This window comes from Cupriavidus sp. 01L45 (assembly GCF_056399885.1).
Genome location: NZ_JBFTSG010000032.1, coordinates 1 through 103,588, shown reverse-complemented (window position 1 = coordinate 103,588; position 103,588 = coordinate 1). Strand labels below are relative to the sequence as shown.

Sequence of the window (103,588 nt, the reverse complement as noted above, 5' to 3'; positions counted from 1 at the left end):
TAGATAGACTGGTTGGCCCAAAAAAACGGGGATTCCCCGGGTGTTGCGCTGGATCCTCTTTCCTGCTTCAGCTTTCTTGCTGGGGCGGAGCAGTGGCTTCCATGTCCTGAATATTATCTACTGGTAGATAGATAGTCAAGGGGTTTTTTGCAAGCCATCTGCAAGCGCACGATGTCGTCACGGGCGCTCGAGCAGGATTTGCACGTCCATCAACGTGTGCCCGCACCCTCCGGCCCAAAAGGGAATCGCCGAAATGCCAGCAACAAGGATTTACAACGTTTTACTTCAGGCAGCATGAAATCACTCCTACGATGATATTTGCGGGATGCAGTACAGGGTCCTCGCTACCACCGGAGCAAGAGATGCGCAAAGTCCTCACGATGACGTTACTTATCGCCGCCGCGACGGCTTCAGGCTTGAGCTATGCCCAGCAAAAGAAGTTCGACCCGTACACCGACGGCGCCAAGGCAGGCAAGGCCGACCCCTATACGGACGGCGCGAAATCCGGCAAGTTCGATCCATACACGGATGGCGCCAAGCAATCCACCCAGATGGACCTGAATGCCAACCAGGCCAAGCCCGACCCGTACACCGACGGTGCCAAGGCTGGCAAGGCCGATCCCTATACGGACGGCGCGAAGGCCGGCAAGGCCGACCCCTATACGGACGGCGCGAAGTCTTCCAAGTAATTGGCATCCGCGTTGCCGCTCCGCAAGCGGCAACGCATATCCACCATGGCGCGCCTACCGCAGCGAACCCGCGCGGCCTCCTCCCCTAGCCGCGCGGCCTGCACTTATGCCTGTCGCGGCTTCATCCGTGCAACCCCTGCAAAAAGGCAAGCAAGTCTGCATTGACCTGCTCTGCGTTGACCGCGCACATCCCATGCGATGCGCCCGGGCAGACCTTCAGCGTCGCGTTTCTGACCAGCCTGGAGGCCAGCATGGCCGCCGCCCCGATCGGCACGATCTGGTCGGCGTCGCCATGCAGGAACGGCGTCGGCACGATTCCGATTGCCGCCCCGCAAGCCGTGGCGCCTAGCCAGCCAGGACGCGCTTGGGCGCATGGGGCCGGCCCCCGTAGCCAAGCAAGATTTCCGTACCGCGCTGCGAAGCCAGGATGGCGTGCGAACTGTGTTCCCGCATGGCGGTTTCGTAACTGCCGATGGCCGCGCGCAGCGAACAGTGGCCGGCGGCGGCCTCGCCCAGTTGCCGCGCCAGCAGGTAGGCATCGTGCAGCGCCGCATTCGCCCCCAGGCCACCTGCGGGACTCATCGCATGGATGGCATCCCCCAGCACCGTGACCGCATTGGTCGGCCAGGCCGGCGGCACGTCTGCCGTCCTGACGGGCAGCATGGCCAGCGAGGCGCGATCGCCCAGCTGGAACAGCGCCCGCAGCCCGCTGTGCCAGTCTGCCGTGACGCGCTCGATGCGCGCGGCGAGTTCGTCCTGGCGCAACGCATCGCCACCCTCCCAGCCGATGCCAAGGCTCTCGCGGGCGCCGACGATGGCCCAGTAGAGATAGTCCTCGCACTCGCCCAGGCGGTAGCCCGTGGGCTGCGGCCGGAACCGCATCGGATCGATGATGACCGCGAGGCCATCGCCGAAGACGATAGAAGTCCTGTCCCGCAGCACGCCGGAGATCCGCGCCAGCGCGGCAGGCGTCGGGCAAGTCTTGCCATAGAGGCAGGCGCACCCGGTATCCGCCGGGGTGGCGCCCGGCAAACGGCGCCGGCGCACCTGGGAATTGACGCCATCCGCCGCCACCAGCACGTCCGAGACGGCGGATGAACCATCCGCAAACACGGCGGCCACGCGCCCGTCTTCGCACTCCCGGTAACGCACGCACGCCTTGCCGAAATGCACACGGTCCTCGATGCCGCACAGCAGGACTTCGCGCAGCGTCTGGCGGTTCACGCTCAGGTCGTCCTCTTCAACATTTCCAGCGCCTTCGTTCCCGGCCCGCCGCCACGACTCCACCCACATTCCGGTCACGGCATCGAGCCCTGTGTCAACCACATTGACGCCCTCCACCGGCATCGCGCCGGTTGCCTTGAACAAGGCGAAAAGGTCTGCCGGCAAGCAGGCCTTCAAGGCTTGCTGGCCCCGATGATCGATGCGGATGCGGTAGCCCTGCGTGCGGCTGTCCAGTGCCGCATCGCGCTCGTAGACATCGAAGGCGATGCCATGCCTCCTGAGCCCTTGCGCCAGGCACAAGCCGCCCAGGCCGGCGCCGACGATGGTGATGTGCATGGGCCTCGCCATCAAGGCGCGCTGCGCCGCCACAGCGCCCGCCCGGCGTTCAGCGCGCGGGGCCATCTTGCACTCCGGCAACCGCATTCGCCGTGGTCGTGGCAGCCAGGGCATCGTTGCCCAGCGCCAGCGCTTCCGCCATGGTGGCGGCCATCGCCACGGGCACGCCAAAGGCCTTGACCGCCATCTGCGCCTGCTCGGCCATTGCCGCCCGCTTGTCCGGGTCGGGTTCGATATGGATCAGCGCCCTGCAGCTTCTCCCGAGTGGCGCCTTGTGCTGTTTGAGCCATAGCGCGCGTTGCTTGCGGTCCTCGTGCGCTTCTTCGTCCCGTGCGGCATGGATCAGCACAAAGACCCGGTCCTGCCCGACCAGGGCCGTCATCTCGTCGCGCCACCGGGCGGCGTAGCCTGCATGGCTTCGGCGCGGCCGACCACGAGGGGGAAGTTCGATACGTCGTAGATGTGGAAGCTGGAAGCCTGTGCTTGCATGTCGCTCTCCTGCGCTGCGGGTAAAGGTTGACGCGTTGAATAAGGCGCCTCGCATGCAGTATCCAGTGGAAGCGGGTAGACTCGATAACGTTATCACGCCTAAAAATATTGAATTCCGGCCATGCCTTCCCGCCCAGCCCATCCTGCGGTCCCTAACGCTGACGACGCGTCCCCGCAGGCGGAAACCCAGACCCTGCTCGCCTCCTTTGCCGACTCGAGCGAGCAAGCGGGCGGCCCTGCCCTGATCGCCATGCGCGGTGCCGACAGGACCGACAACGAATTCCGACTTGGCACGCGTGAGCTGGACTGGCATAGCCACGTGCGCGGCCAGTTGTTCTGCATCGACAACGGCCTGGTGCATGTCCGCACCCGCCACGGCTCCTGGCTGCTGCCCGCCCAGCGCGCTGGCTGGATGCCGCCGGGCGAGACGCATCGCGTCACCATCAGCGGCGTGCTGGGCGGCTGGAACGTGTGGATTGCCCCCTCCGCGGCGCAGGACCTGCCGCGCCTGCCTTGCGTATTGGGAACCAGCGAACTGATGCGCGCGCTGATCAGCCGTGCTGCGTCCTGGCCCTCGCCTTTCGCGCCGGATCCTGCGCAGGAGCGCATTGCCGCGGTACTGCTCGACGAGATCCGGCAGGCGCCGCGCGAGCCCCTGCATCTGCCCTTGCCAACCGACCGGCGCGCGCTGCGGATCAGCAATGCCATCCTGGGATGCCCGGATGACCATCGCAGCCTGGTGGAGTGGGCAGACTGGGCGGGCATGTCGCCGCGTACGCTATCCCGCCTGTTCCTTGGAGAGACTGGCCTGAGCTTTGCCCATTGGCGCCAGCAGGCTCGCCTGACCCTGGCGCTGGAACGGCTCGCACGCGGCGAAGCCGTGGCCGCTGTGGCCGAGACCCTGGGCTACGCCACGCCGAGCAACTTCATCGCCATGTTCCGCCGTGCTTTTGGCGACTCGCCGGCCCGGTATTTTGCGAACCGCGGACTGGGTGGCTAGCTACCGGAAGCGGCCCGTTCCTCGCCCTCACTCCCGCCCCGGCGGCTCACTGAAAATCCGCAGATTCTGACCTTGAATTTATCTGACTTATCAAATAATATCCATCCAGCAAACAGGAGGCGCCCATGAAGCACTACACCAGAGAGAACTTTCGCCTCACGCAGAGCGTGGGGTTCTTCCTCAACAAGGCCCGCAACCTTGTGCTGATGGAAATGGACGCCGCCCTCAAGGAACTGGATATCACCGCCCAGCAGATGGGCATCCTGCTGTCGCTGTCCCGAGGCGTCGCCACCACCCCGTTCGAACTCAGCAAGCTGCTGGTGATCGACACCGGCCTGATGACCCGCATGCTCGACAAGCTGGAGCACAAGGGCCTGCTGACCCGCTCGCGCAGCGTGGACGACCGCCGCGTGGTCAACCTGGAGCTGACCGCCAAGGGCCATGGCGTTGCCGAACAGATCCCGGAGATCGCCCCCGAGGTGCTGAATGCGCGCCTGAAGGATTTCACCAAGAGCGAGTTCGACGAGTTCATCCGCCTGCTCGGCAAATTCTCGGCCGCCTGAGCGCATCATTTTTAATTATTTAAAAGCGCGCGACGGTTTCCTTGCGCCGGTGCCGGGCAAAATCATGCCGTGCCCCGATGCGCGTGCTGCTACCCTGGCCTTCGCCGGTTTTGCAGTGGTGTTCTTCATTCGCTCGGGCTACACCACCACCGTGGACACCTTGACGCTGGTGCCGCCCGCGTTGCGGCAAGGCATTCCGACCGCGCCCGCCAGGTGGTTGATGATGGGCGGCAACATCTGCGCCACGCCCGCATCGATGATGAAAAAACTGAAGCTCCGCTCTGCCGCCGCGGGATCGAAGGACACAGGATCAGAGCGCAGCGCGCGCATACGTTCCAGGATGCCCAGCACGGGCTCCGCCAGCGCCCGGTCGCTATCGGCCAGCGGCAAATTGTCATGCCGGATCCGAGCCTCGCCATCGGTCTTTATGTTGCATTTAAAATGCTTGTTTTATAGAATCGTTATCGGGTTGCTGCGCCGCACGATATGAAGCGCCGGTAACACCGGTAACGCCGGTTGGCAAGCGAGGCCGCTGCGACACCGCCTTGGCGGCTGCCGCATCCCGAATTCCACCCGACACATTGAGAGCCGAACCATGCTGCCCCTTGCGCAAAACCAGCCACCGGCAAGCCACGCCACCACGCGCTATCACGGCCATCCCGTCCTTGCGCTGGCGTTCCGGCCGTTCTACCTGCTGGCGGCCGCCTTTGCCGTGGTGGCCGTTGGCGTCTGGACCGCGATCTACCTGGGCTGGTGGCCCCATGCCGGTGCGCAGCCGGCCATGGGCGGCATGCTGTGGCACGCGCACGAGATGGTGTTCGGCTTTGCCGCCGCGATCGTGGTCGGCTTCCTGTTCACTGCCGGCAAGAACTGGACAGGCCTGCAAACACCGCAGGGCGGCTTGCTGGCCTGCCTCGCTGCCGTCTGGCTAGCGGCGCGTGTGCTGATGTGGACCGGGCCGGCAGCCGTTGCGGCGGGGCTGGACCTGGCCTTCCTGCTGCTTTGCGCGGCCAGCTTCCTGCGCGTGCTGGTTCGCGCCGGCAGTACGCGCAACTACGGGCTTGCCGCCGCGTTGTTCCTGCTGTGGGCGCTGAATGCGGTGTTCCATGTGGCGCTGGCCAACGGCGCCGTGCTGCTCGCGCTGCAAAGCGCCGATGCGGGGATCGGGCTGATCGTCATCTTCATTACCGTGATCGGCGGGCGCGTGATCCCGATGTTCACCGCCAACACGGTCCCAGGGGTACGCATCCGGCGCTCGGCGGCTATCGAGCGCAGCGTTGTGGCGCTGACGCTGGCCGCGATGACCGCCTGCACGCTGGCGCCGCGCGGCATGGCCACCGCCGCGATCGCGCTGCTGGCCGCGCTGGCGCAAGCCGTGCGACTGGGCGGCTGGAGCTCGCGGCGCACGGCAGGCAAGCCCCTGATCGCCATCCTGCACCTCGCCTACGGCTGCCTGCCGCTGGGCCTGCTCTTGCTGGCGGCCGCCGCACTTGGCTGGGCCGACCGCTCGGCGGCCTTGCACGCGCTCACCGTGGGCGCGATCGGTTGCGCCATCCTGGGGATGATCACGCGCACCGCGCTGGGCCATACGGGCCGCAAGCTGGAGGCCGGCCAGATGGAGAAAGCGGCTTATGCGTGCATCGGCACGGCTGCCCTCTTCCGCGTCCTGGGGCCGCTATTGCTGCCGCAATACAAGCCGTTCTGGATAGCCGGGGCCGCTGCGCTGTGGATGGCGGCGTTCTTGCTTTACCTGGTGAAATACACGCCCTACCTGACCAGGCCACGCGCCGACGGGCGGGACGGCTGAGCGGCCAGGGCCCGGGCCAAGCCCCCCTCCAGCGCCCCTTCACCGATGGCATGAGCGGCTACTAAAATCAATGAACTTTTCTCCGTCTCAGGTAGCCAGCAAATGGACGTCCATTTGACTATTCACGGCCGGCAGGGCCTGGCCGGCCAGCTTTATCGCCAGTTGCGCGCGGGTATCGTCGACGGACGGCTGGCGCCGGGCGAGAGACTGCCGTCTACCCGCGACCTCGCCACGCAGCTCGGCATCTCGCGCAAGACCACGCTCGATGTGTTCGAGCGGTTGATTGCCGAGGGCTACCTGCGCTCGCGCGCCGGCGACGGCACCTTCGTGGCGCACGAGATGACCCGCCTGGCACCGGCGCCGGCACCGGTCTCCCCGAGTCCCGGCTCCGGCTCGATCTGGGAGACGTTGCCGGACGCCTTGCCGATGACGGCGCCCGGCGCGGCGCCCGCGTTCGACTTCGTGGGCGGCGTCACAGACAAGGCCTTGTTTCCCTTCGATAAATGGCGCAGTTGCGTGAGCCACGCGCTGCGCGTGCAGGCCCGCGGACGCGGCACCTACCGGGATCCCGCCGGGGAGCAGGAGCTGCGCCTGGCGGTCTCGCGCTACCTGGCTTTCAGCCGCGCCGTGGCCAGCAACTGGCAGGACGTCATCGTGACGCAAGGCGCGCAGCAGGCGATCGACCTGATGGCACGGGTCGTGATCCGCCCAGGCGATGTGGTGGCGGTGGAAGATCCCGGCTACCCGCCCGCGCGCATCGCATTTTCCGCGCTCGGCGCGCAGGTGGCGCACGTCCCGGTCGATGCCGAGGGGCTGGTGGTGGACGCCCTGCCCGGCAACGCACGCATTGTCTACGTCACGCCCTCGCACCAGTTCCCGCTGGGCATGGCCATGAGCATGGAGCGCCGCGTCGCGCTGCTGGAATGGGCGCAACGCCGCGGTGCGCTGCTGCTGGAAGACGACTACGACGGTGAATTCCGCTTCATGGGCCGCCCGATGGAGTCGCTCAAGAGCCTGGACAAGACCGGCGTGGTGGCGTACGTGGGCACCTTCTCCAAGACGATCTTTCCCGAACTGCGCATTGGCTACGTGATCCCCCCGGCACCGTTGGCCACAGCGGTACGCCGCGCCAAGCAGGTCGGCGACTGGCATAGCTGCACCATGACGCAGACCGCCCTCGCCAAGTTCATGCTCGACGGCTATTTCGGCAAGCATCTGCGGCGCATGCACAAGGAATATGCCGCGCGCCGGACCGCGCTGCTTGCGCACCTGGACGGCCCGCTGAGCCGCTGGTTCACGGCGCTCGCGCCGGCCGCCGGCATCCACCTGGTTGCCCGGCTGAAGACGGAGCAGGATGAGCAGGCGCTGATCGCACGTGCCGCCGCCGCATCCATCGGCCTGTACGGCATCTCCGGCATGTACGCAGGGCAACGGCCAACACCCGGGATCCTGTTTGGCTATGGCGGCATCGGCGTGGCCGACATTCACGCCGGCATGGAAAAACTGGCCGGGGCGATGGATGGCCATCACTGGCTACCTTAAATTACAAAAAAGTGGCTATTTTTTATAACCAGTTGCCGTCCTAATCTTGTTCCTGTCGCGCAGCCAACCCGGCGGCGCAAACCAGGAGCAAACCATGGAACAACGTCTCGACTTCTACAAAGCCAGCCCCGCCACCATCAAGGCGCTGATCGGGCTGGAGGAACGCATCGGCAAGAGCGGACTGGAACAGCCGCTGGTGGAACTGGTGCGCCTGCGGGCTTCGCAAATCAACGGCTGCGCCTATTGCATCGACTTGCACACCACCGACGCGCGCAAGGGCGGCGAAGACGACCGCCGCCTGGCCACCCTGTCGGTCTGGCGCGAAACGCCCTTCTTCTCCGCGCGCGAGCAAGCCGCGCTGGCCTGGACCGAGGCAGTCACGTTGGTCGCGCAGGACCACGTGCCCGACGCCGCCTGGGAAGCCGTCCGCCCGCACTTCAGCGACGCCGAGCTGGTCGACCTGACGCTGCTGATCTCCGCGATCAATAGCTGGAACCGCTTCGCCATCTCGTTCCGCAAGACGCCGGCCTGAGCCAGGGGAGACAATGACGATGACCCGATTGCAGATTGGACGGGCCGTGTCCCGCCTGGCGATTGCGACAGTAGTGTCGGCCGTGCTGGCGTTGCCGGGCGCGGGCAGTGCCCTTGCCCATACGCCTGACGGACAACCCGGTAAGTCAGAGGAAAGCGTGCAGCCGCTGATGAAACAGCCGATCCCTGAGGCCGCGGGCAAGAACGTCCTGCTGGCAACAGTGACATTCGCACCCGGCCAGGAGTCCGAGCCCCATGTCCACCCCGGATCGATCTTTGCCTATGTACTGGAAGGTACCGTGGTATCGCAACTCGGCGGCGAGCCCGAAAGGACCTATGGCAAGGGCCAGAGCTGGTACGAAGCGCCCGGCGCGCGGCATCTCGTCACCCGCAACGCCAGCAAGACCAAGCCGGCCAGACTACTGGTGTTTGGCATCGCCGCCGAAGGCGATCCAATCAAGCAGCCGCTGCCCCGATAAGCTGGTGGCCAGGACCTGCGGGCGTGGGCCTGCCGGCATGCCCGTTCCAGACCCCGCGCATGGCAGTGTCCCGGCTCCCGGCTCCCTTCACCTAGACGGGAGACCGGCGAAACGCGATGCCGAAGCGGTTAAGACTATTGACCGCCGTGACCAGCAAGGTCAGGTCCACGATCTCCCGCTCCGAAAAATACGGCCGTACCGCCTCCCAGACGGCATCCGGCACATGCGTGCCGGCGATGTCCGTCACCGCCTCGGCCCACGCCAGCGCCGCCCGCTCACGGTCGGTGTACAGCGGCGTCTCACGCCAGACTTCCAGCATATCGATCCGCGCCGCCATTTCGCCGTCCTTGCGCGCCCGCGCCGAATGCAGGTCGATGCAATATGGACAGCCGTTGACCTGCGACACACGCAGGCGCACCAGATCCACCAGCGAATGCTCAAGCCGGTAGCGCTGGTTGCGCCTGTCCAGGCGAATCAATAGTTCGGTGCTGAGCCGGTTGGCCCGGTGGCTGTCGAGCCGCAATGTCATCCCGATCTCCCCTGCCGGCCCTGCCGGACGGCTGGCCGCATACGGCAGACTAGCGCCGCCAGCGGGCGCAGACAATAGCCACTACGGCGCCATTTCGGGTAACCAGTGCAGGCCTCCGCTTCGGGGTCCCGGCTACTTACTGCTCACCTGCATCGCCTGGCGCTGCCCGGGCAGGCCTGGCCTTGCGCATCACGCTCTTCACGGGAATTCCCACCATGGTGGCCGCCCCGTCCTGTCCAAGCGCGCGGCTCAGCGCCGCGGGCTTCTCCACCAGATCCTGCAGGCTGTAGGCATCCAGCACTTCGAAATATGCCCGCAGCGCGGCGGCAAGCACGCCCCGCAAGCCGCACACGCGCGTGATCACGCAATGGTTGTCATCCCCCTGGAAGCACTCCACCAGGTGGAAATCCGACTCCATGGTGCGGATCACCTCGCCCACATTGATCTGCGCCGCCGGCCGGCCCAGCTCGATGCCGCCGGCGCGCCCGCGCACCGTGTGCAGGAAGCCGGCCTGGCCAAGCTTCTGCACAATCTTGATCAGGTGGTTCTTGGGAATGCCGAACGCATCCGCGATGCGCTGGATGGTCACAAGCTCGCCTGGGTGGACCGCGACATAGATCAGGGTCCGCAGACTGTAGTCGGTGTAGTCAGTCAGTCTCATGGCTTGGGTCCGGCTTGCGGCGGTGATGGTATGCGTGGCAGCCAGGATGGCTCTGCGGCAGGCGCAGCGCTGCTTTGCGCAACGCCGCCGCAGTCTAACATGGCCCCCGGATGCATCTTTCCGCACCGCCACAAACTTTATGTTGCATTACAAATGCATGTTTAATAAAATCCTTCCCAAGGCGTCGCAACCACATCGCACGCCGCCACCGCGGAATGCCGCGGCATTTTTTCGCTTTTTTGTTGCATCTATCGTACATCTTTGGAGGTTGTCGTGCTGTCTGAAAAATCGAGACCACTGATCGACGCAAGCGTCCCCGTCCTGCGGGAACATGGCCTGGCCATCACCCAGACCTTCTACCGCAACATGTTTGCCGATCGGCCCGAGTTGACCAACCTGTTCAACATGGGCAACCAAGCCAACGGTTCGCAGCAGCAATCGCTCGCCTCCGCAGTCTTTGCCTACGCCGCCAACTACGGCGACAACAGCGCCCTGGCCCCGGTTGTCAACCGCATCGTTCACAAGCACGCCTCGGTCGGCATCAAGCCCAGCCACTACGCCATCGTTGCCCGCCACCTGCTCGGCGCCATCGGCGAAGTGCTCGGCGACGCCGCCACCCCGGCACTGGTAGCCGCGTGGGATGAAGCCTACTGGTTGCTGGCCGCCGAACTGATCGCCGCGGAAACGCGCCTCTACGAGCGCGCGCAGACCGGCCCGGACCACCGCCAGCCCGTGCGGATCGTTGCCCGCGAAGAACAAAGCGCCGACATCACCGCCTTCACGCTCGAAGCCGTCGGTGGCACCACGCTGGCAGATTTCCTGCCGGGCCAGTACATCTCGGTCGTGGTCGAACTGGCACCCGGCGCCTTCCAGCAACGTCAGTACAGCCTGTCGGACGCGCCCAACGGAAAGACCTGGCGCATCTCGGTAAAGCGCGACAGCGGCAACGGCGACACCCTGCCCGCCGGCGCCGTGTCCAACTGGCTCCATGACAACGCCCGCCCTGGCGACGTGCTGATGGTCAGCCAGCCCTTCGGCGACTTCGCGCCGCGCATTGAGCCGGCCACGCCCATCGTGCTGCTCTCCGCCGGCGTCGGTGTCACGCCCATGATCTCCGCGCTGAATGCCGTGGCGAAACGCAATCCTTCGCGCAAGGTGGTGTTCGGCCATGCGGCGCGCAAGGTCTCGCATGTGGCCCACCTGAAGGATGTCACGCACGCGGCGCGGAAACTGCCGAAGCTGCGGACGCATTTCTTCCTGGAGTCGGCGGAGCCCGCTGAATTCCTCGCGCAACCCGCCCTGCCCGGCCGCATGGATATCGACGTGATCCTGGCGGACGACGATCTTGCGGATGCTGACTTTTACCTGTGCGGGCCGCTGCCGTTCATGCAGGCGCAGCGGGCAGCGTTGCACGCGCGGGGAGTGAAGGCTGAGCGGGTGCATCGGGAAGTGTTCGGGCCGGATTTGCTGGATGGCCTGGTGTAGTGGGTGTAGTGGCCGGCTGGCACTAACAATGGCCGGGCCCATCGGCGAATGCGACCAAAGCGTCCGCCCTGAAAAACCAGGATCGCGGGTCCGGCCGGCTTTTGCCGGCATTCAAGCTGGCAGCAAACGCCGGCCGCCAGACGCGCCCTGGCTCATGCGGCGTACCACAGGTGATGTACTGCCAATCTTTCGCAGACGCCGATGAGCCACATGGATCATGCGGTACTCCGGGATCACACCAGGCGTCATTCCCTTGCCTGCCAGGTGATCCCGCGGCAACGCGTATGTGCCGCATACCACCAAGCCCGGGCCACGGGCATTCCCTCCATGCCGACACCTGAGTAAGATCAGGGGAATGCGCCTCCCGCCGCATGGCTGGCGCGCACACTGCATTGCCCTCACCCGCGTGATCTCCCGCCGCGGGCGACGGCATGGGAAAGAGCGAGTCCATGGCTTCAGGCAGCGCCTACCGGCAACTCTGGCACCTCACCTCCGAGGGTTGGGGCTACTGCGCGCTCGGCACCTTCAGCCACGATGGCCTGCCACCGGAATGGCGGTCCGTGCTGCCGCTGCTGCCGCTGCGCGACCGCTATTCGGCCGTCAAGGCGGCACGCATGGTGCTGGTCACCATGCAGCTCCGGGGCGCGGCACCGGCTCGCGCAAAACTATCGGATCCGCAGCGGCCGTTGTATTACGTGTATCAGGCCTGGAGTACGCAGATGGTGGCGTGACCGGAATCTGCTCCTTTTGCCCCCGTCTTCGCCATGCACGCCCGTTAGCAAAAGAAAAAGCCCGCGCGAGGCGAGCTTTCTCTTTTCTACCAGCGAGCCAGCGGCAAACCGCTCAACCCACCCACTTCCGCGCGTTGCGGAACATGCGCATCCACGGGCTGCCGCCATCCGCCACCTGCTTCCAGGCATCCGGCGCCCAACTCATGGTGGCGGTGCGGAACACGCGCTCCGGGTGCGGCATCAGCACGGTGAAGCGGCCATCCGTGGTGGTCACCGAGGTAATGCCGTCCGGCGAGCCGTTCGGGTTCAGCGGATAGGTCTGGGTGGGTGCGCCGAGGTTGTCCACGAAACGCAGCGCCACCTGGGCCTGGCTCTTGTCGCCTTGCTGCGAGAAGTCGGCAAAGCCTTCGCCGTGCGCCACCACGATGGGGATGCGGCTGCCTTCCATGCCGGCGAAGAAGATCGACGGCGAGGACTGCACTTCCACGGTGACGTAGCGCGCTTCGTACTGTTCCGACTGATTACGCGTGAACTTGGGCCAGGCGCCCGCGCCCGGGATGATCGGGGCGAGGTTGCTCATCATCTGGCAGCCATTGCACACGCCCAGCGCGAACGTATCCTGGCGGTTGAAGAAGGCTGCAAACTGCTCGGCCATCTGCGCGTTGAACAGGATCGTCTTGGCCCAGCCTTCGCCAGCGCCCAGCACGTCGCCGTAGCTGAAGCCGCCGCAGGCCACGAAGCCGGAGAACTCGGCCAGGTTGGCGCGGCCCGCGATCAGGTCGCTCATATGCACGTCGTGCGTGTCGAAGCCCGCGCGGTCCATGCTGTAGGCCATCTCGATCTGCGAGTTGACGCCCTGCTCGCGCAGGATCGCCACGCGCGGACGCGCACCGGTTGCCACGAACGGCGCAGCAATGTCTTCCGCCGGATCGAAGGTCAGTACCGGCGAGATGCCGGGGTCCGCCGCGTCGAGCAGGCGGTCGTATTCGCTATCGGCGCAGGCGGGGTTGTCGCGCAGGCGCGCGATGCGCCAGCTGACTTCGCTCCAGGTGCGCTGCAGTTCGCCGCGCGCGGCGCCGAACACCTTCTTGGCGTCGCGGTAGATCTCGATCTGGTCGGTGGTGTTGGGCTTGCCCACTACGTGGCTGCATGCCGACAGGCCAACCTCGCGCAGCACGGCGAACACGGCATCGCGCTCTTCCTGGCGTACCTGGATCACCGCGCCGAGTTCCTCCGAGAACAGCGCGCGCAGGGTCTGCTCGTCCCGGCGGCCGGAGATTTGCTGGGCCCAGTTCTTGGCGTCGCCGAAGTCCTGCTCCTGGACCGGGTCCAGCGCCAGCATGTCGACGTTGAGCGACAGGCCGCAATGGCCGGCAAAGGCCATTTCCGCCAGGGCAGCCAGGAAGCCGCCGTCGGAACGGTCGTGGTAGGCCAGCAGCTTGCCCTCGCGGTTCAGGCGCTGGATCACGTTGAAGAAGTTCTTCAGGTCTTCGGCGTTGTCCACGTCCGGCGCGGTGTCGCCTACCTGCTGCGTCACCTGGGCCAGGATGCTGCCGCCCAGGCGGTTCTTGCCGCGGCCGAGGTCGATGGCGATCAGCACGCTGTCGCCGGCATCGGTGCGCAGTTGCGGGGTCAGGGTCCGGTCGGTGTCGTCCACGGCGGCAAACGCCGAGATGATCAGCGAGACTGGCGCGACCACTTCCTTGTCGGCGCCGTTGTCCTGCCACTTGGTGCGCATGGACAGCGAATCCTTGCCCACCGGGATGCTGATGCCCAGCGCCGGGCACAGCTCCATGCCGACGGCGTGCACGGTGTCATACAGCTTGGCGTCCTCGCCTTCCACGCCGCAGGCCGCCATCCAGTTGGCCGACAGCTTCACCTTGCCCAGGTCCTTGACCGGCGCGGCGGCCAGGTTGGTCAGTGCCTCGCCGATGGCCATGCGGCCGGAGGCCGGAGCGTTGATCACGGCCAGCGGCGTGCGCTCGCCCATGGTCATGGCTTCGCCGGTGCGGCCCTTGTAATCGAGCGTGGTCACGGCCACGTCGGCCACCGGCACCTGCCAGGGGCCGACCATCTGGTCGCGCGCGTTCATGCCGCCCACGGTACGGTCGCCGATGGTGATCAGGAAGGACTTGCTGGCCACGGTGGGGTGGCGCAGCACGTCGCGCACGGCCTTGTCCAGCGCGATGCCGGTCACGTCCACCGGCGGCAGGCTTTGCTCCACATGCCTGACGTCGCGGTGCATGCGCGGCGGCTTGCCCAGCAGCACGTCCATCGGCATGTTCACGGCATGGTGTTCCTTGAGCGCGGCGTCGACATGGGCGTCGACCAGCTGCAGCTGCTTCTCCTCGGTGGCGATGCCCACCACCGCGAACGGCGAGCGCTCGCGCTGGCACATGGCCTGGAACAGCGGGAAGGATTCCGGCGCCACCGCCATCACATAGCGTTCCTGCGACTCGTTGCACCAGATCTCGGCCGGGCTCATGCCGGACTCTTCCAGGTGCACCTGGCGCAGGTCGAAACGCGCGCCGCGGCCGGCGCCGTCCACCAGTTCGGGGAAGGCATTGGAAATGCCGCCCGCGCCCACGTCATGGATCGACAGGATGGGGTTGTCGTCGCCGAGTTGCCAGCAGGCGTTGATCACTTCCTGCGCGCGCCGCTCCATCTCGGGGTTGCCGCGCTGGACCGAATCGAAGTCCAGGTCGGCGGTGTTGGTGCCGGTCGCCATCGAGCTGGCGGCGCTGCCGCCCATGCCGATGCGCATGCCCGGGCCGCCCAGCTGGATCAGCAGCGAGCCGGCGGGCAGGTCCTTCTTGTGCGTGTGGCCGGCGTCGATATTGCCGATGCCGCCGGCGATCATGATCGGCTTGTGATAGCCGCGCACGGTGCCGCCGACGTTTTGCTCGTAGACGCGGAAGTAGCCACCCAGGATGGCGCGGCCGAACTCGTTGTTGAACGCGGCGCCGCCAAGCGGGCCGTCGGTCATGATCTGCAGCGGCGAGGCGATGCGATCCGGCTTGCCGGTCACGCCGGGCTTGTCGGCGGGGTTGCGGTGCGCCACCGGCTGGGCCGCGTCGCGCGCGTTTTCCCAGCCTTCGACGGCATCGGGCAGCATCAGGTTGGAAACCGTGAAACCGGTCAGGCCCGCCTTGGGCTTGCCGCCACGTCCGGTGGCGCCCTCGTCACGGATCTCGCCGCCGGCACCGGTGGAGGCGCCGGGGAACGGCGAGATGGCGGTCGGGTGGTTGTGCGTCTCCACCTTCATCAGCGTGTGGGTCAGCGCCTCATGGCGGCCGTACTTGTGCCCGGTGCCGCGCGGGAACCAGCGCTCGGCCACGTCGCCTTCCATCACCGCGGAGTTGTCCGAGTACGCCACGATCGACCCTTGCGGGTTGAGCTGGTGGGTATTGCGGATCATGGCGAACAGGGATTTATCCTGCTGCACGCCGTCGATGGTCCAGGTGGCGTTGAAGATCTTGTGGCGGCAGTGCTCGCTGTTGGCCTGCGCGAACATCATCAGCTCGACGTCGGTCGGGTTGCGCTCCAGCCTGGCGTAGGCGTCCACCAGGTAATCGATCTCGTCTTCCGACAGCGCCAGGCCCATCTCGGTATTGGCCTGCGCCAGCGCGGCGCGGCCACCGGAGATATCGATGAAGCGCAGCGGCTTGGCGGGCAGTTCCTGGAACAGGCCGGCGGCGTCCTCGCGCGAGGCCACCACGGATTCGGTCATGCGATCGAACAGGTGGGCGGCCACGGCGGCACGGGTGCCGGCGTCCAGCGACTTGCGCCCGCGCAGCAGGCCCTTCTTGCACACCACGGTGATCTCGATGCCACGCTCGATGCGGTGGACGTGCTCGAAGCCGCAGTTATGCGCAATATCGGTGGCCTTGCTGGCCCACGGCGAAATCGTGCCGAAACGCGGGATCACCACGAAACGGTCGCCTTCGGTCTGTGCCTCGAAAGGCGCACCGTAGGTCAGCAGCGCGCCGATGCGGGCGCTGTCGTCCTGGGACAGCGGCACGTCGGTGTCGACGAAATGCAGGAACTGGCCGTGCACCGACTCGATGTCGGCGTCGATCTGCTTGAGGGCGGTGAGCAGGCGTTGCTGGCGGAAGGCGGAAAGCGCCAATGCACCGGGGAAGCACGAGAAATGCGCCATGGTCTGAGCGGTCGGGAGGGCAGGAGGTAGGGGCTGCTACCGGCCGGCGCCGCTGGTTGGGGCGCCGTGCTGGCGGGAAACCGGCATTATACCTTGTCGAAGGGGGTTTCCCGCGATGCAGCACGGGCAGCTTGATGGACAAAGGCACGGGTGCCGCGGACGAGCCTCGCAGCCATCACGCGGAAGGCGCCCCGCCCGGCACAGCATGCCGCAAGCGGCACTTCAATCCGTCTGCCGCAGCCGGCACCCCTGCGCCGGCGAAGCGCCGGTGTCACCGCCGGCGCTGCTTTACGGGCGTGGCCGGCTCAGCGGTCGGGCCACGGCGCCGCATCCACCACCGGGAAGCTGCCGCTGAACTGGTCCAGCAGGCCCATGAAGCGCGGCAGCAGCGATACGGCGCCGCTCAGCGAGAGGCGGCCTTCGGCCATGGCCTCGGCAACGGTCCAGCGCCGCGTCAACAGCCCGTCGAGCGTGTCGCGGGTGGTTTCGATGACCACGTCCGCCGAGGACGCCGCCTCCACCTGCAGGCTGCTCAGCGCGCAGTTGGACAAGGTGCTCACCCACTGCTCGCCGCTCTCGGTGAAATGCCAGCCGAGCTGGCACGCCATGCCTTCGGCACGCTGGCCATGGATGCGCACCGCCAGCGCGTCGAACAACAGTTCGTTGCTCATGGCGTGCATCAGGGCATTGGCCGGCGGCCCCTGCGGATTGGCCTGGGGCGGGCCTTCGCGATCACGTGGACTTCGTGTTCCGCCTCGATCGACAGCGTCGGCGCGATCAGCGTGGAGCGTCCCAACGGCAAGGTCTTGCCCAGCCCCGCATCCACCTGCGCCGCCGGCCCCTTGGCCAGCGTATGGCCAAACTGGAACTGCGCGCGGCGCGCCATTGCCACGCCGCCGATCACGTTCTCGGCAATGGCGTGGTGCATGAAGCCGGATGGCGCTATCACCTGTACCCGTCCGGCGCGCACGTCGGCTTCGTCCACCAGTCCCGCCACCCCGCCGAAGTGGTCGGCATGGCTGTGGCTGTAGATCACGGTGTGCAGCGTGCGGTTGCCGCGATGCTGCCGGTACAGCGCAAGCGCCGCGGCGGCAGTCTCCGGGCAGGTCAGCGCGTCCAGCGCGATCACGCCGGTGTCGCCTTCGATAAAGGTGATGTTGGCGATATCGAATCCCCGCACCTGGAAGATACGCGGCGTGACCTGGAACAGCCCGTGGATACGGTTCAGCCGCGCCTGCCGCCACAGGCTCGGGTTGACGATATCCGGCGCCTGCCCGGCATCGAGGAAACCGTACGCCTCCAGGTTCCACACGCCGTGGCCGTTGGCGCGCGCGACCCTGGCATCGGGGATGGTGCCGAGAAAGCCGCGCTGCGCGTCCTCCCAGTCCTGTTCGTCGTGCTCCGGCAGTTCGCGCGCCAGCAGGCGATGAAAGTCAGCCGTGGCCGCGTGGGCACAGCCTGGATTGTCCGTCATGGGGTCTCCGTGTTGGTTAATGCGGGTTACTGCCAGCGCAGCACCAGCGCGCCGGGCAACTTCTCCATCAGCCGGTTCGTCATTCCCCCTCGGCCTTTACATTGAGATAGGCCGACAGCGCCGCCAGCAACTCCACCTGCAGCGCAGGCGCGTCCAGCTTCAAGGGCCCGGGGTCGGTCAGCACCGCGTTGATCAGGACGCCATATGGGAGCGCGCCAGCGGCCAGGAGGGCGAGGTCTCGCGGGCCGCGGGCGGCATGCGGCGCGGCTCCAGCACGGCGGCGGCGTACAAGCCACGGTGCTTGCTGAAGTCTTGGCCGCGCTTTGTGTTCACGTTATCCGGAAATACCCTCGCAAGGCGGCAGTGCCTCAGGCGCGCGGCTGCCCGGCTGCCCGATGGATGGCCGCCCTGATCCGCGGATAGGTGCCGCAGCGGCAGACAATGCCGGACATGAACGCATCGATGTCGGCATCGCTGGGCTTCGGGATTTTTTTCAGCAGTGCGCTGGCAGCCATGAGCTGTGCGCTCTGGCAGTACCCGCACTGCACCACATCGAGATCGATCCAGGCAGCCTTCAAGGCTTGCGCCTGCGCGCCGCGCAAGCCTTCGATGGTCACGATCCTGGTCTTTTCCAGCGACGAGACCTTGCGCTGACAGGCGAAGCCCCGGTCGTCGTTCATCTGTACCGTGCAGGCGCCGCAAATGCCCACGCCGCAGCCATACTTGGTGCCGGTCAACCCCAGTTCGCAGCGCAGCACCCACAACAGCGGCGTGTCCGGATCGGACCGCACGGTCACCGCCTTGCCGTTGATGTTCAGGGATAACATGGTTCTCTCCCGCAGCTCATGCAAACTTCAAGGGCAATGCGCGCAGGCGCTGCCCGGTCAGCGCAAACAGGGCATTCGCCACCGCCGGCGCAATCGGCGGCGTGCCGGTTTCGCCCACGCCCCGCGGATGTTCCTGGCTCGGCATGATGTCGGTTTCGATCGCCGGGCAGTCGTTGATGTGGATGACAGGAAATTCCTTGAAATTCCGCTGGTGCACCTGGCCATGGTCGATCGTGATTTCTTCGTACAGCGCGGCCGACAGGCCAAAAATGATCGCACTTTCCAGTTGCTGCCGGATCAGGTTCGGGTTCACCGCCGTACCGCAATCGATCACGCAGACCACCCGGTGCACACGCACCCGCTTGTCCGGCGCCAGCGATACCTCCGCCACCTGCGCGACGATGCTGCCGTAGGCCTCGTGCAGCGCCACCCCGCGCGCGCGCGCGGCGCCGTCGGTAGCCTGCCCTGGCGCCCGCCCCCAGCCGGCCAGTTCCGCGGCGCGCTGCAACACGGCCATGTGGCGCGGGTGCTTTGCCAACAGGCCGGCGCGGAACGCCACGGGATCCTTGCCAGCCGCCGCCGCCAGCTCATCGATGAAGCTCTCGGTAAAAAAGGCCTGGTGCGAATGGCCGACCGAGCGCCAGAAGCCCACCGGCACCGGCAGGTCGACAATCACATGGCCGACCCTCGCGTTCGGCCATTCGTAGGGCCGGTCGAATGCCCCTTCCGTCGTGGTCTTGTCGATGCCGAGGCGAGGCAGGCCAAGCAGACGCGACAGCGCGCCCGGCACGATCGCCTGGCTGGCCGACGTGTTGTGCCAGGCTATGAGGTTGCCTGCGCCATCGAGCCCGGCCTTGAAGCGCGAGACGCAAGCCGGCCGATAGAAGTCGTGCGTGGTGTCCTGAATGCGCGTCCAGATCGTCTGGACCGGCCTGCCGCCCCCCTCGCGCGCGATGGCCGCCGCCTGGGAGATGAAATCCACCTCCAGCCGCCGCCCGAATGCGCCGCCGACCAGTTGCGGCTGCACGTCGACCCGTTCCGCATCGAGCGCGAGCACCCTGGCGACCGCTTTGCGCGCCAGGCCAGGCAACTGCGTCGAGACCCAGACCCTGGCCGCGCCGTCGCGAACCTGCACCGTGCAGTTGATGGGCTCCACCGCGCCATGCGCAAGGTAGGGCACGCTGTACTCCGCGTTGAGGGTTTTCGCGGCGGATTTCAACGCGGCATCGACGTCGCCGTGCCGGTAATAGGCGTGGCCGTCGGATTCATCCAGCGCCTGCGCCAGACGGCGGCTCACGTCCGCGCTGGACAGCGCGGCGGCGGGGCCGTGGTTCCACACGATCTTGACCGCATCCAGCGCGGTCATGGCCCGGTACGCATTGTCGGCGATCACCGCCACGCCGCCGGTGCCGCCGTTGTAGCCATCGACCGCGAACACCTTGACGATGCCCGGCAACGCGGCCGCGGCCGAGCCGTCGAAGCTCGCCACCGTACCACCCAGCGTCGGACACATCATCACGCTGGCGTACAGCAGTCCCTCGGGCAGCACGTCGATGCCAAAGCGCGCGGTGCCATCGATCTTGGCCGCGGCCTCGATGCGCCGCATGTTCTTGCCGATCAGCCTGAATTCGGATGGCGCCTTCAGCGCCACCTTCGCCGGCATCGGCTGTTTGGCGGCCTGCGCCGCCAGCTCGCCGAAGGTGGCCGTTTTGCCGGAGGCGTGCAGCACTTTGCCGTCCTGCGCGCGGCACTCGCCCACAGGCACGTTCCACCGCGCGGCGGCGGCGCCGATCAGCATCGCGCGGGCGGATGCGCCGGCCTCGCGCATCGGCTCCCACAGGTCGTTGACGCTCGACGAGCCGCCTGTCACCATCTCGCCGATCTCGCGCATGAGCTTGCGGGTGAACCAGACCGCCCCTTGCCTGACCACGCCATCGTCGTCCGCCCGGAACGGGAGATCGTCGACAACGACTTCCAGGTTGTTGTAGATCTTGTCCACGGGCGCATGCTCGACCTTCACCTGCGCCCAGTCCGCGTCCAGTTCGTCGGCCAGTACCATGGCCAGGCCGGTGTGCACGCCCTGCCCCATCTCCGTGCGGCACATCATGATGGTGACGCTGTTGTCCGCGGCGATCTTGACCCAGCCGTTGAGCCCGACCTGCGTGCCGACCGCCGGCAATGGGGCCGATGTCGTCAGGCGCTGGCGCGGCGGCAGCAACGACCAGCCCACCAGCAGCACACCGGCGGCGCCGACTCCGCCAAACAGGAAGGTCCTGCGCTTCATGATGGTCAGAACACAAGGGAAAAGTCGATCAGGCGATGCTTGTCCCAGTACACAACGCCGAGATAGGCATCCGGCGCGATGCAGCGGATCTCGTCCCGTATCCAGTGCGCCACGACCGAAGTCTCGGCATAGTCCAGGACAATGCACTCCTTCTGGTCGAGCCAGCTTTCACCCTTGTACACCTTCGCCAGGATGGCCTCGAGCCCGAAAGGCGATATCTTGTTCTTGAGCACCCCGCGCCTGGCGTCGAAGACTTTGCCCTGCCAGGCGAAAAGATTGATCATCCTTGCGATGCTCTCGCTGAACACCGTGCCGGGCGAGATGATCGCCGTGCCCGTGGCTTCGCCATCCGGAATCTCGCCGGCCGGGCTGTTGCGGAACAATTCGTCCAGCTGTTCCTGGCTCATCGCCAGCAGCTTGCTCACGTCGTAGGCCATCTTCCACCTCCCTTGTCGATCGGCTGCCTATGCGCCCGTTGTCGTCTCGTTCAAGATGACATCGGCCGCCTTCTCGGCAACCATGCAAATTGCGCTAGCCGGGAAAAAGCCAGGAATCCTCGGAAAAACGGAGGCGTCGACGACACGCAGCCGGCGCGTTCCGTGCACGGAAAAACCGCTGTCGAGCACACCGCCCGCCTCGCGCGGGCCGATGGCGCAGGTACACGATGCGTGGTGCCCCCACGCGTTGTCGCGCACATAGCCAGCCAGTTCCGCATCATCGCGCAGGTGGGCGCCGGGAAGCTGCTCCTGCGCGATCACGCCGCGCTCGGCCAGCGGTACGGCCAGCTTGCGCACGTAGCGGATGGCTTCGATCACCGCGCGCATATCCTCGTCCGAGGCGGCATCGCCCTCCTCGAAATAGTGGAAGTTGATCAGGGGCGTATCGAGCGGATTCGCGGACCGCAGCAGGACCGTGCCCGCGCGATTCTGCGTGTGCGCCTTGAGTATGGCCCAGGTGAGGATATCGTCGCTCTGGGCGAACACCTTGGAATAACCCGGAAAATAGCCGGCAAAGTGCTCGACCAGCGCCATGCAGAAAATATCCGGCACGGGAAGGCCTTTGCGCGAACGCCTCGCCACCGCGATCGCGACGCCGTTGGAAGTGTAGACACCGTGGCGCAGGTCGCGCCAGCTGCAATAGGCCGGGTCGTCCCTCTCGAAGCGGGCGCCGTTCAGTATCTGCCAGGGCCGCGCCATCCGGCTCACGACGCCCACCTCATAGCGATCCTGGAGGTTGCGGCCGACCCCAGGCAGATCCACCCGCACGGGTATGCCATGCTCGCGGAGGTGCCCGGCGGGACCAATCCCCGAGAGCATCAGCAATTGCGGCGTATTGAACGCGCCGCCCGCCAGGATCACCTCGCGGCGAGCGCGCACTTCCTGCCGCACGCCGGGCGCCGGATTTGGCGAGACGTGCGCCTGGTAGAGATGCCGCCCCTTGAGATATTCGACCCCGAACGCGGTGCCGTTCGCGTCGATCAGCACCCTGGTCGCCAGTGCGTCCAGTTCGATATGCAGCCGCGAGGGAAAACGGCCGGCGACTTCCAGCACCCGTTCGCGCGTGCCGGTGCGGGCATGGCCGCTGGTCGTCATCGGCGTATAGCACACGCCATCGAAACATCGTCTTCCCCAGATCCTGGAGTTCGGGTCGCCCTGCCACCGGAAGAAGCGCAGCAAGGCATGGAGCCGCCTCGGCACGCTGCGCGCCGCCATCTCCATCGAGCCGAGAATCAGGCGCGTCAGCGCGTCATCGGTGAGCGCCTGCAGGGGAAACGCGCGCTCCGTGCTGAGCCAGCCGTCCCAGCCGTGGGCAGTGGGATCGAAACCCAGGCGGCGGGCAAGCGCCCACAGCGGACGGTGACGGCATTGCTCCAGCCGCTTGGCATAGCGGCGCATGTGGCTGGCCTTCCACGAGCGGTCGCCGGTCAGCGCGGCAATGCCGTCCCAGTCGGCATCGTGGGGGTAGAGAAAGATCATCGCGTTGTGGGCGGTGCAGCCGCCCAGGGTCGCGGCCCGGGGATAGAGCACGCCTTCGCTGCCGCACTTGGGGTCGCGCCGTTGCTGTGCATCGTCCGCGTAATGACGCACGAAGAAGTTCCAGCTCATCGCGGGATTCTCGGAGGCGCAGGCGTGAAACGCCGGCACTTCGTAATCCTCCGGCAGGCACGCCGCCCCATGCTCGCGCGCATCGCAACCCGCCTCGATCAGGAACACGCGCATGCCTGCTTCAGCGAGCCGCGCGGCGAGCGTGCCGCCGCCCGCGCCGGAGCCAACGATCACATAATCCCAAGCTTCCTCGCCTTGAGCAGACATATCCCCGCCGCGCAGTCTTCATCAGAAGGTCTTGAGAAAGGCAATCAAGGCCCGCTTGTCCTCGTCGCTCAGTACCGGCTCCTGCCCGAACGATTGCTCATCGGCGCTCAGGCCGGCCTGGTTGTTGAACTCCGCCGTGCCGAAGTAATGGCCGCGATTCACCACGAAATCCGGGCATTTGCTCAGGCTCAGCATGGGCTTGACGAGGTTGGCGTAGGTCTTTCGCAGATCGTCGTCGGTGGCGCCCTCCGGTACCGAAGCCAGGTCGGACTTCAGCTTGACCGCAAGGCTCACCACCTTGGCCGCGTGGTCGGCCTTTGCACCGGTTTCGCTGCTTTCCGCCAGCGGCTGGATATTGGCGATCAGGTTGACCGGCATCTGCCTGGGCGCGGGACCGATGGTCACATCGCCTCCGGCCCCTACCAGCCACGGCGCGAAGCGGTGCATGAAGCCTTGCAGCGGCTTGAGCGCATCCGGCACGAAGCCCGCCGGGACAGTGATCTGGCTGCGCTCCGTGGTGCGGTCGATCACGCCGGGCACCTTGGTCCCCAGGACCTCGTCGCGCGCGCGTTTTTCCGGCCAGAGCAATTGCTCGATGGAAGCATCGAATACCTTCACCCGGCTTGCCACCGAAGGATCCTCGCTAAACGGCCCGAGCGCATTGTTGAGGAAGAGCGGCGCAGTCGACCACACGCTGATCAGCGAGGGCACACGCGTGTAGCCACGCCCGCCGGCTGGCATCCGGTACTGCCAGCGCTCACCCGTAAACGGGTCATTGAGCGTGATGGTGCCAACCGATGGCAGCGTCTTGTAGGACTCCGACGAAAAGTTGTCCCAGATATTTCCCCGCAGCGCATTGGTCGCCAGCGGACTGCATGCATTCGTGCGCAGCAGCGTGACGGGAACGCGCGCATCGGACGAAAGATAGTTGCCCTCCAGGAAGTCCGGCGCATTGACGACCTTGCGCATCTGCGCCTTGAATTCGTCCGTTTGCGTCCATTTCCAGTACCGCATGAAGCACGCGAGGTAGTTCGGCCCCGCGCAGTTCTGCAGGTTCAGGCTGGCCGGCGGCGGCGGCGCCTTGCTGGAATGACAGCGTGCGCAGGTATCGGCAAACACGTTCTTGCCCTGTTCAAGCAGCGCGGCGCCGGCCGGCGACGACACGTCCGCCAGGAATGACGCACCGCCCGGCGCATCGCTCAGGTGGTCCGGCGGGGTCGATTTCAGCAGGAACAGCGCCGTATTGAAGGTGCCGGCTTCCGTCGCCTTCCAATAGCTCGAGTTCCTCTGCGCCACGGAAAGTTCGATGGGCGTGATGGACTTGCCGCCGAGGATAGGATTGAAGTGCAGCAGCCACTCCTCGCTGAACAGCCCGATATTCAGGTACACCCGGTTCAGGGCGCCCAGCACCCCGACCGAGTCGGCACCATCCTTGAGGACGTGCGGCGTCCATACCGTATCGGGCGGCGCGTAGAACTGCGTCAGCGCGCCGCTTTTCACGAAGTCGTTGATCTGCCGGTTGTTCAGCTCGCCGCCGGCCAGCTTCTCCTGCCCGATCCGCTTCGCCACGCCCATGCGCGCCATCAGGTCGTAGAGCGCGTTCATGGTCCTGGGGTTGTTGATGTTGTCCGTGGAGACCAGCGAGGTATCCATGGCGCCCGGCCGGAACGTATGCACGAGTTGGAACATGAAATTCTGCTGGCCTTCGCGCGTCGATGCATTGTGGATGAAGAGCCGGTCCACCCACATATACTGCGCGCCCACCGTGGAGCTCAGGTCGGCCCATTTCGGATGCGCCGGGTCCGCGGGCGGATGGACCGGGCTGGGGCCTGCGTGGCAGAAGCCGCAGGCCATGCCCACGCGATAGGGGCGCACCAGGTCGGCTCTGTTGTAGTAGGCCGGATCGGTGTAATAGCGCTGCGGATCCCACGCCTTTGCGGCCTTCTCGTCAAAAGCCGGATTGGGAAACAGGCGCAACCCGACGATGCCGGTGGGATAGCCGTAGTAGGAGCCGACCGGGAGCTTCGCGCCGTTCGAGAAAGTGGTGCCGCGCGCGCCGGTCCTGACCCCTGGATAGGCCTGTTCGTTTTCGAACGGATCGGCCGGGCAATCCTTCACCCGTTGGTCGAGCCATAGCCCGAAGCGTTGCGGATCGGGCGCGAGGGGCTTTTCGAAACAAGGCTCGTTGACCAGGCCGAGGGAGCTCCAGCGGGTGTCGCGCGAATAGCCCTGGCCGGGATGCGAGCTGATGGACTTGAGCAGGTCGAAGGCGCCGAACGTGAAGTTCGTCATGCCGTCCCAGAACCTGTCGTTGCCGCCACTCCAGACGAGCCACATATTGCGGCCCATGATCTCTTCCCTGGTCAGGGCGACACCACGATCCATATCGTGAAAATAGTCTTCCGCGGCGTGCCGGAACGACTCCGCGCCGCGGCCCGCCTGCTGCGCCTCGTCCAGGACGTGACCCGGTTCCGGTTTCGAACACCCGCCCACGGCGATCGAGCCAATCAACGCAATAACCAGAACGATAGCTCTGCTGCCTGGATTCACCGCCGCCCCTCCCTGCCCAAGAGAATCGGCCATTTATCGCGCTATGGCCTTGCACCCCGGAGTCTTGATAAACCTAGGAATGACCTGGGGATAAGTCAAGGAAATTGCTGCAACGCGGTTATTTCAGCGTCGTCGCCAGGAGTGCCGGAGTTGCCGAAAATGGTGGATCTGAAAATCCGGATGACGGCCTTGAGGCCAAGTGACGAAAGACGGATCTGTTCGACGTTGAATTCTGCTTCGCGCGCCATGAATGGCAACGAGCCGAAGCGCTCTCGCTTCGGCTCGTGAAAACATCGAGGACGTTCGCGGTCCCTACGCCGCCCCGAAGCCGCCGCCCCCCGGCGTTTCCACCACGAAGATATCGCCCGCCTCCATCTCGCAGCGGCCGACATGGCCCAGCGCCTCCTCGCTGCCATCATGGCGCACAACGTAGTTGCGCCCCATGGCGCCGGGCTCGCCGCCAGCCATGCCGAATGGCGCATGCAAGCGGTTATTGGACAGGATCGACGCCGTCATCGGCTCAAGGAAGCGGACCTTGCGAATACCACCGTTGCCGCCATGCCGCTGCCCGGCCCCACCCGATCCCGGCCGGATCTCATAGCTTTCCAGCCGCACCGGGAACCGCCATTCCAGCACCTCCGGATCGGTCAGGCGCGAGTTGGTCATATTGGTCTGCACCACGTCGCAGCCGCTAAAGCCCTGCCCGGCGCCGCTGCCACCCGAGATGGTCTCGTAATACTGGTAGCGATCGTTGCCGAAGGTGAAGTTGTTCATGGTGCCCTGGCTGGCCGCCACCACGCCCAGCGCGCCGTAAAGCGCGTTGGTGATGCAAGAGGAAGTTTCCACGTTGCCCGATACCACCGAAGCCGGATAACGCGGATTCAGCATCGAGCCCTCGGGAATGATCACCCTGATCGGCTTGAGGCAGCCGGCATTGAGCGGGATATCCTCGTTGACCAGCGTGCGGAACACATAGAGCACGGCCGCCATGCACACCGCGCGCGGCGCATTGAAGTTGTTGGACAACTGCGCCGACGTGCCGGTGAAGTCCACCACCGCTTCGCGCCGGACCTGGTCCACGGTGACGCGCACCCGGATCTGGGCGCCGTTGTCCAGCGGATAGCGATAGGCGCCGTCCTTGAGCGCGGTGATGACGCGGCGCACGGCTTCCTCGGCGTTGTCCTGCACGTGCCCCATATAGGCACGCACCACCGGCAGGCCGAACTGCACCACCATCTTGCGCAATTCCTCCACGCCCTTGGCGTTGGCCGCCACTTGGGCGCGCAGGTCGGCCATGTTCTGGTCGATATTGCGGGCCGGGTAGCGCGCGCCGGCCAGCAGCGCGCGCATGCCGGCATCGTCAAGCACGCCGGCCTTCACCAGCGGGAAGTTGTCGATCATCACGCCTTCCTCCTCGACCACCGTGGAGTCCGGCGGCATCGAGCCCGGCGTGATGCCACCGATATCGGCGTGATGGCCGCGAGAGCCGACGTAGAAGAGAATCTCCGCGCCGGCCTCGTCGAAGACCGGCGTGATCACCGTGACGTCGGGCAAGTGCGTGCCGCCGTTGTACGGATCGTTCAGCACGTAGACATCGCCGTCGGCCATGCGACCGGCATTGCGCGCGATCACGGTCTTGATGCTCTCGCCCATCGAACCAAGATGCACCGGCATATGCGGGGCGTTGGCGATCAGGTTGCCGCCGGCATCGAAGATCGCGCAGGAGAAGTCGAGCCGCTCCTTGATGTTCACCGAGTACGCCGTGTTCTGCAGGCGCTGGCCCATCTGCTCGGCGATCGACATGAACAGGTTGTTGAAGACCTCCAGCATGACCGGATCGGCGTCGGTGCCCATCGCGCGCCGCCGGGGACGCGGCACGGCGCGGGTCAGCACCAGGTGGTCGCGCGCGGTCAGCTCGGCCTGCCAGCCGGGCTCCACCACCGTGGTGGCATTGCGCTCGGCGATGATGGCCGGTCCCGGCAGCACGTCGCCGGGTCGCAGCGCATCGCGCGGGAACAGCCCGGTATCGTGCCAGTTGCCGCCGCTGAACATGCGCACCTGCTCCGCCGGCACCGGGCCGCCTGCGCGCGGCGGCGGCTCGGGCAGCTTTTCCTCGGGCGGTTCGCTGCTGCCGATGGCTTCCACCGACACGGCTTCCACCACCAGCGGCTTGCCTTGCATCAGGAAGGCATAGCGCTGCCGATAGGCCGCATCGAACGCGGCCTGCATGGCAGCCTGACTGCCGAATGGCACCACCAGCGCCGAATCCGTGCCCTCATAGCGCAGGTGCGCGCGGCGCACCACGTCGATCTGCGCCTCGGCCACCTCCTGCTCCAGCAACTCCCGGCGCGCCTCGCCTGCCAGCGTATCGAGCACAGCCTGCAGCACGGGCAGCGCCGCAGCGTCGAGCCGCGCCTCCACCGCCCGCTCGCGCATCGCGGTGCGGTCAGCCAGCCCCATGCCGTAGGCCGACAACACGCCGGCCAGCGGATGCACGAACACGGTCTGCATGCCAAGCGCGTCCGCCACCAGGCACGCATGCTGGCCGCCCGCGCCGCCGAAGGTGGTCAGCGTGTAGCCCGTCACGTCGTGGCCGCGCTGCACCGATATCTGCTTGATCGCATTGGCCATATTGCCCACGGCGATCTCGATGAAGCCCTCGGCCACCTGCTCGGCGCTGCGCGCATCGCCGGTGGCGGCTGACACGGCTTGCGCCAGCGCCTCGAACTTCGCCACCACCACATCGCGATCCAGCGCCGCATCGGCGCGCGGGCCGAACACCGCGGGGAAATGGCCCGACTGGATCTTGCCGAGCATGACGTTGCAGTCGGTCACCGCCAGCGGGCCGCCGCGCCGGTAGCTCGCCGGCCCGGGATTGGCGCCGGCGGAATCCGGGCCGACGCGGAAGCGGCTGCCGTCGAAATGCAGGATGGAGCCCCCGCCCGCGGCCACCGTGTGGATGCTCATCATGGGCGCGCGCATGCGCACGCCCGCCACGCTGGTTTCGAACACGCGCTCGAAATCGTTGGGATGGCTGCCGTTGAAATGCGAGACATCGGTGGACGTGCCGCCCATGTCGAAGCCGATGATGCGCCCGAAACCGGCGCTCTGCGACGAACGCACCATGCCGACGATGCCGCCGGCCGGGCCGGACAGGATGGCGTCCTTGCCCTGGAAGCGGTGCGCATCGGTCAGGCCGCCGCTGCTCTGCATGAATTGCAGCCGCACACCCGGCATCTGCTGCTCCACCTGTTCCACGTAGCGGCGCAGGATCGGCGACAGGTAGGCATCCACCACCGTGGTATCGCCCCGCGAGACCAGCTTCATCAGCGGCGACACCTGGTGCGACACGGAGATCTGCGTGAAGCCGGTCTGCCGCGCGATCCGCGCCGCCGCCAGCTCGTGCGCCGCTTGCCGGTAGCCGTGCAGGAACACGATGGCGATGGCGCGGATGCCGCTGTCGAACACGCGCCGCATATCGGCGCGCAGCGATGCCTCGTCGAGCGGCGTCACCGTTTCGCCCCGCGCGTCCAGGCGTTCGCCCACCTCCACCACTTCGCGGTAGAGCAGCTCCGGCAGCACGATATTCAGGTCGAACAGCCGGGGCCGGTTCTGGTAGGCGATGCGCAGCGCGTCCCGGAAACCGCGCGTGATGAACAGCGCCACCGGCTCGCCCTTGCGTTCCAGCAAGGCATTGGTCGCCACCGTGGTGCCCATCTTCACCACCTCCACCTGCGCCGGCGTGACCGGCTCGTCGGCCGCCAGCCCGAGCAGGTGGCGGATGCCGGCCACGGCGGCGTCGCTGTATTGCTCCGGATTCTCGGACAGCAGCTTGTGCGTGACCACCGTACCGTCCGGCCTGAGCCCGACCACATCGGTAAAGGTGCCGCCGCGGTCGATCCAGAATTGCCAGCGGCGGCGATCCGAGACATTGGCGGCGGAGAATGGCAGCGACATATGGGAGATTCCCTGCAGCGGTGTGATGGCAATGTCGGGGAAAAACCTGGAACGTCAGGCAAGCGATTCCCGTAGCAGCCCGGCCCCGGGCCGCTACGGAAGTCGCCGCTGCATCGGCAAGGGCGGTTACAGCGACGTGGCCGAGCGCGCGGCCTGCTCGTACAGGCCGGTCAGCACACGCAGCAGTCGTGCCAGCTCGCCGATCTCGGCGTTCTCCGCGCTGCCCGCGGAGAAATTGCTGGTCAGGCACTGCTCCCGGATCTCGCGGTAGCGCGCGCAGGCTTCCGTGCCGGCTGGCGTGGTGATGTAGGTGGCTTCCTTGCCGACCCGCTCGCCCTCCACCAGCGCCAGGCCCTGCAGCTTCTTGAGCGCGTAGGTGACGAGGTGGGTGTCCTCCACATTGAGCACAAAGCAGATATCGGCCAGCCGCTTGGGACGCGCGCGGTGGTTGACATGGTGGAGCACCAGCACATCCAGGAAAGTCAGGTCGCGCACGCCGGAGGCGCCCATGCAGCGCACCACCCAGCGGCTATAGGCGTTGTAGGCCGTGTTCAGGCCGAACTCGAACTCGGACAGTTCCGGGCTGCGCTCGGACACCAGGTGCGAAGACGACACGATATTCGGCCCGGACGATCGCGCAAACGCGCTGGCCGCGGACCGCGCGGACGCCTCGTTCCCGCTGCCGTCGTCGTCGGCCCGGGCTGGCTCGGATGCTGGCTTACGCGCCATGTCTTCACTCCTTTCGTGGGTTGGTGCCTGGACGGTATGACAAGGATGACTAGGTATATCCCCGATGCCGCCGCCACCATATTTGGCTTGACAGTTTATTAACAAATTATGAGGATAAACACAAAATAAATCCAAGCAAAACATCGGAGATGTCACCGTGGATTCTGCACGAAAACAGGGCGGAGAAAGCGATTCACGCACTATCCCAGGGACCTTCTCGCGCCCGGCAATGGGCTGGTTGCGCGGTGCGAATGCACTGGATAGACTCGATCCGAACCCTCCTGAGCGCGATTGAGCGCGAGCCCAATGTCCACGGATATCCATACATTACAGACAAAACTTCGCGATGGCGCGACTTCGCGGGCCGACGTGATCGCTGAAGCGGAGCAGCTTGCGCAGACGCCGGCGGCCAATGCCGTCTTCCTGCGCACCACCTTCGACGCCGCGGCGCAGGTAGCGCGGGCGGCCGACGCCGCCAGCCTGGCCGGCAAGCCCCTGCATCCCCTGGCGGGCCTGCCGGTCTCGGTCAAGGACCTGTTCAATATCGCCGGCGAAGCCACGCACGCCGGCTCACCGGTACGCAGCGACGCGGCGGCAGCCACGGCCGATGCCACGGTGGTGCGCCGGCTGCGCGACAGCGGCGCGGCCCTGGTGGGCCGCACCAACATGACGGAGTTCGCCTTCTCCGGCGTGGGCATCAACCCGCATTTCGGCACGCCCGTGAACCCGGCGGATGCGCAGGTGGCACGTATTCCCGGCGGGTCGTCCTCCGGCGCCGCCGTCTCCGTGGCGCTGGGCCTGGCAGTGGCCGGGCTGGGCAGCGATACCGGCGGTTCCATCCGCATCCCAGCGGCCCTGTGCGGCCTGGCCGGCTTCAAGCCCACTGCCCGCCGCGTGCCGCTGGACGGCGCCTTCCCGCTGTCTTACACCCTGGATACCGCCTGCGCCATGGCGCGCACGGTGCATGACTGCGTCCTGGTGGACAGCGTGATCGCCGACGAGGCTGTCATCCCGGCCATCAAGGCCGCGGCCGGCATTCGCCTGGCCATCCCGCGCCAGTACCTGCTGGACGACCTCGACCCCGTCGTGGCGCGCGCCTTCGACCGTGCCCTGGGCCGGTTGTCCGCGGCCGGCGTGCAGATCGAGCACATCGACCTGCCCGAACTGACCGAACTGCCCGCCATCAACGCCGCGGGCGGCTTCACCGCCGCCGAGGCCTATGCCATCCACCGCCACGCGCTGGCCACCCGGCGCGAGCAATACGACCCCCGCGTAGCCTCGCGCATCGACCGCGGCGCCAGCATGGGCGCAGCCGACTATGTCGACCTTATGCGCGCCCGCGCCGACTGGATCGCGCGGGTTGCGGCGCGCATCGGCGGCTTCGACGCCGTGGCCTGCCCCACCGTGCCGATGGTGGCGCCGCCGATCGCCCCGCTGGTGGCGGACGATGCCCTGTTCTTCCGCACCAATGCCCTGCTGCTGCGCAATACCTCGGCCTTCAACTTCCTTGACGGCTGTTCGATCTCGCTGCCCTGCCACCAGCCCGACGAATTGCCGGTCGGCCTGATGCTCTCGCACGGTGCGCTGCGCGACGCGCAACTGCTGGGCACGGCAATTGCATTGGAATCCATCGTCAAGCCGGCCGCCTGAGGCGCCGGGCCAAGCCGCACACCGCCGTGCAATCCATGAGCCAGGTTGCACGGGCAGCAAAGATAAGAAACAAAAGTCAAAGACAGACAAAGACGTATCAGCCAAAACGATCAACCAGGAGAGATCGATGCAAGGGAAGGCAACACTTAAGTACATGCTGCTGGGCGGGGTGCTTGCCACCTCCTCCGTCATGATGTCCGCCGCGCAAGCCGAGACCAAATGGGACCTGCCGACCGGCTACCCGGTCAGCAACCTGCACACCGAGAACCTGCAGCAAATGGCCAGCGACGTGGAGAAGGCCACCGGCGGCAAGCTGAAGATCGTGATCCACCCCAACGGTTCGCTGCTCAAGGCCAACGAAATCAAGCGCGGCGTGCAGACCGGCCAGGTCCAGATGGGCGAGATCCTGATGTCGCTGCTGGCCAACGAGAACCCGGTGTTCGGCGTGGATGCGGTGCCCTTCCTGGCCACCAGCTACCAGGACTCCTACAAGCTGTGGCAGGCCTCGCGCGCTGTCACCGACAAGGTGCTCGACAAGCAAGGCCTGAAACTGCTGTACGCGGTGGCCTGGCCGCCGCAAGGCATCTACGCCAACAAGCCGCTCAACAACGCGGGCGACATGAAGGGCCTGAAGTGGCGCGCCTATAACCCCGCCACCTCCAAGATCGCCGAGCTCGTGGGCGCGCAGCCGGTGACGATCCAGGCCGCCGACCTCGCCCAGGCGCTGGCGACGGGCACTGTGAACTCCTTCATGTCCTCGGGCGCCACCGGCGTCGACACCAAGGTGTGGGAGAGCGTGAAGTACTTCTACACCGTCGATGCCTGGCTGCCCAAGAACATGCTGGTGGTCAGCAAGAAGTCTTTCGCCGCGCTGGACAAGCCGACCCAGGACGCCCTGCTCAAGACCGTTGCCGAGGCCGAGAAGCGCGGCTGGCAGGTATCGGAGCAGAAAACGCGTGAGTACCTGGCCGTGCTCGGCAAGAACGGCATGACGGTGCAGCCGCCCTCGCCCCAGCTCAAGCAGGACATGCAGAAAGTTGGCCAGGTGATGGTGGACGAATGGGCCAAGGGCGCCGGCGACGACGGCAAGGCCATTCTCGACGCCTACAAGAAGTAAGCGAAGTAGCGAGAAACAAGCGATCCGTATCCGGCCGCGGCGGCACTGCCTGCCGCCACGGCCACTGCTGCCGCAGCATCCCGCGCCCTTTTTTCACCGCATTCTCCCTCCCCTCTCGCCATGGAAGCTCCTTCCGTCAACAAGCGCTGGCTGGACCGGCTGCTTGACCTGTTCGCCGTGCTCGGCGCGCTATGCATTCTCGGGGTCTGCATCATCATGATCCTGATGTCGTTCTCGCGCGAGACCACCATCATCTTCAAGGGCGGCGACGACATCGTTGCGTGGCTGTGCGCCGCTTCCGCCTTCCTCGTCCTTGGCCAGACCTTCCAGCATGGCGGCATCGTGCGCGTGGAAATGCTGCTAGAGGCCGTCAAACCGCGCATGCGCTGGTGGCTCGAACTGGTCTCGCTGGTCATCTGCGCGGTGTTCGCCGCCTATGCCACCTGGGCCTTGTTCTCCTTCGCCTGGCAGAGCTGGGAGATCGGCGATGTCTCGCAGGGCCAGATCGTGGTGCCGCTGTGGATTCCGCAGAGCTTCGCGGTGCTGGGCTGTGGCGGCTTCATGCTGGCAGTGCTCGACGAACTGCAGCGCGTGGCGCGCCGGCAAAAGCCGCGCTACCAGCTGGCGCAGGAAGCCAAGCTGGCCGCCGGCGATTTCGGGGAGACCGTCTGATGAGCACCGTCCTGATTTCCCTGATCCTGCTGGTGGTGATGATCGTCTTCCTGGTCATCGGCGCGTGGATTCCGGTTGCCATCGCCGTCACCTCCTGGGTGGGGCTGGTGGTCTTCGCCGACCGCGATGCGCTGGTCAATCTGGCCAATGCCTGGTGGTCGTCCAGCGCTTCCTATACGCTGGCATCGCTGCCGCTCTTTGTCTGGATGGGCGAGATACTCTTCCGCACCAAGCTGTCCGAGCAGATGTTCAACGGGCTGTCGCCCTGGCTGAACTGGCTGCCGGGGCGGCTGATGCACGTCAACATCCTGGGGTGCGGCATCTTCGGCTCCGTGTCGGGCTCGTCGGCCGCCACCTGCGCCACCATCGCCAAATCCGCGCTGCCCGAACTGACACGGCGCGGCTACGACGAGCGCGTCACGCTGGGCTCGCTGTCGTGCGCCGGCACGCTCGGCATCCTGATTCCGCCTTCGATCACCATGGTGGTCTATGCGGTCTCGGCCGATGTGTCGATCATCCGCGTGTTCCTGGCCGGCTTCCTGCCCGGCCTGCTGCTGATGCTGCTGTTCTCCGGCTATATCGTGGTGTGGGCGCTCTCGAACCCGGACAAGACGCCGCAGGCGGAACGCTTCGACTGGCGCTCGCGGCTCGCCTCGATCCGCCAGCTGATGCCCTGCATCGTGCTCATCGCCTTTATCACCTGGATCATGATCACCGGCTACTCCACCGCCACGGAAGCCGCGGCATACGGCGTGGTGGCTTCGCTGGCGCTGGCGTGGGTGGGCGGATCGCTGACGCGCAAGGCCTTCTGGGAGAGCCTGATGTCGGCCACCCGGCTGACCGCGATGATCATGTTCGTCCTGGGCGCCACCTCCTTCCTGTCGGTGACCATGAGCTTCACGGGCATCCCGCGCGCGCTGGCGGAATGGGTGGCCGCGATGCACCTGTCGCCATGGGCGCTGATCGCCGTGCTGACGGTGATCTATATCCTGCTGGGGACCGCGCTCGACGGCATTTCCATGATCGCGCTGACCACCGCCACGGTGCTGCCGATGGTGCAGGCGGCGGGTTTCGATCTGGTATGGTTCGGGATATTCATCGTGCTGCTGGTGGAAATCGCCGAAGTGACGCCGCCGGTGGGGTTCAACCTGTTCGTGCTGCAGAGCATGACAGGCAAGGACAGCAACTACATAGCCCGGGTGTCGCTGCCATTCTTCATGATGATGGTGGTGGCGATCGCCATCGTCACCGTGTGGCCGGAAATCGTCACCTGGCTGCCCGACGTGGTCATGCAAAAAGAGTTGAAGTAGCCATCGACAGCGAGGGCCGGTCCGGCCCTCAACGGAGTGCCATGCATGTGATCGTGATCGGCGCCGGCGTGATCGGCGTCTGCTCCGCCTGGTACCTGCGCGAAGCCGGCTTCGAAGTGACCGTGGTCGAACGGCGCGCCGCGCCGGCGCAGGAATCCAGCTTCGGCAATGCCGGCGTGATCGCGCCCGGCTACGTTACCCCGTGGGCCGCGCCCGGCATGCCGGGCAAGGTGCTGCGCAACCTCTTTGCCAGCACCTCGCCCGTGCTGTTCCGGCCCAGCGCCGATCCGGCCATGTGGCGCTGGATCGCGCGCTGGCTGGGCGAATGCACGCTGGAGCGCTACCGTGTCAACAAGCTGCGCATGCAGCGCCTGGCCTTCTACAGCCGGGAATGCCTGCACACGCTGCGCAGCCAGCTGGAGATCGACTACGAGCAGTCGCAAGGCTACCTGCAACTGTTCCGCACCGAGCGCGACCGGAGCCTGGCCGAACCGGCGCTGGCCTTGCTGCGCGAGCACAAGGTGCCGCACCGGCTGGTCGATGCCGCTGGCTGCCGGGGCATCGAGCCCGGCCTCACCACCGACACGCCGCTGGCCGGCGGGCTGCACCTGCCCGAGGACGAATCCGGCAATTGCCCGATGTTCGTGCGCCGGCTGCGCGTGCTGGCGGAAGCCGCCGGCGTGCGCTTCGTCATGGACAGCCACGCCTGTGCGCTGCGGCCGCTGCCGGGCGGCAAGCTCGCGCTGGACCTGCGCGCCGGCGCTGCCGGCGCCACGCGCGAAACACGCACCGCCGATCGCGTACTGGTGAGCGCCGGCGTCGCCAGCGCCGCCTTGCTGCGCCCGCTTGGCCTGCGCATCCCGCTCTACCCGGTCAAAGGCTACTCCGCCACGGTGCAGGTCAGCGACGAACTGCAGGCGCCGCTGGCCGCGCTGATGGACGAGTCGTACAAGGTGGCCGTCACGCGCATGGGCAACCGCATGCGGATTGCCGGCACCGCCGAACTCGGCTCGCGCAAGCTCGACCTGCGCCCCGCGGCCATCAACACCTTGCTCAAGGTGGCGCGCGACTGGTTTCCCGTCGCCGGCCACTATGACAACGCCACGCTATGGGCCGGCGCCCGCCCCATGCTGCCTGACGGCCCGCCGCTGATTGGCGCCACCGCCATGCCCGGCCTTTTTCTCAACCTGGGTCACGGCTCCACGGGCTGGGCCATGGCATGCGGCTCCGGCCGCATCGCCGCCGACCTGATCGCGGGCAACCACCCCGGCATCGACCTGGACGGCCTGACCCCCGCCCGCTATGGCTTAGGCCCGCGCTGACCATGCAAACCCCTACCCAGATCCCGCCCACGCACGCGCCAGCCACGGTACTGCCCACCGACGCCTGGCTGCCCCTGGACACCGCCAGCGCCAGCGAGATCCCGCTTTACGGCGTGGCGGCCATCCGCCAGGTCGAAGCCACCGCCATGGCCAGCCTGCCCGCCTTCGAACTGATGACGCGGGCAGGAAATACCGCGGCCGCCTGGCTGGCACACCATGCCCCGGCTGGCCCGCTGCTGTTGCTGGCCGGACCCGGCAACAACGGCGGCGACGCATTGGTGGCCGCCACCCGTCTGCACCAGGCCGGGCGCCAGGTCCAGGTGTGGCTGACCGCCGAGCCCGATCGCCTGCCCGCCGACGCCGGCCGCGCCTGGCTCGAGGCGCGCGCGGCGGGCGTCACGCTGCGCGCGCTGCCGGAGACGGCCTGCCACGGCACCCTGCCTGCGATTCCCGGGGATACCCGCGCGCTGGTCGACGGACTGCTCGGCATCGGCCTGAACCGTGCCGCCGATGGCTTTATGGCGCAGTGGATCGCGCATCTGGCGGACTCAGAGTTGCCGGTGTTCGCGCTCGACATCCCGAGCGGGCTGTTCGCCGATACCGGCGGCGGCGCGCCGGCGGTCCGCGCCTGCCGCACGCTGACCTTCATTGCGGCCAAGCCGGGCCTGCTGACGCTCGATGGACGCGATTGCGCGGGTGAAGTCGATATCGCCCCGCTGGGCCTGCCCTACCCCCCGGCCCAGCCGGCCTGCGCCACGGTCAACGTGCCGGCTTCGTTCGCCAGGGCACTGCCCGCGCGCCGCCATGCCACCAACAAGGGCACGTTCGGCTCGCTCGCCGTGATCGGCGGCGGCATCGGCATGACCGGCGCGCCGCTGCTCGGCGCGCGCGCCGCGCTGCACCTTGGCGCCGGGCGCGTGCACATCGGCTTCCTGGCGCAGCCCGCGCCGCTGCTAGACCCCGTGCAACCGGAACTGATGCTGCACCCGATCGCGGAGATCGCGCTGTCTGCCATGTCCGCGCTGGTGGTCGGCCCGGGCATGGGCACCGGCACGGCGGCACGCGAGCAGTTCGCGCAACTGCTGCACGGCAGCGCCTGCGCCGCCGAGTTGCCCGCCCTGGTACTGGACGCCGACGCGCTGAACCTGCTCGCCTCGGATGCCGCGCTGGCTGCCATGCTGGAGGGCAGCCCGCTGGTGCGCGTGATGACACCCCACCCGCTCGAAGCCGCCCGGCTGGCCGGCCTCGGCGTGGCGGAAATCCAGCGCGACCGCCTGGCGGCGGCACGCTTGCTGGCCACGCAATGGCAGGCCGTGATCGTGCTCAAAGGCTCCGGCACAGTGATCGCGGCGCCACCGGACGCCAGCGGCAACGTAGCGCTGTCGGTCAACCCGACCGGCAACGCCGGGCTAGCGACTGCCGGCACCGGCGACGTGCTGGCCGGCATGATCGGCGCCCTGCTCGCCCAGGGCATGCCGGCGCTACAAGCGGCGCAGGCGGCGGTCTGGCTGCACGGACGCGCCGCCGACCAACTTGTGGCTCACGGCACAGGCCCCGCCGGACTCACCGCCAGCGAGCTCTACACGCCGATGCGCAGCCTGTTCAATGCCTTGCTGCGAGATCCGCGCGGCTCATGAACAAGGCCACCGACAGCGTTACCCGGCTGTCCGCCGCAAGCGCGACAGCCACTTCGCCGGCCCGGCGCCAGTTGCTCACCGGCATTGCCCTGCTGGTGCTCGGCCAGTGGATCCTCAGCCTGCTGGACGCCAGCAGCAAGACGTTGACGCAGCAAGGCCTGCCGGTGGCAGCGGTAGCCTGGGTGCGCTATGTCGGCCATGTGATCGCCATCTTCCTGCTGCTAGGGCCGGCGCGCTTCCGCCAGCAATGGCGTCCGGTAAAGCCCGGCCTGCAATGGCTGCGCGGCGGGCTGATGCTGGTTTCGACCCTGGTGTTCTTCAGCGTGCTCAAGCTGATGCCGCTGGCCGAGGCCACCGCGCTCAATTTCTGTGCCCCGCTCTTCGTGGTGGCGCTGTCGCCCTGGCTGCTCGGCGAGCGGCCGGGACGGCATGCGCGCGTCAGCCGCTGGAGTGGCGTGGCGATCGGCTTCGCCGGCATGCTGATCGTGGTGCGGCCGGGCGGCGAGCTGAGCGGGGCGGGTATTGCGCTGGGCCTGCTGTCCGCGCTGGTGTTCGCGCTGATGCAGATGCTGACGCGACGCATCGCCGCGCACGACGCCCCCATGACCACCCTGATCCAGAGTGGCGTCACCGGCGCCGCCCTGACCACGCTGCTGGTGCCCTTTTTCTGGTTCCACGCGGTGCCCACGCCCCTGCAAGCGGTGCTGCTGGTGAGCACCGGCATCACCGGTTCGGTTGGACATTATTTTGTGATCCGGGCGTTCCAGTATGCCGATGCCTCGTTTCTCAGCCCCTTTCTCTATTTGCAGATCCTGTCGGCCACGACGATCGGCTACCTGGCATTCGGCCAGTTGCCGGACTGGATCACGGCGCTGGGCGTGGCGGTGATCTGCGCCGGCGGCGTGTGTGTGGCGGGAGGGGAATCGGCATTGCGCGCGGTCGCCCGCCGGCTTGGCCGCCCGGGCTGATGTCAGAACACCACCGATAGCCGGAAAGGATTCGCCCTGCTATTGTTTCCGCTAATGGCATGAATGCTGTGCTTTGCTGCCAAATCCTAAAGTCGCGCCAAAAGTGCGCGTTATACTTAAGCCGCTCCCGACGGCCGGACCAGGCCCGCCAAACGGCCTGCCCGGGAACAATAAAATATGGCTGAAACCTAGCTTAGAACGGTACTTCCGCGCTGGCCTTCAAGAATTACGCACGCATGCCCACAGACCTACACGCCTGGCACTCTCTCCTGCAACATCACGACGCCATTCGCGAGACGCCGATGCGCGAGTGGTTCGCCGACGGCGCCGCCAGCCAGCGCGTCAAGCAGTTCTCGCTGGAAGCCGCAGGCCTGTATCTCGACTACTCGAAAAACCGCATTACGCCACAGACCGTGGCATTGCTGATGCAGCTGGCGGACGAAGCCGGCGTACCCAAGCGCCGGGATGCCATGTTCGCGGGCGACCACATCAATGCCACCGAGGACCGCGCGGTGCTGCACATTGCGTTGCGCGCCGGTCCCGACGCAAGCTTCAAGGTGGATGGCAAGCCGGTGATGCCCGCCATCCACGACGTACTGAACCGCATGCGGGTGTTCTCGGAACGCGTGCGCAGCGGCGACTGGACCGGCGCCACGGGCAAGCGCATCACGGACGTCATCAATATCGGCATCGGCGGCTCGGACCTCGGCCCGCGCATGGTGTGCCGCGCGCTCTCCCACCTGGCGGGCAACGGGCCGCGCATGCATTTCGTCTCCAATGTGGACGGCACCGAACTGGCCGAGACCCTGGATCGGCTCGACCCTGAGCAGACCCTGGTGATTGTCTGCTCGAAGACCTTCACCACGCTGGAAACCATGGCCAACGCCTGTAGCGCGCGCCAGTGGTTCCTTGACAGGGGCGTGGCCAGGAACCAGCTGGCCAGCCATTTCGCCGCCGTATCCACCAACGTGGAGGCGGTGCGCGCTTTCGGCATCGACCCCGCGCATATGTTCGAATTCTGGGACTGGATCGGCGGACGCTTCTCGCTGTGGTCCTCGGTCGGGCTGTCGATCGCACTGGCGGTGGGCTTCGATGCCTTCGCCGACCTGCTGGCCGGCGGCCGCGCCATGGACGAGCATTTCAGCAGTGCGCCGCTGGAGCGGAACATGCCGGTCGTGCTGGGCATGATCGGCATCTGGTACCGCAATTTCTTCGGCATGCCGACCAGTTGCATGGCACCGTATTCGACCTCGCTCGAATTGTTTCCCGCCTTCCTGCAGCAACTGGAAATGGAGAGCAACGGCAAATCCGTCCAGCTCGATGGCCGGCACGTGCGCGCCCATACCGCGCCGGTGGTCTGGGGCTCCGCCGGCACCAACGGCCAGCATGCTTATTTCCAGCTGATCCACCAGGGCTCGCAGATCGTGCCGGTGGATTTCGTGGCTCCGCTGCGGCCCCCGCGCGTCCTGCCCGGCCATCATGCCAAGCTGCTTGCCAATTGCTTTGCCCAGGCCGAGGCGCTCATGCGCGGGCGCACCGCGGAGGAACTGCGCGCGAGCGGCCTGAGCGATGAAATCCGCATCGCCCACATGGTGTTCGAGGGCAATCGCCCAAGCAACACGCTGCTGATGGAAGACGTCACGCCACACACGCTCGGCGCGCTGATCGCGCTTTATGAGCACCGCACCTTTGTGCAGGGCGTGGTGTGGAACATCAATTCATTCGACCAATGGGGCGTGGAACTGGGCAAGATCCTGGCCAAGCCGATCGAGTGCGAGCTCACTGGCGAGGCCAACGCGGCCGCCAGTGGCCAGGAGCCTGCGCACGATGCCTCCACCAGCGCCCTGATCGCGCGGGCGCGGGCGGCACTGGGCAACGCCTGACGCTGGCCCAGCGCCTACACGGGGGCCGTCATCCATTCGTCGCTGGCCACGCGGCCGGCGTCGATGGTCAGGATGCGCCCGCAGCGGGCTGCCACGGAGCGATCGTGCGTGACCAGCACCAGCGTTGAGCCGGCATCGCGATTGAGCTCGAACATCAACGCAATCACGGCCTCGCCGGTAGCCGTGTCGAGACTGCCGGTAGGCTCGTCGGCAAAGAGGATATCGGGACGCGCCACAAAGGCGCGCGCCAGCGCCACGCGCTGCTGCTCGCCGCCGGAGAGCGTGCGCGGATAGTGGGACAGGCGCCCGCCCAGTCCTACCCGCGCAAGCATGTCGGCGGCGCGCTCGCGGACACCGGCGGTTTCGCCGCGCAACTCCAGCGGCAGCATCACGTTCTCCAGGGCATTCAGGTGCCCGACCAGCTGGAAAGACTGGAACACAAAGCCCACATGGCGCCCGCGCTGCGCGGCGCGCTGGTCTTCGTCGAGCTGGAACAGGTCCTGGCCATTGAGCCTGACGGTGCCCGTGGTAGGCAGGTCCAGGCCCGCCAGCAAGCCAAGCAGGGTTGACTTGCCCGAGCCGGATGCGCCGACAATGGCCAGCGTTTCGCCGGGCGTGACGGAAAACGTGACGTCATGCAAAATCGTCAGCGAACCCGTCGTGTCGGCTACGGTCTTTCCTAATGACTCGACTGCAAGAATGGATGAAGACATGAGCAAGAAGTTCTGGTGCGGTTGGCGAAAGCTGGCGCTGGCGGTATGCACGGCCACGCTGCTGCCTGCGGCGGCGCCGATGGCCCGGGCGGCAGCGCCCGCCATCCTGGTGCTGGGCGACAGCCTGTCCGCGGAATACGGCATCGCGCGCGATGCCGGCTGGGTCAAGCTGCTGGAGACGCGGTTGCGGGCGGAGCGTTTCGATTATAGCGTCGTGAATGCCAGCATCAGCGGCGAGACCACGGTAGGCGGCAAGACACGCCTGCCCGACCTGCTGGCGCGGCACCACCCTGCGGTGGTCATCGTCGAACTGGGCGCCAACGATGCCTTGCGCGGCCTGCCGCTGCAGACCACCGAGGCCAACCTGCGCAGCATCGTCGCCAGCGCGCAGCAAGCCAAGGCCGGCGTGCTGCTCGTGGGGATGCGCATCCCGCCCAACTACGGGCCGGACTACACCGAGCGATTCTTCTCGCTCTACCCCAGGCTGGCCGGCGAATACAAGGTCCGGCTGGTGCCTTTCCTGCTGGAGCGGGTCGTCGCCAGGCCAGAGTGGTTCCAGGCTGACCGCATTCATCCCACGGCACAAGCGCAGGGCACGCTGCTCGACACAGTCTGGCCGCAGCTCAAGCCACTGCTGAAGGCACCGGCAGCCCGGACCGCGGGGCGCTGAGCCCTTGCGGCGCGGATCATGAAAAAGGCGCCCGGAGGCGCCTTTTTCATGTTTGCGGGCTGTGCTTACTGCGCGCCGGCACCGCTGGCGGCACCCGCTTCCGTCGTGGTGGCGGGCTTGAGCAGCTTCACCTTGGCGCGGTCCTTCAGGCTCTCATAGAAGGCCTCCAGCTGGCTCTGGCCAACCATCTGCCCCAGTTGCTGGGCCTCGCCCTGGCGTTGCGCGGCATCGGCCTGCGCAGGCTGGCTGACCTTGCCGATGCGATAGATGGCGTAGCCGGCGGCACCAAGGTCCACGCCCACGAACGCGGGCAGCTTGGCGGTATCGGCCCGCATCACGGCTTCGACCGCCTTCGGCGGCAGGCCATCGGCCTTGGCGCGAGAGACCGTTACCGGCGCGCCGAAGCCGTCGGCGCCGCCGCTCTTCTTCAACGCCTCGAGACGCTCCGCACCCGCCTTCACGGCGAGCTCGGCCGCCTGCTGGGCGATATAGCCTTCGCGCACCTTGGCCTGCACGTCTTCGAACTTGCGCACCGTGGCCGGGCGATATTCGACGATACGTGCCGCCACCAGCGTGGTCGGGCCCACCTGCACGGCTTCGGTATTGCGCTTGTTCTTGACGGAATCGTCGCCGAACAGGGCCTTGAGCAGCTTCTCATTGTTGAGCGGGCTTTGCGCACCCAGCGCCGGGTTGGGCTGGCGGGTCACGTTGTCGGCGCTCTGGATGGCCAGCTTGAACTTGTCGGCAGCAGGCTTGAGGCTGTCGGACTGTTCGTAGACCGTGTTGCCGAACGAATCAGCCAGTTCGGTGTACTTCTTGGCGGCGAGCTGCTTGCGCAATTCGGCTTCCAGTTCGGTACGGACCTGGTCGAGCGGCTTGGTTTCGGCAGCCTTGATGCCGGTGAGCTTGATGATGTGGTAGCCGTAATCGGTCTCCACCACGTCGCTGATCTGGCCATCCTTGAGCGCATACATCGCATCCTCGAACGGCTTGACCAGTGCGCCGCGGCCCATGAAGCCGAGGTCGCCGCCCTTCTCCGCAGAGCCCGGATCCTGCGATTGCTTGCGGGCCACATCGGCAAACGTTTCGGGATGCTTGCGCAGGTCCTCGAGCAGCTTGGTGGCCTTTTCCTTGGCTGCCTGGCGATCCGCCGCCGGGGCATCCTTGGGCGAGCCGATCAGGATATGGCTGGCGCGGCGCTGCTCTTCCGTGCGGAAGCGCGCGATGTTGCTGTCGTAGTAGGACTTGAGCTCTTCGGGCGTCACCGGCGTCGATGCCGCCAGCGCGTCGGCCGACAGCACCAGGTATTCGACCTTGGCCTGCTCGGGCACCGAGAACTGCGCCTTGTGGCTGTCGTAGTACGCCTTCAGCGCGGCTTCGTCGGGATTGACCTTGGCGGCGAATTCGGCCGGCTTGAGCTGCAGCGCCTGCACCTCGCGCTGCTGGTCGCGAATGGCGATCAGCCGGTCGAGCAAGGACTTCGGCACGAAGGCGGTGGCAGCGATGGAAGTGCCGAGCTGCTGGGTGGCGAGATCGAAACGCATGCGCGCATCGAACTGCTCCGGCGTCATGCCTTGCTGGGCGAGCAGGTCAACATAGGCCTTGTCGTCGATCGTGCCGTCCTTCTTCTTCGGCAGCTGGGCGATGGCGGGAATGCTGCTGATGGTCTCGAACAGGCGTTCGTTGGACACCGTGAGGTGCTTGTTGGCCACCTCATTGGCCACCACGCGCTGCAGGATCAGCTGGTCGAGCACCTGCTGGCGCGCCAGCGCGCCTTCGAATTGGCGCGGATCGTAGTTCGCGCCGAGCATCTGGCGCATGCGCTCGCTCTGGTCACGCACCACGTTATCCACTTCCTGCGCCGTAATGGCGCGGCCATCGACCTTGGCAAGATCGTGCGAGCTGTCCATGAAACGCGAGTAGCTCTCCACGCCGAAGAACACGAACGACGGGAAGACAAGCACCAGCAGCAGCAAAAGCATCAAGCGCCGGTTGTTGCGTACGAAATCAAGCATGCTGACTCAGGAAAAGGGTTGGTACCGAACGGCAAACTCCGGGATTCTATCAGGAGCGGCAAGCTTCACGCGATTTGGCGGCCGGTGCGGCCTCGCCGGGCAACGCCCGATGGCATCCGGCTCGGACAGGAAACCTGCGATATCGCGTACCGTCCCCTCGCGCCAGCAGTGGCTCGGCGGTGCAAAACACCGCCAGATACGCGATCAGGGCCCGCACCCTTGCCGGCCCTCAGGAAAGAGGGGGGGAAGACGCGCCGAATGCAGAAAGCGCAAAAAGCAAAACGGGCCGCTAAGGGCCCGTTTTGCTGACTGCGTATTTGGCGGAGTGGACGGGACTCGAACCCGCGACCCCCGGCGTGACAGGCCGGTATTCTAACCAACTGAACTACCACTCCTGTATCGGTGCGGCAGCACGCGTCATCTGTGTGGATTGTCTTGCGGCAGGAGCGTGGTGGGTGCTGAGGGGCTCGAACCCCCGACCTACGCCTTGTAAGGGCGCCGCTCTACCAACTGAGCTAAGCACCCGCTCGTACCGCAGCCGCACTGCATGCTGCAAGCATCGCCGCGCACATATCAGAGTAATTACTGCTGTTTGCGTTGCGAGGGCGCAAGTGTAATACAGCCCCTGGCATTTTGCCAAGTATTCTTCGCGGACATTTTGAGAAACGCAAAAAGCACCCGCTGCCTGCACGCCTGGGGCGCCGAACAATGTGAGGCGAAATAGAAAAACGCCGCGGGGAAAAGCCCGCGGCGTTTTCAAAAGCGGCCTGCTTCGGCAACGCCCGGCCCGGATCGCAGGATCCGGGCAGCGCCATCGCCGGCGTCAGTGATGAATCATCTCGACCTTGGCAGCACCCTTGTCCGCCACATCGGCGGGCTTGGCCACTTCCTCCGGCAGAGGCTCGGGCTTGCGCTCGAGCGCGAGTTCCAGGACCTTGTCGATCCAGCGCACCGGGACGATCTCGATGGCGTTCTTGACGTTGTCCGGGATCTCCGCGAGATCCTTCACGTTTTCCTCGGGGATCAGCACCAGCTTGATACCGCCGCGATGGGCCGCAAGCAGTTTCTCCTTGAGGCCGCCGATCGGCAGGACTTCACCGCGCAACGTGATTTCCCCGGTCATGGCCACGTCGGCGCGCACCGGGATACCCGTGAGCACCGACACCAGCGCCGTGGTCATCGCACCGCCGGCCGAAGGACCATCCTTGGGGGTGGCGCCTTCGGGCACGTGGATGTGGATATCGCGCTTCTCGAACATCTCGTCCGTAATGCCCAGACGACGTGCCCGCGAGCGCACCACCGAACGTGCGGCCTCGACCGATTCCTTCATCACGTCGCCCAGCGAACCGGTGCGGGTGATGTTGCCCTTGCCCGGCATGATCGCGGCTTCGATGGTCAGCAGATCGCCGCCCACTTCCGTCCACGCCAGACCGGTCACCTGGCCTACCTGGTTTTCCTTGCCGGCCAGGCCGAAGTCGTACTTGCGCACGCCAAGGAATTTATCCAGGTTCTCCGATGCCACCTTGACCGTGCCCGTTTCCTTCTTGAGCAGCAGCAGCTTGACCACCTTGCGGGCGATCTTCGACACTTCACGCTCGAGCGAGCGGACGCCCGCTTCACGCGTGTAGTAGCGAATGATGTCGCGCAGGGCGTCTTCGCTCACTTCCATCTCGCCTGCCTTCAGACCATTGTTCTTGATCTGCTTGGGCAGCAGGTAGCGCTGGGCGATGTTGACCTTCTCTTCCTCGGTGTAACCCGACAGGCGGATCACTTCCATCCGGTCCAGCAGCGGAGGCGGAATGTTGAGCGAGTTCGAGGTCGCCACGAACATCACATCGGACAGGTCGAAATCGACCTCGATGTAATGGTCCTGGAAGGTGTGGTTCTGTTCCGGGTCCAGCACCTCGAGCAATGCCGACGAAGGATCGCCGCGGAAATCCATGCCCATCTTGTCGATTTCATCGAGCAGGAAGAGCGGATTGCGCACGCCGACCTTGGCCAGGCTTTGCAGGATCTTGCCGGGCATCGAGCCGATGTACGTGCGGCGGTGGCCGCGGATCTCGGCCTCGTCACGCACGCCGCCCAGTGCCATGCGCACGAACTTGCGGTTCGTCGCGCGCGCCACCGACTGGCCGAGCGAGGTCTTGCCCACGCCGGGGGGGCCCACCAGGCACAGGATCGGCGCCTTCACCTTGTCCACGCGCTGTTGCACCGCGAGATACTCGAGAATGCGTTCCTTGACCTTCTCGAGACCGTAGTGGTCTTCATCCAGCACGCGCTCGGCGTTGGTCAGGTCGTTGTTGACCTTGCTCTTCTTGCGCCACGGCAGGTTGACCAGCGTGTCGATGTAGTTGCGCACGACAGTGGCTTCGGCCGACATCGGCGACATCAGCTTGAGCTTCTTGAATTCGGCGTCGGCCTTCTTCTTGGCTTCCTTCGGCATGCGCGCGGCCTTGATGCGCTTGTCGAGTTCTTCCAGGTCGGCACCCTCTTCGCCTTCGCCCAGTTCCTTCTGGATGGCCTTGACCTGCTCGTTGAGGTAGTACTCGCGCTGGCTCTTCTCCATCTGGCGCTTGACGCGGCCACGGATGCGCTTTTCCACCTGCAGGATGTCGATCTCGCCCTCGAGCTGCGACAGCAGGCTCTCCAGGCGCTCGGTGACATTCACCATCTCCAGGATCTTCTGCTTCTGCTCGAGCTTGATCGGCAGATGCGCGGCGATGGTGTCGGCCAGGCGACCCGGCTCGTCGATGCCCGACAGCGAGGTCAGGATCTCGGGCGGGATCTTCTTGTTCAGCTTCACGTACTGGTCGAACTGCGACACGATGGCGCGGCGCAGCGCCTCCGTCTCGGCGGTCTCGACCGGACCCGGCGGCACGGGCACGGCTTCGCACATGAAGTGCGACTCGTCTTCGCTCACTTCGCGGATATTCGCGCGCTGCGTGCCTTCCACCAGCACCTTGACGGTGCCGTCGGGCAGCTTGAGCATTTGCAGGATGTTGGCGATGCAGCCTACCTCGTAGAGGTCGTCGGCGGTCGGCTCATCCTTGGCCGCCGTTTTCTGGGCCACAAGCATGATGCTTTTGCCCGCCTCCATCGCAGTTTCCAGCGCCTTGATGGACTTCGGACGTCCCACGAACAGTGGGATCACCATGTGCGGAAACACCACCACGTCGCGCAGGGGCAACAGTGGCAAGCGAATCGGCTCAGCCGGGAGGAGTTGTGTTCCGGACATCATTTTCCCCAGTCAGTCATTTAGGCGTAAATTGGGTCTCATGAATCGATTGCAAGATAGGTGCCAACGATTCAATGCATTGTGCAAATGCTGCTCCCCGCACTTGCAAGACCCGTCCAAACAGCATACCCCCGTTTTCCCCCCTTCGTTTTACGAAAATGAAGAAAAAAAGCCGCTCGCTTTTCGCGAACGGCCTTTAGGACTCGCTGCCGGCCTGAGATCGTCATAAGCGCCGGCGTTCGCGTCAGTTCGAACCAGCCACCTTCGGCTGTTCCTCATACATCAGCAACGGCGGAGCGTCCCCGGTGATGGTGTTCTCGTCGATCACCACCTTTTGCACGCCCTTGTAATTGGGCAAGTCATACATCACATCCATCAGCGACTGTTCGAGTATCGAACGCAAGCCGCGTGCACCCGTCTTGCGACGGATCGCCTTGCGGGCAATCGCGGACAGCGCGGCCGGACGGATTTCCAGCTCCACGCCTTCCATCGCCAGCAGCTTCTGGTATTGCTTGATCAGCGCGTTCTTGGGCTCGACCAGGATCTGCATCAGGGCGGCCTCGTCCAGCTTGGCCAGCGTCGCCACCACCGGCAGGCGGCCGATCAGTTCCGGGATCAACCCGAACTTGATCAGGTCTTCCGGCTCGACCTGCGGCAGCACCTCGCTGGCCTCGCGCTCTTCCTTGCTCTGAACCTGCGCGGCAAAACCGATGCCGGTCTTGTCCGAGCGCTGCATGATGACCTTTTCCAGGCCGTCAAACGCGCCGCCGCAGATAAACAGGATGTTGGTGGTATCCACCTGCAGGAAGTCCTGGTTCGGATGCTTGCGGCCGCCCTGCGGGGGCACCGAAGCCATCGTACCTTCGATCAGCTTGAGCAGAGCCTGCTGCACGCCTTCACCGGACACATCGCGGGTGATGGACGGGTTATCCGACTTGCGCGAAATCTTGTCGATCTCATCGATGTAGACAATGCCGCGCTGTGCCTTTTCCACCTCGTAATTGCAGTTCTGCAGCAACTTCTGGATGATGTTTTCCACGTCCTCGCCGACATAGCCGGCTTCGGTCAGCGTGGTGGCATCGGCGATCACGAACGGCACGTTCAGCAGGCGCGCCAGCGTTTGCGCCAGCAACGTCTTGCCCGAGCCGGTGGGCCCGATCAGCAGGATGTTGCTCTTGGACAACTCGACGTCGTCCTTCTTGCCGAGGTGCTTCAGGCGCTTGTAGTGGTTGTACACCGCTACGGCCAGGATCTTCTTGGCCTGCTCCTGCCCGATCACGTACTGATCCAGGCTCTCGCGGATCTCGTGGGGGGTGGGGAGATCGGACTTGGCCGAGGCGCCCGCATCCTTGTCGGATGCGGCTGCCTCGTCGCGGATGATCTCGTTGCACAGATCGATGCATTCGTCGCAAATGAACACCGACGGGCCGGCGATGAGCTTCTTTACCTCGTGCTGGCTTTTGCCGCAGAACGAGCAGTAAAGGAGCTTCTCACTGGATGAACCTTTTTTATCCGCCATAGGAATCAGTCACATTAGCAGTGTGCGTGCCGCAGTGCCGGAGCGCTGCGGGGATACGCTTCAAACGCATCATACGCCAAAAAAATTGGCGCGGCGGGTAGACCCCCACGCTGTGGGGCAAAAGCAAAAAACGAGGCACAAGGCCTCGTTTCTGCATAGCCTTCTTCGTTGCGGCCGGACGGCGATACCCTAAGGATCACCGCCCGGCCCCTGCCCGGCCCGCCTTGCGGCAGCCGGGCCGGTCTGTCAGGCACGGCGGGTGAGCACCTTGTCGATCAGGCCGTAGTCCACTGCCTGATCGCCGCTCATGAAGTTGTCGCGATCGGTATCGCGGGCAATCTTCTCGACCGGCTGGCCGGTGACTTCCGACAGGATCGTGTTGAGCCGCTCGCGCAGGTACAGGATCTCGCGGGCCTGGATCTCGATGTCCGAGGCCTGGCCGCGCGCGCCGCCCAGCGGCTGGTGGATCATGATGCGCGAGTTGGGCAGCGCCGAACGCTTGCCCTTGGCGCCAGCCGACAGCAGGAACGCACCCATGCTGGCTGCCATGCCCATGCACAGCGTGGCCACGTCCGGCTTGACGAACTGCATGGTGTCGTAGATGGCGAGGCCAGCCGACACCGAGCCACCCGGCGAGTTGATGTAGAGCGAGATGTCCTTGTCGGGATTCTCGCTTTCCAGGAACAGCAGCTGTGCGACCACCAGGTTGGCAGTCTGGTCGTTGACTTCGCCGACCATGAAAATCAACCGCTCCTTCAACAGGCGCGAGTAGATGTCATAGGCGCGCTCGCCCCGGCCGGACTGCTCAACCACCATCGGCACCAGCCCCAGTCCCTGCGTTTCCAGGGCGGAGGCCTGCGTGGTAGCCAGACGGTCAAGCAAATCATTGCGGGTCATGCAAGTTCTCCTGGAGTTCGGTAAGAGACAAGGCTGTGGCCGGCGCGCCATGCGCTCCGGCCACGGGCCAGGCTCAGGCCTGCTGAGGCTGGTTGTTGCCTTCGGCAGTCAGTTCCTCGAAGGACACCGTCTTTTCGGTGACCTTGGCCTTGTCGCACACGAAATTTACCACGTTGTTTTCCAGCACGTAGGCTTCCATCTCGGCCAGGCGCTGCTGGTCACCGTAGTACCAGCGCATGACTTCCTTCGGGTCTTCGTAGCTCTTGGCGAAGTCCTCGATCTCGGCCTTGATCTGGTCGGCCTTGGCGTCCAGGCCGTGAGCCTTGACGATCTCGGCCAGAATCAGGCCCAGCTTGACGCGGCGCTCAGCTTGCTGGGTGAACATCTCGGCCGGAATCGGCATGTCCTTGGCATTCGGCATGCCGCGCTGTTCCAGGTCGCGGCGAGCCATTTCCACCAGGCGCTCCTGGTCTTGCTCGATCAGGGCCTTCGGCACTTCCAGCTCGCTTGCCTTCAGCAGCGCGTCCATGACCTGGTCCTTCAGCATGGCGTGCGTGCGGCGCTTGACTTCGCGCTCCAGGTTTTCGCGGATGTCGGCGCGCATCTTCTCGACGCTGCCGTCGGCGATGCCCAGCGACTTGGCGAACTCGTCGTTCACTTCCGGCAGGTGCGCCCACTCGATTTTCTTCAGCGTGACGGTGAACTCGGCGGTCTTGCCGGCCACTTCCTTGCCGTGATAATCCTCGGGGAACGCCAGCGGGAAGGTCTTGCTTTCGCCAACCTTCAGGCCCAGCGCAGCTTGCTCGAACTCGGGCAGCATGCGGCCTTCGCCCAGCACGAAGGCGAAGTCGTCAGCCTTGCCGCCGGGGAATTCCACGCCGTCGATCTTGCCGACGAAGTCCAGGGTCACGCGGTCGCCGTTCTGGGCGGCCACTTCACCGCCGCCGTCGCCGTGCTCGCCGGCTTCGCCACGGGTGTGGTAATGCACGCGCTGCTTGCGCAGGATGTCGATGGTCTTGTCGACTTCGGCATCAGTGATTTCGGTCTTGGTGCGGGTCACTTCGGCGCCGGCCAGGTCGCCCAGCTTGACTTCCGGATAGACCTCGAAGGTTGCGTCGAAGGCCACTTCGTCTTCGTTCACGCCGTCGGTCTTGACCTCGAACTTCGGCTGGCCGGCAACCTTCACATCCTGCTCTTTGGTGATGTCGAAGAACTTGCGTGCAGCCTTGTCGAAGCGGACTTCGAATTCGACTTGCTGGCCGTACTGCTTCTCGACCATCTTCATCGGTACCTTGCCGGGACGGAAGCCGGACATCTTCACCGTCTTCGACAGGCGAACCAGACGTTCCAGCTTTTCCTTTTCGACTTCGGCCTTGGGAATGGCCAGGGTCACCTTGCGGTCCAGTTTGCCAAGGTTTTCAATGACATTCGACATGGTCGTTGATCCAATCCAGAAATGTTGTTGTGTTCGTAAGCGCACCCCGCTCGCGTGCCCGACAAGACACAGGCAAAGCGACGGCAAATGCCGATGCCCGGTACGCGGGCGCTATCGAAAACTGCGGGTACGCGCGGAAAACCGACGAACCCGGAGCATCCGGGCGCAGGCCCACGCAAACGGAAAACGGGGATTATCGCACGGTTTTCATTCGGTTCCGGCAGTTTTTAGCCGGGAACCGGCTCGGATGGCGCGGCCGCGCCTTCCGCCTCGCTTGCCACCTGCCCTTGCCGCAAGGCACGGACCAGCAGCCGCGCGGGGTCGATGGCCTCGGCCAGTTCGAGTTCGAGCGGTAAGGGCTCTCCTTCGATTTGGCTGGCCAGAAACTCCGCCCCCAGTGCCGCCCATGTGAGGCCACGCGAGCCATATGCAAGTGCCGCGTAGAGCCCGGAAAGACGAGGGATATCCCTGAGACGCGCGCCGCGAAGCGCGACGGCGTCGCGCGCGGCCTGCGCCTCATCGGCAATGCGGCCGATCAGCGGCAGGCGATTGTGTGAAACACTGCGCACGCCAACGTAGCCGCGCAGGGCCGCCGGATTCAGCCGGGCCGCGGCGGCGGCGAGATCCGGCAATAGCAAGCCCAGCTTGGCAAGATTCTCCGCGTGCACTTCCGGGCGCTCGGCGAGTTCGCCCTGCCCTTCGGCGGCCGGCTCGTAGCTGGAGCCGACCCGCGCACTACCGTCGCCGGCCCTTGGCAACAGATAGCCCGAGCCGGTCACCACGCAGTCCGGCCAGGTGCCCAACTGCTCCACTTGCGCGGCCTCGAGCGTGGTCAGCTGCCCGCGCACGCGGTCGATCGTCATATGGTGCAGCGGCAGCAGGCGCAGCGCCTCGTGCGCGTTGGCGAGGACCATCACCGGCGCCTGCGCCATCACCGCCCCGGCGTCGTCCAAGGCCTGCCAGCCATCCGCGGCACGTACCAGCCGCGCGACCCGGCGGCCAAAATGCGTCGTCACCGCTGCTCCGGCCTGCGCCAGTTGCGCGTGGCAGATGTCGGGCGGCGGCGCCCAGCCGCCCTGCCCGAACCAGAGTCCGCCATGGGGAACGGCGGCGCCATGCCGGCGCGCGGCTTCCTCGGGCGGCATCCAGCGCGCGAACGCTTCGGGAAACCCCAGCGCGGCCAGCGCCGCCCGCTGGATTCGGGCGTCCTCCGCGTCCGCGCCAATCTGCAGCACGCCGCACCCCTGCCAGCCCGGCGCATGCCCTGCCGCGGCCAATGCCTCCCAGGCTCTCAGAGAGAACAGGTTCCCGGCGCGCGACAAGCGCGACAGGAGGCTGTCGTCCGACGACAGATGCGGGTGCATGGCTGCCGCGCGATGCGCGGAAGTCAGTCGCGCGGGGCCATCATGCGCGTCGAACAGCGTCACACGCCAGCCGCGTGCGGCCAGGCGCTCCGTGACCGCGCAGCCAGCCAGCCCGGCACCGATCACGATGGCGTGTCGCCCGGGCCAGTTAGCGGCGGCTGGCGGGGGATGCCGGCGCTGGCCGCGCGCCGCGGGGAAGCGCGCCACCGTCATATGCCACTTGCTGCCGTAGCCGGTCGCCCGCTTCACCTCGAAGCCAGCTGCCTGCAAGCCGCGCCGGAAAAAACCGGCCGCCGCATAGGTCGCCAGCGTGGCCTCCGGACGCGCCAGCCGGGCGAGCCGCTTCATCAATGGCGGCTGCCACATATCGGGATTGCGATCGGGCGCAAAGCCGTCCAGGTAGAACGCATCGACGCCCAGCGCCAGCCTTGGCAACACGGTATCGATATCGCCGAACGCAAGCGTCAGCACGACCGCCCCGCCCTCGAATTCCAGCCGGTGCAGCCCGGGCAAGGTCAGCGGCCATGCCTGCCGCAACTGCGTGGCCAGCGGCGCCAGTTCCGCCAGGCCGGGCAAATTGGCGTGGACGGCGGCGAGACCGTCGCTGGTGAACGGGTGCTTTTCCACCGACACGAAATGCAGCCGCCGGCAACGCGCGGGATCGGCCCGCCACGCCTGCCACGTCGCCAGGAAGTTAAGCCCGAGGCCAAACCCGGCCTCCAGGACTACGAACTGGTCGCGCCCGCCCCACGCGCCTGGCAAACCGTTGCCCGCCAGGAAAACGTGCCGGGCCTGCTCCAGGCCACCCTCGTCGCTGTGGTAGACATCCCCGTAACGCTGCGAGTATGGCGGGCCCGAGGCGGCGAAAACGGGCTCGGCGAGATCTAAGGCGCGGGTCATGGACAAAACTTGGACAAGGAGGGGACGGAGAACGTCGGACAGGAATGGGTCGGGACAAGACGCTGGCGCGCAGGCCGGGGCACCATGGCGAGCCAAGGCGCCCGGGATGCTAGCGTCTCGCGCGGCACCGCGAACAGCCGTACGGCAGCGCCAGAGCCCGGCGATGGTAGCATAGCGCCCTGTGCCGCCGGCCCGTCCAGGCCGGCATCGGCACGCCCTTTTCCCGCCTCGCCATGCTCAGCTACCGTCACGCCTTCCACGCCGGCAACCACGCCGATGTTCTTAAACACGCCATCGTGGTCCAGTTGCTGGAGCAGTTGAGCCAGAAAGACAAGCCCTTCTGGTATATCGACACGCACGCCGGCGCCGGGCTTTATGCGCTCGACCACGCTTACGCGCAAAAGAAGGGCGAATACGAAACCGGCATTGCCCGGCTGTGGCAGGCCGCCGCCGCCAAGCGGCCCATGCCGACCTTGCTCGAGGACTACCTGGAACAGGTGCGTACCCTTAATCCGGACGGCAGCCTGAAGCACTACCCCGGTTCGCCCTGGCTCGCCCGGCAGATGCTGCGCGACGCCGACCGCCTGCGCCTGTTCGAGTTGCACAGCACGGAAATCCAGGTGCTGCGTGAGAATTTCCGCGGCGCCGGCCGCCGCGTCATGCTTTACGACGGCGACGGCTTCACCGGAATCAACGCCATCCTGCCGCCGCCCCCCCGCCGCGCGCTGGTGCTGATCGACCCCTCCTACGAAGACAAGCAGGACTACGCCCGCGTGCTGCGGACCCTGCAGGATGGCCTGCAGCGCTTCGCCACCGGCATGTACGCCATCTGGTATCCCGAAGTGCAGCGCCGCGAATCGGTGCAGTTGCCGGTGCAGTTGAAGAAGCTGCCGCTCAAAAGCTGGCTGCACGTCAGCCTGCGCGTCAAGCATCCGGTTTCCGGCGGGCTTGGCCTGCACGGCAGTGGCATGTTCATCGTCAATCCGCCGTGGCGCCTGAAGGAAACCCTGGAGGCGGCCATGCCCGCCCTGGTGACGCTGCTGCGCCAGGATGATGGCGCGGGCTTCACGCTGGAAGCCCAGGAAAGCTGATCCTCGCGCCAGCCGCGCGCGCTCAGCGGCGGATGGCCGACTCGACGAAGTCGGCCCGCCGCGCAGCCGGCAAACGCGGCACTTCCAGCAGTTCATAGCCGTAACCGGCATAGACGCTCACCATGGCGTCATAGGTGCGTGCCGCCTCCTGCGGCGATTGCCGGCGTTCCGCATCCCGGCTGTAAATATCCTCCCAGGGCGGCAGGATGAAGACGCAGCGGTGATAGCGAAGCAATCGCGCGGCGGCGTCGATATGCGGCGGCACCGGCAAACCCGACAGGCTCAGGTAGCCGGCCACATCCGGCACGCCGCGATCGAAAAACACCGGTTCGACCCGGCCCGCATGCGCCCGGTGGTTGCGCATCTCGCGCGACAGCATCAACTCGGCGAACAAGCGCGGATCCACCCACGGCAGGCCGGGGCCGTTCACCAGCGTTTGCTCCTGGATAATCTCGCGCCCGACCTCGTCCGAGGTAGCGTATCCCCGGCGCGCCAGTTCGGCGATCAAGGTGGTTTTGCCGGCGCCGGGGCCGCCGGTGAGGATGAAGAACGGAGATGTATCGGTCATCAATGGCAATCAGGATGGGGTCGGTTCAGCGCGCCTGATCTTGGGCGGGGATGGAACCGGCGCCAACGCGGCGCCGTGACACGACAAGCGATTACAGCAGGCACCCCGCCGGTAGGACAAGAATCACTTTGGTCCTTCCCGCCCGTCCGCCATACTGGATATTCCCTTTCACATGCAGCATCGGCATGGAGACAAGCCATGTGCGTCAACTACGCGCCCGTGCAGGCGGCCGTTTTACGCGATGTCTTCGGCCTCACTTGTCCGGTGCGGGAATGGCCCCCCGAAACATGGCCTGACTACGTCGCGCCACTGCTCGTGGCGGACCACGACGGCCAGCGGCAATGCCTGGCCGGCACCTTCGGGATGGTCCCCAGGAAGCGCATTCCGCCCGGCGTCGCGAGGTTCGACACCACGAACGCGCGCTCGGAGTCGGTGGGTGAAAAACGGACGTTCTCGGCGGCGTGGAAACAGGGTCAGCTATGCCTGATACCAGCGCAGTGCTTCTATGAGCCCGACTACGCAACCGGCAAGGCGGTACGCTGGCGGATCTGGCTCAAGGATGGCGAGCCCATGGCAATCGCCGGCCTCTGGCGCGCATGGCCTGGCGAAGGCGGCCAGGACGTCTTCAGCTTCACCATGCTGACCATCAATTCGGAGCACCACCCGTTGATGCAACGCTTCCATGCGCCGGGCAAGGAAAAACGGATGATCGTGATCGTCCCGGGCACGGAGTGGGATGATTGGCTGACTTGCAGGAATACGGAACTGGCGCGCAGCTTCCTGCGCCCCTACGCCGCGGAAAAGCTGGCCGCCGAGCCCGCACCGCTGCCGCCGCGGATTGCGGCAGGATCTCCGGAGGCGTCAGCCTGAGCGAACTGCGTTTGCCCGGACTGAACAGCGTTCAGGAAATCTGATACCGGTTCTGCCGGCTGCGGGAATAGAGCCCGCGCGCGAGTTCCAGGATGTGATCGCGGTGGCGGTCGAATGCATCGAGCACGGCAGGCTCGTCCGGGCGCAATTCAGGGCTGAGGGTAGAGAGTACCGCGCGGTCCACCTCGAAGGCGATTTCACGCGAGTTGTCATAGCCCCAAAAACATACGCAATGCCTGGAAGGGTCGTAACTCCGGCTGGGATTGGGGAAATTGAGTGCCATGCATGCATCCTAGTCCGAATCGCGGGCATCCGTACGGTATCGAGGGCCCGGTTGCGCTATTTCGCCAGGATTCGGGGACGCGCCCCCCGGCAAGTCTGGAAAGGGGCGCTTTATCGCTGGCCGCGCATCGCGCGGGCTGCCCGGTGACGCGGCTTTGGCGAGACATTCTCGCGCCCGTACATTGAGCGACATATGCATCGGGAATACCAGATCTAAGCATCTTCTACTTGGCCCGCGAACGGCGAGACCGTAGCATTCCCAGGTCATCGGCTCATCGGCGCGAGGCATGCCAGCCAGCGCATGCGCCAGTACAACGATGTCGATTCGACACGGCAGGCGCGCCAACGCGGCCCGGCCGCCGTGCACCCGGACAGGACCGGCTACCAAAAAGCCGGCCGCCGGAAATCTGTACAAGGGTCAAGGGGTCATATGAAGATATTTAGCGGAATCAGCAACGGGTGGGCAGCGGAAACCGAGGCGACGGACGGAGGGATCTGGAAAAACACGATTGCCGCCGCCAGCCATGCGCTTGAGACCGTGGCGCTGGTCGAGCATGGCGTAGGCATGACGCTGAAGCTGCAGCGCAAGGTCCGCGCCCTACGCGAACGGCTGCGCACAACGCAAGCCGAACTCGATCGTTACCGCGACATGCACGCCCACGCCATGGAGGCGTTGCGTCAGACCGAAAGCATCGTGCCGCAGGACACGAGCCAGCTACGGGCGGAGGGCGAAGCCCTGCAGATGCGGCATCGTGCCTACAAGCTGCTGGTCGAGCACTATGCTCGCGCCGGCATCCCCATCGACCTGGCTGTCTTTGCCAGGCAACGCCGCCGGGTTCTCCAGCACATCCTGTTCCAGCAACGCCGGGGCGTGGCCGTCGCGCAAATCAGCGTGGACGATATCGCGTTCCTGCTGCGTTGAGCGACCGGCACCGATGAGCGGCGGGCTTTCGCCCGCGCTCCGCGCTGGCATTTTCAGCTTGCCGGCAAGGCGGCGGGAAAACCCGTTGTCATGCGACGTGAACCGTCTTCTCTTCCGGCCGGTTCATGTCGGCATCGACGAACATTACCCACTTAAATGATAATGCGTTGCATTTTCAATCATGCGCCTGCTTGCGCATCGATCGCCAGTTGCTGCGCAATAGCAATAACACTTCGCACTTGCCCGCCGCGGGCATCGTGCTGACGACGACCTACGTGCATCGCTGGCAGGCCCACCGGGGCGCCGCGGGGATTCTTCTTGTAGAATTCGATATACTGTATATGCATACAGTAACCGAGGCGGCCCGCCCCCGAGTCCTTTCTCGCGGCCGGGGCGCGTCGTCAACCCCGTTCGCTGACGCCATGTCATTTGCCCCCCGCCGCATCGCCCACCTGGATATGGACGCTTTCTATGCGTCCGTCGAGCTGTTGCGGTATCCGGAACTGCGTGGCATGCCCGTGGTGATCGGCGGCGGACGGAATGCGGTGCCCGAGACGCTTGAAGACGGAAGCCGGCGCTTTGCGCGCCTGCGCGACTATGCGGGACGGGGCGTCGTCACCACCTCGACTTACGAAGCGCGCGCGCTCGGCGTTTTTTCCGCCATGGGCATGATGAAGGCAGCCCAGCTCGCGCCTGATGCCATTCTGCTGCCCACCGATTTCGATTCGTACCGGCACTACTCCCGGCTCTTCAAGGCGGCCGTCGCCACGTTCACGAGCCAGGTCGAAGACCGGGGCATCGACGAAATCTACATCGACCTGAGCGATGTGCCAGGCGAGCCCGCCGATATCGGCAGCCGCATCAAGCAAGCGGTTCGCGAGGCCACGGGGCTAAGCTGCTCCATCTGCATCGCGCCCAACAAGCTCCTCGCCAAGATCGGATCCGAGCTGGACAAGCCCGATGGGCTTACCCTCCTGACGCCGGAAGACATCCCGCTGCGCATCTGGCCGCTGCCGGTGCGCAAGGTCAACGGCATCGGCCCGAAAGCCACGGAGAAACTCGCCGTGCTCGGCATCGCCACCGTTGGCGACCTCGCCAGCGCGGACCTCGGACTACTGCAGACCCATTTTGGCCGCAGCTATTCCGCGTGGCTCGCCGAGATCGCGCAAGGTCATGACGAACGCCCCGTGGTCATCAGCTCGGAGCCAAAGTCGATGAGCCGCGAAACCACGTTCGAGCGCGACCTGCATCCGCGCCACGATCGCCAGGCTCTCGGCGAAGTTTTTACCGGTCTGTGCCAGCGCCTTGCCGAAGACCTGCGCGGCAAGGGCTACGTCGGCCGCACCATCGGCGTCAAGCTGCGCTATGACGACTTCCACACCGTCACCCGCGACCTCAGCATGCCGGTCCCGACCGCCGACGCCACCTTGTTGCGGCGCGCCGCCACCGAATGCGTCAGACGCGTTCCGCTGAACCGGAAGATACGGCTACTGGGCGTACGGGTGAGCGCGCTGACGCCAGCCGGCGAGTTGGAGTATGCGTCGGCGCCGGTCCAGGGAGAGTTGCCTTTCGGCGAAGACGAATAACGGTCGCAGCCGATAATCAGGCCGTCTGATAGTGCGGGCACGGGTCGCACCGGAAGGCGATGCAGGCCCTCGGCGCCTGTAGGACGGCAGCACGCCATGGCACGGATTTGTCACCAACGTGACTGAGTGCAAGCGCACAGAGGCGGAACTGCGGGAATTCGCGACAATTGAATTGCTGACACTGCCACCCAATCGACGGCATTTTCAACTCTGACCCGGCCGGACACTAACGTGCAGGCACGGCGGCAGCCGGTCCTGCCCAGGCTGCCGATGCCGCGTCGCCGACCCCGGCTGCGTCAGTCTGCCGGCTTCTTCCTGCCTCGCTGCTTCCCGGCGACACGCGTGCCGGACTCGTGTACCGCCCCGCTCGCGGAGCCAGTTGCCGTGCGCTTTCCGGTCGTCAGTACCTGCGCCTGTTTTGTGCCCTTGCCATATTTGCGCACCGAGCGCACGCCCTCGACCTGCATCAGCAACTCAATGGCCGTCAGCAGGCGGTCGATATCCTCGTTGCGCAAGTCCTTGACCAAGCGAGCCACCCGAATGGCCACGCCAGGCGGGAGGATCTCGTCATTCGAGGGAGCGACAGCATCCTCCATGCTGCCGTCCAGCCACAGCCGAGGCAAGCCGAGCTTGGCCTCGATGTCGCGGGCAAGCCGTTCGCCGATGCGCTTCTTTCCGGCCTTGCCTTCCGACGAAAAAACTCGGGAGAAATATGAGGGTTCGCGGTCGACGCGGTCCGCGAGGCGTGCGATCGAGCCTCCGAACTGTTTCTCCAGCACTTGGGCCAGGCGTTGTTCGCGCGTATCTTGGATGTCCATCACTCATTAAACCCGCGCATTACCTCAAGGTAAATTTTCTTCTGGTACTGTAAATTTAGTGACTAAAAGGTAATTTACGGAGCAAGAGGACCTTTCGCTCCCTTCTCGGCGCGATGGTTCGGCGGGGTCGCGCGACACTGACGCGGCAAGCCACGGGCGCGTCGGCACCTTGGCGGCTTCCGTGGATCGAGGACCTGGACTCGCGGCCGGCAAGTCATGATGGTTACCAAGAAGACTTGTCTTTATATTTACCTTTGGGTAAATTATCGGCGTTAACTTGAAGCGGTATCAGAACCCCGGCATTTCCATACCCAACGCCGGGCTGCATCGCGAGCGCCAGGGCTTGTGTCCGCGCCGGTCCGGCCTGGTTGCGCCCATCGGGGCGACCCCGTATGCCCGGCCATGGAAGTCACGGCCTGGCACCGCGCCCGCCCGGTCACGCCGCATTGCGCCACGGCGCCAAATCCGCGCACCGACCTCGTTGACCTCAAGCACCCACAGGCGAACGACCACGACAAAGGAAACCTCATGCTTATCGGACTTTGCGGCCGTCCCGGCTCCGGTCGAGACCTCGTCACCAGCTACCTGACTTCCGCGAACCACGCCTTCCTGACCGTCACGTTCGACGCCCCGCTGCGCCATATGATCCAGGCCTGCGCCGGCATCAACGACGCGCAGTTCGACGCGGCAAGGCGCAATGATGTCGTTCCCACGCTAGGGAAATCGCCGGTACAGTTGCTAAACGCCCTTCGCGAGTCCTGGATCCGTGCCCGCATGGATCCGGAAGTGCTGGTCAATCACTGTGCCGACGCGCTGGACCAGCTCGCCGGCTGCGATGTGGTGGTACCCGACGTCGCCATCCATGCCGAGGCCGAGTTCATTCATGCGCGCGGCGGCCGGCTGATCCGGCTCGTTTCGGAGCACGGGTACGGCGTTGAACCATTGATCCGGCCACAACTGTTCGACTTCCAACTGCGTGTCAGCGACAAACCCTCCGGCTTGTATGAGGAGCTGGATGCGATCGTGGGCAAAGAGGTGTTCGCGGAGGCTGGCGCGTGAAAGCCCAGCCCTGTCCCGCGTTGGCGCCGGAACCGCCAGCCAACTTTATTCGCAATTCGGTTAGCGCCTAGCTAACATGAAAGCGCAAGCAATCGCATTCAACAGGTAAGCGGCGCAGGCTCCCAACCCCGCCCGGGCATGTTGCGATCAGCAATCCACGCCGGGCTCCGGCGCACCGGCAGTCGACACGGCTGCCGCCTCCGTCCTGAGACTGGCGAGTGCGGTATCAGATCCAGCACGGCCCGATCGTGCTCGACGCGCCGGCCGTGCTCCTCTGGAGGTGCCAATCATGGTCAAGATTCAATTCATCGAACGCGACGGCCACCCCGAGTTCGCGGTGGTGCCCATTGAGGTGTGGGAGCGCATCAAGCACCGGACCGGAGAGTGGGACGATGGCACGCTGCCCGGCCACGCCGAGGCGCGGGAAGACGGCTTTCGGATTCCCGCCGCCATACTGGACGCCGAACTCGCCGGCGACAACCCGATCAAGGCCTGGCGCGAATACCGCCGGATGACCCAGGACGCGCTGGCAACCGCCGCGGGACTCAGCAAGCCCTATCTCAGCCAGATTGAGAACCGCAAGCGCGATGGAAGCGTGGAAGTGTTCCAGAGCCTGGCAGAGGCACTGCACGTGCCGCTGGATGTGTTGGTTGGGCGGGAGGGAAAATGAAACGCGCCCTCCAGCCGGCTCCACATTGCCGTTAGCCCGCATAGGAGATTGAGGCAATCGCGCTGGCCGTCACCGACGCCACCGATGGCAACTTCTGGACTCCGTCCAGTCCACTGACTATAACCGGTTCGGGGCTGAATCCGGTCCAAAGGAGGCGCAACCATGAAGCCGCAACCGTTTGTCGTAACACCGAGCGCCTATCCTCGTGCGCTCGATGTGGTGGGCGAGAAGATTACGATACTGGCATCAAATGCCGCCACGCAAGGCTATGAGATTTTCTTGCAGCAAGGCGATGAAGGCACCGGACCGCCACCGCACAGCCATGACTGGGACGAATCCTTCTACGTGGTCAAAGGCAGTGTCGAAATCAGCTACGGCGGCAATACCCTGGCCGCCACGGCTGGCACGCTCGTTCACTTGCCCGCAGGCACGATTCACAGCTTTCACTTTGGCCCGGGCGGCGGCGAAATGATTTCGGTCACCGGCCAAACCGGGCACGCGACGCGTCTCTTCACCGCAATCGACCAGGAAATTCCTCCGGGGCCGCCGGACGTCCCGAAATTGATCGCGATTGCGGAGAAATGCGGTGTGACGGTTGCGGGCTGATGGGCATGGGCGATCCGATGCCGGGGCGGGTCAATCACCTAGAGTCCCCCACCAACCGTTGGTCTCCTTGCCAGCACCACCCCGACCGGCACCTTAATCAGCACAACCGTCAGATTGCTACCGTACCCCGGGCCTTCACGACGAAGATTTTCAGTATTGTTGTGCAATGAGCAACTATGCGTTTCGCAAACTAGGGTTTATAGCCATAGGGCAAACCCCTATCATGCAGCCTGTTGCGGAGTCCCCAAATTTTGGCGGCTCGATGTCCCCTTTCAATTCATCATGAATATCCAACGTTTCGTTCTGATTGCCGCCACTGTCGCTCTGACCGGTGCCCTGTCCGCTGCTTTTGCATTGGCCAAGGCTGGCGAGTTCGATGTGCGCACTGATGGCGCACGGGCCGGCAGCTCCGACACGTACGCCGATGGCACAAGGGCCGACACGTTCGAAACGTTCCCGGATGGCGCAAGGTCCGGCGGGTATATGTCTTCGTCTTCTTACGGCGCTCCGTTGTAACCAGGAGATTTCGCCGGACTCCCCACTTCTGATGAAGGTGACAGCTTGGTTGTCACCTTTTTTCATTGAGCTCGGCGATCGACTGGGCAGGTAGCGCTTCGCCATCAACCGCGCCCGCGGCCCCTAGTTCTCCAGATCCGTCAGCCGCTTCGCCTGCACCACCTGTGAGTGGTAAACACTGAGCCGCAAACTTCCACGACGACGGCCAGCACGGTGCACGGTATCGAGACACGGCACATTGAGAAGATGATGTGGACAGCCGACGCCGCCGCGGCTCTTTATACACGCAACGCACGCAAGTCGGACGATGCCCTATGGCGCTGTCCTCCCGGCGCGCCTACAACGGAAGCACCGCCCCACAGGACCAACCATGGCACCGAGCGCGCCGGCGCCGAAGCTGGCCGACCTCTCCCCCAATGTGCTGTCAGAACGGAAAGCCGTTCCGCGCGCAGATGGCTGGCCTTTCGGGTTCACGTACAAATAAGTACCCCAGTCCGTTTGTTTTCCCCCTCCGCCGCCGCCACGTGGTGGCCGTTGCGTTTGGCGACGAGAGGCGGTGCGATTGTGAGGACCCGATGCGTGCCGTCATTCTTGAATCCGTACTGACCTGCCCGCACTGCGGCTTTGCCAAGCAGGAAACCATGCCAACGGACGCCTGCCAGTTCTTCTACGAGTGCAGCCACTGCAAGGCGCTCCTGCGGCCCAACTCCGGCGACTGCTGCGTATTCTGCTCATTCGGTTCGGTCAAGTGCCCGCCAATTCAGCAACAACGCGGGTGCTGTGGATAGAGATTGGCGGAAGATTCTTGCGGGCCGTGCCGCCGGCCGAACTGCTGTATGTCCAAGACGTCGACGATGGGAATGACCATATGACAATGCGCTGGCTTCTCGATAGCGTAAACGGGAATCTCGAATTGGACCCCACCGACCTCAAAAGCCTCGTGCGTCGGCAGCGCGTACAAGTCGATTGCCTGACACACGGCCGTAGCCAGGTTCGTCTCACCAACCACGGGCGCAGTTTTCTGGACACCATCGCCAAGAGGTGCTGAACGGCGGGCCTTCTGCCTTCACCTTCATCTGTGCGCATCACCCGCATGCGGACTTCGTAAAGTGTGCCATTTCGTGGGACCGAACGTGGGGCCACTATGGGACCGGAGCGCCGACAATAAGTGAAAGGGCAATGTGCAGAGTGCAATGAGGCGATTGCTTCAAATCGCCTGCCAGGCCTTACGTAGCTTAGCTTTGCGTGTTGATACGGTGCGGAAATACGGGAAATAAAGTGAGGCGTACGAGTGATGCAAAAGAGGACTGTGGTGCGAGGGAGGGGACTCGAACCCCTACACCATTGCTGGCGTCAGGACCTAAACCTGGTGCGTCTACCAATTTCGCCACCCTCGCAGTCCCTGCGGCGTGCATCCCTGGCGGGAGGCCGCTGTGCTCGTTGATTTGCAGGCGGGCCAGGCAGCGATGGGGGTGATCACAAAGCACAAAAGCAAACAGGCGGCTGAAACTGCCCGCCTGGCTTTGTGTTACCCGTGCTGCCGGCGCACTTTGCGCATGCAGCGCAACGAGGCAGCGGATTCTAGCGCAAAGCGCCGCGGGAATCCAGCCCCCTCGTGCTACCTAAGGCATCCGGCTGGCCGTCGCCTCCGTTCAGCGCCTGGTTTTGATAAACGCCAGCACAAGCACGGTGGCGCCCGCCTCGAGCGCTGCGACAAAGTACAAGCCCGCCGAGAGCTGCCCGGTACTGGTCTTGAACCACCCGATCATGTACGGCGCAACGAAGCCTGCCAGGTTGCCGATCGAGTTGATCAGGGCAATCCCGCCGGCTGCGGCGGTACCGGCCAGGAAGGCTGAGGGCAACGACCAGAACACCGGGAAAGCCGCCAGGATGCCGATGGAGGCAATGGTCAGCGCAATCAGCGCCAGTACCGCGCTGTGCAGCCACATGCCGGTCAGGACCAGTCCGGCAGCGGCCATCAGCGTGGCCAGCGCGCAGTGCAGGCGGCGTTCGCCGGTGCGGTCGGAGTGGATGCCGTTCCAGACCATGGCAAGCGTGCCAGCGATGAAGGGAATGGCGGAGACCAGGCCGATCTGCAGGTTGCCTTGTACGCCTAGCTCTTTGATGATGGATGGCGACCAGAAGGCGATGGTGGCGTTGCCGCTGACCACGCAGAAGTAGATGGCGGCGCAGATCCAAACGCGCGAGTTGGTGAAGGCGGCGCGCAGGGAGGAGTGCTTGGCGGGGTCGCGGTTTTCGGCTTCGATCTCGCGGGTGACGAGGTCGCGTTCGCTGGCGGTGAGCCATTTGGCGCCGATGGGCTTTTCGGGCAGGTACATCAGCACGGCGATGCCGGCGAGTACGGAGGGGATGCCTTCGATGACGAACAGCCATTGCCAGTTGGCAAGGCCGTCGACGCCTTCCATGCTGCTCATGATGAAGCCGGCCAGCGGGCCACCGATGACGCCAGCGATGGCGAAGGAGGTCATGAACAGGCCGTTGATGCGTGCGCGGCGCTGGGCCGGAAACCAGTAGGTCAGGTAGAGCACGACGCCGGGGAAGAAGCCGGCTTCGAATACGCCCAGCAGGAATCGCAGGGCGTAGAACTGCATCGGCGTCTTGACGAAGATCATCGCCATGGAGGCGAAGCCCCACAGGATGGTGATGCGGGCGAGCGTGCGGCGCGCGCCGATCTTTTCCAGCAGCAGGTTGCTGGGGACCTCAAACAGGAAGTAGCCGATGAAGAAGATGCCGGCGCCGAAGCCGTACACGGCTTCGCTGAATTGCAGGTCTTGCAGCATCTGCAGCTTGGCAAAGCCGACGTTGACGCGGTCAATCCAGGCGAGCACGAACAGGAAGACGAGGAAGGGGATCAGCCGTACCGCGATCTTGCGGTAGGCTTCATTGCGCTCGGCCGGGGTGTGGGCCGGGTTCTCCACGGCGACAGGGGCGCCGGTCATCACGGAAGACATCGGTGGTACTCCTTGGGTGTTGATTGACGGGGCCGCGCTGCTTGGTCGCGGCCCTCGGTTTTTTGCCTGCTTACCGCAACGCGGCTTCGATGGCGCCGGCTACCTGCAGCACGCGCGCGTCGCTTCCGTTCAGGCCGCCTACGCTCAGGCCAATGCCCTGCCCTGCCGCCAGCAACGGCAGCGATACCGCACAGCCGTCGAGGAAATTGAGCACGCTGGGGTTGCGCAGCACCAGGCCGTTGGTGGCGAAGAAGGCTTCGTCGCTTTCCAGCGCGTCCAGGCGCGGCGGGCGTACTGCCACGGTGGGCATCAGCCAGGAGTCGGCTTCGCGCAGCAGGCCGGCGGCGCGGGCCTGCATGGCGCGGCGTTCGGCCAGCAGTTCGATGTAGTCGGCCGCGCCAAGCTGTTCGCCGCGGCGGATGCGCATGGCGACGCGCTGGTCGTAGTCGTTGCCGCGCTCGGCCAGCAGTTGCTTGTGCCAGTGCCACGCTTCGGCCGCGGTCAGGCCGCCGCCGGCGTTGATCTGCGGCAGGCGCTTGAGTTCGGGGAAGTCGAACGGGATGATCCGCGCACCGAGCCGCGACAGCGTGGCCAGCGTTGCGTCGAAGGCTTGCGCCACCTCGGCGTCGAGGCCGTCGCAAACGAAATCGCGCGTCACCAGCAGGCGCAACCCTGCCAGCGGCGCTGGCCGGCTGTCCAGCGTTTCGCCGCTGACGATGGCGTCGAAGGCCGCGCAGCAGGCAACCGAGCGTGCCAGCGGGCCGGCCGAGTCGAGCGAGGTCGACAATGGCACGGCGCCGGCCAGCGGCACCCGGCTTGCGGTTGGCTTGAAGCCGGTCAGACCGCAGAACGCGCTGGGGATGCGGATGGAGCCGCCGGTATCTGTGCCGAGCGCGGCCACGGCCATGTCGAGTGCCACGCTGACCGCGCCACCCGACGTGGAGCCGCCAGCGATGCGCGCTTCGTCGAAGGGCGTGCGCGGCGTGCCGTAGTGCGGGTTCAGGCCGAGCCCGGAGAACGCGAACTCGCTCATGTTGGTGCGCCCGATCAGCACGGCGCCGGCAGCGCGCAGGCGTGCCACCACGGGTGCGTCGGCGCTCGCGGGGGCGCCGGCCAGCGCTTTCGAGCCAGCGCGGGTTACCTGTCCTTGCACGTCGAACAGGTCCTTGATGGAGATCGGCAGCCCGGCGAGCGGCGATGCCACCAGCCCCGCGGCGCGGGCCTGGTCGGCTGCGCGGGCCGCGGCGAGCGCGCCAGCGGCGTCGACTTCAAGGAACGCGGCGCCGCCGCCGTTGCGGTGGGCGTCGATACGGGCCAGAGCCTGCTCGGTCAGCGCAACGCTGGTGGTGCGGCCGGCAGCCAGATCGGCGGCGAGCGCGGCGATGGTTGGCAGCGCGGCGCTCATGGCGCCACCGCCAGGCATTCCACCCGATAGACATGGCGCAGCGTGCGCTTGCGTACCGGATCATGCAGTTCCACTTCGAAGGCTTCGCCGCTGCCCAGTTCGCCGATCACGGCTTGCGTGCCGCAGAACATGGCGGTGCCAGCCGGCAGCTTGTCTTCGCCGGTCAGGCGCCGGATCAGGTCGCGCGGGTCGAGCAGGCGCGTTACCAGGCCTTCCTGATAGAGCTCGCGCTGACCGTTGCGAGTGCGCCAGCAGCGCATCTGCAACTGGTCCCAGTGCGCTGCCACGTCGGCGAAGCGCCAGAGTTCGGTACCCAGGGGCTTGGCGCACATCTGCTTGGAGACGGTGACGTCGTAGGCTTCGACCTTGCGGTCGGTGTGGTCGGAGCCTACGCCGATGTACATCTCGTCCTTGGCCGCAAGCAGCACGAATTCGATTTCACCGGAGGAATCCTCGCGCGGCACTTCGAGCAGCGCGTCGGTGGTCAGCAGCGAGGCGGCCAGCGGGTAGAAGCAAGGCACGGTGGTGGGCGGCTTGACGCCGATCTCTTCGAGCTCGCGGATGTGATGGTTGACGGCGTCGGCGTCGCGGCCAGTCCAGCCGGCGATGATGAGGCGCTGGATATCGAGGACGAGTTCGCCCTCGCCGGCTACCTGGAAGTGAAGTGTCGGCATTGCTTACTACCTTATCTATTGCGGAGAAAATCGGTCAGATGGTCCGGATGATGTTCTTCCGGAATTCGTCAATGTGTTCGCGGATGGCCTCGCGCACCGCCGGTACGTCGCGCCGCTCGAGGGCGTCGATGATCACCCGGTGCTCCTGGTAGACGTTTTCCAGGTGCTGCGGGTCGGATAGCGAGAGAAACCAGAAGCGCGCCTGCTTCTCATGCAGGCTGCGCAGCAGGTCGGCCAGCACGCGATTGCGCGAGGCGGCCGACATGGCGGTATGGAATTTGAGGTCGAGCGCGGCGAGGCCGGCGATGTCGCGCCGCGCGATCAGGTCGGGAGAGCGGTCGACGATCTCGCGCATGGCCTTGAGATCGCTCTCGTGGGCGCGCTCGCATGCCAGCGTGGCGCACAGCACTTCGTTGGTGGCGCGCACTTCGATCATGTCGAGCACTTCATTGAGCGACAGCGGCGATACCAGCACGCCCTTGCGCGGCATGATCGACACCAGCCCTTCCACTTCCAGCCGGTGCAGCGCCTGATGCACCGGCGTGCGGCCCAATCCGAGCAAGGCCGCGACCTGCGCCTCGTTCAACGGCTCGCCCGGCCGGAACTCGCAGGAAATGATGCGCCGCTTGATCTCGGCATAGGCATGCTCGCGCATCGCGGCGCCGGTCGCTGCCCGCGATGGCGGATCCGCATTGTGATCAGCGCCGCCAACCAGCCGGATCGGGTTCGACATGATGGTTCCTGCGTGTTGAAGTTGTTGTGATACTAGTCTGATATTTCACTGAGCGTCAACCCGTGTGGGCTGCGGGTAAACACTGAAAACTGCGGCACCCGCATGGGCTGCCTTGTCATATTCTTGCGTCATCGCCCACCACGCTTCCAGTCTCATATCGTCAGGAAAGCCTTACCGGGCAATGGTTCCCGGCAAATCCCGGAGATGCGTGCGGCGGAAATCCGGCAGTTTTAGCGGGGCCGCTATTCCCAACGAAAGCCGGGCCGAATATCATTGATGGCAATCCATAGAATCGATAATCGATACAGTTGTATATTGGTGCAATATGCATTCATCGTGGTGCAGGCTCCCAGCGATGGTGCCGCCACGATCGGTACGACGACGACGCGGAACCCGAACATGACCCGGCAAGACAAGCAGGAACCCAGCAACGGATCGCCAGCCACCCCGGAAGAAAGCGGCGAAGAAGCCACTCGCGCGGACCCACTGTTCAACCAGTCGCTGGAGAAAGGCCTGGATGTCCTGCGGGCCTTCAGCGCGGTGCATCGCACGCTCACCCTGGCCGAACTGGCCAGCCTGACCGGCATGACCAAGAGCTCCGCGCAACGCACCGTGCATACGCTGGAGACGTTGGGCTATGTGGCCAAGCACCCGCAGACGCGGCGCTTCCGGCTGACGCCCAAGGTGATGGAGATCGGCTACAACTATCTGTCCGCGGATGCGTTGATCCAGGCCGCCAGCCCTTACCTGTCGCAGCTCGCCAACGCCAGCGGCGAGACCGCCAACCTGACCGAGCCGGTCGGGCTGGAGATGGTCTACGTGGCGCAGCTGATGACGTCGAAATACATCCCGGTGCTGACGCCCGTCGGCATGCGCATTCCCATGTACTGCACCAGCAGCGGCCGCGCGTATCTCAGCACCCTGCCCGACGAGCAGGTCATGGCGATGCTGGAGAATTCGGCGCGCGTGGCGCGCACGCCGGCCACGCTGACCGATGTGGCGGCGATCTTCGAGACAGTGGTGGCTTGCCGCAGGGTGGGCTATGCCTGCAACAACGAGGAGCTGTTCCTGGGCGATATGGGCGTGGGCGCGGCCATCGTCAACAGCCAGGGGCAGGCGGTGGGCGCGGTGCATGTATCGCCGCCCGCTAGCCGCTGGAGCATGGCCGAGGCGCAGAAGAAGCTGGCGCCGATGGTGATCGAATGCGCGTGGGCGATCTCGCGTTCGATCGCCCACTGAGATTGACGCGCGGCGGCGCGGGCGGCGCGCCTTAGCGCGCGTGCTCCAGCATCGCTTGCAGCAGCACGTTCGCCCCGGCCTCGATATGCTCGGGCAGCGCATCTTCCAGCTCGTTGTGGCTGATGCCGTCCTTGCACGGCACGAAGATCATGCCAGTGGGCGCACGCTGCGCCACGTAGACGGCATCATGCCCCGCCCCGCTGACCACATCCATATGCGGCAGGCCCAGCGCGGCGGCGGCGCGGCGCACGCTGTCCACGCATTCTGGCGCGAACGCGCACGGCTCGAACTTCACCACCTGGCGGATCTCCACGCTCACCGCGCCGCGTTCAGCGATCTCCGCGAACGTGGTCCGCATGGCTGCGTCCATACGGTCCAGCCCCGCCTGCGACAGATTGCGGAAGTCCACCGAGAAATCCACCCGCCCGGGAATCACGTTGCGTGAGTTCGGCGTGACCTGCACATAGCCCACCGTGCCGCGCCCGTGCGGCGCCTCGGCCACGGCGATGCGATTGACCTCGTCGATCATGCGCGCCGCCGCCAGCATGGCGTCGTGGCGCAGCGCCAGCGGCGTGGGGCCGGCGTGGGCGTCCATGCCGGTCACGGCCACGTCATACCATTGCTGGCCGAGCGCGCCGGAGACCACGCCGATCGGCAGCCCGGCGGCTTCCAGCACGGGCCCCTGCTCGATGTGCGCCTCGAAGTAGGCTGCGAACATGCCGCCCGGCACCTCGCCCACGGGCTGCTCGCCGCGATAGCCGATCTGCTCCAGTGCCTCGCCTACGCTGATGCCGTCCAGGTCGTGCTGGGCGCGTATGAACTCCGCGCCGAACACGCCGGCAAAGGCGCCCGAACCCATCATCACCGGCGTAAAGCGGGTGCCCTCTTCGTTGGTCCAGAACGCCAGTTCCAGCGGCGCGCGGGTGACGATGCCCTGGTCGTTGAGCGTGCGCATTACCTCCAGGCCCGCCAGCACGCCGAAGTTGCCGTCGAACTTGCCGCCGGAGGGCTGGGTGTCGATATGGCTGCCGGTTGCCACCGCACGCGCATCGGGATCGCTGCCCGCGCGGCGCGCGAACACGTTGCCGACCTCGTCGGTACGCACGGCGAGCCCCGCTTCGCGGCACCAGCCGACCACCAGGTCGCGGCCCTGGCGATCCAGCTCGGTCAGGGCGATGCGGCACACGCCGCCCTTGGGCGTGGCGCCGATCTGCGCCAGGTCCATCAGCGATTGCCACAGGCGTGCTGCGTTGATGCGGGGAAGGTATTGCTGGTCCATGTCGGGAAGCCGGTTGGTTGGGAGACAGGCAGGGATCTCAGCAAAAAGCAGGCCATAGGCGATGCGAGTCCTCTGGTCCATGTTTCATACATGGCTAACGATGGAGAGGCCGCGCTGTACCGGCGGCCAGGATGGAAGCGGCACGAAACGCAACTGGCATGTGACTTGCTTGATTGCCTTCGTCTTCCCTTCCCCCACCCAGGAGCTTTGCCCGTGACCGTCTTTTCTTCCGACTCCGTAAGAAGCGTGAAACCCGGCCTGAAAACCTTCGCTGCCGCCGCTGCCATTGCCTCCGTCTCCCTGCTTGCGTTGCCAGGCACGGCGATGGCCGAGAAGGTGCTGCGCATCGGCATGACCGCCGCTGACATCCCGCGCACGCTGGGCCAGCCCGACCAGGGCTTCGAAGGCAACCGCTTTACCGGCATCCCGATGTACGACGGGCTGACCCAGTGGGATCTCTCGAAGGGCAACGGCCCGAGCCTGCTGATTGCCGACCTGGCCACGGAATGGAAAGTCGATACCAAGGACAAGACCAGGTGGGTCTTCAAGCTGCGCCCCGGCGTGAAGTTCCACGACGGCTCGCCGTTCAATGCGGATGCCGTGGTGTGGAACGTGGGCAAGGTGCTCGACAAGACCGCCAGGCAGTTCGATCCCAGCCAGGTCGGCGTGACCGCCTCGCGCATGCCCACCTTGCGTTCAGCCAGGAAGATCGACGACATGACCATTGAGCTGATCACCTCGGAGCCTGACTCCTTCCTGCCGTACAACCTGAGCAACCTGTTCATGGCTTCGCCCACGCAATGGGAGAAGAAGCTCGCCGCGGTACCGGCCTCGGTGACGGATCCGGCGGAGCGTTCCAAGCAAGCGTGGGTAGCCTTCGCCGCCGACGCCTCGGGCACCGGCCCGTTCAAGATGAGCCGTTTCGTGCCGCGCGAGCGGCTGGAACTGGTGAAGAACGCGCAGTACTGGGACGCCAGGCGTGTGCCCAGGATCGACAAGGTGGTGATGCAGCCGATGCCCGAGGCCAATGCGCGCACCGCCGCCCTGTTGTCTGGCCAGGTCGACTGGATCGAGGCGCCGGCACCGGATGCGGTGGCACAGATCAAGAGCCGCGGCTTCGAGGTCTACGCCAACGCGCAACCGCATATGTGGCCGTGGCAGCTGTCGTTCGCGCCCGGATCGCCCTGGCTCGACAAGCGCGTGCGGCAAGCCGCCAACCTGTGTGTCAACCGTTCCGGCCTGAAGACGCTGCTGGGCGGCTATATGGCCGAGGCCAAGGGCATTGTCGAACCGGGCAACCCGTGGTGGGGCAATCCCAAATTCGATATCAAGTACGACGCCGACGCCGCGCGCAAGCTGATGCAGGAAGCGGGCTACTCCGCCGCCAAGCCGCTCAAGGTGAAGGTGCAGGTCTCGGCTTCGGGCTCGGGCCAGATGCAGCCGCTGCCGATGAACGAGTACGTGCAGCAGAACCTGAAGGAGTGCTTCATCGACGTCGACTTCGACGTGGTCGAATGGAACACGCTCTTCACCAACTGGCGCATCGGCGCCAAGGACCCGAGCGCGCACGGCGCCAACGCGGTCAACGTGAGCTTTGCGGCGATGGACCCGTTCTTCGCCATGGTCCGCTTTGTCAGCACCAAGACGCAGCCGCCGGTCTCGAACAACTGGGGCTACTTCGGCAACGCGGAGTTCGACAAGCTGATCGAAACCGCGCGCACCTCGTTTGACGACAAGGGGCGCGACGCGGCGCTGGCCAGGCTGCATGCGCGCATCGTGGAAGAAGCGCCTTTCGTGCTGATCGCGCATGACGTCGGCCCGCGCGCCATCTCCAGGAAGATCAAGGGCGTGGTGCAGCCGCAGAGCTGGTTTATCGACATCGCCACCATGTCGATGGACTAAGCAGCGCATTGCGCGGCTCGCGTGCGAGGCCGGTCCCGGGCCGGCCACGCACAGCGCAATCAAGAGAATGTCCGGCCGGCACGCATCGGCCAGGCACCCCGCAAACCACGGCAGGCGCCCGCGCCTGCCTTCCCGGCCACGATCATGTTCTACCTGCTCCGCCGCTTCATCTATGCGATCCCCATCCTGCTAGGGGTCGCCCTGCTCTGCTTCTCGCTGGTCCATATCGCGCCGGGCGACCCGCTGGTGTCGGTGCTGCCGCCCGATGCTTCCGAGGACCTGCGCCGCCAGCTCACCGCGCTGTATGGCTTCGATAAGCCCTTTCTCGAACAATTCCTGCACTGGCTCACCCGCGCGCTGCATGGGGACCTCGGCACCTCCATCGCCACCAACCGCCCGGTGATGAGCGAAGTGATGACGGCGGTGATCAACTCGGTCCGGCTCGCCACGGTGGCCACGCTGATCGGTTTTACCTTCGGCTGCCTGTTCGGCTTCGTGGCCGGCTACTTCCGGGATTCCGCCGCGGATCGCACCGCCTCCTTCCTGTCCGTGTTCGGCGTGAGCATGCCGCACTACTGGCTGGGCATGGTGCTGGTGATCGTGTTCTCGGTCTTCCTCGGCTGGCTGCCCGCCACGGGAGCGGGCCCGGGTGGTTCCGGCGACTGGGCGTGGGACTGGGAACATATCCAGTACATGGTGCTGCCGGCCGTGACGATGTCGGTGATCCCGATGGGCATCGTGGCCCGCACCATCCGCGCGCTCGTTGCGGAAATCCTCTCCAATGAATTCATCGTCGGCCTGAAGGCGCGCGGCCTGTCGGAGCTGGCGGTGTTCCGCCATGTGCTGAAGAACGTGGCGCCTACCGCGCTGTCGGTGATGGGCCTGCAACTCGGCTACCTGCTGGGCGGCTCCATCCTGATCGAGACCGTGTTCTCCTGGCCCGGCACGGGTTTCCTGCTCAACTCGGCGATCTTCCAGCGCGACTTCCCGCTGTTGCAGGGGACCATCCTCGTGCTCGCCGTGTTCTTCGTGCTGCTGAACCTGCTGGTCGATGCGCTGCAAACCCTGTTCGACCCGCGCATCCAGCGCAACTGACGCCGTAACTGACGCCATCAAGGAAACCGGGAGTCCCCATGGAAATAACTTTGACGAAGCCCGCGCTGCCTGTCGTGCAGCGTTCGCCAGGCTACTGGACCACCGTAGGCCGGCGCCTGCTGCGCAACAAGCTGGCCATGCTGGCCGCGCTGATCCTGCTGGCGCTGGTGCTGATGGCGATCTTCGCGCCAGTGCTGATGCCGGCGGATCCCTACGCCGCTTCCATCCTCAAGCGCCTCAAGCCCGTCGGCACCGAGCACTACCTGCTTGGCACCGACGAACTCGGGCGCGACATGCTGTCCCGCCTGATGCTGGGCGCCCGCCTGTCACTGTTCATGGGCATCACGCCGGTGCTGATCGCCTTCGTGGTCGGCAGCGCGCTGGGCATCGTGGCGGGCTACGCCGGCGGCTGGACCAATACCGTGATCATGCGGCTGGTCGACATCCTGTACGCCTTCCCCTCGGTGCTGCTGGCCATCGCGCTGTCGGGCACGCTGGGCGCGGGCGTGGGGAATGCGTTGTTGTCGCTGACCATCGTGTTCGTGCCGCAGATCGTGCGCGTGGCGGAAAGCGTGACCACGCAGGTACGCAACCGCGAGTTCGTCGACGCGGCGCGCGCCTCGGGTGCGTCGTCGCTGACCATCGTGCGCGCCCATGTGCTCAACAACGTGCTGGGCCCGATCTTTGTCTATGCCACCAGCCTGATCTCGGTCTCGATGATCCTGGCCTCGGGCCTGTCCTTCCTGGGCCTTGGCGTCAAGCCCCCCGAGCCGGAATGGGGCCTGATGCTCAACACGCTGCGCACGGCGATCTATACGCAGCCGTGGGTCGCCGCCCTGCCCGGCGCGATGATCTTCCTGACCTCGATCTCCTTCAACCTGCTCGCCGACGGCATCCGCTCGGCGATGGAAATCAAGGACTGATGCCATGACCGATGCCATGACCGATACCCTGCTCAATGCCGATGTGGGCGGCCCGGCGCAGCCGCTGGTGATCGCGCGCGACCTGATCAAGCACTTTCCGCTCAAATCGAAGCTTCCCTGGCAGCGCGGCGGCGAGGTTCGCGCCGTCGATGGCGTCAGCTTCGAAGTCAGGAAGGGAGAGACGCTGGGCGTGGTCGGTGAATCCGGCTGCGGCAAGTCCACCACCGCGCGGCTGCTGATGCAGCTGATCGAGCAAAACAGGGGCGAGCTGATCTTCGATGCGCTGGGCGTCGGATCGGCCCAGTTGCCCATGAAGCGCTACCGCAGCCAGGTACAGATGGTCTTCCAGGACAGCTACTCCTCGCTCAACCCGCGCCTGACGATCGAGGAATCCATTGCCTTTACGGCGCGCGTGCACGGCATCAGCGCCGCCGAAGCCACCGCGCGTGCCCGCGCCCTGCTGGATCGCGTGGGCCTGGAGCCGACGCGCTTCGCCGGACGCTATCCGCACGAGTTGTCCGGCGGGCAGCGCCAGCGCGTGAACATCGCGCGCGCGCTGGTACTGCGCCCGCGCCTGGTGATCCTCGACGAAGCCGTGTCGGCACTCGACAAATCGGTGGAAGCGCAGGTGCTGAACCTGCTGCTCGACCTCAAGGCCGAGTTTGACCTCACCTATGTCTTTATCAGCCACGACCTGAACGTGATCCGCTACCTGTGCGACCGCGTGATGGTGATGTACCTGGGCAAGGTGGTGGAGGTGGGCGATACCGAGACCCTGTACGCCAACCCATCGCATCCCTACACCCGCGCGCTGCTGGCCTCGATGCCGGCAATGGATCCGGACCGCCGCACGCTGGTCGCGCCGCTGGCGGGCGATCCGCCCAACCCGATCAACCCGCCGTCCGGCTGCAGCTTCCATCCACGCTGCGCCATGGCCGAGGACGTGTGCTCGCGCCGCGCGCCGGTACTGTCGGATGCGCTGGCCGGGCATCCCGTGGCCTGCCTGATGGCCAACGCCGACGGCGGCCACAGCCGGCATCTGCCGGCGGCCGCCGGTCCGCTCGCTGCAACGATTTGAGGGCCTCATCGTGACTGCATCCAACCCCACTCCAGAACCGCAAACTGCCGCGCCCATGGTATCGGTGCGCGATTTGCGCGTCACCTTCTCCGGCGGCGGCAAGACCATCCGCGCCGTCAACGGCGTATCGCTGGAAGTTGCGCCGGGCGAGGCACTCGCCCTGATCGGCGAATCCGGCTCGGGCAAGAGCGTGACGCTGCGTGCGCTGATGCGGCTGCATCCGCCGCGCCGCGCCCGCATGGAAGGCGAGATCCGCATCAACGGCGCCAACGTCACCGCGCTGGATTCGCGCGGGCTGGCCCGCCTGCGCGGCGGCACCGTTGCGATGGTGTTCCAGGAGCCCCTGCTGGCGCTGGACCCCGTCTACACGGTTGGCCAGCAGATCATCGAATGCATTCGCACCCATGCCCGCGTGTCCGCCGCCGAAGCGCGCCAGCGCGCCCTGCGGGCGCTGGAGGCGGTGCGCATTCCCAGCCCGGAGCGGCGGCTGGCGGCTTATCCGCACGAGATGTCGGGCGGCATGCGCCAGCGCGCCATGATCGCGCTGGCGCTGTCGGCCAACCCGAAGGTGCTGCTGGCCGACGAGCCCACTACCGCGCTGGACGCCACCGTGCAGATCCAGGTGCTGATCCTGCTGCGGGAACTGCAGCGCGAGCTGGGCTTGTCGATCGTGTTCGTCACCCATGACATCGGCGCGGCGGTGGAGATCGCCGACCGCGTGGCCGTCATGTACGGTGGGCGCATTGTCGAGGAAGGCCCGATCCGCACCATCCTGCGGGCCGCGCGCCATCCCTACACCATGGCACTGCTGCAAAGCCGCCAGCACGGCATGGACCGGGGCCAGCGGCTGCAGACCATTGCCGGTTCGCCGCCCGACCTGTCCGCCTTGCCGCCCGGCTGCAGCTTCGCCCCGCGTTGCCCGCAGGCGCGTGCGCAATGCCTGCAGGCGGTGCCGCAGAGCGTCGCGCTGGGCGGTGGTCATCGCGTAAGCTGCGTACTGGCCGCCGAGCCAGTTGCCATCGCGCAGGCCGTGGCTTGAGCCGTGCGCTCCGTTCAAGAGCGCACGGTCACAAGTTGCATGCTTTGCCCGCCGTGCAGTCCGTGCCAATATCACCTTTACTGATTGCTTCCCACACCGCTAACCGCATCCATGAACCTGGCCAGCCATCCCTCCCACGCCTTCCTTCCCTACCCGGCAGCGCCGGTCGCCAACGCCGCGAGCGGGCCGCTCGCCGGCCTCACCTTTGCCGCCAAGGACTTGTTCGACGTGGCCGGCTACCCCACCGGCGGGGGCAACCCCCATGTGCTGGCGATGTCGGGCATCAAGACCGCCACCGCCCCAACCGTGCAGCGCCTGCTTGACGCCGGCGCCGCCTTCGTCGGCAAGACCCACACCGATGAACTGGCGTTCTCGATGAACGGGAAGAATGCCCACTACGGCGCGCCGGTCAACGGCGCGGCACCGGGACGCATCACCGGCGGCTCGTCGTCGGGCTCGGCCTCGGCGGTATCCAACGGGCTATGCGACTTCGCGCTAGGCACCGACACCGGCGGCTCGGTGCGCGCCCCGGCCAGCCATTGCGGACTGTTCGGCATCCGCCCCACGCACGGCCGCATCTCGCTCGCGCAATGCCTGGCCCTGTGTGACAGTTTCGATACCTGCGGCTTCTTCGCCCGCGATATCGGCACCTTTGCGCGCGTGGCCGGCGTGCTGCTCGGGGACGATGCAAGGCCGCTGCCCGCCAGCCCGCGCCTGCTGCTCGCCGAAGACCTGTTCCGCATGCCCACCCCTGCCGCGCTGGACGCGCTGCTACCGGTGGTCGGCGGCATCGAGGCCGCCTTCGGCAAAGCCACCCCCGTCACGGTCGCGGATCGCGCGCTGGAAGATATCTGGTGGGCCTTCCGCTACGTGCAGGGCTGGGAAGCCTGGCAAACCGACGGCGCCATGATCGAACAGTACGGCCTGCAGCTCGGCGCGGACGTGGCCGCACGATTTGCCTTCTCCAAGAGCGTCACGGCCTCGCAGTTCGAAGCATCCAGTGCCATCCGCCGCGCCTTCACCGCCCACCTCGCGGCGCTGCTCGGCAACGACGGCATCCTGATCCTGCCGACCATGCCGGACATCGCGCCCCTGTCGGACGCCGCTGGCGAAGAACTGGAAACCTACCGCAACCGCTCCGCCCAGACCCTCTGCCTGGCGCCCCTGTCCGGCTTTCCCCACCTGAGCCTGCCTCTGGCCGGCCGCGCCGGCGCACCGCTCGGCGTCTCGCTGATGGGCCCCGCCGGCAGCGACCGCAGCCTGATTGCATTTGCAGAAAAGCTGGTGATGGCACTAAGCTGAACCACTGCCCCGATTCCCCCAAGGAGAGCCAGAATGGCCCGAATCCGTATCACCGCCGGCGGTTACCAGTTTGTCGCCGAAACCAATCCCGATGCCCCACAGACCGTGGCGGCCTTCACCAAGTTGCTGCCCTACCGGCAAAAGCTGATCCACGTCCGCTGGAGCGGCGAAGGCTGCTGGATTCCGCTGGGCGAATTCAAGCTGGGCGTGGACTTCGAGAACCACACCAGCCACCCGTCGGTGGGCGACATCCTGTTCTACCCCGGCGGCTACAGCGAAACCGAGATCATCCTGGCGTACGGCAGTTGCTGCTTCGCCAGCAAGATGGGGCAACTGGCGGGCAACCATTTCCTGACGATCGTGGAAGGCAAGGAGAACCTGCGCGCGCTGGGCACCAAGGTGCTGTGGGAAGGGGCGCAGGATGTGAGTTTTGAATTGATGTAAGGCGCGATGCGTACTCGGCGGCGCCAGCCGTCCGAGCACGATCCCGGGCATGTTCAGCGCGCCAGGACTGCCGCGCCCGCTTCCGGCGCCTTCACCCGGAACCACGCCGCATACAGCGCCGGCAGGAACAGCAGCGTCAACGCCGTGGCAATCACCAGCCCGCCCATGATCGCCACCGCCATCGGCCCCCAGAACACCGAGCGCGACAACGGGATCATGGCCAGCACGGCGGCCGCGGCGGTCAGGATGATCGGGCGGCAGCGGCGCACGGCCGACTCGACGATGGCTTCCCAGACCGGCGCGCCGGCGCTGATGTCCTGCTCGATCTGGTCGACCAGGATCACCGAGTTGCGGATGATCATGCCCAGCAGCGCGGTGATGCCAAGCTGCGCCACAAAGCCCATCGGCGCGCTCAGCAGCAGCAGCGTGGCGGCCGCCCCGATCAGCCCCAGCGGCCCGGTCAGGAACACCATCAGCGAGCGCGAAAAGCTGTGCAACTGCAGCATCAGCAGCGTGAAGATGATGAAGATGCACAGCGGCAGCTGCGCGGCAATCGACGCGCCAGCCTTGCCGCTTTCCTCTTCCGCCCCGGCCACGGTGATGCGGTAGCCCGCCGGCAGCGTGGCGCGCAGCTTGTCCAGCTTGGGATTGATCTGCGCCGTCACGGTGGGGCCCTGGATGCCTTCGACCACATCGGACTGCACGGTCACGCCGAAGTCGCGGTTCTCGCGCCAGATCACGCCAGGCTCGGAGCGGAAAGCGATGCGCGCGACCTGGGTCAACGGCACCACGCGGCCGCTGGCGGTGGGTACCTGCATGTTCTGCAGGTCGGACATGGCGTCGCGTTCGTTGCGCGGCGCGCGCATCAGGATGTCGATCAGCTTGTCGCCATCGCGATACTGCCCCACGGCCACGCCGCTCAGCACGGTCTGCGTCACGCGCGCGATGGCGGTGGTGCTGACGCCGAGCGCGCGTGCCTTGTCCTGGTCGATATCCAGGCGCAGCACCTTGACGCTCTCGTTCCAGTTGTCATTGACGCCCAGCGTATTCGGGTTGGCGCTCATCACGGCCTTGACTTCGTCGGCCAGCTTGCGCACGCCGGCGGCATCCGGCCCGATGACCCGGAACTGCACCGGATAAGGTACCGGCGGCCCGTTCGGCAATAGCTTGACGCGTCCGCGCAACTGCGGGAAATCGCTCGCCAGCAGGCTGACGACGCGCTGCCGCACGCGGTCGCGCAGTGCCACCCCGGCCGGCATCACGATCACCTGCGCCACATTGGTCTGCGGAAAGATCTGGTCGAGGGGCAGGTAGAAGCGCGGCGCGCCGCTGCCCACGAATGTGGTCAGGCTGGCGATCTCGCGGTCCCCGCGCAGCGCGGCCTCGAAGCGTTTGGCCTCGGCCTCGGTCTGCGCAAAGCTGGTGCCCTCGGGCATCCACAATTCCACCATCAGCTCCGGCCGGCTCGAATCCGGGAAGAACTGTTTCTCGACGAACTTGAAGGCGTACAGGCCAAGGCCGAAGGCCACCAGGGTGATGACGATCACCGTCTTGCGCCAGGTCACGCACCAGTTCACCAACTGGCGGAAGCGGTTGTAGAACGGCGTGTCGAACACCTCATGCTGCTCGCCCTCGCCGGCCGGCCGGGACTTGAGCAGCAGGTAGCCCAGGTAGGGCGTGAAGTAGACAGCGGCCAGCCACGACAGCACCAGCGCCATCGCGGTCACGGCAAAGATGGCGAAGGTGTACTCGCCCACGGTCGAACGCGCCAGCCCCACTGGCAGGAAGCCTGCGGCGGTGATCAGCGTGCCGGTCAGCATCGGCATCGCGGTGGAGGTGTAGGCGAAGGTGGCCGCCTCCATCTTGGAGAAGCCTTCCTCCAGCTTGCGCACCATCATCTCCACCGCGATGATGGCGTCGTCGACCAGCAGCCCGAGCGCCACGATCAGTGCCCCGAGCGATATCTTGTGCAGCCCGATGCCGAACATGTTCATGAAGAGGAACGTGACGGCGAGCACCAGCGGAATGGTCAGCGCCACCACCAGCCCCGGCCGCACATCCAGCCGCAGCGGCCTGGTATGCAGGCCGAGCGAGACAAAGCTCACGCCCAGCACGATCACCACCGCTTCGATCAACACATGCACGAACTCGCCAACCGAGCGCTCGACCGCGTCGGGCTGGTTCTGCACCTGATCCAGCTCGATGCCGACCGGCAACTGCCCGCGCAAGCCATCCGTCGCGGCGCGCAGGTTCTTGCCCAGCGCGATGATGTCGCCGCCCTTCTCCATCGAGATGCCCAGCCCGATCACTTCCTTGCCCTGGAAGCGCATCTTGCTCGCCGGCGGATCGACATAGCCGCGGTAGACGTGGGCGATATCGCCCAGGCGGATGTTGGCGGTGCCGTTGGGGCCGCGCAGCACCAGGTTTTCCAGGTCGGCCACCTTGGCGAACTGTCCCGACAGGCGCACCTGCAGGTTGTCGCCGGGCGTCACCAGCACGCCGCTGGCGGTCATGCTGTTCTGCTGGGAGATCTGGTCCGCGATTGCATTGATGTCCAGGCCGAGCTGGGCAAAGCGTGCCTGGTTGAATTCGATATAGACCTTCTCGTCCTGCAGCCCGATCAGCGCGACCTTGGCTACCGACGGCACGCGCAGCAGTTGCTGGCGCACCAGGTCGGCGTATTCGCGCAGTTCCTTGTAGTTGAAGCCATCGGCGGACAGCGCGTAGATCGAGCCGTACACGTCGCCGAACTCGTCGTTGAAGAATGGCCCGCGCACGCCCGGCGGCAGCGTCTGCGCGATGTCGCCGACCTTCTTGCGCACCGTGTACCAGATCTGCGCGGTGTCCTTTGCCGGCGCGGTGTCCTTGAGCTGGAAGATCACCGTGGTCTCGCCGGGCTTGGAGAAGCTGCGGATCTTGTCGGCGTAGGGCACCTCCTGCAACTGGCGCTCGATCTTGTCGGTGACCTGCACCGCGATCTGCTCGGCGGTGGCGCCAGGCCAGAACGCCTGCACCACCATTACCCGGAAGGTGAAGGGCGGGTCTTCGTCCTGGCCGAGCTGGAAGAACGCGAAGAGCCCGCCCAGCAGCAGCACCACCAGCAGGTAACGGGTCAGCGGCTGGTGCTCCAGGGCCCAGCGGGAGAGATTGAAACGGGAATGGTCCATGCTGCGCGCCCTAGTTGCGCACGGCCGGCGCGGACGCCACCGCCTGCAGCGGCCTCACTTTCTGGCCGGGCTTGAGCAGGTGCACGCCCGCGGTGACGATGGTTTGCCCGGCGGACAGCCCCTGCCTGACCTGGACCTCGTTGCCCTGCAGTTCGCCCAGGGTGACCGCGACCGGCTGCACGGTGCCCTTGGCAGCGTCATACACCCAGACCTGGTTGCTACCCTGTTGCTGCAGCAGCGCGGAAAGCGGCACGCGCAGCGTGGCGTTGTCGCCGGTGCGGGTGAATGTCACCACGGCGGTCATGCCGAACTTGAAGTCCGGCGGCGGGTTGGGCACGCTGATGCGGGCCGCATAGGTACGCGTAACCGGGTCGGCCATCGGGGATATCTCCCGCACGCGGCCTGGCAGGGGACGGCCGGGCTCGGCCCAGGTCCGCACCGTCACGTCGGAAATGCCCCGCAGGCGCTCGACCTGATCTTCCGGCAACCCGACCGCCACCTCTTTCTCGGCGGTTTGCGCCACCCGGACAACCGACTGGCCTGCCGCGACTACCTGGCCAACCTCCGCTTCGATCAGCGTCACCACGCCGTCGGCGTCGGCGGTCAGGACGCCATAGGTAGTCTGGTTGGACTGGTTGCGCAGCCCTGCCTCGGCCTGGCGCAGGCGGGAGACGGCGGAGTCATAGGTGGCCTGGCGACGTTGCTGCTCGGCGGCGCTGATGAATTTCTTGGCGAACAGCTCGTTGTAACGCTTGAGATCGGCCTCGGCGAGGTCGCGATCGGTCCTGGCCGCGTCGTACTGGGCACGCGAGCCCGCTTCCGCCAGGCTCAGGTCGGTGGGATCGAGCCGTGCGAGCGGCTGGCCCTTGCGGACTGTGGCGCCCACATCGACCAGGCGGGCAGCGATCTTGCCCCCGACGCGAAAGCCCAGCCGTGATTCGATCCGGGGCCGCACGTCGCCGGAGAACTCGAGATCGGTCTTGCCCGCGCCGGGCTGCACCTGCATCAACCGCACGGGGCGGATTTCAGGTGGGCGCTCGGGCTGGCGATTACAGCCACCCAGCACCAGCAAGCCGGCAAGTACCGGCACCATGAGCCGCGCGCGGGCCGGCAGCGCGCGGCGAGCGGTATCCGCCATCGCCGCAGCAGCTCCGCTGGCATCCACCAGAGTGGAAAAAGGCACATCGACGGCCGCAACTTCCGGCCTGGGAGAAGGCACTGGCATGAGTTAAGCGAGGAATCGGTGAAACAGCGGGCACTGCGGAAGGCGGCGCGTTAATTAATAACTCGCCGGTCAGCAATATATAGGGGACCACCCGAAGGCGTCAAACCACACCGGAAGAACATGCAACGAAAAAAGCACTATTCAGGTGACAAACACGCCGGCGAGCCAATGTGGCGCAAAAAATCGGGGCGCGGCGCGGCGTAACGTCGCAGACGCCATTGTTGCCGGCTGGCGCGCAGCCTGCCGCGCCAGCCATCGCTGCTGGCTGGCGCCGATGACGCACCGCAAGGCCATTAGAGGGCAAATGCTACAATCCGGCCCGTCGCTCGCGCGGCCTCGCCACGGATCGCGGGGCGGCTTTCGCCCACGTTGCCGGCTCTTGGCGCTGCCATGGCGCGTCCAGCGAAAACGCGTGCTGCCGGTTGCACCCAGGCCGGCCCCCATGTTCCGCCAGACAGGCCGCGGCGACGCCCGCAGTCATAAAGCCCCCCCAATCACCGACCCGAGACCGGCGTGACGCCCGATCAGTATTGCCAAGAAAAAGCCGCGCAGAGCGGCTCCAGTTTCTATTACAGCTTCCTGTTCCTGCCGCCGGAGCGGCGGCAGGCCATCACCGCGCTCTACGCCTGGTGCAGGGAAGTCGACGATGTGGTGGACGACACCCAGGACGCCAGCGTTGCCCACCAACAGCTCGCCTGGTGGCGCAGTGAGCTTGGCCAGATGTTCAATGGCGCACCCACCCACCCCGTCACCAAGGCGCTCCAGCCGCACGTGCAGGCGTACGGCCTGACGCAGTCGATGTTCGGCGAAGTGCTCGAAGGCATGGAGATGGACCTGACCCAGTCGCGCTACCTTGATGACATCGCGCTCGCGCGCTATTGCCATTGCGTGGCCGGCGTGGTCGGCACCATGAGCGCGCGCATCCTGGGCTATCAAGATGCGCGCACGCTCGAATTCGCGGAAAAGCTGGGCTTGTCGCTGCAGATGGTCAATATCCTGCGCGATGTCGGCGAGGACGCCCGGCGCGGCCGGATCTATCTGCCGGTCAACACGCTGCAGCGCTTCGAGGTACCCGTGTCCGAGATCAACCAGGCCATCCATTCGGACCGCTTCGTGACGTTGATGCGCCACCAGGCCGAACAGGCTCGCACACTCTACCGGGAAGCGCTGGCGCTGCTGCCCCGCGCCGATCGCCGCGCCCAGCGCGCCGGCCTGGTGATGGGCGCGATCTACCAGACACTGCTTGATGAAGTCGAGGCCAGCGGCTTCCAGGTACTGAACCAGCGCATCTCGCTGACGCCGATGCGCAAGCTCTGGATCGCATGGAAGACCTGGATGGGCAATCGCTGACTGCCGCCTGAGTGCCAGCCGGGCGCGACGGGCTCCTGGCGGCCCGCCTCCGGGTATCATCACGAGTCCTCACGCCCGCTTCCGGGCGTGAGGATTTCCGCATTGTCTCTGCCTTCCCTTCCGCGCAACTGCCATGATCCAATCTCCCCAGCCCCCCTTTCCGCTTGGCCAGGCCATTCTTGACCAGGCTGCCGCCCTGGCGTGCTTCTCGGACATGGAGGGTGGCCTGACTTGCGCCTACCTGACGCCCGCCCACCGCGCCGCGCAGGCGCGGCTGGCCGAATGGATGGAGGCGGCGGGGATGCAGGTTCGCATCGATGCCATCGGCAATGTGATCGGCCGCTATGCCGCCGACCCGGCCGTGGGCGATGCGGCGCGCGTGCTGATGACCGGCTCGCACTTCGACACGGTGCGCAACGGCGGCCGCTATGACGGCCGGCTCGGCATCCTGCTGCCGGTTGCCGTGGTGGGCGCGCTCAATGCCGCCGGCATCCGCCTGCCCTATCACTTTGACGTGGTGGGTTTCGCCGAAGAGGAAGGGCTGCGCTTCAAGACCAGCTTCCTGGCCAGCAGCGTGCTGGCCGGGCGCTTCGACCCGGCTTTGCTGGACCGCACCGACACCGATGGCGTGACGCTGCGCGAAGCGCTGGCCGCCTCTGGCCTGCCGGGCGCGGGCACCATTGAAGCCCTGCAAGCCGCGGCGGTGGACCCCGCTACCCTGCATGGCTTTGTCGAAGTCCATATCGAGCAAGGCCCGGTATTGCTGCACCACGGCCTGCCGCTCGGCGTGGTCACGCAGATTGCAGGCAGCAGCCGCTTCCAGGTACGCGTGCAAGGCCTGGCCAGCCACGCCGGCACCACCCCCATGACCATGCGCAAGGACGCCGCCGCGGCCGCCGCCGAAATGGTGCTGCTGGTGGAACGGCGCTGCGCCGAGGTGCCTGCGCTGGTCGGCACGGTGGGCCAGTTGCAGGTGCCGAACGGCTCAAGCAACGTCATCCCCGCCGAATGCGTGTTTTCCATGGACATCCGCGCTGGCGAGGATGGCATCCGCGAGGCCGCCATTGCCGACATCGTGGCCGGCATCCAGGCGATCGCCGCGCGCCGCGGCCTCGTTGCCGAGGTGGAACGCGTGGCGCCGGTGAACAACGCGCCCTGCGCGCGCTGGCTGATGGACCAGTTTGGCGCGGTGCTGAAAAAGCGCGGCCTGCAAGCCTACGAACTGCCCTCGGGCGCGGGGCACGACGCCATGATGATGCAGCGCATTACCGACGTGGCGATGCTCTTCGTGCGCTGCGGCAACGGTGGCATCAGCCACAACCCGCTCGAGACCATCACCGCGGACGACGCCCAGCAGGCCGCCGAGGCCTTCGTCGACTTCCTGCGGCATTTCCAGCCGCGCGCCTGACACCCCACTGCGGCACGCTTGCGATCCCGGCGCAAATCGTATTGGATGTAGGCACATCCAATCACAAGATCGAAAGATCGAAAGATCACAAAGGAGACACGCATGGCGCGCCGCGAATTGTCGGTACTGACCGAGGGACACACCTTCCTGGAAGGCCCGCGCTGGCACGAGGGCCGGCTCTGGCTCTCGGATTTCTACACGCACAGGGTGATGGCGGTGAGCCTGGATGGCACCGTCGAGCCGATCGCCGAGGTACCGCAGCAGCCTTCGGGCCTCGGCTGGCTGCCGGACGGGCGCCTGCTGATCGTCTCGATGCGCGACCGCAAGCTGCTGCGGCGCGAAGCGGACGGCAGCCTCAGCGTGCATGCCGACCTGTCAGCAGTGGCCAGCGGGCATGTGAACGACATGGTGGTGGACCAGCACGGCCGTGCCTATGTGGGCAATTTCGGCTTCGACCTGATGGCCGGCGCGCCCATGCGCACCGCCAGCCTGGCGCGGGTCGATCCCGATGGCACGGTCACCGTGGTGGCCGACGGCTTGTTCTTTCCGAACGGCTCGGTCATTACGCCGGACGGCAAGTCACTGGTGGTTGGGGAGACGCTTGGCAACCGCATCTCGGCGTTCGATCTGCACGCGGATGGCTCGCTTGGCCCCCGCCGCGACTGGGCGCTGTTCGGCAGCCAGCCTGCCGGCACCGAGCTGGCTCAGGTGCTGGGCGGCGCCAAGGTCGCGCCGGATGGCTGCGCGCAGGACGCGGAAGGCGCGCTGTGGGTGGCCGACGCTATCGGTAATCGTGTATTGCGGGTGATGCCCGGCGGCCATATCGCTGAAGAGATCGCCTGCGGGACGGGCATATTCGCGGCAGCCCTGGGTGGCCCGCGAGGCACCACGCTGTTCCTGGCCGCGGCGCCGAATTTCGATGAGGCCGAGCGCCGCGCCTCCCGCCTGGGCCATATCCTGATGACCGAAGTGGAAGTGCCGCACGCCGGCCTGCCCTGAAAGAGGCCGCCGGCACGGCAACCGGCGGGAAAGTCTTGGGAAGGACCGGGACGCCGCGGGCTGGACGCTGGCGGCGGCTGCAGGCGGGCCTACAGGGCAGAAGTAGGACGCACCCCGATATCCGGATGCCGCGCACTATGCCAAGCTGCGTCATATGCGCGGCCTAGCCGCCCTGGTACATCTCCCGCCCCAGTTCATACAGGTTCTGGCGCAGCTTGCGCCGATCGTCCGGCGAAAGTTTGTCGTTTGGGAGTGCGCGGGGCAAACGCTCGTTCAGATCGCGCTCGGTGCGGTACTTTCCGGCGCGCGCGCGCGCCTCATCTTGCCCGTTGTGCGGGCCGCCCTCACGGAGTCCGGCCTTGCCGGGACCAGGCAGCAAGTGCGCCATGCCAGGCGATTGCGGGTATCCCGCACTGGCAGCAAGGAGCAGCGCGACAGCCGCGCCGGCGCGGTAAAGGGTACGCCCGGCGCGCTTGCGGGTGACTTTCATTGATAATGGCGGTTTTGGCTTCGGAAGCGGCAGTAGCAGGACCGCCGGAAGCCGGAAATCCGGTAGCCCCGCCTCGCCGCCTCATGGCAGTGAGTTTTCACGGCGGAAACCCACGAAAAACCCGTGGGACTGGCTGCGGAAACGGTATGCGGCAGTGTAAACGCAGGGTAGATGCGCGCCCGCATACCACGCGGTAAAGTATGTAACCTTTTGTTAAGCCATTTTGACCGAAAGCGTTTGTCGCTAAGATACCGCCATGGAAAATACCAGTCACAAGATTCTCGTCGTAGACGACGACCCCCGTCTGCGCGACCTGCTGCGCCGCTACCTTGGCGAACAGGGCTTCACGGTACTGGTAGCAGAAAACGCCACCGCGATGAACAAGCTTTGGTTGCGCGAGCGTTTCGACCTGCTAGTACTCGACCTGATGATGCCGGGCGAGGATGGCCTGTCGATCTGCCGCCGGCTGCGTGGCGCCAACGACCAGACGCCCATCATCATGCTTACCGCCAAGGGTGAGGATGTCGATCGCATCGTCGGCCTCGAGATGGGTGCCGACGACTACCTGCCCAAGCCTTTCAACCCGCGCGAGCTGATTGCGCGGATCCACGCGGTGCTGCGCCGCAAGGGCCCCGCCGAAGTCCCCGGCGCCCCCTCCGAAACACCGGAAACCTTCGCTTTCGGCGACTTCGTGCTCAACCTCGCTACGCGCACGCTGACCAAGAACGACGAAGAGATCACCCTGACCACCGGCGAGTTCTCGGTGCTCAAGGTCTTCGCCCGGCATCCGCGCCAGCCGCTGTCGCGCGAGAAGCTCATGGAAATGGCGCGTGGCCGCGAGTACGAGGTATTCGACCGCAGTCTCGACGTGCAGATCTCGCGCCTGCGCAAGCTCATCGAGCCCGATCCGGGCAACCCGCGTTTCATACAAACGGTCTGGGGCCTCGGCTACGTATTCATCCCCGATGGCGTGAAGTAAGGCGCCGCGGATCGTGGCGACTGTCATCAGCCGCACGGCTACGCGCCTGTTCGGTTCGCTGTTCTGGCGAACTTTCATGCTGATCGCCCTCTTGCTGGCGATCTCGCTGGGTATCTGGTTCCAGAGCTATCGGCTCTTCGAACGCGCTCCGCGCGCCCAGCAGGTCGCCATGCAGGTGGTCAGCGTGGTCAAGCTCACGCGCGCAGCCCTGCTCTATTCCGACCCCGCGCGGCGGCGCTTCCTGCTGCTCGACCTGGTGCAGAACGAAGGCATCAAGGTCTACCCGCGTGAGAAAGACGACGATTTCACGGTAGCGACGACAAATCCCTTCCTGACCCCACTGGTGCAGCAGGAGATTCGCAGCCGGCTTGGCGAAGGCACCGTGATCGCGACCACGGTGAACGACATCCCGGGTGTCTGGGTCAGCTTCGAGATCGAAGGCGACGACTACTGGGTCGCGATCAGCCCCGAACGGTTCGAACGCGTGCCCGGCATCCAGTGGCTCTGGTGGAGTATTGCCGCGCTGCTGCTGTCGATCATCGGCGCCGCCTTTATCACGTCACTGGTCAACCACCCGCTCAAGCGGCTGGCCAACGCGGCGCGCGCCATCGGCGGCGGGGGCGACCCGCCCACACTGCCCGAACACGGCGCCAGCGAGGTAGCGCAGGCCAACCACAGCTTCAACCAGATGGTGCGCGACCTGCGCCAGCTCGACGACGACCGCGTGGTCATGCTGGCCGGCATTTCGCACGACCTGCGCACACCGCTCACGCGGCTGCGGCTGGAAACCGAAATGTCGCCCGTGGATGACACCACACGCGAGGCCATGATTGCCGACATCGAACAGATGGACGCCATCATCGGGCAATTCCTCAACTACGCCCGGCCGGCGCTGGAGACGGTCGAACCCGTCGACCTGTCCGCCCTTGTCCAGGATGCTGTCGGCGTCTATGGCGCGCACGACGATGTGCGCGTGCATGTACGCGCCAGCGCCCCCGTGATGGCCGTTGCCAACCGCATGGAAGTGCAGCGCATCCTCGACAACCTCGTTGAAAACGCGCGGCGCTATGCCAAGGATGAAGACAACGGGGTGGCGGTCGTCGAGATCAGTACGCGGATAGAAGACAAAGAAGCCGTGCTGACGGTGGCCGACCATGGCAATGGTGTGCCAGAAGCCCAGTTGCCTTTGTTGACGCGACCGTTCTACCGGCTGGATGGCGCGCGCAGCGAAGCGAAGGGGGCGGGATTGGGCATGTCGATTGTCAACCGTATCCTGCAGCGGAATGGCGGGCGCTTGATGTTGGCCAACCGGCCAGCGCCGGCTACGGGGCTGGTTGTCAGTGCGTTTTTCAGGCGGGCGTAAAACGCGCGCAGCCCCGCCGACCCCAAACCCCAGCGCTCGCACTGCGCAAGATCTCAAATCAAGGCGCCGCAACCGATCCGCGATTCGGTTTAGCCGTGAGAAGCGCCCGACGGGCGGGCCACACCATCCCGCGATGCGAAGCGAGCCGTGAAGGTTTGCTCATCCCGTATGGGGCGCCTTCTTTGCCTACTTTCTTGGCGAGACAAGAAAGTAGGTCGCCTCCCCGCAGGGGAGGTGAAACTGCCTTTGACTTTAAGCCATTGACTTTGAAGTTAAGCAGTTACAGTTGACGTTAAATCACAAACGCCAACAACACCCCACCGCCCCCCCTCCGCTGACAGGCTTTCGACAGCATTTGATATCAAACTGAAAGCCATTTGACAGCGTAATGACAGCCCCCCCGGCGCAAACTTGCCGCCATCAGCAGGACACCCCCAAACCCAAGCCCAGCCAAGGCCAGTCCCCCGCATAGCTGATCCCGGATCCTGGCTGGCAGCCGACCAAAATCAAGCCTCCGGAACCAACCGGCGGCATCTGCGAGAGACAGCCAAATGTCAAACTCCCCCACCCAGCAACACGGGTTCCGCACCGTGTTCCGCGTCGTCAGCGGCAACTTCCTGGAAATGTACGACTTCATGGTGTACGGCTTTTATGCCGCCGCCATCGCCAAGACGTTCTTCCCCAGCGGCAACGAGTTCGCGTCGCTGATGCTCTCGCTCGCGACCTTCGGCGCGGGCTTCCTGATGCGTCCGCTCGGCGCCATCATCCTCGGCGCGTATATCGACCATCACGGCCGCCGCAAGGGGCTGATCCTGACCCTGGTCCTGATGGCGCTGGGCACCTTGCTGATCGCCTGCGTGCCGGGCTATGCCTCGATCGGCGTGGCCGCGCCATTGCTGGTGCTGGCGGGCCGCTTGCTGCAGGGCTTCTCCGCAGGGGTGGAACTGGGCGGCGTGTCGGTCTACCTCGCAGAGATCGCCAAGCCCGGCAAGAAGGGCTTCTACGTGGCCTGGCAGTCGGCCAGCCAACAGGTGGCGGTGATCTTTGCCGGCCTGCTCGGCGTGGTCCTGCATGCCATGCTGTCGCCCGAGCAGATGGGTGAATGGGGCTGGCGCGTGCCGTTCCTGATCGGCTGCCTGATCGTGCCCTTCCTGTTCCTGATCCGCCGCTCGCTGGAGGAAACCGAGGAATTCAAGACGCGCAAGCATCGCCCCGCCATCCGCGAGATCTACCGCTCGATGCTTGAGAACTGGCGCATCATCATCGCCGGCTGCATGATGGTCGTGATGACCACGGTGTCGTTCTACATGATCACCGCCTACACGCCGACCTTCGGCAAGACCGTGCTCAAGCTCGACGACGTGGACAACCTGATCGTCACCATGTGCGTTGGGCTGTCCAACTTCATCTGGCTGCCGCTGATGGGTGCCTTGTCGGATCGCGTGGGCCGCAAGCCCCTGCTGGTGATCTTCACCATCCTCACCTTGCTCACGGCCTATCCGGCAGTGTCCTGGCTGGTGGCTGAGCCGTCTTTCGGCCGCCTGCTGATGGTCGAGCTGTGGCTGTCTTTCCTGTATGGCAGCTACAACGGCGCGATGGTGGTGACGCTGACCGAAGTGATGCCGCCCGCGGTGCGCACTGCCGGCTTCTCGCTGGCCTACAGCCTCGCCACGGCCTTGTTCGGCGGCTTCACGCCGGCCATCTCGACCTACCTGATCCACAGCACCGGCAACAAGGCCGCGCCCGGCCTGTGGCTGATGTTCGCCGCTGCGTGCGGGCTTATCGCCACGCTGGTGATTTTCCGCGGCGGACGGCAGCACGCCTACGTCGAACCGGCGGCCAGGACGGTCTGAGCTACGCCACGGCGGCCCTGCTGGGGTAGACTCCCCCTTCCGGCAGGGCTGCGCGAGCGGCGGAGGCGGCTGACATCGCGCCGCAACATGGCGCCGCCACCATCGTCGATCGGCGCGCGCGCTGCCGGACACGCGGCCCCCCGCGCCTGGCTATCGGGCTCTTTGAGAATATCAATTAGCCCCGCCTCCGGGGATGACGCATAATCCATGTTCGTTGCGCGGCAGCCCGGGCCTCAAGGCCTGGCTGGCAGCGCGAGCGTTTCTCTTCAACCGTATCCAGGAGCAGTCTATGAAGACCGTTGGTGACAAGATCGAAGCCTTCCACGTCGTCGGTGTCAAGCCGGGTTTCAACAACCATGAAGAGAACGGCCAGTCGGCCTTCGAAGACATCACCGAAAAATCGTTCGAAGGCAAGTGGAAGATCATTTACTTCTACCCGAAGGACTTCACCTTCGTGTGCCCGACCGAAATCGTTGCCTTCGCCAAGCTGAACGGCGACTTCGCCGACCGCGACGCGATCGTGCTGGGCGGCTCGACCGACAACGAATTCGTGAAGCTGGCATGGCGCCGTGAGCACAAGGACCTGAACAAGCTGGACCAATGGCAATTCGCCGACGTGACCGGCTCGCTGATCGACCAGCTTGGCGTGCGTGACCACGCTGCCGGCGTCGCACTGCGCGCTACCTTCATCGTCGATCCGGACAATGTCATCCAGCACGTGTCGGTGAACAACCTGAACGTCGGCCGTAACCCGGACGAAGTCCTGCGTATCCTCGACGGCCTGCAAACGGACGAGCTGTGCCCGTGCAACCGCGCTGTTGGCGGCGCCACGCTGTAAGCTGTCGACCAGCTGGCATGCTGAACAAACCGCCGGTGCTCAATGGCCGGTGGTTTGTGACGATTTGCGCGGCGGGCTCCGGCCCGCACCTCGAAACCCGCCATGGCGGGTTTTTTGAGCCCCTACCGATAGGAGATTTGTATGGAATTCCTCAGCACGATTAAAGGCCTCATCCCTGACTACGCCAAGGACATTCGCCTGAACCTTGACGGCACCATCGCCCGCTCCTCGCTCGAGGGCAACGATGCGGTAGCGGTAGCCCTGGCTGCGGCGTTTGCCGCCAAGAGCCGCGTGATTGTCGATGCGATCCGCAATGCCGGCGTGCTGTCGCCCGAGGAAACCAACGCGGTGCTGACCGCCGCCGCGCTGATGGGGATGAACAACGTCTGGTATCCGTTCGTTGAAATGGCGGACGACCCCGATCTGGCCACCCAGCCGGCCGGCCTGCGCATGAATGCGTACGCCACGCATGGCGGCGTGGACAAGCGCCGCTTCGAGATGTATGCGCTCGCCGCCTCCATCGTCGGCAAGTGCCATTTCTGCATCAAGTCGCACTACGCGCTGCTCAAGAACGAGCAAGGCATGACCGCGCAGCAACTGCGCGACGTGGGCCGCATTGCTGCCGTCGTAGTGGCCGCCGCCAATGTGATCGCCGCGGAATAAGACCGCACAGGGCCGCAGGCCGGCACGTGCCGGCCCGGCCTTCATGGTGCGTCCACGGGGCCCCGCCACACGTTCCGCTCGTGGCGGCGCAAGCCTGTGGCCGGTGTGCCAAGTCGGTGATTCACTGACTGCATTTGTGCACCGAAGAGCCTACAATCCAGCAAAGGTCACAGTCTTCACCCCTCCGCCATGAGCTCCCTTCCCTCGCATACCTCCCCGCGCTTCCATTACCGGCTCGCCGCCGTGCACGACTGGGGCGACATTGCCGCGGTGACCCAGCAGGCCTATGGCCAATACGAACTGGAGATCATGGAGGATTGCCGGGCGTCCTTCCAGCAAGGCATGAAATCCGTGCTGGCGGCAACAACCTCGGAAATGGAATGGTGGGTGGCGGAAACCGATCACGGCATCAGCGGTGCGGTGTTGTTCTGCCACCCGGGCGCCACCCTGCAGGCACTGGACGGCAGCACCATCACGCTAGGCCTGCCGGAAGCACGCCTGCTGGCGGTGAACCCGCAGGCGCGGAGCCTTGGGCTGGGCCGCACGCTGATGCAGGTCTGCATCCAGCGCGCGCGCGATATCGGCGCCAGCGCGTTGCTGGTGCGGACCATGCCGGAAATGAAATCCGCCAACCGGCTTTGCGAGCAAATGGGCTTTGCCAAACGCACGGAGGCTGGTGCGCGCTCAGGACAGATGGCCCGGTTGATCGACTACGTCTACACCCTGTCGCCCGAAAAAGCGGCGGAGGCCGGCACAACGTCCAAAGGCTGAACACCGGGACGGCCGAACGCCGGCCCGGCGGTCACCGTCCCCGCCGTCAGCCTTAGTCCTGCGTGTTCGCGATCGTGCCGCGCCAGATCAGCACCACGGCCTGCGCCACGATGCCTTCCTGCTTTCCCTCGAAGCCCAGCTTCTCATTGGTCTTCGCCTTGACGTTGCAGCTTGCCGGCGGCAAGCCGAGGTCTTCGGCCAGGTTTGCCACCATGGCGCCGATATGCGGCGCCAGCTTCGGCGCCTGCGCGATCACGGTCGCGTCCACATTGCCGATTTCGTAGCCGGCCTCGCGAACCCGCCGAGCGGCCTCGCGCAGCAACACACGGCTGTCCGCACCCGCGAAACGCGCATCGGTATCAGGGAAATGCCGGCCGATGTCCCCCAGGCCTGCCGCGCCGAACAATGCATCGGTAATCGCATGGAGCAACGCGTCGGCGTCGGAATGCCCGAGCAGGCCGCGATCGTGGGGGATGTCCACGCCGCCCAGGATGAGCTTGCGGCCGGGCACCAGCGCGTGCACGTCGTAGCCTTGGCCGACGCGGATATCGAATGGGGTCATGGGAGCGGCACTCCTTCAGGATCGGGTTAGGGAATGGGTTTCAGGGCTTCGTGGCGGCGTCTTCGCCCAGCAGCAGCTCGGCCAGGGCGAAGTCTTCGGGATAGGTCACCTTGAAATTGCGCAGCGAGCCGTTGACCAGCCGCGGATGCAGGCCCAGCCGCTCGATCGCGCTGGCCTCGTCGGTCACCACCGCGCCCGCCGCCAACGCTTCCTGCAGCGCCTGCCGGAGCACGCCGACGCGGAACATCTGCGGCGTCTGCGCCTGCCACAAACCCTCGCGCGGTACCGTGGCGCCGATGCGCACCACGGCAGCCGGCTGGGCGCCGGATGCCGGGTCGGCGCGCTTGAGCGTATCGGGCACCGGCACCGCCAGGATGCCGCCGATGGCGGCGTCGGGGCCATCTTCTTCCGCGCCACTCTCGCCCTCCACGGCGCGCACCAGCGCGTGGATCATGGCAGGCGTGAGCCCGGGACGCGCGGCATCGTGCACGAGCACCCAGTCGCGGTCGGTGGCGCCGAGCTGTGCCAGGTGATGCAAGCCCGCCAGCACGGAAGCATGACGCGTATCGCCGCCCACGAACGCGGTGTCAAAACGCAGGCCGGCAAAGGCCGCCGCGCCGAAGCGGGACTCCAGCGGCATATCGTCCGGCGCCAGCACCAGCGCGGTGGCGCTGATGGCATCGCAGGCCGCGAAGGCGGCCAGCGCGTACCAGATCATCGGCCGGCCGGCCACAGTCTGGTATTGCTTGGGCAAGCTGCCGCCGGCGCGGCTGCCGGTACCGGCACAGGGGATCAGGGCAAAACGGCGAGCAGACACGGATAGCGCAAGGGGGCAAGGTGGGTGCCGTGCACGGAGCACGGCGCAAGGCTTTCAAGTTTTCCACCCTCGCCACCCGACTGGCAGGCGCGAGGCAAGGCATTGAAAACGCGGATTTCGGAGCGCATTCTATAATACGGCCTTCGCCCGCGGACATGCGGGCGACGAAAGCGCAGTGCCTTTGTTCCTGTGAGCGCCGCCTGCTCCGCCTGCACCCCGCCCGCAACGCCGGCGGGGTGTCGCTGTTGCATGGCACGCTTTCTTGCCCGCAACCGTACGCACACGCACAGCACATACCGCCTGCAACGTCCGCAACGCCCCAAGCAAGCCACCAAGCCAGCCCGCACCCGATGCCTGAAGCCAATCGTCCCGCCCCCTTCGCCAACCTCCCCTTGGTCAAGGCCGGCCAGCGCAACACCGTGTCCGGCCTGGCCGGCTCCGCCGACGCCCTGGCGCTGGCCGCCTACGCCAGCCAGCACCGCGAGCGCGTGCCGATGCTGGCGGTGATGTGCGCCAATGCAATCGACGCCCAGCGACTGGCCGAGGAAATCCCCTGGTTCGCGCCGGACTTGCGGGTGCGCCTGCTGCCCGACTGGGAAACCCTGCCCTACGACAGTTTCTCGCCGCACCAGGACCTGGTCTCCGAGCGGCTGGCCACCTTGCACGACATCCAGGGCGGCCAGTGCGACATCATGCTGGTGCCGGCGCAGACCGCGCTCTACCGGCTGGCACCGCCTGCTTTCCTGGCGGCCTACACATTCTTCTTCAAGCAGGGCGAGAAGCTCGACGAAGCCGCGCTCAAGGCACAGTTCACGCTGGCCGGATACGAGCATGTCAGCGCCGTCATGCGGCCCGGCGAGTACAGCGTGCGCGGCGGCCTGATCGACCTGTTCCCGATGGGCTCGCCGCTGCCGTACCGTATCGACCTGTTCGGCGAGGAAATCGAAACCATCCGCGCCTTCGACCCCGACACCCAGCGCAGCCTTTACCCGGTCAAGGAAGTGCGCTTGCTGCCCGGCCGCGAGTTTCCGCTCGACGAAGCCGCGCGCACCGCCTTCCGCGGCCGCTGGCGCGAACTGTTCGAAGGCGATCCGAGCAAATCGACGATCTACAAGGACATTGGCAACGGCGTACCGTCGGCCGGCATCGAGTACTACCTGCCGCTGTTCTTCGAAAGCTCGGCCACCGTCTTCGATTACCTGCCGGCCGATAGCCAGATCGCCTACGTCGGCGATGTACACGAGGCGATCCGCCGTTTCTGGGCCGATACCACGCAGCGCTACAACTTCATGCGCCATGACCGCGAGCGGCCGCTGCTGCCGCCCGCGGCGCTGTTCCTGCTGGAGGAACAGTTCTTCGCCGGCGCCAAGCCGCTGGCGCGGCTGGTGCTGCAGGCTGCCGCCAGTGCGGACACTACGCCGCTGGCCGAACCGCTGCCCGATGTCTCGGTCAACCGCCGCGCCGAAGACCCGCTGGTCAACCTCGAAGCCCTGCTGCTGAAGAAGGACCGGCGCGTGCTGATGTGCGCCGACTCCGCCGGCCGGCGCGAAACCCTGCTGCAGCTGTTCGGCGAAAGCGGGCTGCGCCCGCAGCCGATCGACGACTTTGCCGCCTTCCTGGCCGGCGACTCGCATTTCTCCATCGTGGTGGCGCCGCTGCAAAGCGGCTTCGCCCTGGCCGGCGCGGACGGCATCGCGCCGCTGGCCTTTGTCACCGAGGCCGAGCTGTATGCCGGCACCGCGCGCCGCACGGGCCGGCGCAAGCAGGAACAAGCCAGCGCGGTCGACTCGATGGTGCGCGACCTGGCCGAGCTCAAGATCGGCGACCCCGTGGTGCACAGCGAACACGGCATCGGCCGCTATCAGGGCCTGGTCACGCTCGACATGGGCCAGGGCGAAGAGGAATTCCTGCACCTGGATTACGAGAAAGGCAGCAAGCTGTACGTGCCGGTGCACCAGTTGCACGTGATCTCGCGCTACTCCGGCGCCGATCCGGACACCGCGCCGCTGCACCAGCTCGGCTCCGGCCAGTGGGACCGCGCGAAACGCAAAGCCGCGCAGCAAATCCGCGATACGGCCGCCGAACTGCTCAACCTGTACGCGCGCCGCGCCTTGCGCCAGGGCCATGCCTTCGAACTCACGCCCAGGGACTACGAGAAATTCGCCGAGAGCTTTGGCTTCGAGGAAACACCGGACCAGGCCGCCGCCATCGCCGCGGTGATTGCCGACATGACCTCGGGCAAGCCGATGGATCGCCTGGTATGCGGCGATGTGGGCTTCGGCAAGACCGAAGTCGCGTTGCGCGCCGCCTTCGTCGCGGTCATGGGCGGCAAGCAGGTGGCCATCCTGGCGCCCACCACGCTGCTGGCCGAGCAGCATTTCCAGAATCTCTCCGACCGCTTCGCCGAATGGCCGGTGCGGATCGTGGAGCTGTCGCGCTTCAAGACCAAGAAGGAGATCGACGGCGCCATCAAGCAGATCAACGACGGCACCGCCGACATCGTGATCGGCACGCACAAGATGCTGTCGGACGATGTCAAGTTCCAGCGCCTCGGGCTGGTCGTTATCGATGAGGAACACCGCTTTGGCGTGCGCCAGAAGGAAATGCTCAAGACCCTGCGCGCCGAGGTCGACGTGCTGACCCTGACCGCCACGCCAATCCCCCGCACGCTGGGCATGGCGCTCGAAGGCCTGCGCGATTTCTCGGTGATCGCCACCGCGCCGCAAAAGCGCCTGGCCATCAAGACCTTCGTGCGGCGCGAGGAAGACGGCGTGGTGCGCGAGGCCATCCTGCGCGAGCTCAAGCGCGGCGGGCAGGTCTACTTCCTGCACAACGAAGTCGACACCATCGAGAACAAGCGCGCCAAGCTCGCCGAACTGGTACCGGAAGCCCGCATCGCGGTGGCGCACGGGCAGATGCACGAGCGCGAGCTGGAGCGCGTGATGCGGGACTTCGTCGCGCGCCGCGACAACATCCTGCTGTGCACCACCATCATCGAGACCGGCATCGACGTGCCGACCGCCAACACCATCCTGATCCACCGCTCCGACAAGTTCGGCCTGGCGCAGCTGCACCAGTTGCGCGGCCGCGTCGGGCGCTCGCACCACCAGGCCTACGCCTACATGCTGGTGCACGATGTGGACGGCCTGAGCAAGCTGGCGCAGCGCCGTCTCGAAGCCATCCAGCAGATGGAAGAACTGGGCTCGGGCTTCTACCTGGCCATGCACGACCTGGAGATCCGCGGCGCGGGCGAAGTGCTGGGCGACAAGCAATCCGGCGAGATCCACGAGATCGGCTTCCAGCTCTACACCGACATGCTCAATGCCGCCGTCAAGGCGCTCAAGGCCGGCAAGGAGCCCGACCTGATGGCGCCGCTGGCGGCCACCACCGAAATCAACCTCGGCACCCCGGCCCTGCTGCCCAGCGACTATTGCACCGACGTGCACGAACGCCTGTCGCTGTACAAGCGCCTGGCCAACTGCGAAGCGGCCGAGCGCGTGGACGATATCCAGGAGGAGCTGATCGACCGCTTCGGCCGGCTGCCGCCGCAGGCGCAGGCGCTGATCGAAACCCACCGGCTGCGCATTGCCGCCGTGCCGCTGGGCGTGCGCAAGATCGACGCCAGCGATGCGGCGATCAGCATGCAGTTCCTGCCCAACCCGCCGATCGATGCGATGAAGATCATCGACCTGGTGCAGAAGAACCGGCACATCAAGCTCGCCGGCCAGGACAAGCTGCGCATCGAGGCCAAGATGCCCGATATTGCAGTGCGCGCGCAAACGATCAAGCACACGTTGCGCCAACTGGCCTGATCATTGCTCCGCGCTACCCCGCTACCCCGCTACCCTGCTACCCGCTTCCGGCGCATTGCCGCGAGAGCGGGCGGCGATGGTGCACCGTGCATGGACCTTCAGCCCGCCTCGGTGTAGCATCGTTCACTTAACACGTTAACACGTTACCCAAAGCCAAAGGCCCCAAGCCATGCAAGCCGATACCCTCAGCAAGCCTGCCGATGCCGCCAACCGTGGCAGCGCGCTCGACTGGACCCAGCGCCTGGTCAGCTACGACACCACCAGCCGCCATTCCAACCTCGGCCTGATCGAAGCGGTGCGCGATCATTTCCTGGCCAAGGGTCTGCGCCCCCACCTGACCTACAACCCGCAGGGCGACAAGGCCAACCTGTTCGTCACCGTGCCCGCCGCAGACGGCAGCACCGATGGCGGCATCGTGCTGTCGGGCCACACCGACGTGGTACCGGTGGACGGCCAGAACTGGACCACCGATCCGTTCAAGCCGGTGATCCGCGACGGCCGCCTGTACGGTCGCGGCACCTGCGACATGAAAGGCTTCATCGGCACCAGCCTGGCGCTGCTGCCCACCATCCTGCAGGCCAAGTTGCGCGAGCCGGTGCACTACGCGCTGTCCTTCGACGAAGAGATCGGCTGCATGGGCGCGCCCTACCTGCTGGCCGAACTGCGCGATCGCGGCGTGCGCCCGGCCGGCTGCATCGTGGGAGAGCCCACCAGCATGCGCGTGATCGTGGCGCACAAGGGCATCAATGCCTACCGCTGCTGCGTCAAGGGCCAGGCCGCGCATTCGTCGCTCACGCCCAAGGGCGTCAATGCCATCGAGTACGCCGCGCGCCTGATCTGCTTCATCCGCGACATCGCCGACGAGTTCAAGGCCAACGGCCCCTACGACCGCGACTTCGACGTGCCCTTCACCACCGCCCAGACCGGCACCATCCAGGGCGGTATCGCGCTCAATACCATCCCGGCGCTGTGCGAGTTCGTGTTCGAGTTCCGCAACCTGCCGGGGGTCGATCCCGAAGCCATCTTCGCCCGCATCCAGGGCTACGCCAACGAGGTGCTGCTGCCCAGGATGCGCGCCGAGCACGGCGACGCCGGCCTCACCATCAGCAAGATCGCCGCCGCGCCGTCGCTCGACGTGGCCGAGCAGGAAGCCATCACGCAACTGGTGCGCGCGCTCACCGCCGACCGTGACGTCAACAAGGTCGCCTATGGCACCGAGGCCGGCCTGTTCCAGCGCGCCGGCATCCCGGCCGTGGTGTGCGGCCCCGGCGATATCCAGCAGGCGCACAAGCCCGACGAGTTCGTCGAACTGGAACAACTCGCCGCCTGCGAGTCGTTCCTGCACAAGGTGGTCGACAGCCTGCGGGTGAACTAAGCCGTTTTTTGCGTTGTGGACGGCCCGCCTCCGCGGCGGGCCGGTTGTTGCGTCATGTCCAAAAATAACAGGGAGACACCATGACAGCAGTATCGGCAAGCGGTACCGGCAACACCGGCGCGGCGCAGGCGGCAGCGCCCGTTTCGCGCCATCCCTGGCGCGCGGTGATATCGGCCTCCATCGGCAATGCCCTGGAGTGGTTCGACCTGGTCGTCTACGGCTTCTTCGCCGTCACCATCTCCGCGCTGTTCTTTCCCAACCACGACGAAACCACCTCGCTGTTGCTGACGCTGGGCACGTTCGGCGTGTCGTTCTTCATGCGGCCGCTGGGGGCCATCGTGATCGGCGTCTATGCCGACCGCAAAGGCCGCCGCGCCGCGCTGACGCTGTCGATCCTGCTGATGATGGTGGGTACGCTGATCATCGCGCTGCTACCCACCTATGCCTCGATCGGCGTGCTGGCACCTGTCGGCATCGTGCTGGCGCGCATGATCCAGGGCTTCTCCGCAGGCGGCGAGTTCGGCAGCGCGACGGCTTTCCTGGCAGAGCATGCCCCCGACCGGCGCGGCTTTTACTCGAGCTTCCAGGTCGCCAGCCAGGGCCTGACCACCCTGCTCGCGGCGGGCTTCGGCGCCGTGCTCACCACCACGCTCGCGCCCGAGCAGATGCAATCCTGGGGCTGGCGCGTGCCCTTCCTGTTCGGCCTGCTGATCGGCCCGGTGGCTTACTACATCCGCCGCCATGTCGACGAAACACCCGAATTCCTCCATGCCGAAACCACCGACACGCCGCTGCGCGACACGCTTGGCCACCAGAAGGAACGCCTGCTGCTGGCGATGGGCGTGGTGATTGTCGCCACGGTGTCGACTTATCTCGTGCTGTACATGCCGACCTATGCCGTCAAGCAGCTGGGCCTGCCACCCTCGACCGCATTCGCTGCCACCCTGGCCACGGGCATGGTGCAGATGCTGTTCTCGCCGCTGGTCGGGCACTGGTCGGATCGCTACGGCCGCATCGCGCCCATGCGCATCGCCGCGGTCCTCCTGCTGGTGTCGATCTGGCCGCTGTTCTGGCTGCTCAGCCACTATCCTGGCTTCGGCATGATGCTGGCGGTGCAGGTGGCGCTGGGGCTGATGATGACGCTGTACTTCGGCGCGCTGCCCGCGCTGGCGTCGGAGATCTTCCCTGTCAAGACGCGCACGACCGGCCTCTCTCTGTCCTACAACATCGCGGTGACACTGTTCGGCGGCTTTGCGCCCTTCATCCTGACCTGGCTGATCGGCGCCACCGGCAGCAAGCTGGCGCCGAGCTTCTACCTGATGGCCTGCGCTGTGGTGAGCCTGGTGGCGCTGGGCCAGACGCGCGCGCGCCTGGGCATCCGCTGAGGCGCGGTACGCATACGGTTGCGGGGCCGGGCCAGGCCCCGTTTTTCAGGGTCGACAGCAAAATCAAGGAGACCACTTCATGGCTGTGCAACAAGCCCATCGTTCCCAAACGTCCACGCGCTCCACACTGCGTGCTGGCCTGTCCGCACTCTCGCTGGCCGCCGGCCTGCTCTGTCTCGTCCCCGCCGCACAAGCCCAAGGCGCCAGCGGCGAAAGCCTGCAGGCGCAGATCGACACCCGCGCCAAGGCGGTCGAGGCGCAACTGATCGCCTGGCGCCGCGATATCCACCAGCACCCGGAGCTTGGCAACTACGAGGTCCGCACCTCCAGGCTGGTGGCGGACCACCTGCGCAAGCTCGGCATGGAGGTGAAGACGGGCGTAGCCAAGACCGGCGTGGTAGGCGTGCTCAAGGGCGGCAAGCCGGGTCCGGTGGTGGCGCTGCGCGCGGACATGGATGCGCTGCCGGTCAAGGAACGCGTGGACGTGCCCTTCGCCTCCAAGGCCAAGGGCCTGTTCCTGGGCAAGGAGGTGGACGTGATGCACGCCTGCGGGCATGACACGCACGTCGCGATCCTGATGGCAACGGCAGAGGTGCTGGCCGGCATGAAGGACCAGTTGCCCGGCACGGTCAAGTTCATCTTCCAGCCGGCCGAGGAAAGCCCGGCGGATTTCGAGCCTGACGGCAGCAATATGTGGGGCGCCAAGCAGATGGTGGCGGAAGGCGTGCTGGACAATCCCAAGGTGGATGCCATCTTCGGCCTGCACGTGAGCAGCGGCATCGAGTCTGGCAAGCTCGGCTGGCGCAGCGGCCCCGCCATGGCCGCCGCCGACCAGTTCCGCATCGACGTCAAAGGCCGCCAGACCCACGGTGCACTGCCCTGGGGTGGCATCGACCCCATCGTGGTGGCCTCCCAGATCGTGCTCGGCCTGCAGACCATCCAGAGCCGCCAGGTCGACGCCATGCTGGAACCGTCCGTCATCACCGTGGGCACCATCCATGGCGGCAACCGCATGAACATCGTGCCTGAAATGGTCGAGATGAAGGGCACCATCCGCACCTACCACGAAGGCATGAGGAAGGACATCCACGCCCGCATGAAGCGCACCACCGAAGCCATCGCCGCCAGCGCCGGCGCCGAGGCGAATTTCAAGGTGCTGGAACTCTACAACGCCACCGTCAACCAGCCGGCGCTGACCGAGAAGATGGCGCCCACGCTCAAGCGTGTGGCGGGGGACGGGAACTGGATGATTAGCCCGAAGCTGACGGCTTCCGAGGACTTCTCGTTCTATCAGGAGAAGGTGCCGGGGTTGTTCTTTAACCTGGGGGTGACGCCCAAGGGGACGGATGTGAACAAGGCACCCGCGAATCATTCGCCGGAGTTTTATGTGGACGAGGCGGCGTTGGTGAATGGGGTCAGGGCGTTGGCTGGTTTGACGGTCGACTATATGACTATGGTGCAGCGATAGGGGGATTGCCGGGCGGGCGATGGTCGGGGTGATCTCGTCTGTTTGGAAGGCTGTTATGGGCGATGACTGCTTCCGGCCAGTTCCGGCCGTCGGCCCGGTGGTCCATTCGGACGCTCGAGCGTCGCTTCAACACTAAACAACGGCCACTCGCACGTCGGCGGCGCTTGTCGGTTCATCGGCCGTTGCGCACCGTCATGTTGCTTGCCCGATGATCGTGAAGGACCGCCAGAGTCAGCCAACTGCGGCCGTTGTCCGGCCCCATCCAATAGACATTCGAAACGTCCGCAGACAACGGATCTTCGCGCGCCGGGTACTCCAGATCGAG

85 protein-coding genes, 3 tRNA genes and 1 pseudogene are annotated in these 103,588 nt (G+C 65.8%); 48 read left to right on the top strand and 41 right to left on the bottom strand.

Annotated features, from left to right (window positions below; genetic code table 11):
• The first annotated feature begins 362 nt into the window (after positions 1-362).
• Positions 363-689, top strand: a complete 327-nt coding sequence (locus AC1DT6_RS22065; RefSeq protein ID WP_441634055.1) for a hypothetical protein — start codon at positions 363-365, stop codon at positions 687-689.
• A 121-nt stretch (positions 690-810) separates the two neighbouring features.
• Here AC1DT6_RS22065 and AC1DT6_RS22060 read toward each other — a convergent pair.
• The 3 genes and pseudogenes from AC1DT6_RS22060 to AC1DT6_RS22050 form a co-directional block, all read right to left on the bottom strand.
• Positions 811-1,002, bottom strand: a pseudogene (locus AC1DT6_RS22060) (alpha/beta fold hydrolase); the annotation flags it as partial.
• A 32-nt stretch (positions 1,003-1,034) separates the two neighbouring features.
• The gene (locus tag AC1DT6_RS22055) at positions 1,035-2,249 is read right to left on the bottom strand and encodes an FAD-dependent oxidoreductase (RefSeq protein ID WP_441634057.1); all 1,215 of its coding nucleotides are present in this window, start codon (positions 2,247-2,249) and stop codon (positions 1,035-1,037) included.
• 49 nt (positions 2,250-2,298) lie between these two features.
• A complete protein-coding gene (locus AC1DT6_RS22050) occupies positions 2,299-2,631 on the bottom strand; it encodes a hypothetical protein (protein ID WP_441634059.1) in 333 nt (110 codons plus the stop codon).
• Positions 2,632-2,859: 228 nt separating this feature from the next.
• Here AC1DT6_RS22050 and AC1DT6_RS22045 point away from each other — a divergent pair, with 228 nt between their 5' ends.
• Both AC1DT6_RS22045 and AC1DT6_RS22040 read left to right on the top strand, forming a co-directional pair.
• The gene (locus tag AC1DT6_RS22045; protein WP_441634061.1) at positions 2,860-3,738 is read left to right on the top strand and encodes an AraC family transcriptional regulator; all 879 of its coding nucleotides are present in this window, start codon (positions 2,860-2,862) and stop codon (positions 3,736-3,738) included.
• Positions 3,739-3,863: 125 nt separating this feature from the next.
• The gene (locus AC1DT6_RS22040) at positions 3,864-4,301 is read left to right on the top strand and encodes a MarR family winged helix-turn-helix transcriptional regulator (protein WP_441634063.1); all 438 of its coding nucleotides are present in this window, start codon (positions 3,864-3,866) and stop codon (positions 4,299-4,301) included.
• A 138-nt stretch (positions 4,302-4,439) separates the two neighbouring features.
• Here AC1DT6_RS22040 and AC1DT6_RS22035 read toward each other — a convergent pair whose 3' ends face one another.
• A complete protein-coding gene (locus AC1DT6_RS22035; protein ID WP_441634065.1) occupies positions 4,440-4,691 on the bottom strand; it encodes a hypothetical protein in 252 nt (83 codons plus the stop codon).
• A gap of 205 nt (positions 4,692-4,896) precedes the next feature.
• On the opposite strand from AC1DT6_RS22035, the gene AC1DT6_RS22030 reads away from it, so the two are divergent.
• The 4 genes from AC1DT6_RS22030 (at position 4,897) to AC1DT6_RS22015 (ending at position 8,660) form a co-directional block, all read left to right on the top strand.
• Positions 4,897-6,108, top strand: coding sequence for an NnrS family protein (locus tag AC1DT6_RS22030; protein WP_441634067.1), 1,212 nt, complete (start codon positions 4,897-4,899; stop codon positions 6,106-6,108).
• A gap of 102 nt (positions 6,109-6,210) precedes the next feature.
• Positions 6,211-7,650, top strand: a complete 1,440-nt coding sequence (gene pdxR / locus AC1DT6_RS22025) for a MocR-like pyridoxine biosynthesis transcription factor PdxR (protein WP_477103191.1) — start codon at positions 6,211-6,213, stop codon at positions 7,648-7,650.
• A gap of 94 nt (positions 7,651-7,744) precedes the next feature.
• Positions 7,745-8,182 (top strand): carboxymuconolactone decarboxylase family protein, encoded by a 438-nt coding sequence (locus AC1DT6_RS22020; RefSeq protein ID WP_035871037.1) that lies wholly within the window; start codon positions 7,745-7,747, stop codon positions 8,180-8,182.
• A gap of 19 nt (positions 8,183-8,201) precedes the next feature.
• Complete coding sequence (locus tag AC1DT6_RS22015; RefSeq protein WP_441634072.1) at positions 8,202-8,660, top strand: cupin domain-containing protein; 459 nt, start codon at positions 8,202-8,204, stop codon at positions 8,658-8,660.
• A gap of 91 nt (positions 8,661-8,751) precedes the next feature.
• Here AC1DT6_RS22015 and AC1DT6_RS22010 read toward each other — a convergent pair whose 3' ends face one another.
• Entirely contained in the window at positions 8,752-9,189 is a 438-nt protein-coding gene (locus AC1DT6_RS22010) for a carboxymuconolactone decarboxylase family protein (protein WP_441634074.1), read from the bottom strand.
• Between the two features lie 136 nt (positions 9,190-9,325).
• Positions 9,326-9,850 (bottom strand): RrF2 family transcriptional regulator, encoded by a 525-nt coding sequence (locus AC1DT6_RS22005; protein ID WP_441634076.1) that lies wholly within the window; start codon positions 9,848-9,850, stop codon positions 9,326-9,328.
• Between the two features lie 273 nt (positions 9,851-10,123).
• Here AC1DT6_RS22005 and AC1DT6_RS22000 point away from each other — a divergent pair, with 273 nt between their 5' ends.
• Both AC1DT6_RS22000 and AC1DT6_RS21995 read left to right on the top strand, forming a co-directional pair.
• Positions 10,124-11,335 carry a globin domain-containing protein gene (locus AC1DT6_RS22000; protein ID WP_441634078.1) on the top strand — a complete coding sequence of 404 codons (1,212 nt, stop codon included), beginning with the start codon at positions 10,124-10,126 and terminating at the stop codon, positions 11,333-11,335.
• A 449-nt stretch (positions 11,336-11,784) separates the two neighbouring features.
• On the top strand, positions 11,785-12,066 hold the full coding sequence (locus tag AC1DT6_RS21995; RefSeq protein WP_441634080.1) for a hypothetical protein: 282 nt from the start codon (positions 11,785-11,787) through the stop codon (positions 12,064-12,066).
• A gap of 112 nt (positions 12,067-12,178) precedes the next feature.
• Here AC1DT6_RS21995 and purL read toward each other — a convergent pair whose 3' ends face one another.
• From purL to AC1DT6_RS21935, 12 genes are all read right to left on the bottom strand, one after another.
• Entirely contained in the window at positions 12,179-16,225 is a 4,047-nt protein-coding gene (purL, locus tag AC1DT6_RS21990) for a phosphoribosylformylglycinamidine synthase (RefSeq protein WP_441634082.1), read from the bottom strand.
• 305 nt (positions 16,226-16,530) lie between these two features.
• Positions 16,531-16,896 carry an alkyl sulfatase C-terminal domain-containing protein gene (locus AC1DT6_RS21985; RefSeq protein ID WP_441634084.1) on the bottom strand — a complete coding sequence of 122 codons (366 nt, stop codon included), beginning with the start codon at positions 16,894-16,896 and terminating at the stop codon, positions 16,531-16,533.
• 8 nt (positions 16,897-16,904) lie between these two features.
• Entirely contained in the window at positions 16,905-17,699 is a 795-nt protein-coding gene (locus AC1DT6_RS21980; protein ID WP_477114889.1) for an MBL fold metallo-hydrolase, read from the bottom strand.
• Between the two features lie 192 nt (positions 17,700-17,891).
• Positions 17,892-18,032 (bottom strand): hypothetical protein, encoded by a 141-nt coding sequence (locus tag AC1DT6_RS21975; RefSeq protein ID WP_441634088.1) that lies wholly within the window; start codon positions 18,030-18,032, stop codon positions 17,892-17,894.
• A 35-nt stretch (positions 18,033-18,067) separates the two neighbouring features.
• The gene (locus tag AC1DT6_RS21970) at positions 18,068-18,526 is read right to left on the bottom strand and encodes a (2Fe-2S)-binding protein (protein WP_441634090.1); all 459 of its coding nucleotides are present in this window, start codon (positions 18,524-18,526) and stop codon (positions 18,068-18,070) included.
• Positions 18,527-18,542: 16 nt separating this feature from the next.
• A complete protein-coding gene (locus AC1DT6_RS21965) occupies positions 18,543-20,810 on the bottom strand; it encodes a xanthine dehydrogenase family protein molybdopterin-binding subunit (protein ID WP_441634092.1) in 2,268 nt (755 codons plus the stop codon).
• A 5-nt stretch (positions 20,811-20,815) separates the two neighbouring features.
• Positions 20,816-21,247, bottom strand: a complete 432-nt coding sequence (locus AC1DT6_RS21960) for a hypothetical protein (protein ID WP_441634094.1) — start codon at positions 21,245-21,247, stop codon at positions 20,816-20,818.
• A gap of 27 nt (positions 21,248-21,274) precedes the next feature.
• A complete protein-coding gene (locus tag AC1DT6_RS21955; RefSeq protein WP_441634096.1) occupies positions 21,275-23,122 on the bottom strand; it encodes a GMC family oxidoreductase in 1,848 nt (615 codons plus the stop codon).
• A gap of 21 nt (positions 23,123-23,143) precedes the next feature.
• On the bottom strand, positions 23,144-25,633 hold the full coding sequence (locus tag AC1DT6_RS21950; RefSeq protein WP_441634098.1) for a hypothetical protein: 2,490 nt from the start codon (positions 25,631-25,633) through the stop codon (positions 23,144-23,146).
• A 134-nt stretch (positions 25,634-25,767) separates the two neighbouring features.
• Positions 25,768-25,920, bottom strand: a complete 153-nt coding sequence (locus tag AC1DT6_RS21945; protein ID WP_441634100.1) for a hypothetical protein — start codon at positions 25,918-25,920, stop codon at positions 25,768-25,770.
• A 64-nt stretch (positions 25,921-25,984) separates the two neighbouring features.
• Positions 25,985-29,629 carry a hydantoinase B/oxoprolinase family protein gene (locus AC1DT6_RS21940; RefSeq protein ID WP_441634102.1) on the bottom strand — a complete coding sequence of 1,215 codons (3,645 nt, stop codon included), beginning with the start codon at positions 29,627-29,629 and terminating at the stop codon, positions 25,985-25,987.
• A gap of 126 nt (positions 29,630-29,755) precedes the next feature.
• Entirely contained in the window at positions 29,756-30,358 is a 603-nt protein-coding gene (locus AC1DT6_RS21935; protein WP_045237773.1) for a winged helix DNA-binding protein, read from the bottom strand.
• A 306-nt stretch (positions 30,359-30,664) separates the two neighbouring features.
• Here AC1DT6_RS21935 and AC1DT6_RS21930 point away from each other — a divergent pair, with 306 nt between their 5' ends.
• The 8 genes from AC1DT6_RS21930 to pgi all read left to right on the top strand — a co-directional run bounded on the left by AC1DT6_RS21930 (position 30,665) and on the right by pgi (position 40,917).
• Entirely contained in the window at positions 30,665-32,008 is a 1,344-nt protein-coding gene (locus tag AC1DT6_RS21930; protein ID WP_441634104.1) for an amidase, read from the top strand.
• Between the two features lie 154 nt (positions 32,009-32,162).
• On the top strand, positions 32,163-33,125 hold the full coding sequence (locus AC1DT6_RS21925; protein ID WP_441634113.1) for a TRAP transporter substrate-binding protein: 963 nt from the start codon (positions 32,163-32,165) through the stop codon (positions 33,123-33,125).
• Positions 33,126-33,245: 120 nt separating this feature from the next.
• Complete coding sequence (locus tag AC1DT6_RS21920; RefSeq protein ID WP_441634106.1) at positions 33,246-33,797, top strand: TRAP transporter small permease subunit; 552 nt, start codon at positions 33,246-33,248, stop codon at positions 33,795-33,797.
• Positions 33,797-35,107, top strand: a complete 1,311-nt coding sequence (locus tag AC1DT6_RS21915) for a TRAP transporter large permease (RefSeq protein ID WP_035870958.1) — start codon at positions 33,797-33,799, stop codon at positions 35,105-35,107. Before AC1DT6_RS21920 ends, AC1DT6_RS21915 begins: the two co-directional genes overlap by 1 nt.
• Positions 35,108-35,148: 41 nt before the next feature.
• Positions 35,149-36,429 carry a D-amino acid dehydrogenase gene (locus AC1DT6_RS21910; RefSeq protein WP_441634109.1) on the top strand — a complete coding sequence of 427 codons (1,281 nt, stop codon included), beginning with the start codon at positions 35,149-35,151 and terminating at the stop codon, positions 36,427-36,429.
• A gap of 2 nt (positions 36,430-36,431) precedes the next feature.
• Positions 36,432-38,066, top strand: a complete 1,635-nt coding sequence (locus tag AC1DT6_RS21905) for an NAD(P)H-hydrate dehydratase (protein ID WP_477111190.1) — start codon at positions 36,432-36,434, stop codon at positions 38,064-38,066.
• Complete coding sequence (locus AC1DT6_RS21900) at positions 38,063-39,034, top strand: DMT family transporter (protein ID WP_441634876.1); 972 nt, start codon at positions 38,063-38,065, stop codon at positions 39,032-39,034. Before AC1DT6_RS21905 ends, AC1DT6_RS21900 begins: the two co-directional genes overlap by 4 nt.
• Before the next feature lie 236 nt (positions 39,035-39,270).
• Complete coding sequence (pgi, locus tag AC1DT6_RS21895) at positions 39,271-40,917, top strand: glucose-6-phosphate isomerase (protein ID WP_477103194.1); 1,647 nt, start codon at positions 39,271-39,273, stop codon at positions 40,915-40,917.
• 14 nt (positions 40,918-40,931) lie between these two features.
• Here the strand turns inward: pgi and AC1DT6_RS21890 are convergent, their stop codons facing one another.
• On the bottom strand, positions 40,932-41,630 hold the full coding sequence (locus tag AC1DT6_RS21890; protein WP_045237779.1) for an ABC transporter ATP-binding protein: 699 nt from the start codon (positions 41,628-41,630) through the stop codon (positions 40,932-40,934).
• Between AC1DT6_RS21890 and AC1DT6_RS21885 the strand changes: the two genes are divergently transcribed.
• Positions 41,629-42,300: an arylesterase gene (locus tag AC1DT6_RS21885; RefSeq protein ID WP_441634880.1), complete on the top strand. Its 672-nt coding sequence runs from the start codon at positions 41,629-41,631 to the stop codon at positions 42,298-42,300. The two genes, AC1DT6_RS21890 and AC1DT6_RS21885, sit on opposite strands and share 2 nt — an antisense overlap.
• A gap of 65 nt (positions 42,301-42,365) precedes the next feature.
• Here the strand turns inward: AC1DT6_RS21885 and AC1DT6_RS21880 are convergent, their stop codons facing one another.
• The 8 genes from AC1DT6_RS21880 to mnmC all read right to left on the bottom strand — a co-directional run bounded on the left by AC1DT6_RS21880 (position 42,366) and on the right by mnmC (position 53,665).
• Positions 42,366-44,315 carry a SurA N-terminal domain-containing protein gene (locus AC1DT6_RS21880; RefSeq protein WP_441634882.1) on the bottom strand — a complete coding sequence of 650 codons (1,950 nt, stop codon included), beginning with the start codon at positions 44,313-44,315 and terminating at the stop codon, positions 42,366-42,368.
• A 318-nt stretch (positions 44,316-44,633) separates the two neighbouring features.
• Positions 44,634-44,710, bottom strand: a tRNA-Asp gene (locus AC1DT6_RS21875).
• A gap of 54 nt (positions 44,711-44,764) precedes the next feature.
• Positions 44,765-44,840: transfer RNA gene (locus AC1DT6_RS21870), tRNA-Val, on the bottom strand.
• A 298-nt stretch (positions 44,841-45,138) separates the two neighbouring features.
• Positions 45,139-47,550 carry an endopeptidase La gene (gene lon, locus AC1DT6_RS21865; protein WP_035871050.1) on the bottom strand — a complete coding sequence of 804 codons (2,412 nt, stop codon included), beginning with the start codon at positions 47,548-47,550 and terminating at the stop codon, positions 45,139-45,141.
• 244 nt (positions 47,551-47,794) lie between these two features.
• Positions 47,795-49,069 carry an ATP-dependent Clp protease ATP-binding subunit ClpX gene (clpX, locus tag AC1DT6_RS21860; RefSeq protein WP_045237782.1) on the bottom strand — a complete coding sequence of 425 codons (1,275 nt, stop codon included), beginning with the start codon at positions 49,067-49,069 and terminating at the stop codon, positions 47,795-47,797.
• A 246-nt stretch (positions 49,070-49,315) separates the two neighbouring features.
• Positions 49,316-49,966, bottom strand: coding sequence for an ATP-dependent Clp endopeptidase proteolytic subunit ClpP (gene clpP, locus AC1DT6_RS21855; RefSeq protein ID WP_006160857.1), 651 nt, complete (start codon positions 49,964-49,966; stop codon positions 49,316-49,318).
• A 73-nt stretch (positions 49,967-50,039) separates the two neighbouring features.
• Positions 50,040-51,401 carry a trigger factor gene (gene tig / locus AC1DT6_RS21850; RefSeq protein WP_035870974.1) on the bottom strand — a complete coding sequence of 454 codons (1,362 nt, stop codon included), beginning with the start codon at positions 51,399-51,401 and terminating at the stop codon, positions 50,040-50,042.
• Positions 51,402-51,628: 227 nt separating this feature from the next.
• On the bottom strand, positions 51,629-53,665 hold the full coding sequence (mnmC, locus tag AC1DT6_RS21845; RefSeq protein WP_477114888.1) for a bifunctional tRNA (5-methylaminomethyl-2-thiouridine)(34)-methyltransferase MnmC2/FAD-dependent 5-carboxymethylaminomethyl-2-thiouridine(34) oxidoreductase MnmC1: 2,037 nt from the start codon (positions 53,663-53,665) through the stop codon (positions 51,629-51,631).
• 233 nt (positions 53,666-53,898) lie between these two features.
• Between mnmC and AC1DT6_RS21840 the strand changes: the two genes are divergently transcribed.
• Positions 53,899-54,756, top strand: a complete 858-nt coding sequence (locus AC1DT6_RS21840) for a 23S rRNA (adenine(2030)-N(6))-methyltransferase RlmJ (protein WP_477103195.1) — start codon at positions 53,899-53,901, stop codon at positions 54,754-54,756.
• A 22-nt stretch (positions 54,757-54,778) separates the two neighbouring features.
• Here the strand turns inward: AC1DT6_RS21840 and AC1DT6_RS21835 are convergent, their stop codons facing one another.
• The gene (locus tag AC1DT6_RS21835; RefSeq protein WP_441634887.1) at positions 54,779-55,324 is read right to left on the bottom strand and encodes an AAA family ATPase; all 546 of its coding nucleotides are present in this window, start codon (positions 55,322-55,324) and stop codon (positions 54,779-54,781) included.
• A gap of 198 nt (positions 55,325-55,522) precedes the next feature.
• Between AC1DT6_RS21835 and AC1DT6_RS21830 the strand changes: the two genes are divergently transcribed.
• Positions 55,523-56,194, top strand: coding sequence for an SOS response-associated peptidase (locus AC1DT6_RS21830; protein WP_441634889.1), 672 nt, complete (start codon positions 55,523-55,525; stop codon positions 56,192-56,194).
• A gap of 31 nt (positions 56,195-56,225) precedes the next feature.
• On the opposite strand, the gene AC1DT6_RS21825 is transcribed toward AC1DT6_RS21830, so the two are convergent.
• Complete coding sequence (locus AC1DT6_RS21825) at positions 56,226-56,477, bottom strand: DUF1488 family protein (protein ID WP_035870981.1); 252 nt, start codon at positions 56,475-56,477, stop codon at positions 56,226-56,228.
• Positions 56,478-56,777: 300 nt separating this feature from the next.
• Here AC1DT6_RS21825 and AC1DT6_RS21820 point away from each other — a divergent pair, with 300 nt between their 5' ends.
• Both AC1DT6_RS21820 and dinB read left to right on the top strand, forming a co-directional pair.
• Positions 56,778-57,398, top strand: coding sequence for a hypothetical protein (locus AC1DT6_RS21820; RefSeq protein WP_441634891.1), 621 nt, complete (start codon positions 56,778-56,780; stop codon positions 57,396-57,398).
• Between the two features lie 422 nt (positions 57,399-57,820).
• Positions 57,821-58,984 (top strand): DNA polymerase IV, encoded by a 1,164-nt coding sequence (dinB, locus tag AC1DT6_RS21815; protein WP_441634906.1) that lies wholly within the window; start codon positions 57,821-57,823, stop codon positions 58,982-58,984.
• Positions 58,985-59,280: 296 nt separating this feature from the next.
• On the opposite strand, the gene AC1DT6_RS21810 is transcribed toward dinB, so the two are convergent.
• Positions 59,281-59,802: a hypothetical protein gene (locus AC1DT6_RS21810; RefSeq protein WP_441634893.1), complete on the bottom strand. Its 522-nt coding sequence runs from the start codon at positions 59,800-59,802 to the stop codon at positions 59,281-59,283.
• Between the two features lie 402 nt (positions 59,803-60,204).
• On the opposite strand from AC1DT6_RS21810, the gene AC1DT6_RS21805 reads away from it, so the two are divergent.
• The 5 genes from AC1DT6_RS21805 (at position 60,205) to AC1DT6_RS21785 (ending at position 63,441) form a co-directional block, all read left to right on the top strand.
• Positions 60,205-60,861, top strand: coding sequence for a hypothetical protein (locus tag AC1DT6_RS21805; RefSeq protein ID WP_477103196.1), 657 nt, complete (start codon positions 60,205-60,207; stop codon positions 60,859-60,861).
• Between the two features lie 289 nt (positions 60,862-61,150).
• Positions 61,151-61,531, top strand: a complete 381-nt coding sequence (locus AC1DT6_RS21800) for a helix-turn-helix domain-containing protein (protein ID WP_441634896.1) — start codon at positions 61,151-61,153, stop codon at positions 61,529-61,531.
• 162 nt (positions 61,532-61,693) lie between these two features.
• Complete coding sequence (locus AC1DT6_RS21795; RefSeq protein WP_035870991.1) at positions 61,694-62,137, top strand: cupin domain-containing protein; 444 nt, start codon at positions 61,694-61,696, stop codon at positions 62,135-62,137.
• 282 nt (positions 62,138-62,419) lie between these two features.
• Positions 62,420-62,653, top strand: coding sequence for a hypothetical protein (locus tag AC1DT6_RS21790; protein WP_441634898.1), 234 nt, complete (start codon positions 62,420-62,422; stop codon positions 62,651-62,653).
• Between the two features lie 575 nt (positions 62,654-63,228).
• Positions 63,229-63,441: a GDCCVxC domain-containing (seleno)protein gene (locus tag AC1DT6_RS21785; RefSeq protein WP_441634900.1), complete on the top strand. Its 213-nt coding sequence runs from the start codon at positions 63,229-63,231 to the stop codon at positions 63,439-63,441.
• 522 nt (positions 63,442-63,963) lie between these two features.
• On the opposite strand, the gene AC1DT6_RS21780 is transcribed toward AC1DT6_RS21785, so the two are convergent.
• The 5 genes from AC1DT6_RS21780 to AC1DT6_RS21760 all read right to left on the bottom strand — a co-directional run bounded on the left by AC1DT6_RS21780 (position 63,964) and on the right by AC1DT6_RS21760 (position 68,437).
• A tRNA-Leu gene (locus AC1DT6_RS21780) sits at positions 63,964-64,050 on the bottom strand.
• A 255-nt stretch (positions 64,051-64,305) separates the two neighbouring features.
• Positions 64,306-65,625 carry an MFS transporter gene (locus tag AC1DT6_RS21775; protein ID WP_441633625.1) on the bottom strand — a complete coding sequence of 440 codons (1,320 nt, stop codon included), beginning with the start codon at positions 65,623-65,625 and terminating at the stop codon, positions 64,306-64,308.
• Between the two features lie 70 nt (positions 65,626-65,695).
• Positions 65,696-67,030 carry an amidase gene (locus AC1DT6_RS21770; RefSeq protein ID WP_477103205.1) on the bottom strand — a complete coding sequence of 445 codons (1,335 nt, stop codon included), beginning with the start codon at positions 67,028-67,030 and terminating at the stop codon, positions 65,696-65,698.
• A complete protein-coding gene (locus AC1DT6_RS21765; RefSeq protein WP_441634042.1) occupies positions 67,027-67,704 on the bottom strand; it encodes a DUF2848 domain-containing protein in 678 nt (225 codons plus the stop codon). The genes AC1DT6_RS21770 and AC1DT6_RS21765 overlap by 4 nt, the downstream gene beginning before the upstream one ends.
• Positions 67,705-67,738: 34 nt before the next feature.
• On the bottom strand, positions 67,739-68,437 hold the full coding sequence (locus AC1DT6_RS21760) for a GntR family transcriptional regulator (RefSeq protein ID WP_045241692.1): 699 nt from the start codon (positions 68,435-68,437) through the stop codon (positions 67,739-67,741).
• Positions 68,438-68,836: 399 nt separating this feature from the next.
• On the opposite strand from AC1DT6_RS21760, the gene AC1DT6_RS21755 reads away from it, so the two are divergent.
• Positions 68,837-69,676 (top strand): IclR family transcriptional regulator, encoded by an 840-nt coding sequence (locus AC1DT6_RS21755; RefSeq protein WP_441634040.1) that lies wholly within the window; start codon positions 68,837-68,839, stop codon positions 69,674-69,676.
• Between the two features lie 31 nt (positions 69,677-69,707).
• On the opposite strand, the gene AC1DT6_RS21750 is transcribed toward AC1DT6_RS21755, so the two are convergent.
• A complete protein-coding gene (locus AC1DT6_RS21750) occupies positions 69,708-70,955 on the bottom strand; it encodes a Zn-dependent hydrolase (protein ID WP_441634038.1) in 1,248 nt (415 codons plus the stop codon).
• 324 nt (positions 70,956-71,279) lie between these two features.
• On the opposite strand from AC1DT6_RS21750, the gene AC1DT6_RS21745 reads away from it, so the two are divergent.
• The 7 genes from AC1DT6_RS21745 (at position 71,280) to AC1DT6_RS21715 (ending at position 78,738) form a co-directional block, all read left to right on the top strand.
• On the top strand, positions 71,280-72,857 hold the full coding sequence (locus tag AC1DT6_RS21745) for an ABC transporter substrate-binding protein (protein WP_441634046.1): 1,578 nt from the start codon (positions 71,280-71,282) through the stop codon (positions 72,855-72,857).
• A gap of 144 nt (positions 72,858-73,001) precedes the next feature.
• A complete protein-coding gene (locus AC1DT6_RS21740; RefSeq protein ID WP_441634036.1) occupies positions 73,002-73,952 on the top strand; it encodes an ABC transporter permease in 951 nt (316 codons plus the stop codon).
• Between the two features lie 38 nt (positions 73,953-73,990).
• Positions 73,991-74,875 carry an ABC transporter permease gene (locus AC1DT6_RS21735; RefSeq protein ID WP_441634034.1) on the top strand — a complete coding sequence of 295 codons (885 nt, stop codon included), beginning with the start codon at positions 73,991-73,993 and terminating at the stop codon, positions 74,873-74,875.
• Positions 74,876-74,879: 4 nt separating this feature from the next.
• Positions 74,880-75,953: an ABC transporter ATP-binding protein gene (locus AC1DT6_RS21730; protein ID WP_441634032.1), complete on the top strand. Its 1,074-nt coding sequence runs from the start codon at positions 74,880-74,882 to the stop codon at positions 75,951-75,953.
• A 55-nt stretch (positions 75,954-76,008) separates the two neighbouring features.
• Positions 76,009-76,992, top strand: a complete 984-nt coding sequence (locus AC1DT6_RS21725; protein WP_441634044.1) for an ABC transporter ATP-binding protein — start codon at positions 76,009-76,011, stop codon at positions 76,990-76,992.
• Positions 76,993-77,103: 111 nt separating this feature from the next.
• The gene (locus AC1DT6_RS21720) at positions 77,104-78,294 is read left to right on the top strand and encodes an amidase (protein ID WP_441634030.1); all 1,191 of its coding nucleotides are present in this window, start codon (positions 77,104-77,106) and stop codon (positions 78,292-78,294) included.
• Positions 78,295-78,327: 33 nt separating this feature from the next.
• Positions 78,328-78,738: a DUF3830 family protein gene (locus AC1DT6_RS21715; RefSeq protein ID WP_035871016.1), complete on the top strand. Its 411-nt coding sequence runs from the start codon at positions 78,328-78,330 to the stop codon at positions 78,736-78,738.
• Between the two features lie 53 nt (positions 78,739-78,791).
• Here the strand turns inward: AC1DT6_RS21715 and AC1DT6_RS21710 are convergent, their stop codons facing one another.
• Positions 78,792-81,905 carry an efflux RND transporter permease subunit gene (locus AC1DT6_RS21710; RefSeq protein WP_441634029.1) on the bottom strand — a complete coding sequence of 1,038 codons (3,114 nt, stop codon included), beginning with the start codon at positions 81,903-81,905 and terminating at the stop codon, positions 78,792-78,794.
• Between the two features lie 10 nt (positions 81,906-81,915).
• The gene (locus AC1DT6_RS21705; protein ID WP_441634027.1) at positions 81,916-83,043 is read right to left on the bottom strand and encodes an efflux RND transporter periplasmic adaptor subunit; all 1,128 of its coding nucleotides are present in this window, start codon (positions 83,041-83,043) and stop codon (positions 81,916-81,918) included.
• A 600-nt stretch (positions 83,044-83,643) separates the two neighbouring features.
• Between AC1DT6_RS21705 and hpnD the strand changes: the two genes are divergently transcribed.
• The 3 genes from hpnD to AC1DT6_RS21690 all read left to right on the top strand — a co-directional run bounded on the left by hpnD (position 83,644) and on the right by AC1DT6_RS21690 (position 86,887).
• Positions 83,644-84,480, top strand: a complete 837-nt coding sequence (hpnD, locus tag AC1DT6_RS21700) for a presqualene diphosphate synthase HpnD (RefSeq protein ID WP_441634025.1) — start codon at positions 83,644-83,646, stop codon at positions 84,478-84,480.
• Positions 84,481-84,613: 133 nt separating this feature from the next.
• Positions 84,614-85,888, top strand: coding sequence for a Zn-dependent hydrolase (locus tag AC1DT6_RS21695; RefSeq protein WP_441634023.1), 1,275 nt, complete (start codon positions 84,614-84,616; stop codon positions 85,886-85,888).
• 102 nt (positions 85,889-85,990) lie between these two features.
• Entirely contained in the window at positions 85,991-86,887 is an 897-nt protein-coding gene (locus tag AC1DT6_RS21690) for an SMP-30/gluconolactonase/LRE family protein (RefSeq protein ID WP_035871026.1), read from the top strand.
• Between the two features lie 163 nt (positions 86,888-87,050).
• Here the strand turns inward: AC1DT6_RS21690 and AC1DT6_RS21685 are convergent, their stop codons facing one another.
• Complete coding sequence (locus AC1DT6_RS21685) at positions 87,051-87,377, bottom strand: hypothetical protein (RefSeq protein WP_441634021.1); 327 nt, start codon at positions 87,375-87,377, stop codon at positions 87,051-87,053.
• A gap of 256 nt (positions 87,378-87,633) precedes the next feature.
• Here AC1DT6_RS21685 and ompR point away from each other — a divergent pair, with 256 nt between their 5' ends.
• From ompR to AC1DT6_RS21655, 6 genes are all read left to right on the top strand, one after another.
• Positions 87,634-88,356: an osmolarity response regulator transcription factor OmpR gene (ompR, locus tag AC1DT6_RS21680; protein ID WP_006576352.1), complete on the top strand. Its 723-nt coding sequence runs from the start codon at positions 87,634-87,636 to the stop codon at positions 88,354-88,356.
• Positions 88,357-88,369: 13 nt separating this feature from the next.
• Positions 88,370-89,719 (top strand): ATP-binding protein, encoded by a 1,350-nt coding sequence (locus tag AC1DT6_RS21675; protein ID WP_035871030.1) that lies wholly within the window; start codon positions 88,370-88,372, stop codon positions 89,717-89,719.
• A 551-nt stretch (positions 89,720-90,270) separates the two neighbouring features.
• On the top strand, positions 90,271-91,572 hold the full coding sequence (gene tcuC, locus AC1DT6_RS21670; RefSeq protein WP_441634018.1) for an MFS transporter: 1,302 nt from the start codon (positions 90,271-90,273) through the stop codon (positions 91,570-91,572).
• Positions 91,573-91,861: 289 nt separating this feature from the next.
• Positions 91,862-92,410, top strand: coding sequence for a peroxiredoxin (locus AC1DT6_RS21665; protein WP_020201245.1), 549 nt, complete (start codon positions 91,862-91,864; stop codon positions 92,408-92,410).
• A 141-nt stretch (positions 92,411-92,551) separates the two neighbouring features.
• On the top strand, positions 92,552-93,073 hold the full coding sequence (locus tag AC1DT6_RS21660) for a carboxymuconolactone decarboxylase family protein (RefSeq protein ID WP_035860200.1): 522 nt from the start codon (positions 92,552-92,554) through the stop codon (positions 93,071-93,073).
• Between the two features lie 189 nt (positions 93,074-93,262).
• The gene (locus AC1DT6_RS21655; protein WP_477103204.1) at positions 93,263-93,844 is read left to right on the top strand and encodes a GNAT family N-acetyltransferase; all 582 of its coding nucleotides are present in this window, start codon (positions 93,263-93,265) and stop codon (positions 93,842-93,844) included.
• 52 nt (positions 93,845-93,896) lie between these two features.
• Here the strand turns inward: AC1DT6_RS21655 and ispF are convergent, their stop codons facing one another.
• A complete protein-coding gene (gene ispF / locus AC1DT6_RS21650) occupies positions 93,897-94,406 on the bottom strand; it encodes a 2-C-methyl-D-erythritol 2,4-cyclodiphosphate synthase (protein ID WP_477103203.1) in 510 nt (169 codons plus the stop codon).
• Between the two features lie 40 nt (positions 94,407-94,446).
• Complete coding sequence (gene ispD, locus AC1DT6_RS21645) at positions 94,447-95,223, bottom strand: 2-C-methyl-D-erythritol 4-phosphate cytidylyltransferase (protein ID WP_441634012.1); 777 nt, start codon at positions 95,221-95,223, stop codon at positions 94,447-94,449.
• Positions 95,224-95,573: 350 nt separating this feature from the next.
• On the opposite strand from ispD, the gene mfd reads away from it, so the two are divergent.
• The 4 genes from mfd to AC1DT6_RS21625 all read left to right on the top strand — a co-directional run bounded on the left by mfd (position 95,574) and on the right by AC1DT6_RS21625 (position 103,263).
• Positions 95,574-99,035 (top strand): transcription-repair coupling factor, encoded by a 3,462-nt coding sequence (gene mfd / locus AC1DT6_RS21640; RefSeq protein WP_441634010.1) that lies wholly within the window; start codon positions 95,574-95,576, stop codon positions 99,033-99,035.
• Positions 99,036-99,204: 169 nt separating this feature from the next.
• Complete coding sequence (gene argE / locus AC1DT6_RS21635; RefSeq protein WP_441634008.1) at positions 99,205-100,410, top strand: acetylornithine deacetylase; 1,206 nt, start codon at positions 99,205-99,207, stop codon at positions 100,408-100,410.
• Positions 100,411-100,490: 80 nt separating this feature from the next.
• A complete protein-coding gene (locus AC1DT6_RS21630; RefSeq protein ID WP_441634006.1) occupies positions 100,491-101,795 on the top strand; it encodes an MFS transporter in 1,305 nt (434 codons plus the stop codon).
• Positions 101,796-101,874: 79 nt separating this feature from the next.
• The gene (locus tag AC1DT6_RS21625) at positions 101,875-103,263 is read left to right on the top strand and encodes an amidohydrolase (RefSeq protein ID WP_441634004.1); all 1,389 of its coding nucleotides are present in this window, start codon (positions 101,875-101,877) and stop codon (positions 103,261-103,263) included.
• Positions 103,264-103,588 lie beyond the last annotated feature (325 nt).

Bases quoted from the DNA above. Each gene is read 5' to 3' on its own strand.
- ispF (WP_477103203.1), bottom strand. From the start codon at position 94,406: ATGACCCCATTCGATATCCGCGTCGGCCAAGGCTACGACGTGCACGCG.
- mnmC (WP_477114888.1), bottom strand. From the start codon at position 53,665: ATGACCCGCGCCTTAGATCTCGCCGAGCCCGTTTTCGCCGCCTCGGGC.
- AC1DT6_RS21945 (WP_441634100.1), bottom strand. From the start codon at position 25,920: ATGGCGCGCGAAGCAGAATTCAACGTCGAACAGATCCGTCTTTCGTCA.
- argE (WP_441634008.1), top strand. From the start codon at position 99,205: ATGCAAGCCGATACCCTCAGCAAGCCTGCCGATGCCGCCAACCGTGGC.
- AC1DT6_RS21785 (WP_441634900.1), top strand. From the start codon at position 63,229: ATGCGTGCCGTCATTCTTGAATCCGTACTGACCTGCCCGCACTGCGGC.
- AC1DT6_RS21730 (WP_441634032.1), top strand. From the start codon at position 74,880: ATGACCGATGCCATGACCGATACCCTGCTCAATGCCGATGTGGGCGGC.
- AC1DT6_RS21770 (WP_477103205.1), bottom strand. From the start codon at position 67,030: ATGAGCGCCGCGCTGCCAACCATCGCCGCGCTCGCCGCCGATCTGGCT.
- tcuC (WP_441634018.1), top strand. From the start codon at position 90,271: ATGTCAAACTCCCCCACCCAGCAACACGGGTTCCGCACCGTGTTCCGC.
- AC1DT6_RS21755 (WP_441634040.1), top strand. From the start codon at position 68,837: ATGACCCGGCAAGACAAGCAGGAACCCAGCAACGGATCGCCAGCCACC.
- AC1DT6_RS21795 (WP_035870991.1), top strand. From the start codon at position 61,694: ATGAAGCCGCAACCGTTTGTCGTAACACCGAGCGCCTATCCTCGTGCG.
- pgi (WP_477103194.1), top strand. From the start codon at position 39,271: ATGCCCACAGACCTACACGCCTGGCACTCTCTCCTGCAACATCACGAC.
- clpP (WP_006160857.1), bottom strand. From the start codon at position 49,966: ATGACCCGCAATGATTTGCTTGACCGTCTGGCTACCACGCAGGCCTCC.
- dinB (WP_441634906.1), top strand. From the start codon at position 57,821: ATGTCATTTGCCCCCCGCCGCATCGCCCACCTGGATATGGACGCTTTC.
- AC1DT6_RS21915 (WP_035870958.1), top strand. From the start codon at position 33,797: ATGAGCACCGTCCTGATTTCCCTGATCCTGCTGGTGGTGATGATCGTC.
- AC1DT6_RS21970 (WP_441634090.1), bottom strand. From the start codon at position 18,526: ATGTTATCCCTGAACATCAACGGCAAGGCGGTGACCGTGCGGTCCGAT.
- AC1DT6_RS21715 (WP_035871016.1), top strand. From the start codon at position 78,328: ATGGCCCGAATCCGTATCACCGCCGGCGGTTACCAGTTTGTCGCCGAA.
- AC1DT6_RS21925 (WP_441634113.1), top strand. From the start codon at position 32,163: ATGCTGCTGGGCGGGGTGCTTGCCACCTCCTCCGTCATGATGTCCGCC.
- AC1DT6_RS21735 (WP_441634034.1), top strand. From the start codon at position 73,991: ATGGAAATAACTTTGACGAAGCCCGCGCTGCCTGTCGTGCAGCGTTCG.
- AC1DT6_RS21800 (WP_441634896.1), top strand. From the start codon at position 61,151: ATGGTCAAGATTCAATTCATCGAACGCGACGGCCACCCCGAGTTCGCG.
- AC1DT6_RS21810 (WP_441634893.1), bottom strand. From the start codon at position 59,802: ATGGACATCCAAGATACGCGCGAACAACGCCTGGCCCAAGTGCTGGAG.
- AC1DT6_RS21905 (WP_477111190.1), top strand. From the start codon at position 36,432: ATGCAAACCCCTACCCAGATCCCGCCCACGCACGCGCCAGCCACGGTA.
- AC1DT6_RS21765 (WP_441634042.1), bottom strand. From the start codon at position 67,704: ATGCCGACACTTCACTTCCAGGTAGCCGGCGAGGGCGAACTCGTCCTC.
- AC1DT6_RS22010 (WP_441634074.1), bottom strand. From the start codon at position 9,189: ATGACATTGCGGCTCGACAGCCACCGGGCCAACCGGCTCAGCACCGAA.
- AC1DT6_RS21685 (WP_441634021.1), bottom strand. From the start codon at position 87,377: ATGAAAGTCACCCGCAAGCGCGCCGGGCGTACCCTTTACCGCGCCGGC.
- AC1DT6_RS21890 (WP_045237779.1), bottom strand. From the start codon at position 41,630: ATGTCTTCATCCATTCTTGCAGTCGAGTCATTAGGAAAGACCGTAGCC.
- mfd (WP_441634010.1), top strand. From the start codon at position 95,574: ATGCCTGAAGCCAATCGTCCCGCCCCCTTCGCCAACCTCCCCTTGGTC.
- ompR (WP_006576352.1), top strand. From the start codon at position 87,634: ATGGAAAATACCAGTCACAAGATTCTCGTCGTAGACGACGACCCCCGT.
- AC1DT6_RS21920 (WP_441634106.1), top strand. From the start codon at position 33,246: ATGGAAGCTCCTTCCGTCAACAAGCGCTGGCTGGACCGGCTGCTTGAC.
- AC1DT6_RS21840 (WP_477103195.1), top strand. From the start codon at position 53,899: ATGCTCAGCTACCGTCACGCCTTCCACGCCGGCAACCACGCCGATGTT.
- AC1DT6_RS22005 (WP_441634076.1), bottom strand. From the start codon at position 9,850: ATGAGACTGACTGACTACACCGACTACAGTCTGCGGACCCTGATCTAT.
- AC1DT6_RS21665 (WP_020201245.1), top strand. From the start codon at position 91,862: ATGAAGACCGTTGGTGACAAGATCGAAGCCTTCCACGTCGTCGGTGTC.
- AC1DT6_RS21980 (WP_477114889.1), bottom strand. From the start codon at position 17,699: ATGACGGACAATCCAGGCTGTGCCCACGCGGCCACGGCTGACTTTCAT.
- AC1DT6_RS21880 (WP_441634882.1), bottom strand. From the start codon at position 44,315: ATGCTTGATTTCGTACGCAACAACCGGCGCTTGATGCTTTTGCTGCTG.
- AC1DT6_RS21740 (WP_441634036.1), top strand. From the start codon at position 73,002: ATGTTCTACCTGCTCCGCCGCTTCATCTATGCGATCCCCATCCTGCTA.
- AC1DT6_RS21725 (WP_441634044.1), top strand. From the start codon at position 76,009: ATGGTATCGGTGCGCGATTTGCGCGTCACCTTCTCCGGCGGCGGCAAG.
- AC1DT6_RS21720 (WP_441634030.1), top strand. From the start codon at position 77,104: ATGAACCTGGCCAGCCATCCCTCCCACGCCTTCCTTCCCTACCCGGCA.
- AC1DT6_RS21655 (WP_477103204.1), top strand. From the start codon at position 93,263: ATGAGCTCCCTTCCCTCGCATACCTCCCCGCGCTTCCATTACCGGCTC.
- AC1DT6_RS21930 (WP_441634104.1), top strand. From the start codon at position 30,665: ATGTCCACGGATATCCATACATTACAGACAAAACTTCGCGATGGCGCG.
- AC1DT6_RS21995 (WP_441634080.1), top strand. From the start codon at position 11,785: ATGGCTTCAGGCAGCGCCTACCGGCAACTCTGGCACCTCACCTCCGAG.
- AC1DT6_RS21900 (WP_441634876.1), top strand. From the start codon at position 38,063: ATGAACAAGGCCACCGACAGCGTTACCCGGCTGTCCGCCGCAAGCGCG.
- AC1DT6_RS21775 (WP_441633625.1), bottom strand. From the start codon at position 65,625: ATGTCTTCCGTGATGACCGGCGCCCCTGTCGCCGTGGAGAACCCGGCC.
- AC1DT6_RS21745 (WP_441634046.1), top strand. From the start codon at position 71,280: ATGGCCGAGAAGGTGCTGCGCATCGGCATGACCGCCGCTGACATCCCG.
- AC1DT6_RS21965 (WP_441634092.1), bottom strand. From the start codon at position 20,810: ATGAAGCGCAGGACCTTCCTGTTTGGCGGAGTCGGCGCCGCCGGTGTG.
- purL (WP_441634082.1), bottom strand. From the start codon at position 16,225: ATGGCGCATTTCTCGTGCTTCCCCGGTGCATTGGCGCTTTCCGCCTTC.
- AC1DT6_RS21705 (WP_441634027.1), bottom strand. From the start codon at position 83,043: ATGGCGGATACCGCTCGCCGCGCGCTGCCGGCCCGCGCGCGGCTCATG.
- AC1DT6_RS21960 (WP_441634094.1), bottom strand. From the start codon at position 21,247: ATGGCCTACGACGTGAGCAAGCTGCTGGCGATGAGCCAGGAACAGCTG.
- AC1DT6_RS21695 (WP_441634023.1), top strand. From the start codon at position 84,614: ATGATCCAATCTCCCCAGCCCCCCTTTCCGCTTGGCCAGGCCATTCTT.
- AC1DT6_RS21660 (WP_035860200.1), top strand. From the start codon at position 92,552: ATGGAATTCCTCAGCACGATTAAAGGCCTCATCCCTGACTACGCCAAG.
- AC1DT6_RS21885 (WP_441634880.1), top strand. From the start codon at position 41,629: ATGAGCAAGAAGTTCTGGTGCGGTTGGCGAAAGCTGGCGCTGGCGGTA.
- clpX (WP_045237782.1), bottom strand. From the start codon at position 49,069: ATGGCGGATAAAAAAGGTTCATCCAGTGAGAAGCTCCTTTACTGCTCG.
- AC1DT6_RS22030 (WP_441634067.1), top strand. From the start codon at position 4,897: ATGCTGCCCCTTGCGCAAAACCAGCCACCGGCAAGCCACGCCACCACG.
- AC1DT6_RS22045 (WP_441634061.1), top strand. From the start codon at position 2,860: ATGCCTTCCCGCCCAGCCCATCCTGCGGTCCCTAACGCTGACGACGCG.
- AC1DT6_RS21825 (WP_035870981.1), bottom strand. From the start codon at position 56,477: ATGGCACTCAATTTCCCCAATCCCAGCCGGAGTTACGACCCTTCCAGG.
- AC1DT6_RS21935 (WP_045237773.1), bottom strand. From the start codon at position 30,358: ATGGCGCGTAAGCCAGCATCCGAGCCAGCCCGGGCCGACGACGACGGC.
- AC1DT6_RS21760 (WP_045241692.1), bottom strand. From the start codon at position 68,437: ATGTCGAACCCGATCCGGCTGGTTGGCGGCGCTGATCACAATGCGGAT.
- AC1DT6_RS22020 (WP_035871037.1), top strand. From the start codon at position 7,745: ATGGAACAACGTCTCGACTTCTACAAAGCCAGCCCCGCCACCATCAAG.
- AC1DT6_RS21985 (WP_441634084.1), bottom strand. From the start codon at position 16,896: ATGAGCAACGAACTGTTGTTCGACGCGCTGGCGGTGCGCATCCATGGC.
- AC1DT6_RS22015 (WP_441634072.1), top strand. From the start codon at position 8,202: ATGACCCGATTGCAGATTGGACGGGCCGTGTCCCGCCTGGCGATTGCG.
- AC1DT6_RS21820 (WP_441634891.1), top strand. From the start codon at position 56,778: ATGCGCCAGTACAACGATGTCGATTCGACACGGCAGGCGCGCCAACGC.
- AC1DT6_RS21750 (WP_441634038.1), bottom strand. From the start codon at position 70,955: ATGGACCAGCAATACCTTCCCCGCATCAACGCAGCACGCCTGTGGCAA.
- AC1DT6_RS21690 (WP_035871026.1), top strand. From the start codon at position 85,991: ATGGCGCGCCGCGAATTGTCGGTACTGACCGAGGGACACACCTTCCTG.
- tig (WP_035870974.1), bottom strand. From the start codon at position 51,401: ATGTCGAATGTCATTGAAAACCTTGGCAAACTGGACCGCAAGGTGACC.
- AC1DT6_RS22050 (WP_441634059.1), bottom strand. From the start codon at position 2,631: ATGACGGCCCTGGTCGGGCAGGACCGGGTCTTTGTGCTGATCCATGCC.
- AC1DT6_RS21830 (WP_441634889.1), top strand. From the start codon at position 55,523: ATGTGCGTCAACTACGCGCCCGTGCAGGCGGCCGTTTTACGCGATGTC.
- AC1DT6_RS21835 (WP_441634887.1), bottom strand. From the start codon at position 55,324: ATGACCGATACATCTCCGTTCTTCATCCTCACCGGCGGCCCCGGCGCC.
- AC1DT6_RS22065 (WP_441634055.1), top strand. From the start codon at position 363: ATGCGCAAAGTCCTCACGATGACGTTACTTATCGCCGCCGCGACGGCT.
- AC1DT6_RS22040 (WP_441634063.1), top strand. From the start codon at position 3,864: ATGAAGCACTACACCAGAGAGAACTTTCGCCTCACGCAGAGCGTGGGG.
- AC1DT6_RS21940 (WP_441634102.1), bottom strand. From the start codon at position 29,629: ATGTCGCTGCCATTCTCCGCCGCCAATGTCTCGGATCGCCGCCGCTGG.
- AC1DT6_RS21630 (WP_441634006.1), top strand. From the start codon at position 100,491: ATGACAGCAGTATCGGCAAGCGGTACCGGCAACACCGGCGCGGCGCAG.
- AC1DT6_RS21805 (WP_477103196.1), top strand. From the start codon at position 60,205: ATGGAAGTCACGGCCTGGCACCGCGCCCGCCCGGTCACGCCGCATTGC.
- pdxR (WP_477103191.1), top strand. From the start codon at position 6,211: ATGGACGTCCATTTGACTATTCACGGCCGGCAGGGCCTGGCCGGCCAG.
- AC1DT6_RS21625 (WP_441634004.1), top strand. From the start codon at position 101,875: ATGGCTGTGCAACAAGCCCATCGTTCCCAAACGTCCACGCGCTCCACA.
- AC1DT6_RS21710 (WP_441634029.1), bottom strand. From the start codon at position 81,905: ATGGACCATTCCCGTTTCAATCTCTCCCGCTGGGCCCTGGAGCACCAG.
- AC1DT6_RS21910 (WP_441634109.1), top strand. From the start codon at position 35,149: ATGCATGTGATCGTGATCGGCGCCGGCGTGATCGGCGTCTGCTCCGCC.
- AC1DT6_RS22055 (WP_441634057.1), bottom strand. From the start codon at position 2,249: ATGCACATCACCATCGTCGGCGCCGGCCTGGGCGGCTTGTGCCTGGCG.
- lon (WP_035871050.1), bottom strand. From the start codon at position 47,550: ATGTCCGGAACACAACTCCTCCCGGCTGAGCCGATTCGCTTGCCACTG.
- AC1DT6_RS21955 (WP_441634096.1), bottom strand. From the start codon at position 23,122: ATGTCTGCTCAAGGCGAGGAAGCTTGGGATTATGTGATCGTTGGCTCC.
- AC1DT6_RS21790 (WP_441634898.1), top strand. From the start codon at position 62,420: ATGAATATCCAACGTTTCGTTCTGATTGCCGCCACTGTCGCTCTGACC.